Genomic DNA, 115,343 nt, shown 5'->3' on the forward strand with positions numbered 1-115,343 from the left:
AGGGGAACTGGCGGACATTCATGCCAAGCGGTACGCTACATTTACCGCGTTTCAGGACCTGGCCCGAGCGTCCCGGGAGTCTTGATATTGTAGGAACACGCGGTCACGATGGGCTGGTCTGGTGAAAACTCCACGCCAGCTGATTGCCACACTCAACAAAAAATCTTCAATCATCACTGATCGCGCTCAGGGGTTTTTCGAAGTCAACGCTGGTATCTATGCCGTTTGGGGAGGGGTACGAAAAGCGACCGAACTCCCGGTAACCCAAGCTCTTCCAGAAGCTGAGTGTGTTGGGCGTCTGTGCGTCGGCATGAAGATATGATGTGACATAGCCCAGGTTTCGCGCCTCTGTTTCCAAAGCCTTCGCCATTGCCGTCCCTAGTCCTTTTCCACGGATCAGAGGGTCCAGATATACTCGAACGATTTGGCACACGTGGGTCGGATCGCGATAACGGTCGTACAATCGATCTGCCGTCGATGGTTTGTTTAAGAGGCCGTAGAAGCCGCCAGCCGCAACGATAGCTCCTCGCTCATTTCGGACTAGGAGAAAGCCTCCGCCACGCTCTGTCGAAAACCAATTACACGATGTTGGCCCCAACATAGAATCCAGATCGGCATGCCACGCAGGGGTATAGTCGATGTCGTAGAATTCCTTGATAATGCGCAAACAGAAGGCTCTTGCTTCCGTGTGCGTTTCGGCTGGCGCGTTGTCTGCCAACCAGTGTGTTGTGTGGGTATCCAACAAAGAAATGACCGGTCCCCCAAGCGATTGGCCTTTCCGTTTTTCTGATGTTGGAGCCGGTAGTGTCAAGCGGGAGGTCGTTATCCCCATCGATTTCCGGCTCCGTTTCGTCTTGTGTTACCGTCGCCGCGGGTACGCTGCTGTCGACATCCAGGCGTCGAGCCGTTAAAACGGCAAGCTTGAAATTATTTAGTGCGATACAGGGGCTGATATGCCGAAAAAACTAAAGCTTGAACATTCGGAATTTTCAGGCGAATTCGAAGATGGCGGCATTACAGTGCTTGTCGACATCTTTCGGCCTGCCGGAACAAATAACGATTGGCAAATGGAGGTGGTCACAGAGCAGGATGATGTAACGTCATGGGAAGAGCCTTTTGCAACTGATAAGGATGCGTGGGAAGAATTTCTAGCCACATGCGAAAAAGACGGGATTCGCAGCTTCCTTGAAGGCGAAGAGACTCAAGTTCATTGATATTATGTGCTGCCGTTTTTGGCCGCACATGCTCCAGAGCCACCCTGTCGTGTTGCGAAGGTCGCAGTCAGCGATGAGGCGATAGAAGTAAGATGACAGACCAGTTTGATATGTTTTCGGAGCAGCCTTCGTGTGACCGAGCGCCCCCACGCACTTCCTCCAGATATGCAAAATCGCAGCCGATGGGCGAGGATGCCATGGTTCGGCATCTCTTGGAGACAGGTCGCTACAGGATATTGCAAAAACTAGTGCCGCGGACGATTGCACAGTCAGTGCGTCCAGAATTTCCCCTGCGGGGTATTATTCTCGATACCGAGACGACCGGGCTTAGTGCCCGCAAGGATGAGATCATCGAAATTGGTCTGGTCGCTTTCACTTTCGATGCGACAGGAAATATTGGTGACGTCACCGGCATCTATGGTGGTTTACGGCAGCCGAGCGTTTCCATACCGCCGGAGATCACACGGCTCACCGGCATTACTGACGATATGGTTGCTGGCCATGTTATAGATATGGCAATGGTGCAAACGCTTGTTGAACCGGCTGATCTGATCATCGCTCACAATGCTGGTTTCGACCGGCCATTTTGCGAGACGTTTTCTCCTCTGTTTCAAAGGAAGGCATGGGCATGTTCCAATGCCGAAATCGACTGGTCGGCACGGGGATATGAGGGCACCAAGCTGGCCTACCTCATCGGTCAAGCGGGTTACTTCCATGACGGCCATCGGGCGGTTGATGATTGTTTTGCACTTCTGGAGGTTCTGGCTCGGGACGTCAGCGCCCCCGCATCCACCGCCTTTGCCGAATTGTACCAAGCAAGCCAGAGGTCGCGTGTGCGTATATTTGCAGAGAACAGCCCCTTCGATCTCAAGGACAACCTCAAATCACGAGGCTATCGCTGGTCTGACGGAACAGACGGTCGCCCCAAAGCATGGTGGATCGAGATCGGGGAGGAAGCGCTTGACGAAGAACTCCACTATCTCAGAGCAGAAATCTATCGCCATCCTGATGCCGATCCACCTCTCAAGCACCTAACAGCCTTTGAACGTTTCCGGGCGTGATGCATTCGTTTTGATCGATCAGCGTATCGACCCATGTTGTGAACGCATGGCCGGCATGATGCTTTGCGTCTTATCGATAAGCTTTGAACACCTATATCGAGATCATCGAAACGACGTTGGAACCGAAGCAGGTGGCTAGCGTCAAGAGACCTCACGAAAGGGGATCATCATGAACGCAGCACGCACTTTTAATAACTGGCGCAAGTATCGCCAGACTGTCACTGAACTGGGCCGGATGAGCTCACGAGAACTGAACGATCTCGGCATCAACCGCGCCGACATCTACAGCGTCGCTCGCCAGTCGGTTGCTCGCTGAACAACTGTTTGCCTAATACCGGATCGACCTTACGCCCGCTGCCGACGCGGGCGTTTCCGTGTCTGTTGGTACGGCCGCTTCAATATTTTTTCTTGTGAGCAATCTTGTTGCCGCGTGGGCCGCTGACAACAGGCGTTCTGTCACGGTTTTCCGAAACGAGGCTGCGCCAGCGTTCAACGCGATCAGCGGCTAGAGTACCGCTTTTGACCGCAGCCTGAACCGCGCAGCCAGGTTCATGCGCATGGGTACAATCACGAAATCGGCAAAGCGGTGCCAGTTCCGTTATGTCCGAGAAAAGCGTCTCGATCCCATCCGTGACGTCGCTGACGAAGAGCGTTCTTATCCCCGGCGTGTCTATCATCAGACCACCACCTGGAATGACATGCAGTGATCGCGCGGTGGTGGTGTGACGGCCTTGCGCGTCATATTCGCGAATGGTTCCGGTTTTCTGCTGCAAGTGCGATTCAAGTCCTGTGAGACTGTTCACAAGCGTCGACTTTCCAACCCCCGAGGAACCCACCAAAGCAATCGTTTGGCCGACGCCGCACCATGGACTTAAAAGGGCGCGTGCATCGGCAGAGCGCGCATTCACAGCGATGACAGGAAGGTCACGTTGCAAACTCTGGGCCTCGACCTGAAACTGCCCGGCATCGTCTACGGTGTCAGCCTTCGTCAAAACGATGACCGGTTTGCTTCCGGCCTCGTTTGCCATGATCAGGTAGCGCTCCAGACGTTCGATATTGAAGTCGGCATTACACGATGTGACGATCAACAGTGTGTCGATATTGGCTGCAACGAGTTGTCGGCTCCGTCCGACCTCGGGGCGCCGCTGAAAAACTGTTTTTCGCTCGAGCCTCTTGACGAACATGTCGGATAGAGGATCTGCCAGTATCCAATCGCCCACCGCAAAGTCAGCCGTGTTAGCGTCAGGTAGTTCGAGCTTGATTGGCCCAGTTGCGTCAATCGCCTCGATGCGTCCCCTGTGGACCGATGCAACGCGTCTGGGCGCGAGGTCTGCTTCTGATGGCTTGACCTGATCCGCGAAAAAGCTGGACCAACCAAGAGATTCCAAGCCTGAGTGAAGAGGTGTGTTTGTCAATTTCACTTCGCATTCATTGGCAGAGTTTGACGGTTATGCTGCAGGCTCGCCGCCTAGCTGCGCTGACTATCTCGCTTTGGCAAAGAGTTTGCGTAGGCAGCGGCCTCGCCGGAATAGGGGAAATGGTCTCCCAATTGTTGGTCACCATCGTAGACTTTGAAGGCAGGTCCGTCGATCTCGACGATCTTGTACCCATTCACATATTCAAACTTTGGTGTTTTCCAGCCCATGAATGCTCTCCAGATTCGGTCCAGTGTTTAAAACTCTGAAGATGATACCAAAACCTCATAATCAGCCGTCTATCGTTCTAGCAGGTGTTTGCACAAAAGACGAACGAGCTGACTGAGGCGGAAGGCAGGTCGCAAGGTCAAAGCGACAAGTCGTTGCCAGGTGAGCGCCGTTTCCGTGTCAGGTAGATTTCGACGCCGGCGCGGGTGAGAAACGATGCCAGTCCGACCACGATCGCTACCAATCGCACCCGAAGTTCGTCGGCGTCGACTTCCGCTTGGCGGGTCTGCACCAAATTGCGCTCACTATCGGTAATTTCGCGGATGACCTCGCGAATTCGATCCATTGTGGCCTCTGCCATGTATCCGATTTCCTGAGTCCGTGCGGCTTCAGCGCCTTCCGCGTCGTGAAGCTTTATGGATTGGCTCAGTTCAGCCAGCTTCCTATCGATGAGTCCGCCCAGCTGTTTGACCCTCTCAACCTGGCTGGAGTTATCGGATACCCTGTTCAGCAGCTCGCTTTCCAACGTTTTCAGACGCGTCAGCGCACCCTCATACGGGGCAAGGTAGCGTCGGTCGCTGCTGACCAGATAACCTCTTTGTCCAGTTTCAGCGTCATCCAACGCGATAAGAACGTCTTTCGTCTTGTCGATTGCCTCGTAGGTATGAACAACCATGTCCTGGTGATCGCTTAGAAGATTGTGGGTCCACGTCGTTGCAAGAACCCCGGCAGCGATAACGACGCCGATCGGTATCGAACGCAACAACGTTGGTATGGTCAGATAATTTTCACGCAGTGATTGCCACGACCATCCGTCCCTTTGTCCCATGCTGCGCCTCATCATTTCCAAATGCGATTTCGTCAGATTGACGGTGCCGGAACGGCCCTGTTCAAAAGCACTAGGCTTATCCACGGGCATTTTAGGATCGGTTGACGATTAAACATCTCTTGAGAAGCCACTTGAGGTTTGCGGCACGACGATCCGCCGTGAAACCGGCCACAGCTGTTGTCGGTTCCCTTTCATCAAGATGAAAAGCGTGGTCCAGTTTCGTAAGCACATTTCCCGTCGGACTCATCAGATTAAAGTCTGCGCGCTTCCAGACGTCTCTTGTCGCGCTCGACATACTCGAAACCAAGACTGGTCAGGCGGAATTGTCGTTTTTGGAACTCGCCACGGATAAGAATGAAGCCTTGCTCTTCAGCTTCGCCCAATGTCTTCAGGCTCGTGCCTTTCGGCGGAGACTGCCACTCCATGCCCTGCGCGCTGTGCAGTAATACCATTATCTTTATAATTTTCTCTTCTCCGTGGCTGTCTCTTACAGCCGTGCTGTATCTGTTTGCTCGCGTGATAGCGAACCAAGATCTCGTCCTTTTCGCGGAAACATCCAATGCATACTTGTGAAAAGATCATAATTGCTCTTTAGGATGAGGCAATATGGTTCGAGATGCCAACAAGGAATAACGCTGAATGCGCATGAAGTACGGTTTAGTCGGCTTGATTTTGGTCGCGTCCTCTGCATTTGCTCAGGAGGTCGCACCTCCTCCTGTTTTGGCACCTTCAAAAAGCCAAGCCGAGGCGGCAAATTTAAGCGCTCAGTTCCTGGGGCGCTATGCCTACAAGCCTGTTCCGCTGGATGATGTTCTGTCGACGAAAATCATGGACAAGTTCATCAGGTCGCTGGACCCAGACCGCATGTTGTTCATGCAGGCCGACATCGACAAGTTCATGGCTGATCGCACCAGTATCGATGATGCCATTCTGAATGAAGATCTCGATATTCCATTTTCGATTTTCAATGTCTACACGCAACGCGTCCTTGATCGGATGACCTACGCGCGAAGCCTGCTCAAGCAGGGTTTCGACTTCAGCGTTCAGGAGGATTACCCTATCTTCCGAGAGGATGCGCCTTGGGCACAATCGGATGCGCAAAGTCATGAACTTTGGCGCAAGCGGGTCAAAAGTGATTGGCTGCGTCTGAAACTGGCGGGTCAAGCCGATGCTGCCATTCGCGATACGCTCGACAAACGATATAAGAATATTCTGGAACGCGTTTATCCCTACAAGAGTGACGATGTGTTCCAGACATTCATGGCTGCGTACACAACGGCTGTCGATCCGCATACGGACTATTTCAGCGCAGCAGCCTCTAACGAGTTCGACATTTCGATGAAGCTCTCGCTCGTCGGTATTGGCGCAGTCTTGCAGGAGCGAGACGGTTATACGACAATCAGAGAGTTGGTAGCCGGTGGCCCGGCGCAATTGTCCGGCAAGCTGGCGGTGGGTGATCGTATCATCGGCGTCGGTCAGGGCAAAGACGGTGCCGTCAAGGAGGTCGTCGGTACTCGGCTTGATGAAGTGGTTCAGATGATACGCGGCGAAAAAGATTCCATCGTGCGTCTCGACATTTTGCCAGCAGACGCTGGAGAAAATGGAAACCACCGCACGATCAACCTTGTACGCGACAAGGTGAGTCTTGAAAAACAGGCTGCGAAGAAAACCGTTCTGCCCGTTGTAAAAGACGGTGTCACGCGCAAGGTAGGCGTTATCACGCTACCGACATTCTATGAGGATTTCGACGCCCGGCGAAATGGCGACAAGAATTATAGAAGCGCAAGCCGTGACGTCGCCAAGCTCCTTGGCGAACTGAAGAGTGAGAAAGTCGATGGCGTCTTGATCGACCTGCGTGACAATGGCGGCGGCTCGCTGGCTGAGGCAATTGATTTGACCGGCTTGTTCGTGGGCAAGGGCCCAATCGTTCAGCAGCGCGATGCAGAAGGCAACATCAAGGTCGAAAGCGACGATCTTTCCGCACCCGCTTGGGCAGGTCCGCTGGGTGTGTTAATCAACCGCGGCTCCGCTTCGGCATCGGAAATTTTTGCCGCAGCAATCCAGGATTACGGGCGCGGCGTGATTATCGGTGAACCGAGCTTCGGCAAAGGCACCGTGCAGACTGTGGTCGATCTCGACAGGGTAGCGCGAAAGAGCACACCGGAGCTGGGCCAGCTGAAATTGACGATCGCGCAATTCTTCCGCATCAACGGTGGTACGACCCAGTTGCGCGGTGTGACGCCAGACATCAGTCTGCCGGGGCTTTCGGATCCCAAGCTTCTGGGTGAATCCAGTTATGACAATGCATTGCCTTTTGTTGAGATCAAGCCTGCCAAATATGCGGCCAACGACAACATGGCAAAGCTGTTGCCGCAACTTGGCACCCGCCATGAAGCCCGGATCAAAGACGATCAGGCTTTCCAGCGTTTCGTGGAAGACGTTGCCGATCTCAAGGCCCAACGAGAAAAGCGCACGATCTCTTTGAACGAGACCCAACGCAGAAATGAAATGACGGCTCTTGCAAGTCGCCTCAAGGCGCGTGAGCAGGCAGACGACGGTGTCCTACGGAATGAGGATGATGGTCTGCAAGCGAATGAGCGTAGTTTGAGCGCCAATCTTGCGATTGAAAACGCAAGGAAAAATGCAAAAGACGTTCTGCGGGATGAAGCCGTTGCAATCGTCGCTGACGATGTGGATTTGTCTCAGGCTGCGCGATAGCCACAGTCGCACTGAGTTTTATTCCGAAAACAAAAACGGCCTGGAAATTTCCAGGCCGTTTTTGTTTCGAACTCAATACTGCACCCAAGTGCCCGGTTTCCACCTGATAGTCAGGACTTCAGCTCGGCATAATACAGGCCAAAATTCACAGCCAGCATCACAATCAGAATGCCGATCGTGGCGGCAACGAAATAGCAAATTCTTTTTAGGGTACTCCAAGGTTTGTTTTTGCGGCTAAAAGCTGCAAAGCCAGCGGCGCCGATTGAAATGCCCAAGATAGCTGGAAGTGAAAGCACTTTTATAACCCTTCTCGATTCTATTCCGGACTTGATTGTATCATTGAATCAAGCCGATGATGGTCACATGGAAGGGTTATACCACCATGGAGGCCTCGTCCAGCTTGGGATGGAAATCTTCAACTTAGGAGAGCAATAAGTGCAGCAAATAGATTGCTGTTCAGCGTTCGAGTTTGATTGCCGCGCGCAATGCGTCGTTAATTCGGTCCTGCCAACCAGGGCCATCTTCCTGAAAAAATGCGAGAATGTCATTGTCGATGCGAATTGAAACCATTTCCTTGCCGTTTGGAATTGCTGGTCGTTCCGGGGCAGGGGGCGCAGGTTTTTTGGCGGGTTTAAACAAGGCCTCTGCGGCGTCCATTGCGTTCACGGGTCTACGCGGTGTTTTTGTCATGTGTTTATCCTGAAATAAGGCGCCTGATTTTCGATCTGCGGCTCGGATGTTAGGCGGGAACACTCGATAAAGCTCTCCCACCTCATGCCACCAGTAAGCTCTATAACCTTTCGCGGCAAACCTGAATTCCACCCGGTCGACTGATTATTAAAAGCAGCCGATGTGGGAGAAAAATATGACGTGAGCCAGCCATCACCGGGCAACGAGCCTCATGGTGAGTGTGTTTCTGGGACGGAGCGTTATCTTCATGACCGGCATAGGAGCCTTCGGTGCGATGGCAACGGGTCGAAATTTTTGTAGCAGAACTGCCAGAATGGCCGTCGCCTCCATCATCGCAAAAGCGTTTCCGATACACACTCGAGGACCTGCGCCGAAAGGCATATATGCATATCGATGCCTGGTCTTTGCCGTATCAGGACCGAAGCGATCAGGATCAAACACGTCAGGGTCCGGCCAGAGACTGGCATGGTGATGAACCGCATATATCGGCACGATCAACACAGTGCCCTTCGGAATCAGGTAATCACCCAGCTGAAAGTCCTTGAGCGCGGCTCTGGTGATGATAGGTGCAGGTGGATAAAGGCGCATCGCTTCGGAAAACACTTGCTGCGTATAGGCGAGCCCAGCAATATGTTCGGCAGTGACTGTTTGCCCCTCCGTAACCGCTTGGAGTTCGGCCCATACTTTGTTCTCCACCGCCGGGTTTCTGGCGAGCAGGTCCAGTGTCCATGCAAGACCAAGCGCCGTTGTTTCATGACCTGCCGTGATGAAAGTCATCAGATTGTCAACGATTTCGGCGTCGGACATTGTCCGACCTGTTTCCGGGTCCGATGCAGCGAGGAGCAGATTTACCAGATCATGGCGATCACTAGGGGTTCTTCGCCTTTCTTCGACCACGCCCATGAGGCTGGTTCGCAGAAATTCAACCGCTGCTTTCGCCTTGCGTTTTCCGGGATAGGGTATCCATTCCGGTGCGTTCAAAAGGCCGAGTGCGAAACTCCAGCCCGTCGGCTTGAGGAAATCGGAAATACCACTCTCGACGCGATCAACATCGATACCGTAACCGCCGGACATCATCGTTTCGACAATGATATCGAAGGTGGTACGCATCATCTCATGGCCGATGTCGACCGTGCGACCATGCACTGCCGCCAACCTGTCCCGGGTCCGTTCCGCCGCAGCGATCATCACCGGCTGCAGCTCTCGCAGTTTGTCATGGCGAAAAGCACCAGCGACCGACTGCCGTTGCCATTTCCAGTGAGCCCCATCAGACGTCAGCAAGCCCTGGCCGAGAGCTGGCCCCAAAGCGCGTCGTACCTGCTCGCCTTTTTCTAGAGCATCCGCGTTCTTTACCAATGCCTCATGGATGAGCACTGGATCTGCCAGATAAACCTTCATATCGCCCGCGGTCTTCGAAAAGACGAGCGGTTCTGTAAAGATTGATGGCGGAATCGCGTCCAACGGGTTTCGCACGATCGCGGCAAGCGCGCCGAGTGTCGATTGCCGCGTCAGAGGGAAGCTTTTCTTCAGTTTGTGGTCGGTCATATCTGTCATATCCACGGGTCATATCCTTGATTGCCAGCCACCGATGGGATACCTGATTTAAGGTATTTACCTCAAATATCTAAGGTGAGTACCTTAGTAATGCAAGGGGCGTGCATGCCGAAGACATTGGATAAAGACAGAGGAAGCGAAAAGGGCGTCGGCACACGAGAGCGTATCTTGAATGCTACGCTCGTTTTGTTCAATGAGATGGGCCCGGATCGCGTGACGACGGCGCAGATTGCCCGGACGGTCGGCATCAATGAAGGTAATCTCTATTACCACTTCAAAACGAAGGAGGCGCTTTTAAAAGCATTATTTGAAAAACTGGAGTCGGACGCCACCCAGTTCATGACACAAGCCAGCCTGAGTTCCGCCGCCGAGGCTGGAATTTACTCGCAGTTTTTGCGACGTTGGTTTTCGATCGTTTGGGCACATCGATACATGTTCCGCGATCTACCGGGTATCATCGCAATTGCTCCATCTCTTATAGAGCCAATCCGTGCGCTCAGTCTGGGAATGCGGCTTGTCGTTGAAGATAATCTTCGCAAGATGAGACAAGCGCAGCTCATTTCTATAGCGGACGAAGAGGTGCCTCAACTTCTGGCCAATGTCTGGATCGTATCGACCTATTGGGCGGTTTATCTCAACCTCCAAGAAGGGGTCGATGAACTGGCGCCTGAGAACCTTGAGTGGGGGCTCAATCAGGTGGCGAGCCTGTTTCGGCCATATCTGTCAGATGAGGCAAAGAACGAGCTTCAGACCATGCTCGGGCAGCCGTCAACCCATTGACGACTCTCTTGTCTATTTTGATCAGCAAAAGCCATTCAGTTTGAGAATTTTATGCGCCTCGATCGTGGCGCGAAGGGCGTCTTCAGAGGTGCGGTCACCTTGATTGCCATCGGGATGGTGCATTTTCAACCGTTCCCTGTAGCGCGTCCTGATTTCTTCCGGTGTCGCCTCAGAGGAAAGATCGAGCGTTTCGAAGGCTTTGGCCTCGAGCACCTTCAGCTTTCGTTTTTGCAGTTCTACCTTTTGCGCCTGCCGTTGTGCTGCGGTCTTGCGGGCATTCAACGCTTTTGCAGAGCCGGAGCGGACTGTCGATGGCATCGGCATTTCGGTGGCTTTATCAACCCGCGTTCCAAACGTCGCACGGCTACCCGTCGCCGCTTCCTTCTGATAGCGCGCAACATCCGCGTTCGAAGGGGCAGTCGTAAAGCTGTAGCCCTTGTTATACTCCTTGACGTGCTCAAGACAGAACAACAGATAAAGACCTTCACCACCGGGCCCGACAGGGGCGCGATTGGTTCCAACCTTTTCGCACCCGTCCCACTGGCACTTCGGACCTGTGGGTTCGCTTACGCTAGCGGACTTCTTGCGCGCAGATTTGAGCCCAACGAATATTTTTGAATCAACCGTCATAGCGCCTATATGGACGCAGTGAGCTATCAAGGCAAGGGTTTGCGCGCAGTGAAGTCATGCGGCTTTTGTGAGGTCGATAAAGGGCCGTTCGAAACTCTCTAAAACCGCCAGGAGTTCAGGGCCGATATACCTATTATGGACGGCCTCGGCGCCATTGATAAGCGTAGAAATTAATGGTCTGGTATCGCTTCTTGTGCGATTTCCGGCATTTGCCAATGACAGTGCTGTGAGTTCAGGTCTACCCCAAGGAATAGTTGATGACAGGTAAAACAAGCCTACTTTTTGATCTCGACGGCACGATGCTGGATACCGACCCGCTTCATATCGCTGCTTTTCAACGGTTGCTGGCCGATTACGACAGATCGATTACCGAAGATTATTATATGACCAAAATCATGGGGGCTTCGATTGATGCCATCATGGCTGATTTGTTTCCTGACCTGCCGAAACCTGAGCGCCTTGCTCTGGGGGAGCGCAAGGAGAAGTTTTTCCGTGAAAGTTTAACAGGACCGCTTGAGCCGAAGGCCGGTCTCATCGATCTTGTTCACTGGGTAAAGGACAATGACCTCGGCATTTGCGTGGTGACCAATGCGCCACGGGAAAATGCTGAAAAAATGCTCGGTGGTCTCGGGATTATCCATTTGATGGACCACATCCTCATCGGTGACGAATTGCCGAATGCCAAGCCCGATCCCTATCCTTATCTTGAAGGCATGCGGCGTTTGGGCGTCGAACGAGAGTCGGCTGTTGCATTCGAAGATTCAGCGCCTGGCATTCGCTCTGCTTCCGGCGCCGGGATTTACACCTTTGGAATGAGAGGTGCGTTGGATGACGCTGTTTTGAGACAAAATGGAGCGTCAGACGTCATCAGTGATTTCACCGATGATCGGTTATGGGCGAAGCTACGCGGTGCCGCGGCTGGCAGTACTTATTCGCCTGCATAATATGATCGCGCGATGAAGTGGTTGGGAGTCAACCGGACAACGTGTCTATCTTTCGTCAGCTAAAAGCTGAAGAATGCATCGTCACTTCCACGCGCGGTAGCTTTCTTTGCTTGGAAAAGTCTTTTGATGCGCTTCACGGGAACGAGAATGCACGATGATCACTTGTTCATCATACATTCATGTTCGCGATGGAGACGGCGATGTTTTTGAGCAGTGTTTATGACAGCAATACCTTCAGCTTCGGTATGGGAAGCAGCCTTGTCTCTCGTTGTGCTGCCATTGAAGCGGAAATTTGCTATCTGCCGAATTTTTCCGGTCACGATATTGCGGTACAGGCCGATGGCCGATGCGTCGTCATTACCGGCTTTGTCGAAAAGGAGATCGATTTTTATCGCGCCCTCAATATCGCACATGACATTGCAGGCGCAGACAATGTCATATTCCGCGTGGCCCTGAGACAACGCGTCACCACGCAGATTTCTTCAGTCAACCAGGGTACTTTTGCGTTCGCGTGAATGCCTCGCCTCCTCGATGAGATCATGATTGCGCGCCGTCGAAGACCCGTTATAGTATCATTCTGACGAAGAAGCGCTTGGGAGGAGCATTTCATGAGACGGATGTGGCCAGATGAATTTAATTCCATTCTGACCGATGCGGAGGAGGTCACGCTAAAGGTTCCAGCGACAGACCCATCGGGTGAACCCTATGGCGGACCCGTTACCCGCCAATCCCTGAAAGTCCGTATGACCCAAGCCGATTACGAACGGATCTGGCCTCTTGCAGAGGCGCGCTATAGGTTGCAGGGCAGGTTTGCCGGTAAGGCGATTACTTTGATCGCCAATAATCCCCACTATCAAAACTGGCATCCAGTCGATGGCGGAATCGAAAAAGATGTATCAGATAGCGGAACGCCGTATCAGACAAAATATGTGATCGTACATTTTTTGCTGGATGAGGTCGCAGAAAAGGTAGACGCCTGATTATCCCTTGAAATCACGGTGTCGCCTTGTCGTGAGTTGGATTATCCAGCCATGGTTCAGAGTGACGCCGTGATACCACCATCGACATAAAGAATATGTCCGTTGACGAATGTCGAGGCGTTGGATGCAAGAAAGATGCACGCACCGACAAGCTCTTCAACCTTGCCCCAGCGTCCAGCAGGAGTGCGCTTTTCGAGCCAGGTTGAAAATGCAGGGTCGGCCACCAGTGCAGAATTGAGTGGCGTATCGAAATATCCAGGTGCGATCGCATTGCATTGAAGGCCATATCTAGCCCAGTCAGTGGCCATGCCTTTTGTGAGGTTGGCAACTGCACCCTTGGTGGCGGTGTAGGGCGCGATACCCGGCCGGGCTAGTGCCGTCTGAACGCTGGCTATATTGATAATTTTGCCCGCGCCACGTTTGATCATGTGACGGGCCACGGCCTGTCCAACGTTGAAAACGGTTGAGACATTGGTTTTCATCAGTCTCTCGAATGCATCGGCCGGGAAGTCTTCAAGCGGCGTGCGGTGTTGCATACCCGCATTGTTTACCAAAATGTCGATTGTGCCGATCTTTTCCTCGAAAGCGTCGATAGCCGACCGCACGGCTTCATGGTCGGTGGCATCAAAGGCAAGCGCATGCCTTGCCCGGAGTGTTTCGGCCGCTGCGGCCAGCCGTGCCTCGTCGCGACCGTTCAGGATAATGTCTGCGCCCGCCGCTGCAAGTCCCTGCGCCAGGGCATAGCCGATGCCCTGCGACGAGCCGGTGATGAGGGCGCGCTTGCCTGTCAGGTTAAAAAGTTCGATGCTCATGTTGCCTCCCGAAGCGGCGTCTCATCTGCCATTCACCGAAGTCTATCTTTGTCTTCATCGATTGTCCCTCAGCTGTTAAGCATTTAAGAAAAGTTTGATATACGTTCTGTAAGGAATATGTATTTTAAAGTATCGCTTCTTAGTTGCAGGGTAGAGATTTGAAGATATCGGTCATCCTTAAAACCCTGAACGAAGAAAAGCGGATTGGCTCCGCTATCGAAAGCGTCCTGACGGCGCTGTCTGGCATAGATGGGGAAATCATTGTTGCCGATAGCGGATCGCGTGACAAAACTGTCGAAATCGCATCCCGCTATCCGGTTGTCATTGCGCAAATCCAGGCTCCTGCCAAGGCAAGCTGCGGCGTCGGGCCCCAGCTTGGTTTCCAGTACAGCAAAGGTGAATTCATCTGTCTGATGGATGGAGACATGTTGCTGGACGCAACATTTTTACCGGCTGCGCTGGAGTATTTGCGGGAGAACCCAAGGGTGGCGGGGGTGAGCGGCCACGTCAACGAAGTCAACCTTGATAATCTTGAATTCACCCGGCGCGTACAAAGAAATGCCCCGGAAAATCGTAGTGGCGTTCTGGATCGTCTGAATGGCGGTGGTCTCTATCGTCGCACGGCCATTGAGGAGGTTGGATATCTCTCAGACCGGAACCTGCATGGTTATGAAGAGTTCGATCTCGGGCAACGACTGCGAATGCGCGGCTGGACGCTGTACCGTCTGGACAGACGGTTCGTGGATCACTTTGGCCACAGCATCAATTCTTACGTGCTGTTGACGCGTCGCTGGTCCTCGAAATATCTGCGCGGTGTGGGAGAGCTTTTAAGAGCCGGATCGGAGCAATCCCGTCTGAAGGCTTTGGCAGACGAGCTTTCGGAAATTCGGCTATGGTTCGGCGTCTATGTCTGGTGGGCGTTTTTGCTGGCATGTCTGATTGCTGGTTTTTATACTGTTGGGGGCTTCATCGCATTTGTATGCGCGCTTTTGCTTCCAATCGCTTTGATGAGCATCAAGCAAAAGAGTCTGTCCTTGGGGTTTTATGCGGTCGTGGCGTGGTGCTTTCATGCCGCCGCTCTACCACTTGGCTTTTTCGCTTCTCGCCAACCGCCATCCAAGTGGATTGAGAGCAGGCTTTTGAAATCCGGATGAAACGTACTTTTTTCGCGATTCTAATCACCTCAGTGCTGAGCTACCAGCCGATTTGGGCCGCCGACTGGCTTCCCGTGCGAGACATATCGCTTGAGGTTCGACCCGGCAGTCCACTCGACTTCTCCGGGATGCTCCCCAATTCGCCGATCGATGAGGCTGGTCGTATTGTCATCAATGCCGCCGGAAAGCTGGCGAAGGTTGAAAACAGTGAGGCGCCACTTCGCTTTCTGTGTGCTTCCCTTGCCTGGAGCCCGGCGTCGGGAGGTTTTCCAGATCACGAAACAGCCGACCGCTACGCTGCTCAATTGAAAATGCACGGTTATAATGTTGCCCGTTTTCATTATGTAGACGCTGCCTTGATGGAGGGGCGGTCAACAGATTTCGATTTCAACCCGGATGTTTTAGGCCGAATCCACTATTTGCTCGCAGCGTTGAAGCGCAACGGCATCTATTGGATCATGGATGGCCTCAGTTCCTCTCGCGGCGCCCATGGCGGTTTTAGCGATCGATGGGAGGTGAAAGGCGATCTAAAACTTGGTGCCCAGATCGATGATGCCGACTTCAATCACTGGCTTGAATTTCAGAAACGCTTTCTCGCCAAGGTCAATCCTTACACAGGTACGGCGCCTGTCCGTGATCCGGCACTGGTCGCAATCGTACCATTCAATGAGAATGGATTGGAATTCGATTCCATGATGCAGGAAGGTGTGCGTGGCGCTGCGTTTTCCGAACGACTGAAGCCGCTGTTCAATGAATGGCTTTCTCGCAAGTATGAGACGTCCGAAGCGCTCATCCAGAAATGGGGTTGGTGGGTAACAAAGGGAAATCTGACCGATCGGTCCATCGCCTTGCCGACCAACCGCTACGAGCGTAGCGAGCGGATGCGTGACTTGCAGTCGTTTTTCATCGAGGTGGAGCAGGGGGCGACACACAAGATGACGCAGGCGCTGCGCGAGCTTGGTTTCCGCGGCGTGATCCTTCCGTACAATAACTGGCCGACTATTCAGACCGGCGTTACCCGCAGCATTCAAGAGGCTGTTGCGATGAATACCTACCAGGATTGGGTGGATTCCTATTCTCCCGGCACCAGCATTCAGGGCAAGAGTTCGTTGGAGGATGGGCTGCTTTATCTCAGAACGATAGCCGCCGCACGTTGGTTGGGACGGCCATTTTTTTTAACTGAGTATGATCATCTTTTCTGGAATCCCTACCGATACGAGGCCGGTCTGGCAGCTCCGGCGCTTGCCGCGTTGCAGGATTGGGATGTGCTGTGCAGACATGCGCACGGCCCCATTATTCTAAAATATGGCGAGGACTTTGCGCATAAGAAACAGATGCTTCCCTATGCGATAGCACTGGACCCGATAGCCCGGGCGGGCGAGACCCTTGCCGCACTTGTTTTCCGCCGTGGAGACATGAAATCCTCGTCGCTGCGCATACCGTTTCTGGCCGATGGGCAGGCGCATCTCCCCGATGGCATCAATGACATGGAACCGGAGATGCTGACTCGTCTCGCCTTGCTGGGCCGTATTGGTCTTCAATCTCAACAGGACCTTGATCAGACCAACGTTGCCGTACCTCCGGTGCGCGGCGGCCAGACGCCTGCGGCGATCGTTTCACAGTTGAAACAACGTGGAGAGCTGGACGCATCGCACCTTGCCGACCTGGACGCTGGAAACATCACTAGCCAGACCGGAGAGTTGGAGTTGCATGCGCCTGACAAGAAGCTCGCGCTGCGCTCGCCGATGACGCAGGCGCTTGCTTTCGACGGGATCGATGCGGATGTCGATCTCGGTTTCGTAACCTTGCGGTCCGCAGACGGAAGAGGGCTATTCGCGATGTCTTCGCTGGATGACATGCCGCTCGAGCAAAGCAAGCGAATGCTGTTGATACTCGCCTCTGATGCGCACAACACCGATATGAGGTTTCGGGACGCGGACGAGCGTGTCATCGAAGATTTTGGGCGTTTGCCTGTGCTGATCCGAAAGATGGAAATCGGCATTCGCTTCGAGACGGACAGCGCATTCAGGATTTCTCCAGTGGGTCTAGACGGGCGTGTATATAACCCAATCATTGCCGCTGAAGGGCAGAACGCTGTCATACTGACGAACGACGTGCCGAGCGGCCCTACGACCTACTTTCTCATGGAACGTGATTAGGCTAATAGAAGTCGCGCACCAACCGGCTCCAGCTTTCTCCTGCGATGCCGCCTAAATAGGCCTGGCCATTCTGCATTGCCTGTTTGAATTCGCTTGAACGGGACGATGCGCAAACCCCGGTGACATGGCGATACCAGATACTGTGATGCTTGGATAATGCGGATATCATTTCCGTTCTGAGCTGAGCTGATACAAATGCAAAACCTGCGTCTTTCAGGGCGGCCAGTGCGGTTTCCAGGACCGCATCCTTTTTGCTGGCTGGTGAGAGAAGATCGAGTATTTGTGCTTCACCGCCCGGAGCGCCGACAAACGAAAAGACACCGCATATGTCGCCGTTCTCATCATACACCTGTGCGAGAGTAAGCTTGCCACGACCGTTGGGACCGCTCGACATGCTGATGGTCCATTCAAGGCTGTCAGCAGTGTAAACCGGAGCGACCGCGTAAGGGGTGAGAAATTGATTGGCATAAGCTGCGTACACGTCAGATTTCGCTTCTGTTGCGCTGTAGCCCGAGGCATGTGGTTTGCCGACGATGATTGAAGGATTGGGCAGACCTCCAGCGCCGAGGTTAAGAGGAAGCCGTGGGGCAATGCGGCGTCTCATGTAACCGCCGGTCGCTGAGATGGGTTTAAAGATTTTGTACCATCGCAACCCCTGCACCGGCAGCTCGGTGCCACCGATTGCTTTCATGTGAGCGACGCTGACGGGTGCGGCGCTATCGGAAAAGCTGATCTGGTCTCCTCGTGGGCGCAATTGAAAAATGAGGACCGCGATGCTGCGCGGATTTGCGTCCTCTGCGGCCATGAAGGCGCAAGCCAATCGGGCGATTACGGGTTCTTCGCCGATTCTGTAGGAAAGGGGCACGGTGATGAGTGCGCTCTTGACGCTCCCTGCGCCATCGGCAGTGACCATGCTTCCATTTTCCGGCATGTAATTCGGATGTGAGAATAACAGTTGCGACAAATATGTGTTCAAGCCTTTCATGTCCGGCTTAAAGCGCTTGCGAAACACGGAGGTGAACAGATCGGCGATCTGCGGAACATCGGCCGGTTGCGCGGGCCTGATCTTCGGGCTCTGATCTGATGTCATGCCTTTACCTCCTGACTTTTTGCATAGGATCGAGAAACATGGATTTTCACGACGATCCATGCCGCCAGAACGATGCTGAGCTCTATTGTGTAACCCGCAATGAAAATACCGTAGGGTGGCCATGCCCATGCGGCTAGGCCGATCAGAACTGCGCCGACACCATTCGACAGATTGAGAACCCAGGCACGTGACGAGTGTTGACCCGCAGCACCTAGCAGATCGACTGCGATTGACCAGATGGCGATAAATACGATCAACCAAGCCATGATGCGCAAAAACTGCGGAAGCGAGACGTATTCCGGTCCGAAAATTAGCGGCATGAATGAAGCGGAAATCGTGATCGCAACGGCGGCGATAAGCCCCAAGAAAATAGCGGCGCCCAATATGCGTATCGTCAATCGGAAGGCGTTGTGAATGCCCGACATGCTGGCAACGGCAAGCCGCGGATAAACCAGCCGGTTCAGAGCATCTATCGCCATATAGCTGCTGTCTGTGATACGGCGCGCCACTCCATAGCTCCCCACGACTTCTGCGCTTGCCACAAAGCCCAACACCAGAAGATCGACGTTCTGGCGGATCGCCCGAAAGATGAAGGGCGTTGCAAACAGCAGTCCGAGCCGGATTTCATCTTTTTCGATCACATACTGGGGACGGCCAATGCGAAAGGCGAAATAGGCGTAGAGGGCAAGAGTGAACAGGTGAGCGGCAAGCTGCCATGTCGCCCAGCCTTCCACGGTTTCAACCTGAAAAGCCAGACAGGCGAGTGCCGCCGTTACCGTGCGCATGAAGGCAAAGCCGACGACTGATGCATTGGCCGCGGCATATCTCGAATGCGCGAGAAATATGCTTTCCCCCAGCATGATCAACCTGACAAGCACGACATTGGTTAACACCAGTTGGAATGTCGTCCACACGTTGCTGCCGGTCGTTTCGCCAAAACTGATGAATTCCGGCAATATAGCCGTTCCCAGAGCAACGAGAACAGCCCCGCTGACGAATGTCAGAATCAAATTGTGCCCAAATATCCGTGAAAAACAGGTGGGATCTTGTGGCACACGACGAACCAGACATTCCGATGCGCCGAGCCCGCACAAGTGCACGGCAATGCTAGTTATGGCGATGAATGCGACGTATCGGCCAAATTCTTCCGCGCCGAAAGAGCGTGCCAAAATTGCGAAAGTGACGAGCTGAGCAGCATTGGCTATCAATAGACTTGCCGAGGACGCGCTGTAGGACAGCAACATCCCAATCAACCGTGGCTTGTCCTTTTTATCGCTGGTGATCATCACCTTATCTCCATGCCGCAAAAATGGACGTCCTGTAAACGATTTATCAGCGGACTATGTGATTTAGTAAGGTCGTATATAATGAAAGCGTTTCGTTTTGATTGATATAAAGGTTACGATAAGGCATGTACGAGTACCCGAGCGAGAAGCGAGCGAGACCTGTTTATGACGAAGCGCAGCCTCGTGCGACCGCTCATCCGAGGGCACGCGCAACTTCTGATCCATTGATTACGCTGGCCAAAGTGCTGGATTGGCTCAGGCGTGGCCTGCTCATTATCGCTGTTTTTGCACTTTTGGGTGGTGTGTTAGCGGTCGGCTTTGGTATGGTCGTCAAGCCGCGCTTTGCATCCAGCATGGATATTCTTCTGCCCCCGCCGACGGGACAGGTCGTGCCTAACGAGTTGACCACGCCGAACATTCAGAGCGACGCACAAATTCTGGATATTTCCAGTAAACTGCTATTGATCACATCAGGAAATGTGCTGCGACGAACCGTCGAGCAGGAAAATCTTCACCAGCTTCCGGAATTCAATGCTGCTGCAGACACGGAAGAGGGAATGTTCGACTGGCTCAAGCCGACGCCGCCTGCTTCCACTGATGATGGTGTCGTCGTCGCGATGCGCAATCTTGCAAAGCGAATAAAGGTCGCGCGGCAGGGCGGTACCTATCTTGTCTCCATCAGTCTTTGGACGCGCGATCCGGATCGTTCCGTGGCTGTTCTTTCCACATTGGCGCAGTCCTTTCGGGAAGAACTTGAGGCAACACAAACCGATCTTGCCAAGAATGCCAGTACGGCGCTTTCCAACCGTCTGGAAGAGCTGAGACTGGCGGTGACGCAGGCTGCGAATGCCGTTGTGCAGTTCCGCCAGGAGAACAATCTTCAGAACTTGGGTGGTACCGGTTCGGTCAATATTCAAAGCGTATCGCAGTTGAACACACTTCTGAACGAGGCGTCATCGAGATTATCGGATGTGCAGGCACGCTACAGAAGACTGAGCCAACCGATCGCCGATGGCGTTGTCCCCGCAGATACGCTGGATTCTCCGACCCTCGTTACGCTGCGGTCGCAATACAGCACTCTCAAGCAGCAGTATGAAGAACTGGCTCTGACTTATGGTGCGCGTTATCCGAAGTTGGTCAGCACACGCGCGCAGCTTGGAACGCTTCGGGCGGAAATGGCACGGGAAACAGAAAGATCGCTGCAGGCCATTCAGGTTGATCTGGACCAGGCGGAAAACTCCGTGACCACATTGCGGGCGCAGCTAGAAGAGGCGCAAAAGCGTGTCTCCACGGACGACAACTCGCAGGTGCAGTTACAGGAGTTAGAGCGTAACAGCCAGGCGAAGGCAGCACTTTACGATACGTTTCTGAAGCGCGTTGGCGAGACCAGCGAGCAGCAGCAGATCAGCGTCTCCAATCTGCGAATTGTCACAGAGCCGGTGCCCCCTGAAAAGCGGAGTTGGCCACCACCGACCTTGCTATTGGCCGTTGGCGGTGTTCTCGCTGGCCTCATATTGGGTGTCGTCGGTGTTCTTGCAACGCGCCTCTTCTTGCTTGCGCGGCAAAACAACTGGCGTTTTGAGCGAGCAAGCTGATGCAGGCAGCCACGGCATTGGAACAAGGAAGATCAGAAAAGCACGACAAGATGAGGGCGCTGCTCTTCATGGGCCTTTTCCTGTTTTTCTGGGTCACGACCAATCCGTTTGTTGATCTCGTCACCGTTGAGGCCAGTGGTTCGGATGCAACAGGTGGCTCCAACGCCATCAACCAGCTCACGTTTCTCATACTGACGCTATTGACGCTTTATGCGGCAATCACCCATCCGTTGCGGTCCAGAATCTGCCAGCCGCAATGGCTCGTCATCGCGCTGTTCTCGTGGTTTCTTATCTCGTCTAGCCTCTCGAGCCATCCAATGGATGCCATCAAAAGAACGATCCTTGCGATACTGACGTGCGTCAATGCGGGTATGTTTCTTTTGCTGCCACGTTCCGAACAGCAATTTTCCCGGCTTTTGCTGTATGGCACGGCGATCACGCTTGGCATCGCCTATTTCGGCGTGATTTTCTTGCCGACACTGTCCATTCACCAGCCCACCGAACTTATCGAGCCGATGAATGCAGGCTTCTGGAGGGGGCAGTATTCCCATAAAAATCTTGCAGCGGCGGTAATGCTTGTTGCAGCGTTTTTCGGGCTTTACCTGCGCAGTGTCGGTTGGAAGAAAAGTGGTCTCGCGATCGTCATCCTGTCTGTTGTCTTTTTGCTTCAAACGGGCGGCAAGTCTTCCACCGCAATGCTGCCTCTCATCCTCACTTTGCAATGGATATTTGAAAAATTTCGCTGGAGCAGATGGCTAATCGCAGTCGGCGGTATCTTGGCATTCAATCTGCTGGCGCTGGGAGCAGCCCTTTCCGAAGGATTTCGCGGCCTCATCGCATCCCTTGGTGTAGATCCTACCTTTACGAACAGAACCGATATCTGGAAGATCGCTTTTGACGCCATCGCTCAATCACCCATTTTAGGATACGGCTTTCAGGGCTTCTGGCGGACAGCGGATATCACGCAGAGTTCAGCCGGGCTGGAAACCTGGGCAGTAAAGGCATTCAACGGGCACAATGCCTATGTGGATGCGCTTCTCACAACCGGTATTCCAGGTCTCATCCTAACCGTCGGCCTCGTCGTTTTCGTGCCGTTGCGCGCAGTTGGGCGGCTGGGTGCGTTTTCAAACAGCCCGGCTCTATCGCGGCTGTTCATGCGCGTTTGGCTCTACGTCATCTATGCCGGATGTCTCGAGGTCATCTTTTTCCAGAGCGGCAGCCCGATTTGCTTTTTCATGCTGGTGTCGATTTTCGGGTTGGAGATGCAGTCTCGAATGAGCCTCGTCAACGGGGCAGAAGGAGCCACGTGGGGGCGGAGAACTGTCAGTGCTGTCTGAAATATGGCCCAAACTGGGATATGTTCGGGAACGGCTGGAGGAAAGAGCCATGCGGGCTCTGCCGGTTTCCACTTTGAATGTGACCTGCACGCGTCCGATTGTCTCTTTCACCTTTGATGACGTCCCTTCGACCGCTCAGTCAGCGGGCGCACGTATTCTTGAGCACAGCGGTGTTTGTGGAACATTCTATATTGCTGGTGGGCTGTTGGGAAAGAAGGAGCCGGATCGAGAGCTGATTTCGGTAGAAGGGTGCAGGTCGCTCGCCGATGCCGGTCATGAGATCGGCTGTCATACCTACGCACACAGAGCCGTCCGAACCCTTGGCGGGCTGGAGTTGGCGGAGGATCTTGACCGGAATCGGCATTTGCTGGATCAGTTCAGCCCGACCACCGATAGGCGAAACTTCGCCTATCCTTACAATCAGGGTTCGCTTCGCCATCGCAAGGTTTTCGCAAAACGCTTCACGACCGCCCGTGGGGGTGGGGATCGCATAAATCGCGGTGCCATCAATCGCTCCTATCTTTGGGGAATGGAAATCAGGCAACCCGAAAGCGATGCCCTTTCGCTGACCAATCAGATCGATGCGCTCATCGCTCAGCCGGGCTGGCTCATTTTTTTCACCCACGATATCAGCGAGACGCCAACTCCCTACGGCTGCACGCCCGACACGTTTTCCATTCTGGTGCGCTACGCCGTTTCAAAAGGCTGTCTCATTTTGCCGGTGCGTGACGCCCTTCAACATATCCACGATTGAGGCGCGCTGAATGGGAAACACGCTGCTCGCAATCAACAACTATTTCTACCGCCGGGGCGGGGCCGAAGCGATCTTTCTTGACCAGATGGACATGTTCGAGCGTGCGGGCTGGCAGGCCGTGCCTTTCTCCATGCAGCATCCTAACAATCTGAATTCCAACTGGTCGTCATACTTCGTTCCCGAAATTGAATTCGGTAGTCAGAGTGGCTTGCTCAAGAAAGTCGAGCACAGTCTAGAGGTTATCTATTCGCGGAAGGCACGCGCGCGCTTGAGCGGCTTGATCGACCGGGTGCGGCCGGACGTCGCTCATGCACATAATGTCTACCACCACATCTCGCCGTCAATATTTCCACTGTTGAAACAACGCGGGATACCCACAATCATGACGGTCCACGACCTGAAACTTGCGTGTCCTGCCTACAAGATGCTGTCTCCCCATGGCATCTGTGAACAGTGTAAGGGTGGGCGGATTTACAATGTTCTCGCCAACCGTTGTATGAAAGGGTCCGTTGCACTCAGCGGCCTCGTGATGGTGGAAACGGCAGTTCATCGTACGCTTGGCCTCTATCGCAATCATATCGATAAGCTTGTCGTGCCCAGCCGTTTCTACAAGACCAAATTGATCGAGTGGGGATGGCCGGAGGAGCAGCTTACCTACATCCCTAATTTCGTAGATCAGGCCATTAGCGAACGTCCAGTCACTGTTGATGAAGGTGACTATTACCTCTTTGCAGGGCGTCTGGCTCCTGAGAAGGGTATTGCGACCTTGATCAAAGCTGCGGGACTTTCCGGGCAGCGTGTTCGTATCGCTGGCACAGGACCGGATGATGCGGCTTTAAGGGCATTGGCACGGGAAGTCGGTGCGGATGTCGAATTTATGGGCTATCTCTCAGGTCAGGCGCTTCACACGGCGATTGCCCGCGCAAAAGCATTGGTGCTGCCCTCGGAATGGTATGAAAACGCTCCTGTGAGCCTTCTTGAATCCTACGCCCTCGGTCGCCCCGTTATCGGTACCGCCATTGGCGGCATTCCCGAGTTAATCAAAGACGGCAACACCGGGTTGATTGCTAAGCCCTTCGATACGGAGAGTTTGGCAGGCGTTTTGACGGCGATGAGCCAATTGTCAAAAAATGCGCGTCAGGAGATGGGCGCATGCGGGCGGGCATGGGTTCGGCAGGAGTTCTCGCAAGCCGCCTATCTGGAACGTACAACGAGGCTCTATAGTGAGCTTGGGGTTAAGGATACCGGCTGATGATCACAGCATCGAGCATCTCCATGTCCATCTCTGGCGTGCTGAATTGTTTGGCAAGCCCTGACATCAGCGTCTTTCGCTGATCTCCGGATATGGATTTCGCCGCTATCACTTGCACGTCCACCCAGCCATTTCTCTCGAATGCCCGCACGTAGTCTATTGGCCGTTTGCGGTTCGGTTGGCCGGGAAAGCTAAGCAGCGAATAGAACCAAGCCGAGAAACGATAGATGTTGTTGGGATCACGTTCGCGAATGACGTTCGTGTGGGTCTGAAGATCTATGATGTGCAGGCTGATGCAGCCGCTTTGCGCGACTTTCGTCAGGCCTTCGATGGTCGTTTCGATGGCATCGAAATGCTCGAAGGCAGCGCAACTGAGAATAAGATCGAATGTTTGTCCCAGGCACATGGCCGGAATATTGAAGCCAGCGTCCACATGGTACTGAAAATTCGGAGAGGCACCGTGGAGTGCGGCGTGCGCGATCTTGATATCCTCCTGCCGCAGATCACCGTTAAAGCGGGAAATAGCATCGCGTCGAAAATCCGCCGTTTCGTCTGTTGCCAATCCGAAAGCATCGACTGCCGTGTAGGTTTTGGCGCCGTGCGCCAGCAGAAGCGCGCCTGTGGCCAAAGATGATCCTGGGCCGAGTTCCAAAACCGCGCGTCCTCTGACGGAGACATTTGCGGGCAAAAATCGCAGCCATGATTCAACGACGTCGTGGACATATGCAATGCGGGCGTCTCTGTCCTCGACGGAGACTGTGTTCGGTTTTCGATAGCCCATCAATCGATGTTTGGCCCACACACCGATCAAGATTAAACCGCCTGTCAGCGTGAACAGCAAATTCCGAAAGAGAACCGGCATCTATTTTCCATACAGCTTTGAGTCAGAATAATTTTACGCTGCCCGTCATAGGCGGTGTCAACATCTTGCGATATTAAAGCTGAATTAGTTATTTTAGAATTTACTGGTATATATTTGTTTGCAGTCGAAGGTTGAGCGGACGTATTGCAATCATTTCAACGAAAAGGCGTGGTTCGATGCAGGCATCAGACGTCCCGGCGACAGTCATCGTAGATCAGGGCAATGCGCGTCGAGCCGCCAATCGGTACGAAAACATAGATGCTCTCAGAGGCATTGCCGCGCTGGCGGTGGTGGTTCAGCACTTCTTCGGGGACATTATTCACGAAGCGACCAATCAGCAGGGCGCGGCATATTCCGTGGCCCTATCCAGTGTCACATATTTCGATGCCGGCCGGTTTGGTGTGGTGCTTTTCTTTCTCATCAGCGGTTTCGTCGTTCCCTTCAGCATCAAGGGTCATAATCCGCTGCATCGCTTCGCTATTTCGCGCTTCTTTCGTCTATTCCCAGCAATGTGGCTTGCACTGTTTTGCTTAACCGTCGCCTCGGTCATGCACGGTCAATGGCCATCCCTGCCGACATTTCTTGCCAATATGACGATGGTGCCTGCCGCCTTTCGCCAGCCCTGGATGTCCGGTGCCTATTGGACCCTCACGATCGAAATCTTGTTCTATGTTCTGTCTGCGGGCCTGTTTGCGCTGGGTTTCCTGTATCGTCCCGTGATTATTGCACTTTTTGCGATCGCACTTGTGGCCGCGACGGCCGTTCCCATTCTTTTGCGGTACTTTGGCATTTCGATGCCAGTGCAATACCTCAGCTTGCATGTGTCCTTCCTTTATCTTGGACTGTTGCTAAGGATGACGTTGGTGGACAAACTTCCCGACGCGTTGATCGGTAGCTTGTGCGTTCTGCTTGTTCAGGCCGTCGTCCTTTTCACCGTTGGGGAGTTTTCGCTGTCACGGCAGGACGGCTTCTTTCTGGTTGGCACCTTGCCGATTCTGATGAGCTATCTGGCAGCGCTGTGCGTATTTCTGGTGTCCGTTAAAACAAGCGCGCCAAACAACCCGGTCCTTTCCCGGCTCGGGGCTCTGAGCTATTCGATCTATCTTTTCCACGGCATAGCAGCGCTTATGGTCTTTGCAATATTCCCTCTCACTGGGACAGGTGTGGACTTTGCGATTGGCGCAGGCAGCCTGTTCGTAACCCTCGTTCTCTCAGTGATCGTCTATGACTATTTGGAGAAGCCAATGATCAACCTTGGGTATAGGTATATTAGGCGTGAGGATAATAATGAGTCGAAAGTTTCGGCTTAGTGTTTGGCTTTGGTGCAACTTCGCCGTTTACTATGCCAGTAAGATGAAACGTTCAAATTTGGAAAAGCACTAGCCTCCGCGTCAAATTAAGTTATCATATACTAATGTGCTAATATTTAATGGGAGGGCGCTGTGAACAATGTCTCAACGACAGAGTCTGAGCCTACGCTTGAGGTGAAGGAAAGCGCTTACCCCCAGAACGAAAATGCCCGGATATTGGAGGCCATGCGGATCTGTATGATCGGCCTGCGTGGAATACCCAACGTGCAAGGCGGTGTTGAGACACATGTCGAGCAGCTGGTATCCAATCTGGTCGAGCTAGGAGCGGACGTCCACGTTTTTGCCCGCAAGAACTATGTTGTGGATACTAAGCCGTATATATGGCGTGGCATAACCGTTCATCCGCTTTGGGCTCCTCGCAACACACGCCTGGAAGCTATTCTTCATACGGCGCTTGCCCTGTTCAAAGCCAGACTCCTCAATCCAGATATCGTTCACATTCATGCCGTGGGGCCATCTCTGGTCGCGCCACTCGCGCGGATACTCGGACTGAGGGTGGTGTTTACCCATCACGGCTATGATTATGACCGGGAAAAATGGAACTCGGTCGAGAAGCGGATTTTGCAGCTTGGCGAGTGGGCGGGAATGCGGTTTTCCCACGCGCGCATTGCTATCGCAAAGCATATTGCGGACCGAATGCAAAAAGACTTCAGATCACCCGTTCATTTCATTCCCAACGGTGTGAAGGTAGACACCAAGGATCTTGAAGACAGCGTTCTTCAGGAATTCGCTTTGCAGAGGGGCCGCTACATCCTGCTGGTGGCCCGCCTCGTCGCTGAAAAACGCCAGCTTGATCTTATCGAAGCCTTCGCGCGAACGAACCTGAAAGACACCAAGCTGGTGTTGGTTGGTGGTGGTGATCTGGACAGCGAATATGTCACGGCAGTTCAGGATCGTGCCAAGGCCACGCCCGGCGTCGTCCTGACCGGGGTGCAGTCGGGACGCAAGTTAGCCAGTCTTTTCGCCAATTCTGGGCTTTTTGTCTTACCGTCGAGCCATGAAGGCATGCCGATTGCGCTACTTGAGGCTATGGCTCACGGACTTCCGGTTCTGGCCAGTGATATCGAAGCCAACCTCGGTCTGGCGCTGGATCAGTCCTCTTATTTTCCGCTGGGAAATATTCATAGGCTGTCTGAAATGCTTCGGGACAGAATGGAAAACGCACCGGGTGCTCGCACGTCACAGCGCCAAAGTTCTAGAATCCTGTCGAAATACGACTGGCGAACGATCGGTCTAAAGACTGCGGAAATCTACAAGTCGATCGCCTCTGCGAACCCGCATCGTGTGTATCAGCAGACGAAGCGCAACCCTGAGCCTGCCACTCGTTAAAAACCTTGCAGTTTTTTACCGCAAAACACCCGTTGCCAGCGCACGTTGAATGCCACGCACATCAGTACCCTTTTTCAGCGTCTTGCTGATCGGCGTGCTGGACCCGGAGACCCAAATCTTGAGCTCTGAGTCCAGGTCGAATGTTCCTGCCGTCTCTACCGAGAAGCGGGTGATCGCGCGATACGGGATCGACGTGTAATCGACTTTGCTGCCCGTGATGCCCTGAATGTCGACCACGATCACGCGGTGCTGTGTGAAGACGAAAAAATCACGAATGACCTTGAAGGCAAGTTGCGGTTCTTCTCCATCGATGAGCACACCGTCAAGACGTTTGGTCAGATCGGATGGATCAACGGTCGATCCATGCCCTAAAAGTCCGTCGAAAATGCCCATTTCCAATCTCCAATTGCCAGCTTTCACACAGAACCCGAAACTATGTCAGAAAACAGGTTTATACCCCAACCTATCGGGCAGAACAGGAGAAGCACGGCCGCCGTCTATTCAGCGCTTCGCGAGCATAAGACGAGACATGATAACGATAAGGCCGATGATAATTGTGAGCACTATGAACAGGAAAGCGGCGGCAGCGATGGCGGGACTGATGTTTTCGCGGATGCTGGAAAACATCTGACGAGCCAACGTGCGCTGGTTCGGCCCGGCAACGAACAGCGTTAGAACCACTTCGTCCAGCGAGGTCGCAAAGGCCAGAACCGCCCCGGACAACACGCCGGGCATTGCGAGAGGCAATGTCACCCGACGAAAGACTGTAGCAGGCGCCGCGCCAAGGCTTTGTGCGGCGAGTTCTACACGGGTATCGATGCCCGACAGTGCACCGGTAACGCTGACGACGACGAATGGTACTGCAACAACAGTGTGCGCAATGATGACCCCCGCATAGCTGTTCGTCAGCCCGAAGCGGGCCAGCAGGACCTGCATGCCAACGCCCAGCACAACGGCTGGCACCACCATCGGCAACAGAAACAATGTCCTCATCGTTCCGCGAAAGAACAGTAACCGGTTGCGCAAGCCGAGCGACGCGGCAGTTCCCAGAATGGTGGCAAGCAAGGTGGTGCCGGCACCAATGATGAAACTGTTGATGATGGCGCGTCGCCAGGCGTCTGCCGTAAACAGCTCTTCGAACCAGCGTAGTGACCAGGATGGAATGGGGTAGGTCAGAATGACGCTTGAGGTGAAGGCTAGCGGCATGATGGCGATGAGAGGCGCTATGAGAAACAGGATCGTCAGCGATGCGAAGGTAAATTTTGTGAGCTTGATCGGCATGGCCTAGTACCTTTCCGATTCTTCGGCTGAAAGCCGCGCATAGACACTGTAGAGGATCAACGTCGCCACAAGCAGCACGACGCCGAGCGCGCCAGCCATGCCCCAATTCGCCGAACCTGTTGCATAAAAGGCGATGATTGATGAGATCATCTGATCACCCGGACCGCCGATCAGCGCCGGCGTGATGTAGTAGCCGATGGCAGAGATGAAAACGAGCAGGCTTCCCGAGGCGACGCCCCGCAGGCTGAGCGGTAAAAGTACCCGCAAAAAGGCGCGCAGCGGGTGTGCTCCAAGCGATGCCGCCGCTGGCATCAGATTTTTTGGAATGGTGATGAGGACCGAATAAATCGGTAGCACCATGAAAGGCAGCAGTACATGGGTCATGGCGATGATGACGCCTGTGCGGTTGAATATGAGTGCGAGCGGGCTGTTGATCAGGCCGAGCGTCTGCAAGACATCATTGATCAGACCTTTCTCCTGCAACAGAATGAACCATGCCGCTGTGCGTACCAGCAGTGATGTCCATAGGGGTAACAGCACGGCGCCCAGCATGAGGTCCCTTTTCCAGCCGGTAAGGGACGCCGCAATGATCGCATAGGGAAAACCTATGCAGGCGCAGGCTAAGGTCACCAGCGCGGCGATCCAGAACGTGCGAACGAGAATGACGCGGTTGACGGATTGATCGGCAGGCAGATGTTGTATTTCGCCAGCCGTGTTGCGACCAAGATCGACAGCTGCCAGCAGGTTCCGGTCGGTCAATGGCGAGAGCGCATCCGCGATTGCAATCCAGAACTCGGGTCTTTCCCATCGCTTGTCGATGGAAACGAGATCCGCAGGTGGGTTTGTCGCATCGCCCAGCGCACTCGTGGTTTTCGACATCAACGTACGAAAGCCGGACCGAGCGCTGTTGAGGCGCCGCACCATATCACCCAGCGCCTGATCGTTATCGACCGCCTTCAAGTCTTCCATCAGCGCGGTCTGCATCGACATGGTCGGGGGAGACACGCGGTCCCAGCCTGGCAGCACCACTGCGCTACGCGGCAGAAGGCGCAGCACGGCGGTGTCCGAAACGGATTGTGACATCATGCTGAACAGCGGCCAAACGAAAAAGCCGATGAGAAAAATCAGCAGCGGTCCCAGCAACAGCAGCGACCGCCCGGTTCGCGATGTGATGATGTTCATGGCGCAATGACCCGGCAATCACCCGCTGAAAAGGAGGCATAGACCTTTGCACCCGGCTCGAACTCGCGTGATCGGCGGCCCAGTTTGGCAATCAGTTCGTGGGAGGGGTTGCGCAGCTGTACGCGAAGGTGATCCCCCTGATAGACGGAATCCGTTACCTCAGCCTCAAGACAATTATGCGCGTCTCCTTTGATCTCGGTGAGATCAACTCTTTCAGGGCGAATGGAAACATGGACAATCTGACCGGGTGATACGGTAGCAGAAACCACAGACACGATTTTCGCGCCGGATGCCACGCGCACGACCGCTTCGTTGCCCTGTATCGCCTCCACGACACCCTCCACGAGATTGGTCTCACCAATGAACTCCGCAACGAAACGAGTCGCTGGTTCGTCATAGACCTGTCGCGGTGTCCCGATCTGTTCGATCTTGCCCTTGTTGAAAATGGCCACTCGGTCCGACATGGTCAGCGCTTCGGACTGATCATGCGTGACGAAAACGATTGTCAGGCCGAGACGTCTGTGCAGATCGCGAATGTCGAGTTGCATCTGTTCGCGCAGATGTTTGTCGAGTGCGCCAAGCGGCTCATCCATCAGAACGACGCGTGGTTCGAAAACCAGGGCACGCGAGAGTGCCACACGCTGTTGCTGGCCGCCGGACAACTGTGATGGGCGGCGGTCGGCAAAAGTCGACAATTGCACCATATCCAACGCCCGCGCCACGCGCTTTGCAATTTCGGCCTTTCCCATGCCGCGCATCTGAAGCGGAAAGGCCACATTTTCGCCCACCGACATATGTGGGAAAAGTGCATAGCTTTGAAAGACAACACCCATGTCACGCTTGTGGGTGGGCACATTGTTGATGGCTGTGCCGTCCAGCAGAATGTTGCCGGATGTGGCCTGCTCGAACCCGGCGAGCATCATCAGCAGCGTCGTCTTGCCGGAGCCGGAAGGTCCTAGCAGACTGACAAACTCGCCCTTGTCGATAGATAGATCGAGATTTTCGACCACGCAAAGTGGCCCATAAAATTTTGTAATACGGTCAAATCTAATAAATTCTGCCACGCAAGGCTCCATCGCTTGAGGCGGATCATGCGGACTTGGTGGAAATCGCCAAGACCGCACCCGGCCAGAAAAGAAGGACATTGCAAAGGTGCCCTTCTTTGCGGATGTCTTACTTGGCCAGCCAGGCGTTGAAGCGCTGCGTCAGCGTTTCTGCATTGTCGATCCAGAAGTCGACATTGAGCGGGATGGAATCCGTCATGTTTGCCGCATCTGTCGGAAGGTCCTTGGCAAATTTCTCCGGTACTTTTGCTGCAGCTTCCTTGTTAGGCAGACCATAGGCAACAAATTCCGGGAGCTTCGCCTGGTTTTCAGGCAGACTTGCAAAGGCGATGAAATCCTGCGCGGCGGCCTTGTTTTCAGCATCCTTCAGCACCACCCAGCTATCGACGGCATAGATGCTTCCGGGGAAAACGACCTTGAGGTTTTTGCCCTCGGAACGGTTGATGCCGGTGATGCGACCATTATAGGCAGATGCCATGGCCACTTCTCCGGAAGCGAGGAACTGTAGCGGCTGCGCACCGGATTCCCACCAGACGATGTTGGACTTCAGTTCGTCCAACTTCTTGAAAGCGCGTGTGACACCCTCTTCGGTTGCCAGTACGTCATAGAGTTCGTCCTTGGAGACACCATCGGCCAGCAAAGCGAATTCCAGCGTGTATTTCGGTCCCTTGCGCAGCGAGCGCTTGCCGGGAAACTTCTTGACGTCCCAGAAATCTGCCCAGGAGGAGGGGCCTTCCTTCAATTTATCGCCGTCATAGGCAATTGCCGTAGACCAGACGATGGCGCCGACGCCGCAGTCATTGACAGCAGAGTCGAGAAACTTGTCTTTGCCGCCCATTTTGGACCAGTCGATTTTCTCGTAGAGGCCGTCTGCACAACCCAATGCCAGTTCTTCGGCTTCGACCTGCACGGCGTCCCAGTTTGGCGCGCCTGCCTTGACCTTCGACTGGATCACACCGATGCCGCCATCCCAGGCTTCGTCGAGAACGGGTTTGCCAGTCTTTTCAGAAAAGGGTTTGAAATAGATGTTGCGCTGAGCATCCTGATAGTTGCCGCCCCAGGATACGACCGTCAGGTCGCGCGCAAAGGCTGGCGCGGCGATGCTTGCCGACAGCAAGACGGCTGCGACCGCTGAAATTCCAGGTTTCGTGAAAGTCTTCATAACATTCCCCTTTGTCGTTATTGTAGGAGCCGGTTGAGCCGGTCCCGATGACGATCTCCTGCAACTGCCGTGCCACCGTCGCCTTTAGCGTATCAGCGGGGAGGGCAGCTCTTCCGTCTGCGGCATTATTTTCCTCGTAAATGCCTTCAGCCGATGAGTATTTTGGCTTTTTTGCGAGCCCTTTATTATCTGGGCGTTGTCAGACGTGCTGCCCTCCATTGATGTGAATTTCGGCACCGTTGATGTAAGATGAAGGCTCGGTGCAAAGAAAATAGATGGTTTCTGCAACTTCGCGCGGATCGCCCAGTCTCTGCATTGGCACTTCTGCTGCCACCAGTTCTTCTGTTCCCGGCGATAGGATCGATGTTTCGATCTCACCCGGAGCGATGGCATTTGCTCGCACACCGCGCCGACCGAATTCATGCGCCATTTCACGGGTCAGGGAGCCGAGTGCAGCCTTGGACGCTGCATAGGCCACTCCAGCAAAGGGGTGAACGCGGGTCCCGGCGATGGACGTGACGTTGACGATCGAGCCTTTTGCGGCCTCAAGCTCCGGCATCAGGGCGCGGGCAATGAGCGCGGTCGAGACGACGTTGACATTCAGCACCTGCGTCCAGATATCCGCATCGGTTCCCATGACGCCGAGCCGGCTTTTTTCCGGCCCTTTGGGTGAGATTCCGGCATTGTTGACCAATGCATGCAACCGGCCATGAGGCAGACGCTCGCGTACCGTTGCCGCAAGACGGTCGATTTGAGATAAGTCAGCAAGATCGGCTTGAATGTGGCTCTCGCGGGCGGAAGGCCAAGCACATTCTTCGGAGAAGGGTTGGCGAGAAACGGTAAGAATGCGCCAGCCCTTGGATTGGAAGAGTTTTACCGTTGCGTGGCCAATGCCGCGGCTTGCTCCCGTCAACAACATGTAGCGGCGTTCTTCAGTCATACGCACAATCTCCGTTGATGCTTGATACATCATATTGGGTCATTTTCGAAATGCAAGCGCACTCTTTTTCAAGGTCATGCCCGCAAGGATTGGCGTTCGTTGCCTTGTTCGATACGCTCGAGAATAGGCTTGCCACCCAGTAGAATATCATCGACGATGGCCATGGATGCGGCAGAAGGATCGTGTCGTTTCAGGGCATCGATGACGGGATAATGGTGATCGATCATCGCTCGCCCGCCTTGAATATAGGCGTCTGAAATATGCGGCCCCATTTGTAACCACAGCCTTCTAAGGATGCCGTTTAACATCGGAAGCCCCGCGATTTTTGGCAGCATGAAGTGGAAGGCCTGATTGAGCTCTGTGCCTTTCAGTCGATCTCCAGCGGTGATCGCTTGCTCGTTTTCACGCAAAATCCGTTCTAAAGCTTCGATATCTGCACTGGTTGCCACCTGCGCAGCAGTCTCCGCCGCCAGTCCTTCCAGTCGAATGCGGATCGCCCGGATTTCCTGATAGCGACTTTCGCTCAGGCCAGGAATGCGAATATCGCGTGGAGACCTGAAGATGATAGCCTCGTCATTTGCAAGCCTCAAGATCGCATCACGGATGGGAGTGACGCTCGTGCCGAACTGTTCTGCAAGATCACGGATCTTCAAACGATCCCCTGGCTGAAAACGCCCCTGAATGAGCGCGTCGCAAAGCGAGCCATAGACTGCGCTATTCAGGTTCTCATATTCCAGTGTAGAGAATTCAGGCATGGTCGGTCCGCAAATTAACAATATGATACTTGATGCATCTTTTTTTCTGTGTTTCAAGTGATGTCTGCTAATTCAAATACATTTTACCATCTTCAAGGGCGGCACAAGTTGTTTAGAAGGCTAGCGCTGCCGGGGCGAGTGGCATGATGATCGATGGAGTACAGATGACGAAGATATCGACCGCCATCGAGACAGAGGATTTCATGTCGGCGACATGGGAGCAGACCTCGCTGGCCGATGCTGCGGCTGCGGTCGCGGATATTTACGGGGTCGCAGGTGCTGCAAAGCGTCTCTCCAGCGAGCGCGACGAGACATTTCTGTTCACGCGCGATGACGGTACCGAATTCGTTCTCAAAATCGCCAATCCCGTAGAAAACCCGGCAGCGCTCGACTTTCAGGACGAGGTGCTGATGCATCTGGCGTCAGCCGCTCCCTCGGTTCCGGTGCCGAGGCTGGTTCCGACAAACAAGGGTGAGGCGAGCCACATGCTTTCCACACCGGACGGCCCACGCATCATCCGGCTGCTGACTTTTTTACGCGGTGAACTGCAATATCGGACACAGGCCAGCGAAGAACAAAGCCGCAATGTCGGCCGGGCATTGGCGCAACTCGGGCTTGGTCTTGAGAGCTGCCAAAGCCGTCCGCCAGCCGGAAAGCTGATGTGGGATATTTCCCACACCCTTGATCTGGCGACTGTCACGGATCACGTCGCGCCGCAGCGTCGTGCGCATGTGGAGGCTGTGCTCTCCGAGTTCGAGCGCGCCGCACCTACCATTTCGGAGCTCAGTCGGCGCCAGATCATTCATAACGACTTCAACCCGCACAATATTCTTCTTGACCCGGCCAAGCCGAATGAGGTGGTTGGGATCATCGACTTCGGGGACATGGTGTACGCGCCCTTGGTCAACGATCTCGCGGTCGCATTGTCCTACCATCTGGCAACGGAAAATTGGGCTGCGCGGACAGGAGCCTTTTTGCAAGGGTTCCTGTCGGCGCGCACTCTTGAGCCAGTGGAAATGGAGCTTCTGCCGGTATTGACGCGATCGCGGCTGGCGATGTCCATCATCATAGGGGAATGGCGTTCAGCGTTGTTTCCAGAGAACGCCGACTACATCATGCGCAACCACGCCTCCGTTTGGCAGGGGCTTCTCAACATATCAGATCTCACACCGGCAGGGCTGAAGACGCTCGCGCCCAACCTTTCGAAGGCCTGAAATCATGTCGATGGTAAATGCTTTTTCGCGCGAAGACTTTGACCGGCTGGACGACAGCGAGCGAGCGCTGATCGCGCGTCGTGAGAAGGTACTCGGTCCCGCTTACCGTCTCTTTTACGAAAAGCCACTGCATCTGGTGCGCGGCGAGGGTGTTTTCCTGTACGATGTCGCAGGCGAAAAATATCTAGACGCCTATAACAACGTTGCGTCACTGGGCCATTGCCACCCGCGTGTGGTGGAGGCAATCACCAAGCAGACGGCGATCCTCAATACCCATACCCGCTATCTGCATGAAGGAATTGTGGATTACGCCGAAACGCTGACGGAAACATTTCCTGACACACTCAGCCAGGCGATGTTCACCTGTACCGGAAGCGAGGCAAACGACCTTGCGGTCCGCATTGCCCGGTTTGTAACAGGCGGTACTGGCATCATCGCAACCGAGCTTGCCTATCACGGCCTGACCAGTGCGGTTGCAGAATTCTCTCCATCGCTTGGTGAGTCCGTTACGCTTGGCCCCCACGTGCGAACAGTGCCGTCGCCAGACGCCTATCGCAATTCGCCTGAGGAGGTGATGGAGAAATTTGGCCGGGATGTCTGCGCTGCAATCGCCGATCTTAAGCGTCACGGCATCAAGCCAGCCATGCTGGTCACCGACACGATCTTCTCGAGCGATGGCATTTTCGCCGGACCGAAGGGTTTTTTGAAGCCAGCTGTGGATGCGATTCATGAGGCGGGTGGCCTCTTCGTGGCCGATGAAGTGCAGCCTGGTTTTGGCCGCACGGGTGAAACCATGTGGGGTTTCGAGCGGCACGGGGTTTCCCCTGATATGGTGACCATCGGCAAGCCTATGGGCAACGGATACCCAATGGCGGGAATTGTGCTGCGGCCGGAGATCATCGCGGAATTCGGGCCGCGTGCACGCTATTTCAATACGTTCGGCGGCAACCCTGTCGCTGCCGCTGCTGGCAAAGCCGTGCTTGATGCCATTCGCATTGATGGCCTGCAACATAACGCACTGGATGTCGGACGCTACTTGATGGATGGTTTGATGAGCCTGTCGCACACTGCAATCGGAGATGTGCGCGGCTCCGGCCTGTTCATCGGTGTCGAGATTGTTAGTGACACAGCAACGAAGCGCCCGGACGCTGCCCTGACGACCCGGATCGTCAATGGCTTGCGTGAACGGCGCATCCTCATCAGCGCCTCCGGCCCCAATGCCAACATCCTGAAAATCCGTCCTCCGCTCGTTTTCGCGCGTGAACATGCAGATATGTTGCTGAGCGCACTGGATGATGTGCTCAATACCGCATAACGAATTATTGGATATTCAACTTGAAGGGTGGCAATCGCAAGACTGCCGCCCTTTACATTTTAATGGAAGCAAAAAGCTCTGAATTCAGGCTCTGGCAGCGGCCACCGCGTCGAGCGCACGTTCGAGAGCATCGAACATGTCATCAATCTGTTCTGAGGTGATGATCAATGGCGGGCAAAAGCAGATGGCTTCGCCAACCGCACGGGCAATCACACCTTCTTTTTCCAACGCCGCGGTCACGGTCAAGGCCGCATCACCCGCCTTTGCATCGTCAAAAGGCTTGATCTCCAAGGCACCCAGCAGACCGACACCACGCGACGAATGGGCAACGGGATGTTTCGCCAGTTCGGCGAGGCGCGACAGGAACTGTTCTTCCAATCTTGCCGCATTACCGACCAGATCACGCTCCTGGATGATCTTCAGATTTTCAAGGCCAACGGCAGTCGCGACGGGGTGGCCGGATGCTGTGAAGCCGTGACCGAACACGCCGATCCGATCGGATTCATCTGCAATCGGCTGATAGAACCGGTCGTTCATCAGGATCGCGGAAAGCGGCATATAGGAAGACGAAATCTGCTTGGATAGGATCAGAACGTCGGGCTCGATACCATATGTCTGGCAAGCGAACATGTTCCCGGTGCGACCAAAGCCGCAGATGACTTCATCGACCACCAGAAGAATATCGTATTTCCGCAGGATTTTTTGCACGCCCTCCCAATAACCCTCTGGCGGCATCAACACGCCGCCCGCTCCCATGACAGGTTCTCCCCAGAATGCGGCCACGGTTTCAGGACCTTCCCTGATGATCAAATCCTCGAGGTCGGTGAGCATACGTGTCGTGAAATCGGCTTCGCTCTCATTTTCTTGGCCGAAATGCACATAGGACGGGCAGGATGTGTGGACCATCCGGTCCAACGGCAGATCGAAGCTTTCATGATTGCGCGGCAGTCCGGTGATCGAGCCCGCGGCGATGGTCACACCATGATAGCCCTTGATGCGGCCGATAACCTTTTTCTTGTCTTTGTTGCCAAGTGCATTGGAGCGATACCAGACCATCTTGCAGGCAAGGTCGTTGGCTTCCGAGCCCGACGAAGTGAAATGCACTTTCGACATGGGCACGGGTGCCATCTGGATCAGCATTTCGGCAAGTTCGATTGACGGACCATGCGTCTTGTAGGCGAATGTATGGTAATAGGGCAGCTTCTCCATCTGCGCTCTCGCCACTTCCACCAGCCGCTTTTCACCAAAGCCAACGGCGACAGACCAGAGACCTGCAAGACCTTCGATATAACGCTTTCCGTTATTGTCGAACACATAGATGCCGTCGCCCGATTCGATCACAACACCGCCGGTCTTCTCATATTTGCGGAGATTGACGTTTGGGTGCATTTGATAGGCGATGTCGCGGCCTTCCATCGAGTTTGGTATGATGGTCATGCTGGTTCCTTCGTTCCCATTATCATTTTACACCGGGTCGAAACTGCCCGTTGCACTAGCGGTATTTATTGCATGCGGTCAGACCCGCTGACCACCTATGTTTTGAATTTTCGGCTGAGAAACGGGGATTTGTAGAGTCCGAAGCGCCACGGTTGGTCGATCGCCTTCGATATGCCGATGCGCGGACCAACAATGGTAACTGCCGTCGAGTGACCATGGGTGACGAAGAACGGTCCGAATGTGAGAGGTGCGCCGTCCATCTCTCTGTTGATGTCGAGTGCCTGAGCAAGTTTTCCCGGGCCGGAGCATAAGTTGGCAATGTCTGTCATGCCTCGGCGTAATTTCATCAGTTCGATGCCGACAGTTGGCTGCAAAGCGCGGATCAGCACCGCGGAACCCGGCGTGCACACGATGTTGGCACACCAATGCAGCCCATAGGATCGGTAGACATAGAGGTGACCGGGCGAGCCGAACATCGTCCGGTTTCGCAGCGTAGGTCCACTGAAGCTGTGAGAGGCAGGATCATCAGGACGATACGCTTCCGTTTCGACAATGATGCCGGCTGTATCGTGGATGTGAAGCTCACAGCCAATCAGCTCTCCTGCAACAATGACGGCGTCTCTTGAATAGAATTCTTGCGGGATGATGCTCATTTGATCCGGTTTTGGCTGGAACAACGCGGTTTGTGTGTGGTTGTCCCCAAGGATAGCTTACAGAAATCTGGTTTAAGGAGACAGGCATGGCGGCTTCAAAAGTTGCGTTGGTAACAGGAGCAGGATCTGGAATAGGACGCGCCGCTGCGCTTGCTCTGGCAAAGGATGGTTATTCGGTCGGACTACTGGGGCGCACGAAAGACGAACTGGATGCTGTTGTGGATCAGATTCAGAACGACGGGCGCCAAGCAATCGCGTTATTGGCTGACGTCTCTGTTGAAAAACAGATGGCTGCGGCGATGTCTGAGCTTATCGAGCGGTTTGGTCGCCTTGACGTCGTGGTCGCCAATGCAGGCATCAACGGAGTATGGGCACCCATCGAAGACCTGACGCCTGCCGAGTGGGACCAGACGATGAGTGTCAATCTGCGCGGCACCTATCTGACCATACACAATGCCGTGCCGCATATGAAATCGGATGGCGGTTCGATCGTCATCGTCTCTTCCATCAATGGGACACGAACGTTCACATCGCCGGGCGCCACCGCCTACTCCGTCACTAAGGCCGGACAACTGGCCATGGCGCAGCAGCTCGCCCTTGAGCTTGCCCGGCATGGTATTCGCGTAAACGCTGTCTGTCCTGGTGCGATCGACACGGAGATCAATGACAATACCCATATCCGCTCGAAGGAAGAAACAGCTATTCCGGCGGAGTGGCCGCAGGGTAATATTCCGATATCGAAAGGTGAGGCCGGTACCAGCGAAGATGTCGCTGATCTCATCGTATTTCTTGCAGGTACCAAGTCCCGGCACATCACCGGTACGCCGGTGTGGATCGATGGCGGGCAGGGGCTTCTCGTGTGATTTCACCATGTTGTGTTCGTATGATTAACGAACTTGTAACGTAAATTCACGACTCTTTGTCCTGATTGTTGGTTGCCGTCATGCGGCCAACTTCTCTATGTACGGTTTCGCTTAAAGAGGCGGGCAAGGCGTTTTAATGACTGATTCAAGACTTTCGAGGTTCGTACCTGCGAGGCTACGGAGCCTAATCGATCTGTTGGTGAAAGCCACAGCAGTCGCTGTGCTGTGCAGCGCGCTGGCTGCCTGTACATCAATGGGACTCGACAGCGCCAGCAAGGCACCGCCGAAGCTATCCTCGAAAGTTGCTGCATCCATGTCTGCAAAAGGCATGAAGCCGGAAAGCCCCGTTCTTGTCCGCATCTTCAAGCAAGAGAGCGAACTCGAAGTCTGGAAGGTCGATAAAACGGGTGGATATGCGCTGTTCAAAACCTACCCAATGTGCCGGTGGTCAGGGAAACTTGGTCCCAAGACCAAGAGCGGAGATCGACAAGCGCCAGAGGGTTTCTATCATGTCTCTTCCGGCATGCTGAATCCGAATTCGCAATATTTCGTGTCGTTCAATCTCGGTTACCCGAACCGTCTGGAATCTGCACTCGGCTACACCGGTGAAGCATTGATGGTACACGGCGCATGCTCTTCATCCGGCTGCTACGCGATGACGGATCAGCAAGTCGGCGAAATCTACGCGATTGTCGACAGAGCCCTGAAGGGCGGGCAGAACCAGTTTCAGGTCCAGGCCTATCCATTCCGCATGACGGCGCGGAATATGGCGGCATATAAGGACGATGCCAACTTTCCGTTCTGGAAGACATTGAAGGAAGGGTCCGACACCTTCGAATTAACCAGACGCCAGCCGAAAGTGTCCGTTTGTGGCCGCCGCTATGTCTTCAACAGCGAGTTTGTAGGTGGGGAGCCATCCGACCCGCTTGCTAGCTGCCCCCAGATCATAAATCAGCCAGAACCGGCAGTTGCCGCGAAGCTTGACGCCGAACAGCAGAAACTGGCCGTTGCGTTGAACCAGGGAACGTCCAGCGCCCTGAACTCCTATGTCGACGGAGGAATGCATCCGAGCTTCCGCGCCATTTTGAAAAACAATGGTGCGAAAAGCATGGCGGAAAAAGTTTCCGGCACGAAATACCCCATCAGCCGCCCTGATGCGGCCTTGGCAGACCCGTTTGCGGGTGCGAGATAATCTTAAGGACATCGATTGAAAATGTATGACACCACCCGCAGGTCTTTCCTTTTAGGTACGGGAGGCCTTGCCGTAACCGCGCTTGCCGGATGCACGACGACGCCCCGCGAGGTCGCGCAGACGGCACGACCTGTCGCAGATCCCTTCTACGCTGAAATTTACGGGCCGAAGCTGGATGAGCAATTCCCGCTGCCTGCTATACCCTATGAAAAAATCGATCCGCGGTTTTACCGGCAGATGGTCGATAATCCGACCGGCGAACGCCCGGGCACGATTGTGGTCGATACGGCCAATCACTTCCTTTATCTGACCTATGAGGGTAATCAGGCCATGCGTTATGGCGTGGGCCTCGGTCGCGCCGGGTTCGAGTGGGCGGGCAGGGGCGTCATCCAATATAAACGCCAGTGGCCGCGCTGGACGCCGCCGGATGAAATGATTGCCCGTCAACCGGAATTGCAGCCTTACAGCGCCGCAAACGGTGGCATGGAGCCAAGCCTTAAAAATCCGCTTGGCGCCCGCGCCCTCTACATCTTCAAGGATGGGCAGGATACGATCTATCGCCTGCACGGCTCGCCTGAGTGGTGGACGATTGGGAAGTCGGTGTCTTCGGGCTGCGTCCGACTGATGAACCAGGACATTGTCGACCTCTATAGCCGCGTTCCAGATGGAACACCGATCGTCGTCATGTCCGGTACGCCCGCATCACAGTCTGTTGCTATGGCACCCGGTGGCATTGCACCTTACTGATGAATGCCTTGCAGCGGACGCCGATCTGGCTTCTCAGGTCGGCTGCTACGGTGACGTTATGAGGCGTCGCAGAATTGGAACGGTTATCAGACCCTAAGATGAAGCGCCAGAGGATCTCCAGCGTGACAGCGTGCTGCCTGCAACGTCACGCTCCGGTGGGGAAAGAGCGCCCTCGTTGACGATGGTGAGTAAATGTCCTGCGATGCGATCGCGCAATGATCCTGCTTCGTCCACAATATCCGCCGCCAGCAGCGCGCCCCTCAGAACCTCGTCACCGCTGCCCTTGATCAGTGCTTCGATCAAGGCGCTGGCGGCATCTGTGCCGGATAGACGCGCGGCAAGGCTGGTCATGACGGGTGCCCAAAGGGCTGGCTTCTTGCGATAGTTTTCGACTGCGACGTTGACTGGCTGGGTAACCAGATGGACCGAAGCGAGCAATTGGCGCACACGCGTGATGGGGATGATGGTGGGGTCATCAACCTCGGCGGTCAGCGCATCGAACGCCAATCCGCAAAACAGTTCGCTCGTCTGGGCATCGCCAGCAACTTTTGCGAGCCAGCTGTCAGTGATGGCCTCTGCGCTGTTACCAGCATCGCCGCCATGCATGGCCATGATGAATTGCGCCGGGTGGGCGGCGGCATTGCCAAGGGCGATGCCCGACGTTTCAAGGTCGAGGCCAGCCAGTCTCGATGCTGCTTCCCGGCGTTGAATTTTCAACAGCGGCAACAGATCATAGCGTACACAGTCCGCCGGAAGTGACCAGTTTTTGACGACAGAGATTTCTCCAAGTACGAGCAGCTTTGTACCGGGACGGGTGCTCTGGAACGCCAGCGCATCGGTCAGCAATCGACCCCCAGCGTCACCCGCCACCTCGATGCCATCGAGGATCAGCAAAAATTTCTTGTCCGAAGAGACGGAAGCAGCAGTTGAAGACGCAAGCAACTCATCGAACGTTTTTGAAGGCTCGACAAAAATATAAAGCGGCAGCATACCGTCCAGCGTCCAATGCTCATCATGCACCGCGCCGAGATCGTTGCGTGGAACCGGACGTGGCGCCAGCGCAGAGGCGCCTTGTGCCAACGAATAAGCCAGATGCTTTGCAAAGGTAGTCTTACCGCTTCCAGTCTCTCCAGTGAGAACGACTGCCGGATGATCACGCACCATTTCTAGCGCAGAGAAGTAGATGGCGGGTTCAAGCTCCGCCGGAGCGGTCAGTTTGGGCAGCACCTTAACCGCCCTATCCTCGAATGTGAAATTGACGAGTAGCGGAATATAGCCTGTCGCGAGATCGACGATGGATGCGTCAGGCAGGGCGAAAAGCTGAGCGGCACCGAACTCGTGTGCGCGAGAAAGGAAGCCATCTAGGTCGTCATTGTTCATTGGAAAAGCTTTGCCACATCTGGATTGTGAATCTCTGGATCTCGATGGCATAACCGGCTGGATATTCAAAGAGGAAATGCTCGCAGAAGTTTCTGCGTAGCATCTCTGTTGACCGGCAACACATCAAGTTTGGCAGGCGAATAGGGCGAAATCATCGGCCCGAAAACAATCACGCAGGAGGATGCTGTCAGCAATAAATGGTGCGAGCCCTCACGGCCCGCACCTGATCAAAAGCGATGCCTTAGCGAAAGCGCGCCAAGGGATTTTCCAGCTCTCCGATATATTGCAGGCTATCTTCAGGGTTGAGCAGGTCCAACATTTGTTGATTGTTGTTGAGTTGCAGCCTGTTCAAGCAATTGCGCACGAACCGATCCGCGAAGAAGTCGTAGCGCTGGTATTTGTCAGCATATTCTGGGTGCTCTGTTTGATAGGTACGAATGCACTCTGCGACGAGGCCCCAGAAACGATCTTCGTGCAACGTCTCCGTCTCATGCAGGATTGCGGACAGATAACGGAAAAAGCAGTCGAACACGTCGGTGAAGATGCAATTTGGCTTCATTTTTTCGTCTAGCGTGTAGGATATCCGAGATATCTCGGCAGGCACGTCTATCGATCCGTTCAGAATGCCGATTTCCTCACCGATATCCTTCATGATGGCCCGGACAGGCACATTGTCTTCAAGAACCAAGATCAGATTTTCGCCATGCGGCATGAAGGCCAAATCATAGCGGTAGAAGCAATGAATGAGGGGCGCCAGATAGGCTTTCAGATAGGCCGATACCCAGTCTTCCGCATCCAGACCTGATGCAGCGATCAGTTCCGACACGAGAGATATGCCGTCCTTGTCCTTATGAAGCACGGCCGCCATGGTCATGATACGTTCGTTTGCACGCAGGCGCGGCAGGGGGCTTTCTCGCCATAGCGCCGAGAGCATTTTCTTGTAGGCTGAATCCAGTTTCAGCCCTTGATCATAATACTGGTAGCGGTAGCCTATAGCGGCGACTTCCCGCAGGATGCTGAAACCGTTCTGGCGCAAATAATCGTCAGCTGAAATCAGCTCGTCGAGCCATTCGTTGATGGCGGGGGTCGTCAGCATGTATTTCGGCGAAAGGCCGCGCATGAAGCCCATGTTCAAAACGGAAATACCGGTTTTTACGTAATGCTTGCGGTTGTCGGTGGTGTTGAAAAATGTCCTGATCGATTGCTGGGCGTTGTAGCTGTCACTGCCATATCCCAGGCACACGATGTAACGTCGCGCGACATCTGCTGCAAAGGTGATGGCAAGTTTGTTGAACCATTGCCACGGATGGGCTGGCATCAGCCAGTAATTATCAGGATCAAGACCAAGCCGCGTCAGCCGCGTCTCGAAGCTGTGCAACGTGGCTTCATCGAGTTCGGAGCTGATCAAGCGGTCGTAATCTAGCGCCGTGATCGAGGTGAACGTTGCCCGCTCCTTGCTCACCGCAAGCCAGACGATCTGAACCGGATGGGCGGCTTCTGGAGCATAGAGCCGATAATCGACAGCGTCGAAACCAATGCGACCGTTATTGGCGATGAAAGTGGGGTGTCCCTCGGTCATGCCCGCCTCGATTGTCTGATAGTCCGCCAAAGCGAGCTGCCGTGATGAAATATGGCGCTCCTCCCGCTTGTATGACGCGCCGTAAAGTGTCGTGGAGACCTCCTCCAGATAGGTCGGAAGCATGGCTTCGCGTATGCCCAATACCTCTGCAAATTCAAGGATCAGCGAAAGAGCATCGAGAGGTGTCGGCTTGCCTGCACTCTTTTTCTCGATTGTTGCCGGGTCTATGGACCAATGGTCCAAGGCAAGTCGTCTGGCTTTGAATGTGTAAACGGTGTCGCCGTTCTCTTCCGGGCGAACCTCGTATGTCCCCCAAGCCCCCTCTGTCGAAACAAGGGTAGGTGACAAAATCAGCTCGTGTGAAAACTCCGCCAGTGCTTTGTGCACGAGGTGCCTGTTGACGTCTTCCCACACCAGCGGGCCGAGATGTGCTGAGGCCTTTTCAGGTGGAAATGATGTGGTTTGGAACGCGGAGATATTCATTCTTTTATGTCCTGTTCGAGAGTGTTGTAAAAAGCATCGCGCGTTACGAATGACAAAAGCGCGGTTTTTTCTTCCAGCTCTATTGGTCTGGCGCTGATGAAGCCGACTTTTCGATTGAGTTCATGAACCTTCTCATTTCGGATGTCCGGCTCAACGACCAGGCGCTGTATGAGAGGGTTGCTGAAGTGAAAGCTCAGGATCGTACGGATGATGCTGAGCGTGAAACCGGGAATTTTCTGGCGTGGTGGCGCGACGAGGAAATGCATTCCCCAATCGCCGGTCTCCAGGTCATAGTGCTTGCCAACCTGATCGTGTCGAGGATCGTACGATTCCACGATGAAGGTCGGCTCGCCCTGGAAAAAGCCCATATAGCTTGCCGCGTGTCCGCTGGCATTCAGCTTTGTGTAAAACGCCGCGATCTCGTCTTTTGAACAATGCGCCATGTTCCAGAACCGCGCATAGTCGCGAGTGAACCAGTCATGAAGGTTTGCGCTGTCTTCTTCGGGGTCCAGCAAGCTGAGACTAAGCTCGCCCACATGCTGGTGATGCTGGGCAAAAACCGCCGGTCGTTCTGTTGTGATCGAGATCTTCTTGTTGAGCATTGTCATCCCCTTGTCAGGCGAGTTTCGTGCGGGTGCTTGAACCCGCCAGATTTTGTCGAAGCGTGGCGCCGTAAAGAAGCAGCGTTGCCAGGACGAAGAAAGCTGCGGCAAGGAACGTGATGCCTTCGCCAAATTGCTGGGTCAGTATTCCGCTTGCCAAAGCAGCAAGCATGACACCGCTGTTGCGTGCGATGTTGATGAGGCTGAATCCTGAAGCATAATGAGCCTTTTGGGCGCGCTCGAAAAACAGCGCATCAAGACCGACGGTGACCTGGTAAAGGCCGATTCCGTAAATGATACGACCAATGACGATGCAGGCTTCGTTCGGCACAGCCTGTATGGCAAGGCCGAGCATTGTGAGAGCAAGGCCTGCTTCGTTGTGCCGCCAGACATAGCGGGTGCCGCCGCGCCAGTGGCCATAGGCCAATATTGCGACGGCCACGAAGCCAGGGATTGCGTAAACGACACCTGTCCAGTGGGGCAAAGCGTCCGTTGCAATGGACTGCCACCACACCGTCATGAATGGCATCGACATGTAAAATCCAAAATAGAAGGCGAACATCACCAATAGAAGCAAGACGAACTGTTTCCGGTCCTCTTGCGTCACGACAGTGCGTTGTTGAGCGTCGTCCATGCTTGACTGGCGGGCGCGTGCTACAGATGCAGTTTTAAGCAAAACGGCACAAATGATGGCCTGAACGATATCGCCTACGGCCATGGCGACATAGGGCAGGGCGTATCCGTAGGATTCCACGACATAGCCACCGGATACCGCGCCGATGATCCCTCCGAAATGGACGATAACGGCCAGCGCGCCGATGGTCGCTGCGTGTTTTTCGATGGGCTGCATGGCGATGACGTAAGGGTACATCAACAGGTAGCTTGCCTTAAAGCACACCATCAAAACTGAAAATATCCAGAAATTGGCAATGTCTGTCGCCCAGTAGCAGGCAAGGCTGAAACCCGCCGCCGCCACCTGGGTCCAGATCAAAACTGCAATCGTGTCATGCCGCTTCGCGACTGCGACCCATGCTGGAAAGGCCAGCATGACGGCCAAAGAGATCGATGCAAGATATGCGCCGACGGTGAAGGATGATGAAATATCAAAGCGCGCCACAAACAACTGCGGGTAATAGGGCAAAAGCATCGTGTCGCTGATGACCGCGATGGCCGTCATCACCAGAAGAGCAATTCTCAGCATCACGCCACCACGCGTGCCGATTTAGGATCATTTAAAGCACTGACGTCAAAAGTCTGGAACGCGGTATCATGCTCGATGGGATAAACCTCATAGCCGGCGATCTCGCGAAGGATCGTCGCATTTCTCAGGCAGGCCATACCAAGATCAGGCGCAACGAAACCATGCGTATGAATGTCGAGGTTTTGAACAAAGATCTCACGAGCGTTATGATCGACCGTATAGTTGGCCCCTACGTCCAGCCTGCCTTTACCGTCTCGCTTCAGACGCTCCGCAATGCCGTTCAGAAACTCCGGCTCCTTGTAGTTATAGCCGGTTGCGAGAATGACCGCGTCCGCCTGGCGTGTGAACGTAATGTCCTGCTCCCGTTGCCTGAATTCCAGCGAAAATTCCTGCCTCGCCGGTGAGTGATGCACCTCCATCAACTCGCTGTTGGGAATGAGGTTGGTCTCGACATTTCCTTTCAGGCTTTTGCGGTAGAGAAGATCGTAAATGTCTTTCAAAAGGCTCGCATTGATCCCCTTAAACAATGCCGACTGCTCCTGTAAAACACGGTCTCGCGTTTCATCCGGCAGGTTATGGAAGTAGCGGGCATAGTCGGGGGAGGTCATTTCCAGATTGAGCTTCGTCAAATCAAGCGGAAAGAATCTTGGCGACCGTGTGACCCAGTCGAGGCTGTAATCGTGGCTGTCGATGTCCGACAGAAGGTCGTAATAAATCTCGGCAGCGCTTTGACCGCTTCCGACGATGACAATGGATTTGCGTGTCTGAGTTCTCTTCTTGTCGCTTAAATACTGCGAGGAGTGGGTCGTATGCGGCGCTACCTTGTTGCAGCAGGCTGGAATGGAAGGGGAAGTACCCGTTCCCACAACCAGTCGGCGGGTTTTTATATTTTTTATCTCACCAAGACGGTCGGCAACTGTCAATCTATAGAGGCCTGTGGCCTTATCATGCCTGACGTCTTTGACGCTGTGACCGAACTTCAGATTGTCGAGTTTGGATGCAGCCCACTGGCAGTACTGATTGTACTCGTTGCGCAGCAGGAAGAAATCTTCCCTGGTGTAAAACGAATAAATTTTCCCTTGTTCTTTTATATAATTCAGGAAGGTGAACGGGCTGGTCGGGTCTGCCAATGTGACGAGATCACCCATGAAAGGGGTCTGCAGCGTCGCGTTCTCCAAAAGCATTCCAGGGTGCCAATTGAATCCCTGGTTACGATCAAGGAAAACCGACCGTAATTCACGTACTGGCTTGGCAAGGCAAGCGAGGCCCAGGTTAAACGGCCCAAGGCCTACGCCGGTAAAATCATAAATTGCATCTTCCATGAGTGTCTCCAGAATTTTCTTGTAGATTTATAAACATGAGAAAATAAATCAAGTATTTAAAAGGGTGATTTTTTGGGGATAAGAAAAAATATTAGGAGGCTCTTTTAAGCTCATGTGGTTAGAAAGTTTTTGATTCTGGGTGTGAGGCGTATAATTAAAATATTGAATTTATTTATTTTTATAACAGGCGCCTAGAGTTTTCTGTTTAATGGCGAATGCAGTTTTCGCCGAGCGCGGATTTCCATCGCTCATTAAGCTCGAGAATATTCGGTCGCAGATAAATTCTACCTATGAGGGTTTTGGCCCATGGGCTGTGAAGCAAGTTGACTTTTCAGCAGAAGAGCAATCGCCGGTGCGGAGAGCGCGGAAACAGCCGCGGCGATTAGAAAGGACGTGTGGTAGCCAAAACGTTCGGCTATCGCACCTGCGCCGATGCCGCCAGCCATGCTGACGATGCCGTCCATGCATTGGAAGAGGGTGAAGTCTATGCCTGCCTGACGGGGGTCGGACCAGCCCATGAAACACGCATAGAGTGCTACGAAACCAATCGACATGATCCCGGACGAACTTGTGATCGCTACAATCATCACAATCCAGTGCGCGATGTCGCGATGAAGGCTGAAGGTGGCGAAGGCACATAAAAGTACGGTTTGGGCGATGATCGACATAACAAGCACGCGCGAAGGTCCGTACTGGCGCACCAGAAAGCCACCCAAAAGCGCCCCACCAAAGCCCACGATCATGCTCCCCGCACCGTTGAACGTTCCCAAAGTCGCCAGATCAAAGCCGTAGTCGATCAGGAACGGGCCCAGCATTGCCAGTCCCCATTTCTGAGCAGCCACGTAGACCGCCGCAATCACCAGGCCCGCCTGGACCTGTGGTCGTTTAAGTGCGCGCAGCATGGATGGCGTCTGGTCATGGGTCTGAGCTTGCGCCTTCGCAGCGGGCCCGAAAATGAAGGGAAGTGCGAGCAGCATGACAAGGACTGCCATGACCAATGTCGCATTTCGCCACCCGTAATAGTCGACAAGAACAAGAAACAGGCCCGCGCCGATGGCAGAGCCGAGATACGAACCTCCAACCTGAGCAGCATTTCCCCAGCCGTGATGTTCCACCGCCAGCGTCTCGACTGCATAGCCGTCGCACGCGATGTCTACCGTTGCCGTCACCACTGCGACCACGAAAAGAATGGCAATAGCCATGCTGACGGGCGATGGCCCCGTGAACGCCAGAATGACGAGGCCTGACGCGCAAATGGTGACGCCAGCGCCGACAATGATACGTGATCTGTTTTTGCCAAAGCGGGGCAACCTGTAACGCTCTATGTAAGGTGACCAGAGAAACTTCAGAGCCCATGGCAAAACGATCAGATACAATAGTCCGATCTGATCGAGAGGCAGTCCGGCAGTTCTCAGGACTGCCGGGAGGCCGAGAAAGGTCAATCCACCGATAACGCTTTGCCCGACATAAAGGCCGCCGACGGCCGCAAAAACGGACGCTGGCGAGGGCCTTTTATGCGCGGGATCATGCTGCAACATCAGAAGCTATACTTTATGCTGCCGATAACTTTTCTACCCTCGTCGTAAAGGCAATAGCCTTTTGAGCAAACCTGATTGACCTCATTGAGCAGGTTCGTTGCATTGACTTGCAACTTCACGCCCTCCATTGCGTCGTTGAGTTTGCCGAGATCGTAACGCAAGGCTGCATCGACGAAGGTGCCGGGCTTGTTATTGTAGACGGGCGTGTGAATATCGTTGCCAAAGCTTGAGCCCACGTAACGTATGCCAGCTCCCACGCCAAGCCCTTCAAGCACGCCGCTCTGCACCTCGTAGTCGGCCCACAGCGAGGCCGTATGATACGGCGTTGAACCTAATTGATTACCGACAGTCGCTGCAGACTGCCTGGTAATTTCAACGTCGTTATAGGAGTAACCGCCAGTGAAGCTCAAACCGTTGTCAAGCGAAGCGGTGACCTCGAATTCGAAACCACGTGAGCGGAGATCGAGCTGCCGCAGCAAGGAGGTACCCGAAGAGGTGTCATAAAGAGAGGCGTTTTTCTGATCGATGTCGAAATAGGCGGCAGAGATGAGAATGTTCTGATCTGGAACTTCATACTTCACACCGACTTCATATTGCTCGCCGAGCATTGGATTTGCCTGGCTGGTCGTACCATCCAAGATCACGCCTGTGTTTGCGAGATAGGAAGTGCCGTAGCTAATGTATGGCATCAAATTCCAAGGTGTAACGTAGCCCACCGATGCCCGCCACGTGGTTTCGCTATCACGCCGTGAACCTCCAACGCCATTGCTCGCATAGTCGCTTTCATGCCAGTCGTGACGCAGACCAAGGCCTATGCGCCATGCATCGATTTCAATCTGATCCTGAGCGTAGATCCCGATTGAATTCTGCTTTTGATTTGTGGTGGTGGTAACCGTCGGAACGTAGATAGAGGTCGCAGTGAACTGCGTTCCTCCTCTACCCTGGCGCGACTGATATTCCATAAAGCTATAGTCGATGCCGCCAATCAGCTTGTGCTGTGCGGCACCAGTTTGGAATTCGCCTTCCAGATAGGTATCCGTTGCAAGGCCTCTGTTGTCCTCATAAACGACCCCAGGAAAACCCTGGTACGCATATTTCTGGTCTGTCGAAAGATCGGAATAACGCAGCTTTTGATGCAGCGTGACGCTTTCGTTCAATTCATGTTCAAGCTCATAACCAATTCGCCATTGCTTTTGCTTGAAATCATTAAAGCGTTCGTCGCCGCCATAGACGGGCGTCGCCCCGTTTGCATCATTGACATATCCCCAGGTCGCGCCGGTCGTGGAGTCCATATACTCCCCAAGGATGGTAAATTTAGTGCCTTCGTCCGGCTTCCAGGTTATCGCCGGTGCGATCATCACGCGGTCATCCTTGATCGCTTCGACCTCGTTGCGCGCATCTCTTCCGACCCCTGTCAGTCGATACAGGACCGATCCGTCATCCGTAACAGGTCCAGCCAAATCAAAAGCAGCCTGGACACGTCCATACGACCCGTATTGCAGCTCGATTTCCCTCAACGGTTCTTCGGTCGGTCGTTTAGAAATGACGTCCACAATACCACCCGAGCTGCTTGCGCCATAGATTGACGCTGCCGGACCACGCAGGATCGTCAGTGCTTCCGCTCCATACGTTTCCAGACGAAAGAGACCGTTTGGACTGCTGATCTGGCGCAAACCGTCGCGGAAGACACCATTGTAGGTTAGGTCGATGCCGCGAAGTTTAAAGGCGTCAAAGCGCGGCTCGGCGCCATACTCGCCACTGCGAACGCTAGGAGTGTAATTGATCGCCTCTTTCAGGTTCTGAGGTTGCCTGTCATCCAACTGCTTCCGGCTGACGACCGACACAGACTGCGCCGTCTCGGCGACAGGTGTGTCCGTCTTCGTTGCGGTTCGTCCGGATTTGGCAACATAGCCGCTTGTTTCGATGATACCGGTCACGCCGCCGGTGCCGGTGCCTTGAACGACGATCGTTTCCAGAACCGTTGAACCATCATTGCTTACTGCTGCCTGCTGTGTGCTAGCGGAGGGGTCGAAAATGCGGACGTTGGAGCCGGTGATCGTGAAGTTCAGACCCGAACCTGCGAGCAACTGGCTGACTGCTGCAGACACGCTGAGCGGTCCACGAACCCCTGCCGTCATCTTGCCCTTCGTGATCGCGGATGGGTAGAGCATGCGCAGGTTGGCCTGACGGCCAAGCGTAAGGATTGCGCTTTCCAGCGGTCCGGCGGGAACCGACAAAGGGGTAGCAGCAGTGGAGCTTTGTGCCCGGGCGTCAACAGTCCCGACGACAGTTGCAAAAGACAATCCAATTATCGCCGTTGTCGTCAGCCACAGCTGTTTGTGTACCCGCTTCGCCAAAGTCATATTAGTCCCCTTCCATGCCTGATCAGCAATTCACTGCGCGACCGCGCAATGCTTTCTGTTGACCTAGAGTGAAAAGTGACCTGACATCCTGATGTGGATGGTGAAAAAATTATCTGGAGCGCACAAGCACCATCATGCTCGATAGTCTTGTCACGGCGAGGGGTAGGTTGCTTTCAAGAATGTGAAGCGCCTGATCCGTGTCTTTGAGATCGAAAATGCCGGAAACACTCAGACGTGCCGCCGCGTCATCAAGGATGACGATCCGACCATGGCGATATTGTGCGAGTATCCTCAGCACCTCCTGTAGCGACTGCCCGGAAAAGACAAGTTTTCCCTCACGCCACGCCGTATTGCTCGCCACGTCTTGTCGCGACCGGGTTATTTTTCCGTCGCTGTCCAGCGTTGCAACATCTCCAGTCCCAAGCAGTGTAACGCCAGTCGGGGTTTCCACCTCCACCTGACCTTCTTCGACCTGTACCTCTTGTGGCAGCGCCGCGTGCGCAGCACGCACGGCGTAATGCGTCCCGAGTGCTTTGGCCCTCAGACCGTTATTCTCCACGATGAAGGGGCGGTGTGGATTCTTCGCTACATCGAAAAACGCTTCACCTCTCAAAAGTACGACGCGTCGTTCTTTCTCAGAATAAAGTGTCTGGACAGCGGCATCGGAATTCAGGCTGACGACGGTGCCGTCCTCAAGGGTTATTACGCGTGTTTCGCCGATCGAGGTATAGTGGTCGGCTTGCAGTCGGTCGATCATACCCGTTTCTCGAGACAGGAACGCCGCTACGGAAAAAAGACAGATAAGGCTAACTGTGGCTATGACAGCTCTGCTGGAGCGTGACCGGTGACGATCTGCCGGAAGGGCAAACGGGACATCGCGCATATCCCCCCAAACAGACTTCATGTCATCATAAGCGCCTTGGTGGGCAGGATTTGAGGCGAGCCAGCCTCGAAACGCGTTATGATCTGCCTCGGTAGCATCGGCAGACTGCATGCGGGCAACCCAAAGCGCGGCGTCTTCAGCAAGACCATCGTCCATCAGGTCGCCTGGGTTTTTTCGCATGGGAAGATCGCCGCTCTCAATTTCGGGTCGGGGTGTGCATCCTTATATAATGAGTGAAAAAGATACGAGGGCCTGATGTTCGGTCAGCTATTTATTTTAGCTCGGGCCTGGCGGCAGTGAATCAAAGCTTTGATGATATGCTTTTCCACCATGTTTCGAGATATGCCGAGCTTGGCTGCGATCTCTCCGTTGGGAAGTCCATGAATGCGACTGAGCACGAAAACCTGCTGGCAGCGTTTTGGGAGACGTCCAATTTCACCAGCCATCGCAGCAAGATGCTGGCGTCCCGTAACGATCTGTTCTTGGTCAGGTCTATCGCATGCAACACCCACTCCGTCTTCCAGGGAAACGAGAAGAGGACGCTCCCGCGATTGTCGGATGATTGTCAGGCGCGCAACGGATTTCGCGATTTGGTAGAGGTAAGCGCGAGGGTTTTCTATCAGGGTCGCCTGGGACACTTCCAGCGCTCGCAAAGCCGTCTCCTGCATTGCATCTGCTGCGTCTTCACGATCTTGAAGGCGGTAACGGAAAAACCGCATCAGCCGGTTCTCTTCCTCCGTCTCTAAAAGCTGCAACAACGCCTTGCTCATAAATGAACTGTTTCCAAAAGTTTTCGGAAGACCCAAAATATGACAGAGAATGGGTCGCCGATAACATGATAATAATTATCATGTTTATAAAACTCGGATCGCTGATGCTAGTCCCAAAAAAGATCGTGCAATGATTGATTATTTTTATCGAGAGGCCTGTTGCTGAATTGCACAGTTGCAACGTTTCCCCGCCTTGTTGTGCAAATATGGATTGCGACGTGCGGTACACGAGCATGCTACTGAAAGCGTCTGTCAGTCCGAAGCCCCCCCATTTGCGGCCCCTCAACAGGAAACGCATTGAAGGAGGTTGATGTCAAATATGATATCAGCTAGGAGAATGCTGTTTGCAGTCGAGTGAAATGTCTACGTAGCTCAGTAGGATAGAGCACAGGATTCCTGGTTTTAAATTGGGGGTTACGGTTGGAAACTCCGTGATCGATCTGCTCAAATTCGGGGAACGCTTTGCTGAACTTTCAGCATGCCAATCCCGAGCCAAGCTCCTGGGAAACCGGGTGAAGGTGTAGAGACTGGTAGGGCAGCACCTACAGGCCGCAAGGTCCATGGTGAAGGGACAGTCCAGACCACGAACGCCTCATGGGGCGGCGGTTAAAGCCGAAGTGGTATGAATCCTGGGGTCGGAGGTTCGAATCCTCTCGTAGACGCCACTTTTTTAAAAACTCAGCGCTGCTTCAGCTTCCGCACGTGTCGGCGTACCTGTGCGGCCACCAAAGACCTGACATTTTAGTGCGGCTGCGACCGAGGAAAGTTGGATTGCTGTGCGGCTTGCCATCCCTTCGGCTATGGCAAGAGCGAAGGTGCCATGAAATACGTCTCCCGCCGCCAGCGTATCGACCGCCACCACTTTTAATGTGGATTGGAAGTAAACGTCGGGACTTCCCGGCTCTGTCCAGTAGCAGCCAGCAGGTCCTGCTGTTACGGCGATGAAGGTCTGGGGGTATCGGGCATGTAGGATCGGCAACATGGTGGGCACGTCGGCTGTGCCGGTCAGACGTTCGGCTGCGGGTTCTGAAAAGATGATGTGAGTTGCAGCAGGCGCCAGGCGCTCCAAGGTTTCCACAGGCGCCACATCGCCATCGAGAATAGCCGGTTTGCCGAGAGAACGGGCAAGTGTCAACACATCGAGTGCCAAGTCCGGCCAGCGGACATCGACCAGTACGGCATCGAACGGCGACAGGTCTTCGGCCGTGCAGGAACGTTTGGTTTCATGCAGTTTGTGATCGTAAAAGGGAACGATCAATCGCTCGCCGCTGTCATCGATAATGATGGTCGAAAGGGCGGAGCGTGCGCCCGTCGCGATGGTCATTCCGGATGTGTCGATGCCGCTTTCCGAAAGGTCGCGAAGGATGCGGCTTCCTGTTTCATCATCACCGACCGCTCCCCAGAGGCTGGCGCGACCACCCATGCGGTGAACGGCATAGGCTGCGCTCGACGCCATACCTTCGGCAACCTGCACCATCTCGTAGGGCAACACCTTGCCCTGGCCGGTGGGCATGTCGTGGACCCGAAACAGCGTATCCAGTACAGCAGCACCCACGCAAAGCACATGCTTGCGATGTTTTGCGTTGTCATCCATGGGCGATCAGATTCGCTTGCCTGTTTCCCGGTCGAACAGATGCACGGAGGCGGGATCGATGGCAACGCTGACGGTGTCACCGAACCGGATATCCAGCCGCTCGCGGAACAGGCACGCGACGTCTTCGCCCATGCAGTTCAGCTTCGTATAGATTTCCGAGCCGGTGCCTTCCACCAGTTCGACGCGCCCCGTAATCCCGTTTTCGGCAACGCGGATATGTTCGGGCCTGATACCGTAAATGAGATCGCGCCCGCCAAGGTCCGCAGGGTTTGCCGTTGCAGGCAAGGGCAGTGTGAGACCCTTGCTCGTACGAAAAACGCCTTCCTCGATGTGTCCGCGAATGAAATTCATCGCGGGTGAGCCGATGAATCCGGCAACAAAAAGGTTGGCTGGTCGGTCGTAAAGCTCAAGCGGTGCGCCGATCTGCTCAATGACGCCGTCATGCAGCACAACGATCTTGTCGGCCATGGTCATGGCTTCCACTTGGTCATGCGTAACGTAGATCGTCGTCGTGCCGATGCGCTGGTGCAGGGCCTTGATCTCGCCGCGCATCTGCACACGCAGCTTGGCATCGAGGTTGGACAGCGGTTCATCGAACAGGAAGACTTGCGGATCACGCACAAGAGCGCGGCCCATGGCAACACGCTGGCGTTGCCCGCCAGAGAGCTGGCGCGGGAAACGATCCAGTAGCTTGTCGAGCCCGAGAATAGCCGCCGCCTTGTTGACCTTTTCTGCGGTTTCGTTGGCACTGACCTTCTTGAGCTTCAGCGCAAACCCCATGTTTTCTTTGACCGTCATATGTGGATAAAGCGCGTAGTTCTGAAACACCATCGCGATATCCCGGTCGCGGGCGGGCAGGTTGCTGACCTCACGCGAGCCAATATGGATTTCTCCGTCGCTGACTTCTTCCAGGCCTGCAATCATGCGCAGCAAGGTGGACTTGCCGCAGCCAGAAGGGCCGACAAGGACCACGAACTCACCATCGCCGATGTCGATATCGATGCCGTGGATGACGTTGACTGAGCCGAAACGCTTTTGAACATTTTGAATATTGACCGGTGCCATGATTTTGATCCCGTAATGAATTTGATGAGTTAGCCGCCCTTGACGGCGCCCGCGGTAAGGCCGGCAACAATCTGTTTCTGCGCAAACATCGTCAGTAACAGCACTGGCAGCGTGACGATGAGGGCAGCGGCCGCAAGCGGACCCCAACTGACCTGCTCGAAAGACAGCATGTTATAGACCGCGACCGGTAGTGTGCGCGTTTCGCGGCTGGCCAGCACGATGCCGAAGACGAAGTTGTTCCATGAGAAAATGACGGCGAGAATGAAGGATACGACGATGCCGGGTTTGGCGATGGGCAGTGCCACAAGCCGGAAGACTTGCCATGAGGACGCGCCGTCCATGCTTGCTGCCTCTTCCAGTTCCTTCGGCGTCGTTTCGAAATAGCCGATCATGATCCAGACCACGATGGGCACGGTGACGACAAGATGGATGATGATCTGCGGCCACAGCGTGCCGAGCAGGTTCAGCCATTGGAACAGGAGAAACAACGGAATGAGGAAGGAGAGGCCGGGCGTCATGCGCGCAATCATGATGACGATGGCCGCCTTTTCTGCCTTCAGACGTGCAATGCCGTAACCTGCGGGAACGCCGATGACGAGTGCGAGAAAGGTTGCCGCTCCCGTAACGAGTACGGAATTCCAGAAATAGAGGAAGAAGTTGTTTTCCTCGAATACCTTTATGTAGTTCGACCACGCAAAGCGTTCTGGAATGAGGATGGGCGGATATGCACCGTTGTCGATCTCATATTTTAGCGACAGCGAGATCATCCAGAGAAAGAACAGGATGACGGGCGAGATCATGACCAGTGCCACGAAGAACAGGCCGATCTTGTCGAGTGTCTTGCGTTTCATCAGCGATCCTCCATCTCGTTCCATTGGGTGCGGGCACGTACCATCAAGAGTACGAAGGACAGCGCGACGATGACGATGAAGAAGACGACGGCCATGGCCGAGCCGTAACCGATGTCGTAATAGGCAAAGGCGGTGTTGTAGAGATAGATGTTGATCGTCTCAGACGCCGTACCGGGACCGCCCTGCGTCATCGCATAGATGATGTCGAAGCTTTTGACGGCATCTATGGAGCGGATGATGACGGCTATCATCAGGAATGGCGCAATCATCGGCATGGTGAGATAGCGGAACTTCTGCCATGCGTTTGCGCCGTCGATTTCAGCACTTTCGTATGGCTCGCGCGGCACGGCGGCGAGACCACCGAGAACGATGAGCATGACCAGCGGTGTCCACTGCCATGTTTCCACCAGCACCAGCGAGGGAATGACGGTAGACTGGTTGTAGATCCATTCCAGCGGGCCGATGCCGATAAGGGACAGGAGATAGTTCAGCACGCCGAGCTGCGGGTGAAACATCATGGTCCAGACCAGCGCGATGGCAACCGGGGTTGCCATCATCGGCATGACGAAAACGCCGCGCAGAAAGCCGCGCAGCGGAAATTGCGCATCGAAAAGCAATGCCGCCAGCGTGCCAAGAAACAAGGGTGCGACAACCGATAGCGTCGTGTAGACCAGCGTGTGCCAGAGCGACTCCCAGAACCGCGCATCGCTTGCCAGACGGATGTAGTTGTCGAAACCAATGAAGCTCTGTTCCTGCCCCAGCGTCCAGCGTTGCGCGCTCATCCACAGGGTGAACACCCACGGAAAAACGATGACAGCTGCGATGACGACGAGTGCGGGAATAACGAAAGGCCAGTAGTTGGGAGCAAGCCGCGTGGGCTTGCTCCTTCTGACGAGTTTCGTTGTCTTTGCTGTGTTTTCGATGCTGACGGACACCATTATCCCTCGCTACGTGCCAGAACAGGTGCGAACTGCTCGGTCGCTTTCTTGAGTTCCGCCGCCGGGTCTGCTCCACCAATCATGTTGGTCAGGCCGACGCCGTAGATATCGCGGAATTCCGTGACCGGGATGATGACGGGTAGCGCCAGCTTGGAAACCTTGCCGGAGCCGACGACGGCGTCCAGCCACTCGGCAGGCATCTTCACGCCTTCACGTACCTTGGCATCTTCCAGAATGGACTGGCGGAACGGTACACCCGCACCGGCCTGCAGCAGCCGCGCACCCATTTCGTGAGAAATTGCCCATTGGCAGAAGAGGTAAGCTGCTTCTTTCTTGGTGGAGGCTTCGACCACGCCAAGGCCATCACCGAATGTACCTGCAGCCTGTTGCGCCGGACCCTTCGGCATGACCCCGTAACCAGCCTTGCCAACGACGCGGGACTTTTCCGGGTTTTCGATTGGCGGTGCAAAGCCGACGCCATCGAACCACATGCCGATCTTGCCTTGAAGGAAGGCCGATTGCGCTTCCGCCCAGTTGAAACCGGAAACGCCGGGAGGGGCCGACTTGGTCATCAAGCGCTGGTAGAGCGTTGCCGCCTCCACCGCTTCCTTGGTCATGGCGTCGATTTTGCCGTCCACGATTGGCGCGGCGCCATAACCCAGCATCAGCGAGGTCCAGACCGGCGTGTTGGCGTTCTTGAGGCCTCGTGCCACGAAACCATAGGTATTGGTGGAAGGATCGGTCAGCGCTTCTGCTGCGGTGACAAGCTCTTCGAAGGTCTGTGGATATTTCAGGCCCTTGGCTGCAAACAATTCCTTGTTCCAGTAGAGGATCCAGTAATCCACCGAGAAGGGCAGGGAGCGCAGAACGCCATCGCTATCCTTGGCAAACTGCATACCCGCCTCTGCAAAATCGCTTTCGACAAGCGAAGTATCGGTCAGTGTCGGGTCCTTGAGGAAGCCGCTGATATCAGCCAGCCACTTGCCTTTTTCGAACTGGCGCTTCTGGACGTGGTAGCTCAAATGCACCACGTCGAAGCTTGGCCTTCCGGAGGATAGTTCGATAACGACCTTCTGGCGCTGCTGCTGTTCAGGTGTTGCCTCGGCATTGACCTTGATGCCGGTCAGTTCTTCGAATTCCTTGATGTATTTCAGAAGCGTTTCGCTGCGCGGGCTTTTGACGAGGTTGACTTCCAGCGTCGTGCCAGCGTGCTTCTTCCAATCGACAGCAGCGGCTGCGGGGCGAATGCCGAACGCGGCAGTCCCGGCAATGGCTGCCGTTCCGGCCATAAATGCACGGCGTGTAGGATTGAGCAGTGAATGCGTCATGTTTTCCTCCTCCTGTTTGGCCGAAAATCTCCTCACCTTCGGCCGATTGTTTATAATTCGTTCCTCATCGGATCGACCGATGGTCTAAACTGCCAGAGCCCGGTCCCTCGCATTGCGAATGTGGGCGACCAGTCTTTCCGAGGCCTCTTCGGGTGCCCGCCGCTCGATGGCTTCGAGAATGGTCAGATGTTCAGCCATTACGGATTTGACGTGACCGGCAATGCGAAAGCGTTCCTGGTTGATCAGTCGCATCTTGATCGAGTTCACGCGGTAGGCATTCGAGATAATGGAATTACCCAGCGAGTCTATGAAGGCGTCGTGCATCCCCCAATCAACCGCTTGGGCGCGCGCATCCAGTTCCGGTGAACTTTTACCGCTCTGGGCTGCCTCTCCAATATCACGGTGGTCCTTTATCATCTCGGCAATCGTCTCGTCGGAAGCTGTGCGCGTAAAAATAGCCACGGCCTCCTTTTCCATAAAGATGCGAAACTGGAATGCTTCGCGGATGAGGTTGATGTCGATATGCGCCACTTGAAGTCCGCGCTGCGGCACCGTCTTGATCAATCCATCCGCTTCCAGCCTTGGAATAGCTTCGCGGATTGCGCCAAGCGGTAAGCCTGTCAGTTCCACGAGGCGGCGTTGGGAAATAAACTGACCAGGGCGAACATCACGCGCGAGAAGATGGAGCGTAAAGCTCTCATAGGCCCTTTCGCGCAACGTAGTCTGTTCGCCAGTGTCATCCATGCATTTTCTTTCTAAGCCGCTTGGCTGCGGAAAAGCGACTCGAACGCCGCCACAAGCTTTGTACGGTTTTCAGCGGAAATGGAAACCAGTGGTGGACGAACGGAATGCCATATCTTTTCGCCGGTCACATGAGAGACGAGAACCTTGACGGCGGGTGTGACTGGATATTTCAGAAGCTCGACGACCAGGTCTTCGATGCGCTTGTCTTCCACGCCGTCCACGGCCATGGCGCGGATTTCAGACGGTAGGAAGTTTGCGCAGCCGGAAATCGCACCCTGCCCCCCAAGGCGAACACCTTGTGCCAGATGACGCTCGTCGCCGATGAGGATGATGAGGTCACGGTGTTCGGCCAGCAGTCTTTGCGTATAGGGCCAGTCACCGGACGAATCCTTTACGCCAGTGACGATACCCGGAAAGGCATGGCGCAGGCGACCGATCAGTTCGACCGACAGTGCCACCATGGTGACAGAGGGGATGTTGTAAACGAGAATGTCGCGCGCCTTGTCTCCAAGCTGCTGGAAAACAGACGAGAACCATTCGAACAGACCATCATCGGTGACGTTCTTGAAATAGGAAGGAGGTGCCAGAAGAATGTTGCGTGCACCGGCGTCAAGCGCGGCTCCTGCCTGATCGGCGGCGTCTTGCGCCGAGTCGACCAGCACACCCGCAACCAGAAACTTTGCATCGAGACCCGCATCGAGGCATGCCGACAGCACTTCCGCGCGTTCCCTGTTGCCGATGGTGCTGCCTTCACCGGTTGTTCCAAACACAGTGACGCTGTTGCAGCCAGCGGCTAACGAGCGCTTGGCCTGCGTGATCATGGTCGGGAAATCAATGCTTCCGTCCTGCGCAAAGGGGGTAGTGAGTGCTGCCGAAAGGCCGAATTTACCAGTCAATGTCCTGCTCCTCCTGAACTGACTACCATCTGATACGACATTAACATGTTAGATGTAAAGTCAATATTTGTTAGATGTTAATAGTTGCTGGCAAAATGAGCTAGGGACGGTTGTCAACGACTGTAAAGGTTCGGAAACATTGACATTTTCTCAAAAATGTAGCCGGGGCTATCGCGTGTCCATGCAGACACAGCCATAAATAAGATGATGAAAACGCATCCAAAAGGGCGCGTTGGCAACATGTGATTAACCTTTATTTTCTATCTCATTTGTTGTGCCGAATGTCCGTTTATGATGAGTGTACAGGCTGTGATGCGTTTTCCTCGATCGAATTCAAACTATTCCCTCAACATGATAGATGAGCGAGGACAGGAGCAGTCCATTGCGGAGCCTAGCGCTTCGCAGGATAGCCGCCATGAGTTGATGCCGTTAACGGCAGACCAGCGTGCCGTTATAGGGCATAATGCCGACCAGAACGCAGCCAATGCGATCGAGGGTCGTGAAGAGATGCCTTTGTGGCAAAACCACTTTACGCTTGGGCCAAATGTACGTTTTACACGCACGCCGCAAAATCTTGTGGCTGGAAAGCAGGCTCCGACTTCTGCTCAAAGCAGAACCGAGACTGAAATCGTGCCCGTAGCCGCTGCGCCAGAGCCAGTGGAGATCGCCGCCGTCGAAAAGATCGCACCGAAGCAAGAGCCTGTCGAGCGCAGGATCGCCAAGCCAGCCGTGCTGCCGCAGCCGCCCGGCGCGACAGGTGCGCTTGCTCTGACCTATCGTCTGCGCCGTGAACTTGCCTTGCGTCAGGAGCAGGAAGCGTCCGCGCCTACCGAAATCGCTCCCGACGTGACGCGCGAACCGGACGCAGTCAGTGCCGAACAGATTGACGTTGCATGTTTTCCGGCCGAGCAGACCCCTGCGTCATTCGACGTTCCTGCCTTTGCAGAAGTCCTATCCGACGAGATGTTCTGGGAAGCAATGAGCCTGGATGTGGGGACGACCATCCTGCCGCCGTCCCAGCCCATGCGGCTTGCGGAACTGGCACGCATCAAGGCGCAGAGGGTTGCCGCAGCACCGGTTGCACGGGCTGTCGTCAAGCCCGCTCCTCTTCCAGCGCAGGTCATCCAGCAAACACGTCCAACCGTTGAAAAGCCAGCATTCATCAAGCCGGAAGGCTCAGCTGTCGCGCTTTATCGGCAGGTCGATGTCCGTCCCGTTCAACAGCCCGACACTCAGGACGTTGAACAGGTTGAGGTCGTCGCGACGGTTGAAGCGCCAATGCCGATGGCTGCCGTTGTCGAGCAGCCGGTGATCGAAGCTGCCGCGCTGACCGCGCCGCGCCGTGAAATGCGCACGGTTGCTCGCAACGCCAATCAGCCGATGTTTCTGGATGCGCCGGTTTTCGGCGAGGGCGAATACGAGTTTCCGCCGATTGATCTGCTGCAAAAGCCGCAGGTTTTGCAAACCACGACGATGACGCCTGAAGCGCTGGAACAGAGTGCTGGCCTTCTGGAAAGCGTGCTGGAAGATTTCGGCATCAAGGGCGAGATCATCGATGTGCGTCCCGGTCCCGTCGTGACGCTCTACGAATTCGAGCCCGCCCCCGGTGTCAAATCTTCGCGTGTCATCGGCTTGTCGGACGATATCGCCCGCTCCATGTCGGCGCTGTCTGCTCGTGTCGCCGTGGTGCCTGGCCGCAACGTCATCGGTATCGAATTGCCGAACCCGGTTCGTGAGACGGTGTATTTCCGCGAACTCATCGAATCCCCCGATTATTCCGAAACACGGATGAAGCTGGCGCTTTGCCTTGGCAAGACCATTGGTGGAGAGCCCGTCGTGGCGGAACTCGCCAAGATGCCGCATCTCCTCGTGGCAGGCACGACCGGTTCCGGTAAATCTGTTGCGATCAATACGATGATCCTGTCGTTGCTCTACCGGTTGAAGCCGGAAGAGTGCCGCCTGATCATGGTCGATCCCAAAATGCTGGAGCTGTCAGTCTATGATGGCATTCCGCATCTGCTGACTCCTGTTGTGACAGACCCCAAGAAGGCCGTCATGGCGCTGAAGTGGGCCGTGCGCGAAATGGAAGATCGATATCGCAAGATGTCGCGTCTGGGTGTTCGCAATATCGATGGCTATAATGCCCGTGCTGCCTCTGCTCGCGCCAAGGGTGAAACCGTGATGTGCAACGTTCAGACCGGTTTTGATCGCGCCACGGGTGAGGCAGTCTACGAGCAGGAGGAAATGGACCTGACGGCGATGCCGTACATCGTCGTTATCGTCGATGAAATGGCCGACCTGATGATGGTGGCGGGTAAGGAAATCGAAGGTGCTATTCAGCGTCTGGCGCAGATGGCCCGTGCCGCCGGTATCCACCTCATCATGGCGACACAACGGCCTTCGGTCGATGTCATCACCGGTACCATCAAGGCCAATTTCCCGACGCGCATCTCCTTCCAGGTCACGTCCAAAATCGACAGCCGTACCATTCTCGGCGAACAGGGTGCCGAGCATCTGCTGGGGCAGGGCGATATGCTGCACATGGTCGGCGGCGGGCGCATCTCTCGTGTGCACGGTCCATTCGTGTCGGATGAAGAGGTCGAAAAGGTTGTAGCGCATCTGAAAACACAGGGACGTCCGGAATATCTGGGCACCGTTACCGAGGATGCAGACGAGGCGGACGAGGGCGTGGAAGAAGATAGCGCCGTTTTCGACAAATCGGCCATGGGTGAAGACGACACGGCGGACCTTTACGAAAAAGCTGTGAAAGTCGTCCTGCGCGACAAGAAATGCTCGACGTCATATATCCAGCGTCGCCTGTCCATCGGCTACAATCGTGCGGCATCCCTGGTTGAGCGCATGGAACAGGAAGGCATCGTCGGACCTGCCAACCACGTCGGTAAGCGTTCCATTATCGTCGGTGAACGTGAGATGTGCGAAGTGCCGGGTGCGGTGGACTAAACGTCCTTCAAAGCTGAAGCAGTTGATCGATATCGCAAAACCCGGCACGCAAGCGCCGGGTTTTACGTATCATGCCGGGCGCATGAGGCCTGTGCGGGGAAGGTAAGGCGCTGAGCAGTCCCTGAGCTTGTCCACCGGGGCAGGGCGTCCAACGTAATAACCCTGGACCTGGTCGATCCGCAATTCCTTCAACAATTCCAGTTGCTCGGCGGTCTCTACGCCTTCAACCAGTATCTTGTGGCCGCGGTTGCGAATAAGGCCGATGATATCGCTCAACATGGCTTTTCCGCGCGGCGTCATCCCGTCGTGAAGGAAGGATTTGTCGATTTTCACCGTGTCGAAATCGATCAGGCGTAACCAAGAGAGGCCAGCAAATCCTGTTCCGAAATCATCCAGCCAAATCTTGATGCCGAGCGTCTTGAGATCGCTGATGCAACGCAGGACATCGGAATTCATGTCCATCTCCAGACCTTCGGTAATTTCGAAGGCCAGTCTGCCGCCGGACACCCCGACATCACCCAGAATCGCCGCGATGGAGGTGGCAAAGCCGGGGCTCTTCAACTGTATTGGTGACACATTGACGCTGACGACTGCCATCCTGTCGCATCGGATAACCTGCTGGCAGGCGGTTCGCACCGCCCATAAGCCGAGGTCCATGATGGCGCCAGTGCGCTCCGCGATAGGAATGAATATGCTGGGTGGAACAAGTGTTCCATCCAGCAGCCTCAGCCGCATCAGAGCTTCAACGCCCTCTATCCTGTCGGACGATAGGTTCTTGATAGGTTGATAGACCAGTGAGACCAGGTCTTTCTCGATGGCGATATTGAGCAATGCTGCGACATTTTCCGTATCGTCGCTGTTGTGTGGATCGTTGGGGTTGAACAACTTGACGGTGTTTCGTCCGTTCGCCTTGGCAAGATAAAGAGCGCGGTCGGCTTCGTTGATAAGGCGTTCAAGCTTCGAATCTGGCTGCGGCCGCGTGTAGGACGCACCGACACTGACGGTGATGACGGAGGTGCCATCGCGTCGTCTTTCATGGACGAGTGCCATGTCCTCAACGGTGGTGCGCAGCGTTTCGGCTATGTCTTCGATGTCTTTTTGCGTTCTGAACCGCGCAAGGGCGATGAACTCCTCACCGCCATAACGCCCGATGACGGCATCGTAGCGACCGAGGCTGGTTTCCAGCGTCTGGGCGACCTGTATCAGGCATCGGTCGCCTTCCTGATGCCCGTAGTAGTCATTGTACTTCTTGAAGAAGTCGACATCGATCAGAAATACCGCGAAATTGTGCTCGGCACCGGTCCACCCATCCCAGAGCTGCCGCAACCTGCTGTCGATGGCCCGGCGGTTTTCAAGGCCTGTCAACGGGTCGGTATTGGAAAGCCGCAATAATGCTTCCCCGCGATCTTCCGCCTCCCGCTGTTGCACCTTGGCTTCAATGGCGTTGAGAAAAACCTGATAGCGTTCGCGGTTGAGTCGCAGATTCACGTATGAGGTGAAGACGAAGCAGGACAGATAAAATGTGCCGAAGGCGATCTGATAATAGATGTCTTCGTGGAAGTAGCTCAGCGCAACAAAGTATGTGACCAGTACGAGGCTGGACGCGCATAGTGAAAGCTTGAAGTTGAAGGTAAAAAACAGGTTGGCGCCCATCATGAAGATGGCGCCGAAAACCATATAGTAGGACATGTTGGTGACATAGCTGGTCATCATTGCTGGCATCAGCCAGCCGATGTAGCCGCCGAGCAGGGCTGTGGCGCAAGCAATGTCCATGTGGCCAGTCTTGGCATTGGCGCGGATCTGCATTTCCAGAGTGAGCAGTGCTGCGATGCCGACGACGAAACGCGCAAACATGGTGTGCGGTGCAACGTCAGGGATGAGCAAAAGGTCGGTCAGCGAGAACAGCAAATAGACCGGCACTGCAATCCACAGCCCCTGCCGGATGGCCGTGCGTCTTTTGACGTCTGCTTCCCGCAGGAAAAGGTCTCTTAAAGAAACAGATGACCGTTGCGGCGATGAGCCTGTCTGGAGGCGAGGTTCTACGAAATTTGCCAAAGTGTGCTTCATGCACTTTTCCATAGGTTGCAATAATCTTGCAAGTTCAGTTTTTTGTATTTTGCAAATCTTATTGCAAAAGTCCGTTTTCTACTACCTTTACCGCCGCGTGCGTCGCGCGCATCGAGGTTGTAGACCTGGGCACAATGCATTGTATCCTTTTAAGTTTCTTTAAGCCCCCTAAAGAACCGAATCCAAATTAGATTTACCTTAATAAAAAGTTTCTCGAAATGCGTGCTTTTCGACGCTTGTACCCGATTGACTTGAGAGACATTTGCGTTTGAATTGTCCTAAAGTTAACAAAGCGTTAATCAGGAGCGTACTTGTGTCCCAATTTGCTAATGAAAAGTTTGATGGCGAAAGTCTTATTACGCCCGAAGCAATATCCGAGGAAATATACGCGCCACGTTCCAACAATTTTAAAGAGCAGTTTGAGATCGCAAAAGCAGATGTGGCGATTGCTTTAAGCTTCGCGCAGCAGCAATTCCAGCGAGATTGTGCGCCGCAGCAAATTATACATGACGTTGCAACGCGGTTGCATCAAATTCGAGAAAAAAACCACTCTGGCGTGTGGAGGGAGTTGATACCAATTATCCAGAATCATGCGGTCGCCGAATACTTTCTGGAAGATCCCTTCACCGCTTGGTCGTTTGAAAAGCCGCGTGGTTATTCCGGCGATGCGCAGCTTCTGGACTTCATCTACGGCCATTCCAGCGTGCAGGATAAAATTGATGCGGCGTCTCCTACTGGCCTTGCACTCTATGAATACACCAGGGCAGCCTCGTCCTCCGTCGCAGTCAGAGAGCGTCGCGATATACTGACGAAATATGTTGACCAGATCGCTGCCGATCGTGGCCTGGACACTGAAATCCTCACCATTGCTGCCGGTCAGTTGCGTGAAGCCAACCAGTCTGTTGCGCTGGCAGAAGGCAGGATAAAAAGATGGGTGGCCCTGGATCAGGACCCATTGAGCATCGGCGCGATCGTCCGGGACTTCAACGGCACCTGCATCGAAGCAATCGATGGCTCCGTGCGCGGGATACTGTCGCGCCGACAGGAACTGGGCACATACGACTTTATTTATGCAGCCGGTCTCTACGACTATCTCGTGGACAAGGTTTCCATCAAGCTGACCCAGCGTTGCCTCGAGATGCTCAAACCCGGTGGTATGTTTCTGTTTGCCAACTTTTCCGAAGAGATCGGCGTCGATGGCTACATGGAAAGCTTCATGAATTGGGCGTTGTTGCTTCGTACGCAAGACGATATGTGGGATATCATCAATGCCAGCATGGATGCATCCGCATTCGAGGCAGAGGTGTTCTTCGGAGAGAACCGTAACATCGTTTATGGCGTCATCCGCAAGAAGGTCTGATACGTCCTCCGCGCCCTTTCGCATTCTTAAATGATGCGCAAGGGCGATTCCATTTGATGGAAAAAGGCTCTACAGCATTTGCGACGTATCGTGCCTTTGGAGTGCATCATGGAAAACAAGCGGTATTATTCTGATTTTGGCGGGCTTCCCGGCCAGACCGAGCTTCTTTCGAGCAAGGCCACCTTCACGACGGCCTATGCCGTCATTCCAAAGCGCGTGATGTCTGACATCGTCACCAGTGTCCTTCCCCATTGGACTGACACGCGTGCCTGGATCATTTCCCGTCCGATGACGGGATTTTCCGAGACGTTCGCACAATATGTCATGGAAGTTTTGCCCGGTGGCGGTAGCCAAAAGCCCGAGCCCGACGGACGCGCGCAGGCTGCGATCTTCGTGGTCGATGGCGAGATGACCATCGAGCATGATGGCCAGCAACATGCGATGCGGGCTGGTTCCTTTGCCTATATTCCTGCCGGGCATGCGTGGACGATCAAGGGTATTGGGTCCGTTCCTGCCAAGTTCCACTGGGTACGCAAAGTGTTCGATGTCGTTGAGGGTCTCGAGTTACCTCCGGCGATCTTCACGCATGAGGACGAGCACGAGTTGTCTGCCATGCCAGAGACGGATGGCAAGTGGGCCACGACGCGCTTCATCGACCCTGCCGACGCTCGCTATGACATGCACCTCAACATCGTCACCTTCGAGCCGGGCGCGACCATTCCATTTATGGAAACCCACGTCATGGAGCATGGGCTTTTCGTACTGGAGGGCAAGGCTGTCTACCGGCTGAACAATGACTGGGTGGAAGTCGAAGCCGGTGATTTCATGTGGCTTCGCGCCTTTTGTCCGCAGGCTTGTTATGCTGGCGGCCCCGGCCGTTTCCGCTACCTGCTTTACAAGGACGTCAACAGACATGTGAAGCTCTGGTAGTCGATCCAAAGCTTCCGGTCATCGGATCATCTCAGACCAGCAGATGATCCGATGCAGTCGGCTGAGACACGGCGTCAACGGCAGGATCGTTGATGGAGTAGGCGTGTATATAGTCGATCTTCATCTGCGAGCCGTTGGGTAGGCCGTTTGTGGGTGTTCCAGCTATGCCGCCGACGGCGAGATTGACGATCATATACATCGGGTCATGCATATCTGTCGGTGTATCAACCTGGGCGACTGCGACGTCATCGAAGTACCACGTAATGTGGTCTTCATCCCAGAGTAGCCCGTATTTGTGGAAGCCCTCTGTACTCGTGACGTTGACGTTGTTGATGGTCGACGTCTGTTGGCCCGATGCGTTGGAATGGGCAGACAGGATCAACGTGTTCGGGTTCTGCCCGCGCATCTCGATGACATCCAGCTCCGGCGGCCATTTCCCGTCTTCCGGCAGAAGCCAGAACGCAGGCCATGCGCCTTGATCACTCGGCATGTCGGCCCGAATTTCGAAATAGCCGTAGGTTTGCGAGAAAGACGGGTGAGTGGTCAACATGCCCGATGTATAGTCATACCCGTTCACAGCATCAGAAATCGCATCCGGTGTTGCTGCCGCCGTAATTGTCAGAACGCCATTTTGAACGGAAAATGGATTGACGGATGAAGTCGGCTGATAAGCGGGGTTGATGTACCACTGTTTTTCGGAGTTGGTGTGAAGGCTGCCGCCCTCTTCGCCTGCCCACCAGAATTTTGGCTCCCAGACGCCGCTTTGCCCGTTGCTCAGGGATAGCGAGTTGAACTCATCTGAAAATGTCGATGTCAGCTTTGAACGGTCCAGCGTCAGCCTGAACTGATCGGCGCTGAGGCTGTCGGCGGTCGTGTTGGCAAGCACCACGCTCTCGCCATTGTCGAAATTTAGCCAAAGGTTCGCGCCCTTTTGCGTCGACGTACTGACGAGATGATCAAAGGATGTGACGCCGTAGCCATCCAGTCGGATGATATCGTCACGACCGAAATCGGTTATCAGATCCGTGCCGTTGCCCTTGGCAAAAACGAAGGTGTCTGCCCCGCCGCCGCCGGTCAGAACGTCATTGCCCGCGCCACCATCGATCGTTTGCTTTGAGGAACTGCCACTGATGATATTATCGAGAGAATTACCGAAAGCGTTCCGGCCATCGCCCGTGACGATCAGGTTTTCGATATTCCCAGGAAGCGTATAGCTCATCCATGTGTTGATGGTATCTGTGCCCTGACCAGACGATTCGACCGCACGGTTGATGGTGGAATACAGGTAATAAATGTCATCACCCGTGCCGCCATGCATTGTCACGTTGACGCCGCTGTCACCCCACATGGAATCATTCTTGGCAGTGCCGTAAAGGTCAGGTCCTGATCCTGTTGCCGAAAAAAATCCGGTGGATGTGTCGCTGTAATAAAGCGGTTTGCCAAGAGCGTTCATGATCGACTGCGCCATCGAAATATCTCCTGTTAAAACTGTTCAAAGACAATTTCTTCAGGTTCGAGTGTAGCAGTGATGAGGGGTTTCCGCGCCCTGTGAAAAGTCAGGGGTGCGCTGCAGCATTCACGCTGGAAGGTTCAGCGCCATGTCAGCGATGCCGTCCCATGAGGTTTTGATAGCTGTCTGCCCGGATAGTCGGATTAAGCCGCAAAGGCTACCGGTGGTCACAATCTGACCGCGCTTCAAACCGCCAAGATGGTCGAGTGGTGCATTGGCATAGGCAATAAGCGGCGCGACAGGATCGGCCTGCGGGTGCTTGGGAGCCGCCGCGAACAGCACATCGCCGTTGCCTTCGACCACCAACGCGGGCAGCGTCGCATCCTGATTGGCCACGCGTTCCAAAGCCGCGATGTCGATTTCCGGACCAAGGACAAAGGAATGATTGCCAAGCCGATCCGCAAGAAACAGCGGGAAAGGCGCTTTGTTTTCTTCCACAAGCCGATAGCTGACAAGTTCGGCTCCCAGATGCACGGATGCGATATGCGAGAATATATCGGCACGGGAATACTCTTGGCCGGTAGCTGGAGGAGGAATGTCATTTGCAAGGACAAAGCAAATCTCGATCTCAACACCCACCGTTCCGGGTTTTGGCACTTCGAATGGCGTGTCGATGCTTGTATCATAAACATCGAGAAGAGGGGCGGCGATGGCTCGGCCGCTGTTGACGCCGATCTTCCAGCCGCCAATTTCCTTGCCGATCGCACCTGCTGCAATCGCCTGTGCGGCCATGCCTGTTTCGATCGAGTCTGGTACCAGGCCGCTACTTTCGAGCTTCGCAACGCTGAGCGATGACTGCTGATTTTCAGCCTCGGCGAGAATAGCGCCCAGCCTGATATTTGCCTCTGTCATCGTGGTCATACGAAACCCTCCCGTAACGTCAAGACAGTTTCATCGCAGTCATTGCTGATGCTGGCAAGTCGAGCGATCATGCCGGGCGCACGAAATATGTGATCTTCAACACATATTCGTCATAACAATTATACTCATGTACCTGCCGGTTGTGGGCCTGCATAATGTGCGCGTGGACGGATGAGCTTTTTCTCCTCAAACTGCTCGAGCGCATGCGCAATCCAGCCAACCGTTCGACCGTTCGCGAAGAGCGCCAGTGCCGCACCTATCGGGAGTCCCAACTCACGGCGGATCGACACCAGCGCAACATCGATCGTCGGCAGCTTCCCGGTGGTTTCAACCACTGTCCCTATAAGCGACTGACGCTTTTCGTTATGTCGCAATAGGGGAAGCAGGGCGGCGGCTCTTGGATCGCCACCGGGGTACAAGGGATGCTCGAAACCCGGCAGAACATCACCACGCCGAAGTCGCTTTTCAACGACGTCGGCTGCATCTTTGGCGTCTTCGATTTCGTCGAAAAGAATTTCAACGAGGCTTGTCATGCCGCCGTGCAACGGTCCGCTTAGCGCTGAAAGTCCTGCATCGAGGCATGCCCCGAGTGATGCGCCGGTGGACGCCACCACGCGTGTGGCGAAGGCAGACGCATTCAGTTCGTGATCCGCCAACAGTACCAGTGTGCGGCGAATAATGTCTGCACTGTGTGTATCGAGATTCCAGGCCTTGGCCAGATGAAGGTGCGTGGGCAAAGCGCTGGGCTGGCTGTTGCTGATGGCCGCCGTTACCGATCGCAACAGAGTGGCAGCGCCTGGCCACAGCGTGCTGTTGTTGCGTTGCCACGCTGTCATCCTGCCGACATCGACAAACGCCAGCAGCGCCTGACAACGCTCGGTCAACGGCAAGCCCGCTGTCAGATTAAGCAGCGAGGCATCCCACGTCGCGGTCACCGGTTTTGCAAACGGGTCATGGTCACCGCAAGCCCAAAGCAGCCGTGCTATACCCTCAACCGTTTCGTGTTCGGCGAGTTTTGCCGCATCGTGTCCGCGATAGAAAAGCCGACCATCTTCAATCAGCGTAATGCTGGAGGACAGCACAGGCAAACCCCAGTCGAGGGTCGTTGCTGCCACCTCGCGTGGTTTTCTGCCTACGGATTTGTTTCTGCTCAACTGGTCTATGTCGTGTTTGCTGTAAAGCCGACGGCGTGGATCGTCCGGCCCTGCGATCGTGCGAACAAGGCCACGACTGACATAGGCATAGAGCGTCGCGCGGCTGATGCCGAGGGCTTGCGACGCGGCTTGCGGCATCGATGAACTTTTCCTGTCCGGTCATTATCTCGATGTTGATTGAATGAATCAAGATTGATTATATTGATTGAAACATCATCCTTGGGGAAGTCAACCCATGAGGATATCATGACCATACAATCGAAAACCTCGACAGCACTCACTCTGGTTTCAGACCCAGTCAGTCCCGGTTTGGAAAACACCATCGCTGCCGAAACAATATTCAGCCATGTCGATGGTGCGGCGGGACGGCTGATTGTTCGGGGATATGACCTCGAACAGTTGTCCGACTGGAGCTTCGAGGCTGTTCTTGCCTTGCTTTGGCAAGGGCTTGTCTCCCATGAGGATACTGAGGCGGAAATCCGCGTCGCGCTTGCGCAAGCGCGTGTCCATGCTTTTCGCCTCATTGAAACGCTTCTACCGGCAACGGACAACCTTTCGCAAGTCGAGGGGTTGCGGCTGTTATTGTCGTCAATGCCCGATGCGGAGCCACTGGCACACCACGTCCTAGCCGTAGCTGCCGTGCCGGTCTTCGCCGCAGCCATTGCTCGAAGAAGCGCGGGGCTTGCGCCGGTGGCGCCTGACACCACCTTGGGGCATGCGGCGGATTTTCTGCATATGTTGCATGGCGAGAATGCTCCTGCTGAAAAGGTGAAGGCACTCGATACTTATCTTGTGACTGTGGCCGACCACGGGTTGAATGCTTCCACTTTTACCGCCCGCGTCATCGCGTCGACAAAAGCGGGTGTATTTTCATCCGTCGTCGGCGCTCTTTGTGCCCTGAAAGGTCCATTGCACGGCGGTGCGCCCGGCCCTGTCCTCGACATGCTCGATGCGATCGGCGATGAGAGCAACATACGGGCCTGGCTGGTGAACGCGCTGGTGCGAGGGGAAAGGCTGATGGGTTTCGGCCATCGCATATATCGCGTTCGTGACCCACGGGCCGATGTGCTTAAGCAGGCTGTTACCGGGCTTCGTGACAGTGGCGGGCGTATAAACTTTGCCGAAGCTGTTGAAAAAGAGGCGCTGGCGCTCCTAGCCGAAAAGAAACCTCTACGCCCGCTGCAAACCAATGTGGAGTTTTACACGGCACTGGTTCTGGAGGGAGTAGGGTTTCCGCGTGAAAGTTTCACCAACGTCTTTGCCGCCGGGCGAATGGCTGGGTGGACCGCGCATATACTGGAGCAGGAACATCTGGGAAAGCTTATCCGCCCGCAATCGAAATACGTCGGCCCCATGCCGGAAGCGCGCTGAAGTAACAAAGGCTGGCGCAGCGATATAAACTGCGCCAGTTTCGCAACGCTTCCCCCGGTTTTGTACGCATATTTTTAGACTTTGTTTTCTATGTCTCGGAATGGTTGTGGCTAACAGCGATTTATGAAGTCCTTTTAAAGCATGAGTTAAGGCATGTCCCGTAAGCATTTACGCTTTCGCGGAAGAGGTTACGGGCCACAATGGTCGATTGCGTAAACAAGGACGAACGGGAGGTTGGCGATTTGAACGCGGGCCAAAATCGGCTTGTGTGGTACCATTCGCTCTTCTGGAAAATCAATGTCTTCCTCGTATCCAGCGTCGTCCTTGCCTACGTTATGGGTGCAACGATCGGTTGGGTCATGGTCGAGCGGGACTCGCTTGAACAATGGCGTCGTCAAGCCGAGTTGAACGCGCAAGTGACAAGCTCCGCGATCCGCTCCATCTACACGTTTATCGCGATTGAGAGCGCTGATGATGGTCAGATCACCAAGATCATCAGCGAGCGCCCCCTTGGTGACGATGCGTCGATACTGGACACCGGATTCAACCCGGCAGATGTTCTCGGTCTTGCTGCCTCGCAGACGAAAAACAATATCTGGCTGTTTCAGAAATCGACCGGGCCGCAGGCCTTTGTCAGTTCGGCCGAGGCATTCGGTTCGGGCACTGGTATCGACCTTTCCCTTCCCGATTACACCAATCCACGCCAATTCTTCGTTGGATTTGCAGGCGTGGGCAATGTCCGTCATTTCATTGCCTATGTGCCTGTGGTCAATCCGAAAGGCGAACTTCAAGGCGCGCTCGTTACCACCATTGGTGAGGCGGACGCTCTTCAGCAAAGCCAGAACAAGCTGCTGCTCAATTCAGTCCTGCTGCTCGTGACCATTCTCATCCTGACCGGTGCTGCCGTGACGTTGATCATGCGGAAGGTTTTCAAGCCGGTTCCGGCACTTGTCGGCGCTCTCAGCCGCATTGCCCGAGACGACACGCGGTCTGTCACGCCTTTTCAAAACCGTCACGACGAAATCGGTCGCTTTGCCGTCGCCATCGAAACATTGAGAGAGGCTGTTGTCGAGCGCGAGCATTTGCGGCAGGTGCGGGATGTTGCGAAACATATGGAGCATCTTGCACATCATGACGCTTTGACTGGACTGCCAAACCGTGCATTTTTCGGCAAGAAGCTCGAGGAAATGATTGCCGAGCTGGAGCAGGGCGGCCAGCGCTTCAACGTCATGCTGCTCGATCTCGACAGGTTCAAATCGATCAATGATGGCTTTGGTCACGCCAGCGGTGATGCGCTTCTCGTTTCCTTTTCCGAAAGGCTGCTTTCGCTGATGCGTCCGGGAGATATTGCCGCACGATTTGGAGGCGATGAGTTCGCCGTTCTTCAGGTCGTGCGCAAGGACGCGCTGGTGGAAGCCAGCAAGCTTGCCTCTGCCATCATCCGGGCGGTTGCCAGACCTTTTGTCCTCTTGGGCAAAGAGGTTTCCGTCGGAACCAGCATCGGCATCTGCACCGAAACCACCGTCGGCGCGGAAATTTCCGAACTGCTGAAGAAGGCCGATATCGCCCTGTACGCTGCCAAATCCGAGGGTCGTGGCACGTTCCGTTTTTTCAAGCAGGGCATGGAAATGTCCGGAGAACGCGGTCACGTGTTTCAGCACGATCTCGACACCGCCTTGCGCAACGGTGAGTTCGAGTTGCATTATCAGCCGATATTCGATGTATCGAATTCCGGCCCTGTAGGGTTCGAGGCTCTTTTGCGCTGGCAACATCCGAAATTGGGTTGGGTTTCACCCGCAGATTTTATTCCTGTTGCGGAAAAGACCGGGCAAATCGTTGCAATTGGCGAGTGGGTTTTGAACAGAGCCTGTTCAGATGCCGCAAGCCTGCCCCCGGATACCTTTCTGGCGGTCAATGTTTCTCCTGTACAGTTGCAACAGGGTAACTTTGCCAAAAAGGTGAAAACTGCACTTTTCACACACGGTCTTCCCGCAAGTCGGCTGGAATTGGAGCTGACGGAAAGCGTGCAGATATGCTCTCTGGAATGCCTTGAAATGCTTGCCGATCTACGAGCGTTGGGCGTCGGCATCGCACTCGACGATTTCGGCACGGGTTATTCCGGCATCAGCTATCTTCTTTCGCTGCCGGTCACAAAGATAAAGATTGACCGCAGTTTCGTCATGCATCTCGAAGAGAAGGCCGAGAGCCGGGCAGTGGTCGCCAGTCTGCTTCAGCTTGCAAGCAGCCTCGGACTGGAGACGACAGCAGAAGGTATCGAAACCGAATTTCAGCTTCAGTTCGTTCGGTCCGCTGGCTGTACGCTCGGGCAGGGGTACTTTCTGGGGCGGCCTGCAAAAATAAAAGATCTTCAGCATACGTATCGTGATTTTTATCCCCGGAAGGTGTCATCGCTAGGAGCGTGAAACAATGCGATATCCTCAGTTTTTATGTGTGAATAAAAAGCTTTTGAAAGTCGTGCTTGGTAGCGCATTCATGGTTGCATCCCCGTTTCAGATCGGAAGCAACGCAACGTCCTTTGCGCAGGCTCAAGACAGCGGCACGTTGGACAAGATCGCCCGCACCAAAACGATATCCATCGGATTTCGCGAGGATGAGGTCCCCTTCGCTTACAAATCAGCCGATGGTGGTGCGATCGGATACACGGTTGAACTGTGCAATTATATTGCAGACCATGTCCGCACCCAGCTGAAACTGGACAAGCTCAATATAGAATATGTCAATGCAACACCTGCCACGCGGTTTCTCCTAGTTAAAAGCGGTAAAATCGATCTCGAATGCAGTGCGACGACCAACAATGCCGAGCGCAGAGAGCAGGTTTCATTTTCTTACCCGCACTTCATCACGGCAACACGTTTCGTGGCGAAAAAATCGAGCGACGTGAAGAGCATCAGAGATTTGGCGGGGCGCACTGTCGCCTCCACCACCGGCACGGTCAATATCGATCAGTTGCAGGCCATCAATCGCGCTGACAAGCTCAATATCTCGGTGATGCTGGCGAGACAGAATTCAGATGGCTTTGCTTTTGTCGAAAGCAACAAGGCGACGGCCTTTGTTATGGACGGCGTCTTGCTCGCCGCACATGTCGCATTCTCCAAGTCACCCAACGACTACATGATCTCGTCAGAAACGTTCGGCCCGCCGGAACCCTATGGAATATTGATGCGCAAGGGCGACGGCCCGTTCAACACGGTTGTGAATGATGCGCTGCGGCAGTTGTTCGTCAGTGGGGAGATCAACCGTATCTATGACAAGTGGTTCATGTCTCCGATACCGCCGCAGGGTCGCAACTTCAACCTTCCGATGTCGCAGGAACTAAGGGCGGCGTTTCATGACCCGAAGGAGTACCTGCAATGAGGCGCTTTCTCTCAAAGCTCTTGATACTCAATACGGCGCTGCTGGCGCTGGCTCTCGATTCCGCTGCTGCGGATTTTACGAAACCCACCCTGGAACGTATCAAGGAGACGGGGAAAATCAGGATCGGCTACGGCGTGACCGCGCCATTCTCTTTCACGACAACAGATGGACAAGTCGTCGGTTATTCCATCGATCTCTGCAGGCGCGTCACTGAGAAGCTGAAAACGCGGCTCAAAATGGATGATATCCAAATCGAATTCGTGCCGCGGACGCCCAGCAATCGCGTTCAACTGCTCAACGACGGTAGTATCGACATTGAATGCAATGCCAGCACCAATACCGTTGAGAGAAGAAAAAGCGCGACTTTCTCCCTAAGTCATTTTTACGGCGCGACACGCTATGTGTCCTTAGCGAAAAATCAGCTGGAAACTTTAGCCGATCTCAAAGGCCGATCTGTCGGTGTTGCGCTTGGCACAGTCAACGTCAATGACATCAACGAAATCAACCGCGCGAGAAAACTCAACATTTCCGTTGTACCTGCGGACACGTTGAAAGGTGCGTTTGACATGGTGACGGATGGGCGCGTGTCCGCCTTCGCGATGGACGAGGTCTTGCTCAGCACGATGATCGCACAAAGCCAGAACCCGGCGGAATATCGCATCTCGACGGAGAAGGTTACGGATTTCCAGCCTGTTGGCTTCATGATGCGCCTGAACGACACGGAATTCGCATCCGCTGCGAATGAGGCCCTTGGCGAAATCTATAAAAGCCCTGAGATGCCAGATATATACAAGCGCTGGTTCGAGGATTCGATTCCCGAATTAGGGGTCAGCATTAAAATGCCCATGAGCGAGACGTTGAAAAACGCATTGGCAAACCCGGTACCCATTCCGTAAGCCGTCACCGCAAACCATCTAGCGCTTGCGGTGACGAGGCTGGCTTAAACCCGTTCGAGAGCAATAGCGATTCCCTGGCCGACACCGATGCACATCGTTGCAAGCGCCCTGTTCTTGCCGGTCAGCGAGAGTTCCAGTGCGGCAGTACCGGCGATACGAGCGCCGCTCATGCCGAGCGGATGACCAAGCGCAATCGCGCCACCATTGATGTTGGCACGTGGGTCGTCACCGGCAATGCCAAGCTGGCGTAATGTGGCCAACCCCTGAGAAGCGAAAGCCTCGTTCAGTTCGATGACGTCAAGAGCTTCCTGCCTCAAGCCGAGACGGTCCAGAAGCTTTTGGGACGCGGGCTCGGGACCGATGCCCATGATGCGTGGGGGAACCCCGGCGGTGGCACCACCAAGAATGCGGGCAACAGGTGTCAGGCCATATTTTTTCGCTGCGGCTTCCGAGGCGATGATCAAAGCTGCTGCACCATCATTAACGCCGGATGCGTTTCCAGCGGTGACAGTTGCGCCTTCCATGCGGTTGACGGGCTTCAATTTCGCTAGTGCCTCAAGGCTGGTTTCGCGTGGATGTTCATCTCTGGAGACGATGACAGGATCACCCTTGCGCTGGGGAATGCTGACCGGTGTTATCTCTTTCGCCAGTCTACCATTGGCTTGTGCCGCTGCTGCCTTTTGCTGGCTGTGCACTGCAAATGCGTCCTGATCTTCACGGGAGACGCCGTAGTCGAGAGCGACATTGTCACCAGTTTCCGGCATCGAATCGACCCCGTAGAGAGCCTTCATCGCGGGATTGACGAAGCGCCAGCCAATGGTTGTGTCGTAAATCTCGGCATTGCGTGAGAAAGCAGCGTCTGCCTTCGGCATAACGAAGGGCGCGCGGCTCATGCTTTCCACGCCCCCCGCTATCATCAGTTCCGCCTCGCCGGATTTGACGGCGCGGGCTGCCGTAATGACGGCGTCCATACCGGAACCGCAAAGACGGTTGATGGTCGTGCCCGTTACGGAAACCGGCAACCCGGCCAGGAGTAAGGACATGCGGGCAACGTTGCGGTTGTCTTCACCGGCCTGGTTTGCACAGCCAAAAATCACGTCGTCAATTGCCTCCCAATCGACGCCTGCATTGCGCTTTATCAATGACTTCATGGGAACGGCCCCAAGATCATCGGCCCGTATGGAAGACAACGCGCCACCGAAGCGGCCGATGGGTGTGCGTATGTAGTCGCAGATAAAGACGTCGGTCATTTTGTGCCTCACAATTGGGGAGCGACGAGATCGGCCACCGGGCCGTCGGTGTTTAGCTTGGCACCGGTCATGGCCTGCAGGTCTTCAACGCTCATGCCCGGCAGTTTTTCCCGTAACACGAAGCCGCCATCCACGACGTCCACCACCGCGTGGCTCGTGTAAATGCGGGTAATGCAGCCAACGCCTGTCAGCGGAAATGCGCATTTCTCCACTAGCTTTGGCTCACCTTTCTTCGTCACATGCTCAGTAATGACGAACACCTGTTTGGCGCCGTGAACGAGATCCATAGCGCCACCCACTGCGGGAACGCCTTTGGAGCCGACCCGCCAGTTGGCGAGATCGCCATTCTGAGCAACCTGATAGGCACCGAGAATGGCGACATCCAGATGCCCGCCACGCACCATGGCGAAGCTATCGGCGTGGTGGAAAAACGCGGCACCTGGCTTTAGCGTAACGGCCTTCTTGCCGGCATTGATCAGGTCCCAGTCCTCCTCACCTTCCGGCGGTGCTTCTCCGAAATTCAGAATGCCGTTTTCCGTATGGAAAATCGCCTCGCGCCCGGGTGGCTGATAGCGCGCGACCATTTCCGGAAAACCGATGCCGAGATTGACATAGGCACCATCGGCAATGTCCTGCGCCGCCCGCCATGCGATCTGGGCATTGGACAGCTTGATGTCTTCGAATGCGTTGAGAGCTTGGGTATCGGTCATACGTAGGCCACTCCTGCGCGGATCAGGACTTCTTCCTGTTGCGGATCGTTGATTTCGACCACGCCATTGACGAATATTCCCGGCGTCACGACTTGTTCAGGGTCGATCTCGCCTGCGGGAACGAGTTTTGAAACCTGGGCAATCGTCGTCGCCGCTGCCATGCACATCAGCGGATTGAAGTTCCGGCCCGCCTTGCTGTAGGTCAGGTTGCCCTGCGTGTCGCCGAGATGCGCCTTGACGATTGCGAAGTCCGCTTTCAACCAGCGCTCCTGCACATAATGACGTCCATCGAACTCACCGATTGGCTTGCCATCGGCAAGCTCCGTTCCGTAGGCGGTCGGCGTATAAAACGCCGGAATGCCTGCACCGCCTGCGCGGATGCGTTCAGCCAGTGTTCCTTGCGGCACAAGCTCCAGCTCTATTTCGCCTGCCAGATATCTATCGGTGAAGGCGCGTGGATCGGACGAACGCGGGAACGAGCAGATCATTTTGCGCACCATGCCCGCATCGATCATCGCCGCAATTCCAATGCGCCCGTTGCCGGCATTGTTGTTTATGACAGTGAGATTTTTCGATCCTTTGTCGATCAGCGCATGGATCAATTCGATTGGCGCTCCAGAGCCGCCGAACCCGCCAATCATGACGGTCGCGCCATCGCCGATATCGGCAACAGCCGCCGCTGCGCTTTTGATTGTCTTGTCCATGGTGCCTCCAGCAGATGCTCTTCCAATGAGATGATTGGTAATTCCCAATGGTGCTGGACTGCAAGGTTTTTGTGCGGTATGTAACTTTTGTTCGATTATCGCACAAAATCGGTGTCTGATGGCAAGTGAGAGGGATTTGATGGGCGGACTCGCCAAAGGTCTCAAAGTCATTGAGGCGTTCAGTGCCGAGCATCCTCGACTTTCCATTTCGCAAGCCGCCGAAATCGCCATGTTGGACCGCGCAACGACCCGGCGTTGCCTTCTGACCTTGGCTGAGCTTGGTTATGCCGCCTATGACGGGAAGTTTTTTACCGTAACGCCGAAAGTCCTTCGTTTGGGAACCGGCTGTCTCGCCACCATGCCGCTGCCACGCATCGTTCAACCGTTGCTCGATCAACTCTCGGAACGGATCGGCCAGAGCACTTCGGTTTCCATTCTCGATGAAACAGAAATCGTCTATGTCGGGCGTGCCGCACAACGTCGGGTCATGTCCATTGCGCTCATGCCCGGTTCGCGCCTGCCCGCCTATTGTACATCGATGGGGCGTGTTTTGCTCGGGGCTCTGGATATCTCCGGACGTCAAAGCATTCTGGAGCGTTCCCACCTTGAGGCGCGAACGGAGCGCACCCTGATCGATATGGTGGCACTGCTGGCAGAACTGGAAATCACCAGGAGCCGGGGTTACGCCCTGATCGATCAGGAAGTCGAGGTGGGCTTGCGCTCCATCGCCGTGCCTCTGCTAAACATGCGCGGCCAGACTGTCGCGGCGCTGAATGTTGGATTGCCCGCAACGGCCGCGTCCATGGATGTTCTGGTCGAACGATATCTTCCGCCATTGCTCGGGGTGCAAGCTGAACTGCGCGGGATGCTGGTTTGACATGCGTCAGAGCGCGTCTGCGCTCTCGCGGATGGTCTGTATGAGCAGCGCCAGTGGCAGGGATGGCTGCGTGTCTGCACGCATTGTCAATCCGACGGGGCCGCTCGTGTCGGCGGTATCCAGTGGCAGCATTGCAAGCGTCCCATCGGCAATATCTGCCGCCACCACTCCCTCGGATATGATCCATATCGCATCGCTTATTCTCAAGAATGCTCTGCCGAACGCATCCGATACCGTTTCTATCCGCGTTGGCAGCGGTGCCACACCATGGGCCAGCAGAAACTGATCCACCACCGGGCCGATGACGGAATTGGATGTCGGCGTCAAAACCGGAAATTCATGCAGCCGCTCGAAGATGGATGTGTTTGCAGCGAGCAGCGGATGGTTTGCGCGCACCACGAAGCGAACTCGTTCAGAATAGAGGTGTTCGAAGGAAAATCCGTTCATTTTTTCAGGCGTCGCGAGGCGCCCGACGACGAGATCCAGTTCCCCGACCCGCAATTGCTCCAGCAGAACCGCATTCTCACCGGTGACGATCTTGACCGTACTGCCCGTCTCTCCCTTCAGAAAACTCAACATGGCCTTTGGCATGATGTTGACGGAGACAGTCGGCAGCGCACCGATCCGCACTGGCGGCCCCACCTTGGTTGCGTCGTGCGAAACTGAATCCACAGCCTGTCTTAGGGCGGTCATCGTTGCCCCGGCATGTTTCAGAAATATTTCGCCGTAACGGCTGACCTTGATGCCACGGCTATCGCGCTCCAGCAGCGAAACGCCGAGCACTCCTTCTAACTCACGGATCGTTTTCGTGACTGCGGGCTGGCTGATGCGCAAAACTGCTGCCGCTTGCGCAACGCTTTTGTGGCGTGCAACCTCTACAAAAGTTTGTATGTGACGAAACTTCAAACGTGCGTCGATCATAATTCATAATCTATTGGTTATGTGTAGCCGTGAAAAACTCATTTTACTTAACCAATCTCATCTTGCAATATCGCCGGCGGGAGGAATGCGCATGCAATTTTTATTGTGCGATCAGCGGGCGATACACTACCGCGCAATCGGTCTGGATGGGGCTAGGCCGGTCATCGTTTTTATCAACTCGCTGGGGACTGATTTTCGTATCTGGAATGCGGTCATGGATGCCCTTGGAGATGGTTACGCTTACGTCTTGCACGACAAGCGCGGCCATGGTCTGTCAGACACGGGGAACACACCTTATTCCATAGACGATCACGTCGATGACCTCGCTGCACTTCTGGATCACCTCTCCGTAAAACAAGCCATTGTCTGGGGCCTTTCCGTTGGCGGTTTGATTGCTCAGGGACTTTACGCACGTCGCCCTGATCTTACGCGCGCTCTCATCCTCAGCAACACCGCTCACAAGATTGGCACCGCCGAGATGTGGAGCGATCGCATCGGCAAGATTGAACGTGATGGCATCGCGCCGCTGGTGGATGGTGTGATGGAGCGCTGGTTTACCCCCGCATTTCGCAGCTTAGACAATGCCGCCTATCTCGGTGCGCGCACCATGCTTGCCCGTCAGGATGCGTCGGGCTATGCCGCCGCCTGTGCTGCCATTCGCGACGCGGATTTTACCGAATTGGCTCGACAGATTGCGGTGCCGACGCTTTGCATCGCTGGCGATGGCGACGGATCGACACCGCCGGAACTGGTCGGTGAGCTTGCGGCTCTGATCCCCGATAGTCGCATCGCCGTCATAGAAGATTGTGGGCATATACCCTGTCTGGAGCAGCCTGTTGCCTATGCGGCTGCTGCCGAGGCTTTTCTCAAATCCTTGCCGGAGTTTTGACGCATGGCCGATACCGATAAGAACGGCAGGTTCGATGCCGGAATGAAAACCCGTCGCGAGGTATTGGGGAATGCCCATGTTGACCGCGCACAGGCGGCAGCGACACCATTCGATCAACCCTTTCAGCAACTGATCACCGAATCCGCGTGGGGCAACGTCTGGTCGGGCACGCAGTGGACGAAGCGGGAGCGGTCCATGGTGACGATTGCTCTGCTGGCAGCGTTGGGTCAGGATGAGGAGGTGGCCATGCATGTGCGTGCCACGGCCAATACCGGTGCAACGGAAGAGGATATCCGCGAAGCGTTGATGCATGTTGCGATTTATGCCGGTGTTCCCGCCGCCAACCATGCTTTCAAAATTGCCAAGAATACGCTTGCGGAGATGCGGGCCGCCGCGTTGCAGGAGGAAAAGAAATGACCAACACACCGCCGGAAACTGGACCTTTTTTTGCCCGAGACCGCAGCATTCACCCGCCCGCTTTCGCGCCGGGATACAAGACCTCCGTTCTTCGCTCGCCGCAACGTGCCCTCATTTCACTGGAATCGACCAAAAGCGAAATCACCGGCCCTGTCTTCGGCCATAGCATGCTCAACCCGCTGGATAATGATCTCATCCTCAATTACGCCCGCCCCGGCGAAATGCCGATTGGCCCGCGTATTCTGGTCCATGGTCGAATTCTCGATGAGCGCGGCAAGGGTGTGGATGGTGCGCTGGTGGAATTCTGGCAAGCCAATGCCGGCGGGCGGTATCTCCACAAGAAGGAGAGCTATCTGGCAGCGGTCGATCCGAATTTCGGTGGCGTTGGCCGCACCGTCACCGATGCGGATGGCTATTACTGGTTCAAGACTATCCAGCCCGGAGCCTACCCATGGCCCAACGGTGTGAATGACTGGCGTCCGGCGCATATCCATTTTTCCGTCTTCGGTCATGGTTTTGCACAACGCCTGATCACCCAGATGTATTTCGAAGGGGACCCGATGATCTGGCAATGTCCGATTGTCAAAACGATCCCGGATAAGCAGGCCATCGAGCGGTTGGTCGCAGCACTGGACATGACCAATGCCATTCCCATGGATATGCGCGCCTATAAATTTGACATCGTGCTGCGCGGTCGTCGGTCCACCCTTTTTGAAAACCGCATGGAGGGTAATTGAATGGTTCAGCCACTTCATTACTTCAAGGAAAGCGCTTCACAGACCGCCGGTCCTTATGTCCACATTGGCTGTACGCCCAACTTCGTCGGTATCAACGGCATCTTCGCCGAAGATCTGGGCTCGGGCGCATTATATAATGAGAGTGCCAACGGCGAGCGCATCACCATTCGCGGCACAGTATACGATGGTGGCGGTAACGCGCTGAAGGATGCGCTTATCGAAATCTGGCAGGCGGATGCGGATGGGCTTTATAACAGCCCAAGCGAAACACGCGGCACGGCCGATCCGAACTTCTCCGGCTGGGGCCGGTCGCCCGGCGATATGGACACGGGCGAGTTCGTGTTTGAAACGATCAAGCCGGGCAAGGTGCCATTTAAAGATGGACGCTGGATGGCGCCGCATATCACCTTCTGGATCGTGGCACGCGGCATCAATATTGGCCTGCACACGCGCATGTATTTTCCGGAAGAAATCGATGCCAATGCGACCGACCCCATTCTGGCCCGCGTCGAACACAAGCCACGGCTCGCAACGTTGATCGCCAGGAAGGAAGGAGAGGGCGCATATCGCTTTGACATTCATCTTCAAGGCGACAGCGAAACGGTCTTCTTCGACATTTGAGATGTAAAATGAGCTTTTCCCCTTTCGAGCATCCGTTTTTGGCCGGCCTTTTTGGTGATACTGAAATCGGCGCGCTATTTTCGGCAGAAGCTGATGTCGCCGCGATGTTGCGGTTTGAATGTGCGTTGGCGCAGGCGCAAGCCGCAACGGGTGTGATCTCGAAAGAGGATGCCGCGCAAATCGTTGCGGGCATTGCAAGCGTATTGATCGATGGAGACGCCTTGCGCAAAGGTGTCGCGAAAGACGGTGTGGTTATCCCTGAACTGGTACGGCAGTTGCGGCTTGTCGTGAAAGGGGAGGCTGCGGCAAAGGTACATTTCGGTGCGACCAGCCAGGATGTCATCGACACCAGCCTGATGTTGCGTTTGAAAACAGCCACTGAAATTGTCGCAGTGCGCTTGTCCGCAAGCATTGCAGGGTTGGAAAGCCTTTTAGAGCGAGACGGTGCCCGGCCTCTTATGGGCTACACCCGCATGCAGGCCGCCATCCCCATGACGGTTGCCGATAAGGTACTGACATGGCTTGAACCCTTGAAGCGGCACCGAGAGCGCCTTGTAACGTTCACGCATCATGGCTTTGCGCTTCAGTTTGGCGGGGCCGCCGGTACTCTGGAAAAGTTTGGGGACAAGGGAGACGCGGTTCGCGCTGAACTCGCCAAAAGGCTCGATCTGTCCGATGTCAGGCAATGGCAGAGCCAGCGTGATGTCATCGCTGATTTCGGCCATATCCTGTCCCTCATCACGGGGTCTCTCGGAAAATTCGGACAAGACGTCGCTCTGCTGGCACAGCTTGGCGAAGAAATCCGTCTCTCAGGCGGCGGTGGCTCGTCTGCCATGCCGCATAAGCAGAACCCTGTGCTGGCAGAAACGCTGGTGGCGCTCGCGCGCTTCAACGCCGTGCAGGTGTCGGCACTGCATCAATCCATGGTGCATGAGCAGGAGCGTTCGGGTGCGGCATGGATGCTGGAGTGGCTGGTTTTGCCGCAAATGGTGGCGGCAACCGGAAGCTCGCTCTTGTCTGCTCGGCGCCTTATAGGTCAGATTGAAACCATAGGTTCCTGATCGTTCCCTGACATTAGAAATCTATTTTTTAGGAACCATTGTCCAAGGGGAGAGTTCATTTGGCAGGAGACGCACCGTGTCAAACGGACGCGATGGTGCCGAAGAACATCAGGATTTTTCCGTTTTCTCTTGATGGCCAACGAAATGGCAGACGAGCTTCTCACCCATCCGGTGCTCTCCAACCTCGCTAGGTTCCGTCAATGGAGACAAGACATGGAAAAGACCGAAACGCGTAAGCTTGCGGAAGAATACATGCTGCTTGGCGGTACCCGTCAGGTGATGATCGACGACAATAAAACATTTGTTCGTCAGTACGACGGTGAACCTGAGGAGGCGGAACGCTTCTGGCAGGAGAAAATCGCGGTGCTGGAAAAAGCTCGGATAGAAGATGTCGAGTTTTTCTTGCCCTCCGTGAATTCCGACGAGGCCACTTGAGCCTCCGACTTTAATAAATCCAATAACAGGAGAAAAGACATGACAGCAATTAATGCTGCTAAGATCGTTATTCTTGCGACTGATGGGTATGAGCGTTCAGAACTGCGCGTCCCCTATGACCAGTTGAAAGCCAAAGGTGCCGACGTGAAAATCGCGTCGATCGAAAACGGCGAAATCAAAAGCTGGGATGAAAAGAACTGGGGCGATGCCGTCAGCGTCGATCTTCTCGCGAAAGACGTTCGTGTTGAAGACTTCGATGCGCTCGTTCTCCCAGGCGGTCAGATCAATCCCGACGTTTTGAGAGCCGACGACAGCGCGATGCGTGTGGTTCGTGACTTTGTTGCGTCCGGCAAAGTCGTCGCCGCGATTTGTCACGCACCTTGGCTGCTGGTGGAGGCGGACGCTGTAAAGGGCCGACAGATGACGTCCTATGGCTCCATCAAGACGGACGTCAAAAATGCGGGTGGCATCTGGAAAGATGAGGAAGTCGTTTGTGACAAGGGTATCGTAACATCCCGTTCGCCAGATGACCTCGACGCCTTCGTTGCAAAGATCGTCGAGGAGGTCGAAGAGGGCCGCCACGACCGACGTGCGGCATAGTTTCAAGCCAATATCATCATCGCAAAGAGCCGCCATGCAAATGGCGGCTCTTTTTTTGCCTCATATAGTGCACCTTAAATGCACTCGTCTGTTTTCATGCATAGCTTTGATTTTCGAAATTGGGAAAAGAGGGAAAGGAATCACGCTTATTTCATTGGCGTAAAGGCTGTTCAGCGCATATGAGAACTCGCCGTGTATTATTAAGAGCTATGCAAATTCAATATGCCATTATTTAGCCATATTTGGGTCACGATTGCGTCTAGTTTTGCCACGGAAACCGGCTATTGCGCAGACAAGATTAATTTTTCTTCATAAAAATACAGACATTGCTTGTCTTTTTGAGTGTGCGTTGCCGCAATTTTATTGCGGTGCACAATAGGTTTTTCGGGCTTTTAAGCTTTGGTTTTTGCCGACATGAACTTGGAATCATGCCTTGGCGGAGAACGCTATAAGACTACATCCAATGTAATGCTCCTGCCAATACATGAGTAGACACAAGCTTTCCAAGCGTGAAGCAAACGGCAGGTGGCCTCGTTGTTGTTGTTCAATCGATTAATATTGTCGACAGTTCTTTTGTGAGTATTTCTGAGGTCCAGCCCAGCCGAGACTAAGGCGCCCTGCCTCACAAAAAATTCAAAACCATCAAATTCTGGTCACAGCCTTGCTGTCTCATCTAGTCTCATTGATGCGCCCAACGGGTACCGACCATCGCAAAACATAAATGGAGTTTCCTCTATGAAGTCCGCGACTCGATCGGCTGTTTCGCCGCTTAGTAGCTCAGACGATACCGACCTGAGCTTTCCAATCGGAGGAATCGCTAAACGCAGCTTTGACGTTTCGTCAGCCCTGCTAGCAATCCTCATTCTTAGCCCGATCTTTTTGATGATCATGGCTATGGTAAAATTCTCTGACCGTGGTCCCGCATTTTACGGGCACCGCCGTGTTGGCCATAATGGACGCATGTTCCATTGCCTCAAGTTCCGCACCATGGTGATGAACGGCGATGAAGTCCTGCGTCAGTACCTTGCAGCTAATCCAGAAGCTGCCGAGGAATGGAAAGCCACACGCAAACTCAAGAACGATCCACGCGTCACTGCTATTGGTACCGTTCTGCGAAAGCTCAGCCTTGATGAACTGCCGCAGCTCATCAACATCATCCGTGGTGAAATGAGCGTCGTCGGCCCGCGCCCGGTCGTGGACGAAGAGCTGAACTACTATGAAAGCGCTGCTTCCTATTATCTTAGCACGCGCCCAGGTCTGACCGGCCTCTGGCAGATCAGCGGTCGCAACGACGTGTCCTACAAGGAGCGCGTTGATTTCGACACGCAATATGTGCGCAACTGGTCCATGATGCAGGATGTTTCTATAATCGTAAAAACCATTCCCGCAGTTTGCATGTCCCGCGGCAGCTACTGAACCAATTGCCTGGCTCGGCGTTTTTGACAAAATGATATTGCGGCCACACTGCGTGGCATTTGCGACCGGCCCCCAGGCTGGTCGTGATCCGGTCGCGGTTTTGCGGTCGTAAATATGGAGTTCAAGATGGTTGGCACTGCCACCGGTTTTTCTAAGAATGTCGCGTCACGCAAGTTTTTTGCGCTTGCTGTTACAGCATCGCTGGTTCTCCTCGGTCCCCTCCATGCATCCGCGCAGGAAAAGCAATATCTTCTGGGCACTGCCGATAAGCTTCGCATCCGCGTTGCCGAATGGCAGCCTGCCGATGGTACGATCCGTAACTGGGACGTCATCAACGGTGATTATTCGGTTGGCGTATCAGGCTCTCTCTCCCTTCCGTTCATCGGCCAGCTGGACGTGGCCGGTAAAACAACGGGTCAGGTGGGCGAAGAAATTGGCGCGCAGCTGCAAAGCAAGTTCGCGCTTCGCAATCTTCCATCCGCCTCTGTCGAGATTGCTCAATTCCGCCCTGTCTTCCTGACAGGCGACGTGCAGACACCCGGCGAGTATCCTTATGCGCCCAACGTTACGGTCCTCAAGGCCGTCAGCCTTGCTGGCGGACTGCGCCGTTCCGATGCCGGCCAGCGCTTTGCACGCGATTTTATCAATGCGCGTGGCGATGCCGCCGTCTATGATGACCAGCGAGGCCGCCTTCTGGCAAGGCAAGCACGTCTTCAGGCAGAGGTGCGCGGTGATACGGAAATAGCAAAGACGCCAGCACTTGAAAAAATCCTGAACATCGATGCTCTCCTGGAGAGCGAAAATGCTCTCATGAAGTCGCGTAGCGAACGTTATACGCTTCAGTTGAAGGCGCTGACCGATCTCAGGCAGCTTCTGGAAACGGAAGTCGAATCCCTGCAAAAGAAATCCGAGACTCAGAACCGTCAGCTGCAACTGGCCAATGAGGACAAGGAAAAAGTAAACCGGTTGAACGAGCAGGGGCTTGCCCTTGCCCAGAGGCGTATTTCCGCCGAAGAGCGGGCTGCCGAAGTGGAGTCCACGCTCCTCGATATCGATACGTCGTCGTTGCGCGCCAAGCAGGATATCAACAAGGCGATGCAGGACGAGATCAATCTTCGCAACGACTGGGTGGCCCAGCGCTCCAAGGAATTGCAGGACACCGAGGCCGAATTGCAGAAGCTCAACCTGCAGCTTGGCACAAGCCGCGAGTTGATGTCCGAGGCGCTGGCGCAGTCGGCAGAAGCCATCCGCTTCGATCCAACGGGCAAATCTGCATCGATTACCTATGTCATCGTCCGTGAAGAAGGCGGCCAGTCGAAAGAAATCAAGGCGGACGAAACCACACCCGTTCAGCCCGGGGATGTGATAAAGGTGTCATCAGACGTTCTGATGCAGTGAGGTCCGCATGCGGATTGCCAAATCAGCCCTGATCGACCCGGATAGAAACGGCCTTTATGGAATGGCAGGGGTGGCGCTGTCATTCTTCGTCTTCGCCTATTCATCCAAGTTTGGCATGGTTTCCATTCTTGCTTATTACGCCGTGTGGTTTCCGCTCATCGTTGTGGATTACCGCCGGGTACTGGGCAATTATACGCGTTATCTCTGGATTTTCGGTTTTGGCATTCTGGCCGTTCTGTCCAGCTTCTGGTCGGATGCCATGTCCACCACCATGCGCGCCTCCATTCAATATATGACGCATATCGTCTGCGCACTCATCGCCATGCGCGTCATCTCGATCACGACACTGACCCGCGGTGCTCTCATCGGCATTATCGTGGTTCTCTTGTATTCCATGCTGTTCGGCATTTATCTTTTTGATGCGCTGGATGGCACGTTCAGTTTCGTCGGTGCTTTTTCTTCCAAAAACCAGCTTGGTTTTTACGCTTCTCTCGGAGTCATCTTTGCCGCGTCATCGGTGCTGGTGTTGCGCCAGCGCGACATGATCTGGCTTGGCATCGCCGGAATGGCAGGCCTGCTTTCCGCTTATTGCCTGCTTGCATCGCAATCGGCTACGTCGGTGATTACAACGGCTGCCGTAGTTGCGCTCATCATCGGCTTCATGCCCATGGGTATGTTGTCTCCCGGCAATCGCAAGATGATCTTTCTTGCCCTGGTGGGCGTCGGTGGCCTTCTCGTCGTGGTGGCCTTGCAATTTGGCTTGCTGGATGCGGTGCTGGGCATTTTCGGCAAGGACTCGACGCTAACAGGGCGCACCTATCTATGGCAGCAGGGCATCGAGGCAGCGAAAGCATCTCCCATTTTGGGCGTCGGCTACCAGGGCTTTTGGGTTGTGGGCTTTTATGATGCCGAGCGTTTATGGGACGATTTCTTCATCACCACGCGCAGCGGTTTTCACTTCCACAACACCTATATTGAAACCGTCGTGGAAAATGGCTTCGTTGGCCTGGCGCTGCTGGCTATCGTTCTTTACGGCACGCTCTTAGGGCACCTGCGTTCGGTGCTGGTCCGCAACCGTGATCCGCAGGGGCTTATCCTCTTTGCTCTTTGCGCACTGTTCGTCGTTCGCTCTTTCGTGGAAATCGACATTATCTTTGCCTATCAGATTGGTTCTTTCCTGCTGTATTACGCAGCCGGAAAACTGACGCTACCACAGCGCGTGGCTGCAGGTGCCTTCTCTGGCGTGGCCATGCGCCCCGTGGCAGGGCGCTGACCTCTCAACAGGCGTCCTTCGTCTTATCCACAGGACACAGGAAAGCTTGTTGACTCTTTGCTGAAATAGGAACAAAAAGTGAACAATTAGTCTTTCAAAGCGTGAATGCCTCTAAAAGTGTTGTGTCATGCATAAACGCGCCGAACAGTTGGTTGTCGAAGAATTGCGGGAGCGGCTGGAGCGGATCACGCAAGGTCCGATCCGGCATCATGAAAGCCTGCCTTTCGGTATTTCTTCAATCGATGACCATTTGCCTGCGGGTGGCCTGAAGCTGGGCAGCCTGCATGAAGTCACGGGCGGCGGTAACGGCGCGGTTGATGGTGCCGCATCCGCCTTGTTTTCCGCCGGCATCGCCGCACGGGTAAAAGGCAAGATTTTATGGTGCGTGACCCGGCCTGATCTTTTCATGCCAGCATTGACTCAGGCAGGCCTGTCTCAGAACCGGCTGATCATCGTAGAGTGTCGCGATGAAAAGGGCGTGTTGGACTGTTTCGAAGAGGGCCTGCGCTGCAATGGCTTTGGTGCTGTGGTGGGAGAGGTTTCGAAACTGCCGATGACCACGTCGCGGCGTCTGCAACTGGCGGCGGAAGGGTCCGGTGTCGTGGGCCTTGCAATTCGTCGCTGGCGTCATCCATCCGGTGCAGTGGAATTCGGTCAGCCAACGGCTGCCGTAACGCGGTGGCGAATTTCGGTGCGGCCCTCCACACCTTTGCCTGTGCAGGGTGTGGGCAGGGCACGTTGGTTTCTGGAGCTTTTGCGCTGTCGTGGCGGTGAGTGTGCCGATTTTGAAGTGGAAGCCTGTGATGCAAAGGGTCGTCTCGCTCTACCTGCCGACATGGTCGACAGACCGATACCGCAGAGCGCTTGGCAAACAAGCGCCACCGCTTGACCGCCCGGTGGTGATGATCACCAGACAGGGAAGTCGCCGTGTCATCGCGGCGCAGGATGTGGCTGCAGCAGCAGTAGGCTTGCGGCTTGGCATGCCCGTCAGCAAGGCGCAAGCCATCATTCCTGGTCTGATTGTTGAAGAATTGCAGGTGGCCGAGGATGCCAAAGCGCTGCGAGACCTTGCCTTCTGGTTCCTTCGCATTTACGCGCCCGTCGTCGCGCCCGATCCGCCTGACGGTCTGGTGCTGGATACGACAGGTGCGGACCATCTGCATGGCAATGAACACTTGATGCTGACAGGCATGATCAACCGCCTGCATGGACTTGGTTTTACGGCCCGTGCAGCCATTGCCGATAGCTGGGGTGCCGCGCACGCGCTTGCCCGTTTCGGCCGGGATGAAGCAACCATCGTGCCGCCGAATGGTGCATTGGGTGCGCTCACATCTCTGCCCTTGGCAGCCCTTCGCCTTGAGCCTCGGGTCGTGGCTGATTTGAAAGTCCTGGGCTTCCGTAGCATCGGAGAGTTGATGGCAACGGCGCGGGCACCGCTCACCCTGCGGTTCGGCCCGGAGATCGGGCGCAGGCTGGATCAGGCCCATGGTCTGCTGTCCGAACCTATCGCGCCCATCCGCGTGCCGGAAATGGTTGAAGCCAGCAGGTTCTTTGCCGAGCCGATTTCGGCTGCCGAGACTATCGCGCGATATACCGACAAGCTTGTCCGTCAGCTCTGTCTTGGCTTGGAAAAGCGCGGTCTAGGTGCGCGCCGGGTTGATCTGCTAATGCACCGGGTCGATAGCGGTATACAAGCCATCCGCGCCGGAACCTCCAGACCGGTGCGCGATGTCAAGCAACTGACACGTCTTTTGACGGACCGCATCGACACGATAAATCCCGGTTTTGGCATCGAGAAAATGACCCTGACGGCCACCCACGCGGAAGCGCTGGTGCTGGGGCAAGCCCGCTCGACTTTGCTGGATGATGCGAAAGCCGATATTGGCGAAACGGTGGATGTCATCATCAACCGGGGCCATAAGGTCTATCGTTACGCGGCTGTCGCCAGCGACGTGCCCGAACGTTCGGTCCAAGTGGTTGCCGCACAGTCCGCCGATGATACTCTCGGCTGGCCTGATCACTGGCCACGCCCTGTTCGCCTGCTTGCCCGGCCAGAGCCGATCCAGACAATGGCACTGCTGCCCGATCATCCGCCCAAAAGCTTCACATGGCGCGGCACAAGGCGCCTGGTGAAACGAGCCGATGGGCCGGAACGCGTGTTCGGCGAATGGTGGAAACGCGACCGCGAGCAGGCCGCCGTTCGCGATTATTTCATGGTGGAGGATGAGGCAGGTGAGAGGTTCTGGATTTTCCGCTCCGGTGATGGCGAACACGCCAATACCGGTTCCCAAGGCTGGTTTCTGCACGGTATATTCGGATGAGCGATGATATCAGCTATGCCGAGCTTCAGGTCACCTCGCATTTTTCTTTTTTGCGGGGCGTAAGCTCTTGCGATGACTTGTTTGCCCAGGCGAAAGCGCTCGGGATAGAAGCGCTGGGCATCGTGGATCGCAACAGCCTTACCGGCATCCCGCGCGCCTTTCAGGCTGCGGAAAAAACAGGAATCCGGCTCGTCATCGGGTGCAGGCTTGATCTGGAAGACGACATCTCCGTGCTGGTCTATCCCACAGATCGGGCCGCCTATGGCCGTCTCTGTCGTCTGCTCACCCATGGCAAGAAAGCGGCGAGCAAGGGAAAATGCCATCTGAAATGGAGCGATCTGGTTGCCTATGGTGAGGGGTTTTTGGTCATCCTGTTACCGGACCTTGCTGATGATGCCCTCTCCATTCGGCTGCGACGGCTGAAAGCGGATTTTGGTGATCGAGCCTATGTGGCCATGAGCCTCCGCCGTCGTCCGAACGATCATGTTCGGCTGTATGAACTATCGAACATGGCAGAGCGTGCAGGCGTTGCCACCGTGGTCACCAATGACGTGCTGTTTCATGAACCGGAACGGCGCATGTTGCAGGATGTTGTCACCTGCATCCGGCACAATTGCACCATCGACGATGCTGGTTTCCGTCGGGAGCGGCATGCCGACCGCTACCTGAAACCGCCACAGGAAATGCATAGGCTGTTTTCGGCCTATCCGGGCGCTTTGAGGCGAACGCTGGAGATCGTGCGGCGATGCAAATTTTCGCTCAAGGAGCTCAAGTACCAATATCCCGAAGAAAACACCGTGCCGGGATTGAGTGCGCAGCAAGCACTTGAGAAATGCGTATGGGACGAAGTGCCGGTAAAATATCCTGATGGTCTGCCCGAAAAGGTTGAGAAGACCCTCAAACATGAGCTGGCCATCATCGGCAGGAAGAAATATGCGCCCTATTTTCTCACCGTCAACGCCATCGTCCGTCAGGCGCGGAAAATGGACATTCTTTGTCAGGGGCGCGGCTCCGCAGCCAATTCCGCCGTCTGTTTCGTACTTGGTATTACCGCCATCGATCCCGAGGAAAGCGACCTTCTGTTCGAACGTTTCGTCTCCGAAGACCGGGATGAACCGCCGGACATCGACGTTGATTTCGAACACCAAAGACGGGAAGAGATCATCCAGTGGATTTACAGCCATTACGGGCATGACAAGGCGGCGCTGTGTTCCGTGATCAGTTGTTATCGCGGAAAGGGTGCCATTCGCGATGTCGGCAAGGTGCTGGGGCTACCCGAGGATTTAACCAAGCTCATGTCTTCGCAAATCTGGTGGTGGACGGAGGATGCGGGCGAAAAGGAAGCTAAGGACCTCAACATCAACCTGAATGACCGCCGCGTGAAGCTGGCCTTTGACCTTGCGCGCCAGCTCATCGGTACGCCGCGCCATCACAGCCAGCATCCCGGTGGTTTCGTGCTGACGCATGACCGTCTGGACGAACTCGTCCCCATCCTGCCCGCTGCCATGGATGACCGGCGCATCATCGAGTGGGACAAGGACGATATCGAGGTTGTGGACTTCATGAAGATGGATTGCTTGGCTCTTGGCATGTTGTCGTGCATGCGGCGGGCTTTCGACATGCTGACGGTTCGCAAAGGCGAAAAATTCGAACTGACGAGCATAAAGAATGATGACAAGCCGACCTATGCCATGATCTGCAAGGCCGATACCATCGGTACGTTCCAGATCGAAAGTCGCGCCCAGATGTCCATGCTGCCGAGGCTGAGGCCCCAGGAACTGTATGATCTGGTCATTCAAGTGGCCATTGTGCGGCCCGGTCCCATTCAAGGCAATATGGTCCACCCCTATCTCAAGCGACGCGCGGAAAAGGCGCAAGGAAAGACGATCGAGTACGAGCATCCAATGCTCAAGAAAGTCCTTCACAAGACACTCGGCGTCCCGCTTTTTCAGGAACATGCCATGCGGCTCGCCATTGATTGTGCAGGCTTTTCGGCTAATGAAGCCGACCAGTTGAGGCGGGCAATGGCGACATTCAAGAATGTCGGAACGATTGCCAATTTCGAAAATAAACTGATTGGTGGACTGATCGCCAACGGTTTTGCACCGGAATTCGCCGAACGGCTTTTCGCACAAATCAAAGGTTTCGGCAGTTATGGCTTCCCCGAAAGCCATGCCGCCTCCTTCGCGTTGATTGCTTATGCTTCCGCATGGGTTAAGTGCCATCACCCCGATATTTTCTGTGCCGCCCTTCTCAATTCCCAACCCATGGGTTTCTATGCCCCGGCCCAACTGGTCCGCGATGCGCAAAATCATGGCGTTGTCGTGCGCCCGGTCTGCATCAACACCAGTCGTTGGGACTGTACGCTGGAAGAGGAAGTCGGGCCGGAGCGAAATGCCGTTCGCCTCGGCATGTGCCTGGTCAAGGGGCTGTCCAACAAGCATGCGGGCCGGATCATAGCGTGCCGCGAAGATCGGCCTTTCGTTTCCATCGATGACCTTTGGCGAAGAGCTGGGATCCCATCGGCGGCGCTGGTCGCCCTTGCGGAAGCGGATGCCTTTTTGCAGTCGCTCGGGCTTTCCCGCCGTCAGGCGCTCTGGGACATCAAGGCGCTGCGTGATGAGCCGCTTCCCTTGTTTGCCTCGGCTGCCACGCGCCAGAACAGCGTCATCGCTGAGTTGGACGAGCCCGACGTTGCCCTGCGGCCCATGACGGCAGGCGGCGAGGTGGTGCAGGATTACGGCCATGTCGGCTTGACCTTGCGCCAGCACCCCATGGCGTTTCTGCGTGACGATCTTTCCCGGCGGCGCATCACCACTTGTGCTCAGGCCGTGGCTGCGAGGGATGGACGCTGGCTGGAGGTGGCAGGGTTGGTGTTGATCCGACAGCGGCCGGGTTCTGCCAAGGGCGTCATCTTCATGACACTGGAAGACGAGACGGGTATTGCCAATGCCGTCGTCTGGGTCAAAACCTTCGAAAAATATCGCCGCGTCATTCTATCGGCGGGAATGGTCGGGATTTACGGGAAAATCCAGCGTGAAGGCGAGGTCGTGCATCTGGTGGCCCATCGTGTCACCGATCTCTCGGATGTGCTGAAAAGCGTAGGCGAGAGAGAAGGGCCGTTTCCGTTGCCGCATGGTCGGGGCGATGAGTTTCACCACGGTATTCCGCCCGAAGACCGCCGCCGCCTGCCCAAAAGGTCGGACGTGCTGGAAGATGGAGGTGACCATATAACCGTCAAAGGCCGCAATTTTCATTGAGGCTTGTCGATATCACTCGGCGATTGCGTTCTTGATCCGGTCCTTGCCCACCAGGATGACCTGTCGCATCGCCTTTATGGCAGCATTTTCATCGCGTGCGGCAATGGCGTGGACAATGCGCAGATGATTGGATGCAATTTCCGAAATCGTCTCAGGCGACGATGCGGGCGAGGAGAGCTGGAAGGAAATAGCCAGTGCCGCTTCGATCAGTCCACTGGCGGAACGCATGAAAGGGTTGCCGGAAATGCGGGCGACGGCCAGGTGGAATTCCAGATCGACCTTGGCGATGGTCTCGGGCGTGTGGTTCACATTGTCGAACCGGGCGGCGATGGCGTAAAGGGAGACGATGTCTTCGCTGGAGGCGTGCCGTGCCGCTGCTGCTGCCGCCGCCGGTTCCAGCGCCAGCCGGATGTCGGCAAGATGGTTGATGAATTCGGGGTCCAAACCAGCATCGCACCGCCAGCCCAGAACGTCAGGATCGAAGAAATTCCAGCTGGATTTTTCCAGAACGCGGGTGCCGACCTTGGCTTTGGGCTCCACCAGGCGTTTGGCTGCCAGCGTTTTCATGGTCTCACGCAGCACAGTGCGCGAGACACCGAAACGCAAGGAAAGCTCGGCATCATTCGGCAGAAGAGAATTTTCAGGGATGCGTCCCGATACGATGGCGCTGCCGAGTTCAGCCACGACATGCGCGTGGCTGCTGCGCCGCTTTCGTCCGGTAATCGTCGTTTCCAGCAGCCCCAATAAATTGCTCCGTCGTTATCGTTATGCCGGGTGCGCTCCAGCCAGCCTTCTGTCTGAATACCAGATGATTGTGCGTTGCAACACGATGAATATGAACAGCAGTATGCCGATGACGATTTTCGTCCACCAGGATGACAAGGTACCATCAAAAACGATGTAGGTCTGGATCAGCCCCTGTATCAAAAGACCGACGAAGGTTCCAGCCACAAGGCCGGTGCCGCCCGTCAGCAAGGTGCCGCCGATGACAACGGCTGCGATTGCATCAAGCTCCATGCCAACCGTCGCCAGCGAATAACCGGACGATGTATAGAGCGTGTAGACGATACCGGCGAGGCCGGAAAGAAAGCCCGACAGCGCATAAATACCGATGATCGTCTTGCCGATGGGAACACCCATCAATTCTGCCGATTGCTGATTGCCGCCCAGCGCGTAGATGTTGGCGCCAAACCGCGTCCGGCTGGCAACGATGCCGCCCACGACAAAGACGATCAGCATCACGATGGCGAGCGCCGTCAAACGTCCGCCGCCGGGCACACGGAAGTAGAAGCCCTGGATAGCGTCGATAACAGGATGCGAGATCGGCACGGATTGCGTCGAGATGAGATAGGCTGCACCACGCGCCAGAAACATACCGGCCAGCGTTACCACAAAGGGCGGGATCGACAGGAAGCGGATCATCGCCCCCATCAGGCAGCCGAAAATAGTGGAGATGACGAGCACAGCTGCGAAAGCCACCAGCGGATGGACGTTATATGTTCCAACCAGCACGGCCACGAACACGCTGGCGAAAGCAATGACCGAGCCGATCGACAGGTCAATGCCGCCCGAGAGGATGACGAAGGTCATGCCGACTGCGGCAATGCCGAGAAACGCATTATCCGTCAACAGATTGCCAACCACCCGTGTCGAGAACATCGCAGGATACTGAATGACGCACAGGACATAGGCGACGATGAAAACCGCCAGCGTCGTCAGAAACGGAAGATTGCGGGTGTGGATCATCGCGCCGCTCCCTCATGGTTGACAGTGTGGGGCGGCGTGGCTGGATCCGGTGCCTTGCGTGATTTGGCAAAGCCGATCAGCGTTCCGATGGCTGGGGACTGCAGCGTCAGGACAACGATGATGATGCCGGCCTTGATGATGAGGTTGAATTCCGGCGGGAAGCCAGAGACAAGAATGCCGGTGTTGATGGTCTGGATAATCAAGGCGCCGATCAATGATGCCGTTATGGAAAAGCGCCCACCGTTCAAAGACGTGCCACCGATCACGACGGCCAGAATGGCGTCAAGCTCCAGCCACAGACCGGCATTGTTCGCATCTGCACCTCTGATGTCGGCAGTGACGATCATGCCTGCGACGGCTGCGCACAGACCCGATACGGCATAGACGAAGAACAGCAGAAAACGGGCGCGCACACCGGCAAGGGCGGCAGCTCGGCGGTTGATGCCGGTTGCTTCGATGAGGAAACCGAGTGCCGTTTTGCGCACGAGAATGCCCACCAGCAAAGCTGTCAGCACCCAGATGATGACAGGCATGGGGATGCCGGCAAACACACCGGTGCCAATGGCGGAAAAGCTGTCATCGTTGAACGTCAGAATGACGCCTTCGGTGATGAGCTGCGCGATGCCACGTCCTGCTACCATCAGGATCAGCGTTGCGATGATGGGCTGAATGTCCAGAATGGCAACGAGAATACCATTCCAGATGCCGCAGGCGATACCAACGGCCAAGGATACGACAATGACGACCGGAATGGAGTGACCGTTAGTGATCAGCATTGCCGCAACCGCGCCACAGATTGCGATGACGGCGCCGATGGAGAGGTCGATGCCCTTTGTGGCGATGACCAGTGTCATGCCAATCGTCAGCAGCGCAACCGGTGCTGCGCGAACGAGAATGTCGATGACGCTGCCATAGAGGCGGCCATTCTGGAACGAGACATTGAGGAAGCCAGGCGAAATCACAGCGATAGCGCCGAGGATGATGATGAGTGCGGCAAGCTGGGGAGCCAACCGCTTCAGGCGGGCAGTGATGCTCTTCATCATGCGGCCTCCGTTCTGGCGGCACTGGCAATGGCTTGCATGATGTTGTCGGCGGTCACGTCGCCTCCCTTGAGTTCAGCAACATGTCGACGGTCCGACAGCACGATCACGCGGTGCGCGACAGCGGTCAGTTCTTCCAGTTCCGAGGATATGACGACGAGCGACATGCCCTGCGAACAGAGACGCTCGATCATTTTGAGAATTTCCGCATGCGCGCCGATGTCGATGCCGCGTGTGGGTTCATCGAGAATGAGAAGGCGAGGCTCGGTCGCCAACCATCGCGCCAGAATCGCTTTTTGCTGGTTGCCGCCGGATAGAAACTTGATTGGTCGCTCCCGATCCGCCGGGCGGATATCGAGCGACTTAATGAAGCCATCGGCCAATGCGGCCTTCTGTTTATGAGACAGTGGCCGCATCCATCCCTGCCGCGCTTGCAGAGCGAGAGCGATATTATCAGCCACTGAAAAATCGCCGATAATACCGTCCGTCTTGCGCTCTTCCGGGCAAAAACCGAAACCGTTGTCGATTGCCACTTCTGGCGACGTGATCGCAACCGCCTTGCCATCGATGCTGGCCTGGCCACCATCCGGCTTGTCGATGCCGAACAGGAGAAACGCCGTTTCGGTGCGGCCGGACCCAAGAAGGCCAGCAATGCCAACGACTTCGCCGGGGCGGACATCGAGATCGAAAGGTTCGACGCTGCCGCGTTTGCCATAGCCCTCAAAACGGATCGGAGCTTCGCCTTCAACCACGGTATCTTCGGGTGCCTGCCGGTCATGAGTGACGCTCAGCAACTCACGTCCTAGCATCATCGAGATGAGATCACCGCGTGGCAATTCGGAAATCTGGCGGGTGCCGACAAGCTTGCCGTTGCGCAGCACCGTCACGCGGTCGGCGATGTCGTAAACCTGATTGAGAAAATGGGTAATGATGACAATGCCAAGCCCTTCGGCGCGCAACTGGCGCAGCACGGTAAACAGCATCTCGACTTCATGGCTGTCGAGGCTGGCGGTCGGCTCGTCCAGCACCAGCACCTTGCCGGAGAGATCAACGGCGCGCGCGATGGCGATGATCTGGCGGATCGCTACAGAATAGCTGGACAGCAGGGCATCGACATTGATCGAAAGCCCGTAGCGGGTCAGAAGTTTTTCGGCCCTTGCGCGCATTTCGCGCCGGTCGATCAGGCCGAAACGTCGGGGCTGCCTGCCCAGAAACAGGTTTTCGGCAACGGTAAGATTTTCGAGAAGGTTAACTTCCTGATAGACGGTGCCGATGCCGAGATTTTGCGCTTCCGCTACAGTGGTCGGCGAAATCTCAGCGCCATCAAGACGGATGGTGCCCCGGTCGCGGTGGTAGACGCCGGTCAGAATTTTGATGAGTGTCGATTTACCCGCACCGTTCTCACCCAGCAAAGCATGAACTTCGCCGCGGTTGAGCGATATGTCGACATTATCGAGAGCCGCGATGCCGAGGAAAGATTTCCCTATGGCGCGCGCTTCCAGAAGAGGGCTGGTATCGGGCATGGTCAAGTCCTGCACGGAATGTGGGTGGGAACGGCGCTTGGCGCGCCGCTCCCGAAGTTGAAACTGGTTTAGTAGCCCAGTCCCTTCTTCTCCTCGTATACCTTCATCGGGTCATCAGACGCCGTGTAGAGTTTGGATTCCGTCTGGATCCACTTTGCTGGCTCTTTCTTGTCCTTCAGATACGCTTCGAGCGCATCGAAAGCAGGACCAGCCATGTTTGGTGTCAGTTCCACCGTCGCATTGGCTTCACCGGCAGCCATTGCCTTGAAGATATCGGGGACAGCATCGATGGACACGACCTTGATATCCGTGCCTGGCTTCAGGCCAGCTTCCTTGATGGCCTGGATTGCGCCGACGGCCATGTCGTCATTGTGGGCGTAGACTGCGCAGATATCCTTGCCGCCGCCTTCAGCCTTGATGAAGCTTTCCATGACTTCCTTGCCCTTGGTGCGGGTAAAGTCACCGGTCTGCGAACGAACGATCTTGATGTTGGCATGCGATGCAATGCCTTCTTCAAAGCCCTTCTTGCGGTTGATGGCAGGAGAAGAACCGGTGGTGCCCTGCAACTCTACGACTTTGCAGTCCTTGGAGCCGACGTCCTTGGCCAACCATTCGCCGGCGACCTTGCCCTCGTGGACCTGATCGGATGTTACGGCTGTCAGGTAAAGGCTATCTGGAGCCTCGATCTGGCGGTCGAGAAGGATCACGGGGATATTCTCTTCCTTGGCTTCCTTCAACACGGCATCCCAGCCGGTTGCGACGACAGGTGCGATGAAGATCGCATCGACGCCCTGCGCGATAAAGCCACGAACGGCCTTGATCTGGTTTTCCTGCTTTTGCTGTGCGTCAGCGAATTTCAGCGTCACGCCACGCTTTTCGGCCTGCTGCTTGGTCACTGTCGTTTCAGCGGCACGCCAACCGGATTCGGAGCCGATCTGCGAAAAGCCGACGGTGAGAGATTGTGCTGATACGCCTGATGCCAGACATGCGGAAATGGCGACGGTAACCGCCGCGAGTGCTTTTTTCATCTGTAATCCTCCCAGAGATGAATTCGCCTAAGACAGGCCGATATGAGCATATAGTATTACCTTTGAAAAGTGGCTTCTGAGCGTTTTCTGATGTTAAGACCGTCTATGAAACTGAGAACACGAGAATTTTTCCTGTTTTTACAATAGAAAATCGGTCAAAAATAATTTTCTGGATGCTGTCAGGCGACGCTGGAAGTCGCCTTGACAACAAACGCTCTCGCAAATTAGTAATACGAATACCGAATGCTGATCGCGGTGATTGACGGAGCAAGTCAATTGTCGCAGATGAGAGCAGGCAAAAGAAGAATTCAGGGCGGAAATTTCGTGACGATCGTCATCGACTGTCTTCAAAAGGTCGAAAAAATCCGGTGCTGTCCTCAGCTGGACCTGCCTCGCGCTAGATATTGCCGAGGTCTTTTTCTCTTTTCCTCATCATAAGGTCGTCGCAATCCTGTTGTCGTACCCATTTGCCATTTCCGGCTGGAGATCAAAGTTATGAAAGACCTGACCAACCTACCCGCAACGCAGGCAAAGGGCGGTAAGCTGCGTTCTCGCGCATGGTTCGATAATCCTGATAACGCCGACATGACGGCGCTGTATCTTGAGCGCTACATGAACTTCGGCCTCAGCCAGGCGGAATTGCAGTCCGATCGTCCGATCATCGGTATCGCGCAGACGGGTTCTGATCTGTCGCCGTGCAATCGCCACCATCTTGAGCTCGCGAACCGTCTGCGCGAAGGTATTCGCGAAGCAGGCGGCATCGCCATCGAATTCCCGGTTCACCCTATTCAGGAAACCGGCAAGCGCCCAACAGCTGGCCTCGACCGCAACCTTGCCTATCTCGGCCTCGTGGAAGTGCTTTATGGCTATCCGCTTGACGGCGTCGTGCTGACCATCGGCTGCGACAAGACCACGCCTGCCTGTCTTATGGCGGCGGCCACCGTCAACATTCCTGCCATCGCTCTGTCCGTCGGCCCCATGCTGAACGGCTGGTTCCGGGGTGAACGCACCGGTTCCGGCACAATCGTCTGGAAGGCCCGCGAACTTCTGGCGAAGGGCGAGATCGACTATGCCGGTTTCGTCAAGCTCGTTGCTTCCTCGGCGCCGTCCACCGGCTATTGCAATACCATGGGTACGGCCACGACCATGAATTCGCTCGCTGAAGCCCTCGGCATGCAACTGCCTGGCTCCGCCGCAATTCCGGCACCATACCGCGACCGTCAGGAAATTTCCTACCTCACCGGTCTGCGCATCGTTGAAATGGTCCGCGAAGACCTGAAGCCTTCCGATATCATGACGAAGGACGCCTTCATCAACGCCATCCGCGTCAACTCGGCCATCGGCGGCTCCACCAACGCACCGATCCACTTGAACGGCCTGGCCCGTCACCTCGACGTCGAGCTGACCGTCGACGACTGGCAGACCTATGGTGAAGAAGTGCCGTTGCTGGTCAACCTTCAGCCTGCCGGTGAATATCTCGGCGAAGACTATTACCACGCGGGCGGCGTTCCCGCTGTCGTCAACCAGTTGATGACACAGGGTCTCATCAAGGAAGACGCGATGACGGTCAATGGCAAGACCATTGGCGACAACTGCCGTGGCGCCATCATCGAAGACGAAAAGGTCATTCGTCCATTCGATCAGCCGCTGAAGGAGCGCGCCGGTTTCCGCGTCCTGCGCGGCAACCTGTTCTCGTCCGCCATCATGAAGACCAGCGTGATTTCACCAGAATTCCGCGAACGTTACCTGTCCAACCCCGACGATCCCGAAGCGTTCGAAGGCAAGGCGGTTGTGTTCGATGGTCCGGAAGACTACCACCACCGAATCGATGATCCGTCGCTCGGCATCGATGCCAACACGGTTCTCTTCATGCGTGGTGCCGGTCCTATCGGTTATCCGGGTGCGGCCGAAGTCGTCAACATGCGTGCGCCGGACTACCTGCTCAAGCAGGGCATCACCTCGCTTCCCTGCATCGGTGATGGCCGTCAGTCCGGTACATCCGGTAGCCCGTCCATTCTGAACGCATCGCCGGAAGCTGCCGCAGGCGGCGGTCTTGCGATCCTTCAGACCGGCGACCGGGTTCGCGTCGATGTCGGCAAGGGCAAGGCCGATATCCTGCTTTCTGCCGAAGAACTGGCCAAGCGTTATGAAGCTCTGGCTGCTGAAGGCGGTTACAAGTTCCCAGACCACCAGACTCCATGGCAGGAAATCCAGCGCGGCCTCGTCGGCCAGATGGAAACCGGCGCGGTTCTGGAAAATGCCGTCAAGTATCAGCGCATCGCCCAGACAAAGGGCGTGCCGCGCGACAACCACTAAGGTCGCTCTAAAATAAAAAACACCGGCTGTGTTAAGCCGGTGTTTTTCGTTTCTATCCCTCGGCAATCCTACTCGGCGTGCATCGCAGTCACTGTGCCATCCCGAAGGATTTTCACGGCGGAGAGACGTCCGGTCATGAAGGCACCGGTATCGACATTCAACCGGTTGTCGGAAAGCGAGACATTGCGCACCGGCGTATGACCATGCACGGTCATGAAGAGGTTGTCGGCGCCCGGGACGGTCTGATCCTTGGGGCGAATCCACAACAGATGTTTGTCCTCTTGCCGTTGCAGAGGCACACCGTTGACGATACCCGCATGCACGAAGCAAAGTCCCGGCACCGCAAGCAGCGATGGCAGAGACGACATGAAGTCGATGTGGCTCTGGGGAATGTTGTCCTGCAACAGCGTTTTGAAGCTCGTCTTATCCTGCGGCAGGTCATTGATGCCGTAGGAGCGCAGCGTCTCCACGCCACCGAATTGCAGCCAGAGATGATCTTTGCGCGGGTCTTGCAGAAAATCCAGCATGGTCGCCTCGTGGTTTCCAGCAAGGCAAAAGCGCTCGATGTCATCAGACATCGGCTGCATCAATTCATGGATGACGTAGGAGGACTTCGGACCCCGGTCGATGTAGTCGCCCAGCATCACGATCCATTTGGAACCGTGCTGCTGCGCTGCATCGGTCAGGATTTTCTCCTGCAGGGATTGCAACAGGTCAAAGCAGCCATGAACATCGCCGATGGCGTATATGATGTCGGGTCTTTCATGGGAGAATAACTTCCGGCGCATCTCGGGAGCGGGCATTGGGGGCAAACCTTCTCAAGCGGTGACGGCATGGCCACGAAATCTCTGACACGGTATGGACCATTGTGCTTAACGCCGCATTTACGCCGCGATCATCGCTCGCTATCTCCCTAAAATGGTCTCTTTTTCCATGTGATTTGTATCAGGTGCTGAGGGTCGTCAGGGGAAGAACATGCCGCTACAAAATCGCGTCGATCCGTTTGGTGATATCGTCGATCTGCCCATGCGCGGTCTCTTCACCGGCAATCGCGGTATCATTCATGATCCCGAAACCAGAACATTGACGACGAAGCGCTGGACATCCAAGGCGTGGCTCGTCTGCAGTTGCGATTATAAGAACACGCGCCGGGATGTCATGGCGACGCGGAGCTGGACCGAGCTTTTCTTTTTCGATGAGGCAACGGCCCTTGCCGCAGGTCATCGTCCCTGCTTCCAGTGCCGCAGGCAGGATGCGGATATGTTCAGGGCTTCATGGGCCGAAGGGAACGCCAAACCCCTGCCGAGTGCTGGAGATATCGATATCATCCTCCACAAGGAGAGACTTCAGTCACGGCGCAAGCGCGTCAACATGCTGCTTTCACCTCTGGACGAACTGCCGGATGGTGCGATGATTGCCGCAGGTGGCAACGCCTATCTGACCATGAAAGGAAAGCAGTATCGCTGGAGTGCGCAAGGTTACGAGCGCGCCCACACCTTGCCCTTCGTGGATGGCTTGCTGACGCCACCTTCGACGTTGCGCACGCTGAAAGCGGGATATCGCCCGTTGCTTCACCCGTCCATAACAGCGATGACTGAAAGTGTCCCGGCATGATGGATGATCTGTTCTCGGGCCTTGATAAAGCCGAAGAGGAAATGGCCGAAGGCGCATGGTTGCTGCGTCGGTATGCTTTCGACAATGCCGGTGATCTGCTGGCGCAGATAGAAGGTATCTCCGCGACAGCACCTTTCCGGCACATGGTTACACCCGGCGGGTTTTCCATGTCCGTGGGCATGACGAATTGCGGACCCTTCGGCTGGGTGACGGATCGAAAGGGCTACCGGTACCAGAAGACCGATCCCGAAAGCGGTCAGCCCTGGCCAGCCATGCCGGAGACCTTCCTGTCTCTTGCCATCGATGCCGCGAAGGATGCCGGATACGCGGATTTCGTGCCGAATGCCTGCCTGATCAATCGTTATGAGCCTGGCGCGAAAATGTCGCTCCATCAGGATAAGGATGAGAGGGATTTCACCAATCCCATCGTGTCTGTGTCACTGGGACTGCCTGCGACATTCCAGTTCGGAGGCATCAATCGCGGTGATCCGGTGCGCAAATATCCACTCAGCCACGGGGACGTCGTCGTTTGGGGTGGCCCGTCGCGCCTGTTCTATCATGGCATCATGCCCTTGAAGGAGGGAACGCATGATGCCGCAGGGCGCGCACGGTTCAATCTGACATTCAGACATGCGGCGCTATAGAGTGCCCGAAACCTGCCGCCTCATGCGCGTCTTCGGCCTTGCCGTATCATGCCCGGTTTCGTCAACCGTCGGTGTAGCCAACTATTAACTGTAATTGGCATTTGGTGACCGGCGACCGCTTTGATTCACCTATCGTTTTCTAAATCCGCTTAGCGTTCACCCATAACGCAAGATCGGAAAACGACGATGAATCCTTTGCATAAGTCCAATGTGACCTACAAACTTGATCAGCAGGCTGAATTCAGTGCCAAGTTGATGGCTGCTCATGCAAAGATCGAGAAGAAATTTCTCGAAGGCGGTGCCGTTCTCGTATCGGTTATGGACATTCTCGGCAATCTGACGGGCATTCTTGATGGGATGACCGGTACGCTGGATGGTAAAACCGCGAAAAACAACATCGACGGCTTGCGCAAGACAATCGATGATCTCGCCCAGTTACCAAAGACAGAGGAGCGCCGTCAGGCCGGCTTCAAATCGCTTGCGGACATGTGCGCATCCACTGGCGAGCATATTGACGATATCCATGAGACCATTCGTTATCTCAAGACCTTCGCAATCACGGTCAAGATAACCGGTGCTGGCCTTGCCGAATTTGCAGGCTTTGCCGACGAAATACGAGAACGCATCCAGTCCGGTGCCGACGAGGTCGGGCGGTTTGCGAAGAACCTCGACGTCATGCGCAAGCAACTGATTACAGCCCTTTCGTTTTCTTCTGCCACGAAGGCGGATTTCGATTGCACCATTCCGCAGATCATCACGGGGCTGAACGAAAACTCGGCCCGCATCTCCCAGCAGCACCAGGAGATGAAGGATATCGCTGCACAGGTGAAGAAGATTGCCCAGACCATTCAGGGTAAGATCGGGTCCGTCCTGTCGTCGCTCCAGATCGGTGATATCACGCGCCAGCGTATCGAACACATTCAAAGCATGCTTCAGTTGATGGACGACTTTGGGTCGTCTCCTGAAGGCAAGGCGCTCAGCAATTCCGAATATGACGTGCTGAAGGAAGCTGTGCTGCAATTGGCGAGCGCCCAGATGGATGAAACAGCTGCGGATTTCCACCGCGACTGCGGCAAGATATTCACCAGCATTTCCAGCTTTGCAGATGATGCAGCTCGTATTCTTTCGCTGCGCGATGAATTGGTCGACAGAACGTCGAATGGAGAGCGCAACGTATTGGCGCTGATGGAGCAGGGCATTGTCGAGGCCTGCGATCTCGTCACTCGCGTTCAGGAAAGCAGTGCTGAAGCCGACGACGTCGTGTCTTCCGTCACGACCAGCGCGCAGGAACTGTCGCGCGGTATCGAAATTTTGCGGTCCATCAAAATCGACATCCATTACATGGCTTTGAACTCCAATCTTCGGTGCTCGAAACTTGGCGACGCCGGAAGATCCGTCAACGTCGTCAGCGGTGAAATGCGCTTATTCGCAGGCAAGTTGGAAACGCCTGCCGACGCTATCGTTGAGGAGCTGCACCGGGTCGAGACAACCACCCAGCAGCTGGCGCAACACGGAAGCGGGCTTTCCGCTGATCTCGCGGCACCCTTGAATGAAGCGCTGGAAACCGTTCGAAACACAAAAATGCAGATGTCTTCCGGTATCGATGCGCTTGCGGAGGAAGGTCAGGCCGTGTTCAGCCGCATCAGTTCGGCTGTGGTGACGCTTGATTTCCAGAGCGAGCTTGGCAACACATTCAACGAATGCTGCCAGATTGCCGCTCAGTTGCCACAGGGTTTCCAGGCCGATGTGTCAGGGTTTGTCGACAAGATCAGCCCTTTCAGTGCGCAGGTCTACAAACTTTACACCATGTTCCAGGAGCGAGACATTCACGTTCGGTTTCTGCCCTCCAGCACCTCCACGTCGGGTAACGTCACAAATGTGATGAGCCAACCAGCTGCGTCTGAGGACGATGATCTTTTCGCGGATGCCCTTTTTTAGGAAGCAGAAAAGCCTCAAGCTGCGTTCTCGTCAAAAACGGGAACGAAATCGGCTCATTCTCATTTCCTCCTTGCATATCGAAGAAACAACGGAGGAAACAGAAATGATTTCTGAAGACAAAATTCGCGAGCACATGGAAGTGCGTTCCGCCGATGGTAGCCATGTAGGCACTGTCGATCATATGGAAGGCCAAAGCAGGATCAAGTTGACCAGAACCGATTCCGACGATGGCAAACACCATTTGATCCCGTTGGAATGGGTCGACCATGTAGATGCCCATGTGCATCTCAGCAGATCGGCATCAGATGTGCGGAGCAACTGGGAAACACTCAACTAGAGTGCCAGCGCTTTACCAAACTCAAAATGCGGCCCTGGAGGCCGCATTTTTTATGCCTTCATCAGTCCCGGAGCCTCTGCACCCGTGCGTTCGACATATTCGACATAGCCGCCGCCATATTGGTGGATGCCCTCAGGCGTCAATTCCAGAACGCGATTGGACAGGGCCGCGAGAAAATGGCGATCGTGCGAAACGAACAGCATGGTGCCTTCATATTCGCCGAGCGCCTTGATCAGCATTTCCTTGGTGTCAAGGTCCAGGTGGTTGGTCGGCTCGTCCAGAACGAGGAAGTTTGGCGGGTCGAACAGCATCGCCGCCATCACGAGACGCGCTTTTTCACCACCCGATAGAACCCGGCATTTCTTCTCGACATCATCGCCGGAAAAGCCGAAGCAGCCGGAAAGGGCTCGCAATGGCGCTTGTCCTGCCTTCGGAAAACGCTGCTCCAGCCATTGCAGAATGGTCGCATCGCCATCCAGCAGGTCCATGGAGTGCTGCGCGAAATAACCAAGCTTGACGCTGGCACCGACATTCACGCTGCCGACATCCGGTTTGGCTGTTCCTGCGATCAGCTTGAGAAGGGTGGATTTGCCAGCGCCGTTGACGCCCATGATGCACCAACGCTCCTTGCGGCGGATCATGAAGTCGAGACCTTCATAGATGGTGCGCTGGCCGTAAGCCTTATGCACCTGCTTCAAGGATACGACATCTTCGCCGGAACGTGGTGGCGCCTGAAAATCGAAGGCCACCGTCTGCCTGCGCTTCGGCGGCTCGACGCGGTCAATCTTTTCCAGCTTCTTGACGCGGCTCTGCACCTGCGAGGCGTGGGAAGCACGAGCCTTGAAGCGCTCGATGAACTTGATTTCCTTGGCAAGCATCGCCTGCTGTCGCTCGAACTGCGCCTGCTGCTGCTTTTCGTTCTGGGCGCGCTGCTGTTCGTAAAATCCGTAGTCGCCAGTATAGCTCGTCAACGAGCCCGCATCGATTTCAATGATCTTGTTGACAATGCGGTTCATGAATTCGCGGTCATGCGATGTCATCAAAAGCGCGCCGTCATAGGTTTTCAGGAAGGTTTCGAGCCAGATGAGGCTTTCGATATCCAGATGGTTGCTTGGTTCGTCCAGCAGCATCACATCGGGCCGCATCAGAAGAATGCGGGCCAGCGCCACGCGCATCTTCCAGCCGCCCGAGAGCTTGCCGACATCGCCGTCCATCATGTCCTGGCTGAAGCTGAGGCCCGCCAAGACCTCGCGGGCGCGGCCTTCGAGAGAATAACCGTCAAGCTCCTCGTAACGTGCCTGCACTTCGCCGTAGCGCTCGATGATTTCGTCCATCTGGTCGAGCTGGTCAGGATCGACCATGCGCGCTTCCAGTTCGCGAAGTTCGGTCGCAACCGCGCTGACCGGCCCTGCGCCTTCCATGGCTTCGGCAACTGCGCTGCGCCCTGCCATTTCGCCGACATCCTGATTGAAGTAGCCGATGGAGACGTGCTTGTCGGCGGCAACCTGGCCTTCATCCGGCTGCTCCTGACCGGTAATCATCCGAAACAGCGTCGTCTTGCCCGCACCGTTTGGACCGACCAGCCCGACCTTTTCTCCGCGGTTGAGCGCGGCGGACGCCTCGATGAAGAGGATGCGGTGGCTGGCGGATTTGCTGATGTTTTCGATGCGGATCATGAGACGTAACCGATAAGCTGGAGGTTTGGCGTCCCTATGCCATGTCGGACCGGGCCTGTCACCCGATGAATCGTCGTGGAAACCTTGTGAAATAATTTGGAATGGATATTCCATATTACGAGCGGGATAGAAAATGAGGGGAGAGGTCATGATGACAAATGCGGTACCGGCCACGGTCGAAGCTTTTCGGGAGCGATTGCTGGAGGTGACCGACAGTCTGCCGAAGCGCCTGCGCCAATGCGCCGACTACGTCGCTGCCCACGCGGATCGCATCGCGGTTTCCACCGTTGCCGAACTGGCGGAAAGTGCTGGCGTCCAACCATCGGCCATGATGCGTTTCAGCCAGATCATGGGCTTTTCCGGTTTTTCCGAAATGCAGCGCCTGTTTCGCGAACATTATACCGGCGGCTGGCCGGATTATACGACGCGGCTCAGCAATCTGCGCGACAGTGGCGAAGACGGCGGCGCGCTGCTTCTGGCCGAATTCGTGGATGCAGGCCGCGCCTCGCTTGAAAACGTGCTGAAAACCGTCGATCCTCAGGAATTCGAGACGGCTATTCGTGTGCTGTCGCAAGCCAGTACCATTCATATCATCGGTCTTCGCCGTTCCTTTGCCGTCGCCAGCTATCTGGCCTATGCCTTCGAAAAAATGGGCGTTCCAGCCATGCTGCACGCATCGGTCGGCCAATTGCACAATGAAAGCGCCATACGCTCCGGCGATGTGGTGCTTGCCATCACGTTTTCGCCCTACTCGGCAGAAACGATGGACCTCGTATCCTCAAGCCTTGCGCGGCGCGTTCCTGTTGTCGCGATAACGGATACGGCGGTCAGCCCGATGCGCAAACTGGGGGCGACGATTCTGGCCGTTTCTGAGGTCGACTTCGGCGCCTTTCGCTCGCTTTCAGCCACGTTGTGTGTTGCAATCACGCTCGCTGTTGGGGTCGGCACGCACCGTCAAAATTGAATATTTATGTTGAAAATAGAAAAAATGGAATTTATAGTCCAAAAATAGCCTGAAATGGAATGATGGTGGAGTGTCATTCCAGATGCAGGATTCTCGTCACAGCGAGGGAGGACGGTCGTGAAAAAGCTCGATCTCATTACCATTGGCCGCTCGTCGGTCGATCTTTACGGCGCGCAGGTTGGCGGGCGGCTGGAGGATATGTCCTCCTTCAACAAATATATCGGCGGCTCTCCGACCAATATCGCCGCCGGTGGCGTGCGGTTAGGCCTGAAGACCGCCGTCATTACCCGTGTGGGTGACGAGCATATGGGTCGCTTCATTCGTGAACAGCTGGTGCGCGAAGGCGTTGATATCAGAGGCGTGAAGACCGACCCGGAACGCCTGACAGCGCTGGTGCTGCTCGGCATTCGCGACCAGTCGCAATTTCCTCTGATCTTCTACCGCGAAAACTGCGCCGACATGGCGCTGTGCGAAGACGATATCGATCCCGCCTTCATCGCCGACGCTGGCTGCGTCTGCGCCACCGGCACGCATCTGTCCAACCCCAAGACCGAAGCCGCCGTCCTGAAGGCGCTGCGGCTGGCGCGGGAAAACGGCGCAAAGACAGCACTCGATATCGACTACCGTCCAAACCTCTGGGGTGTCGCAGGCCATGGCGATGGCGAAAGCCGCTTCGTGGAATCTGAAAAGGTGACGGCAAAGCTGCAATCCACGCTGCATTTCTTCGACCTCATCGTCGGAACGGAAGAGGAATTCCACATTGCTGGCGGGTCCACCGATACGCTGGAAGCGCTGAAAGCCGTCCGCAAGGTTTCCAAGGCGACATTGGTGTGCAAGCGTGGCCCCATGGGCGCTTCCGTCTTCCCCGGCGACATTCCGGCAAATCTCGATGATGGTGAATCCGGCGAGGGTTTCCCCATCGAGGTCTTCAACGTGCTGGGCGCAGGCGACGGCTTCATGGCGGGCCTGTTCCGCGGCTGGCTGCGGGGTGAGGATTGGCCGACGACGCTGAAATACGCCAATGCCTGCGGTGCCTTTGCAGTGTCGCGCCACGGCTGCACCCCCGCTTACCCCAGCTGGGAAGAGCTGCAATATTTCTTCCGCACCGGCATCAAGAACAAGGCTTTGCGCAAGGATGAAGCGCTGGAACAGGTGCACTGGGCCACCAACCGCAAGGGTGACTGGAACACCATGCGCGTCTTCGCCTTCGATCACCGCATGCAGTTGGAAGCCATGGCGGATGAGGCCGGTGTCGATCACGGCAAGATTGGCGACTTCAAGAAGCTTTGCCTGAAAGCAGCCCTTCAGGTGTCCGGCGGGCAAGCCGGTTACGGCATTCTCTGCGACAGCCGCTTGGGCCGCGACGCGCTTTACGAAGCCAGCGGCACCAATCTTTGGATCGGCAGGCCCGTGGAATGGCCGGGCTCTCGCCCGCTGACGCTGGAGCCGGAACTCGGCCTCGATTTCGGCGGACTCAATGAGTGGCCCGCAAACAATGTCGTCAAGGTTCTGTGCTTCTATCACCCCGATGATGCGGCCGAGCTGCGCAAGGAGCAGGAAGACACGGTGCTACGGCTGTTTCAGGCCGCACGGCGCAACCGGCTGGAACTGCTGCTGGAAGTCATTCCCTCCAAAGTCGGTCCGGTGGATGACACGACAACGGCCAAGATCATCGACCGTTTCTATGAAATCGGCGTATACCCCGACTGGTGGAAGCTGGAGCCGATGAAAAGCGAGGCTGCGTGGAAAAACGCGACCGATGCGGTGAAGCGCAACGACCCATATGTGCGCGGTATCGTCGTGCTGGGTCTGGATGCCCCGCAGGCGGAACTGGAAGAAAGCTTCCGTCTTGCGGCGGGCTTCGATCTGGTCAAAGGTTTTGCCGTGGGTCGTACGATTTTTGCGGATGCTGGCCGGGCATGGCTGTCCGGCAAGATGAGCGACGAGGAGGCCGTCGGCCAGATGGCGGAGCGCTACAGCGCGCTTTGCCGCATCTGGGATGAGGCGCGCGCCGCAGGAAACAAGGGAGAAGCAGCGTGACGACAATACGTTTGACGGCAGCGCAGGCGATGATGCGCTATCTGGCCGCGCAGATGAACGAGGATGGCGAAACCTATATCGCCGGTGTCTGGGCCATTTTCGGCCACGGCAATGTCGCCGGTATCGGTGAAGCGCTCTACGGCATCCGTGATGAGCTGAAGACCTATCGCGGCCAGAACGAACAATCCATGGCACATGCGGCCATTGCCTATGCCAAACAACTCGGCCGCCGACGTGCCATGGCGGTCACGTCCTCCATCGGCCCCGGTGCGACGAATATGGTCACGGCAGCGGCACTCGCTCATGTCAACCGCTTACCCGTTCTGCTCATTCCCGGCGATGTCTTCGCCAATCGCGGCCCCGATCCGGTGTTGCAGCAGATCGAGGATTTCGGTGATGGCACCGTTTCCGCCAATGATTGCTTCAAACCCGTCAGCCGCTATTTCGACCGCATCATGCGCCCCGAACAGCTTCTGACCGCTTTGCCGCGCGCCATGCGCACCATGACGGACCCTGCAGATTGCGGCCCGGTCACGCTCGCCTTCTGCCAAGATGTGCAGGCGGAAGCCTACGATTATCCGGCCAGTTTCTTCGAGAAAAAAGTCTGGCGCCAGCGCCGTCCGGAACCCGATATCGCAGAGTTCGAAGAAGCCGTTGCGGCCCTCAAGGTGGCCAAAAATCCCGTCATCGTCGCCGGTGGTGGTGTGCACTTCTCCGGCGCGACGGAAACGCTCAAAAACTTTGCCGAGACGCACTCAATTCCGGTCATCGAAACGCAGGCGGGCAAGTCCGCGCTCGCCTGGGATCATGATCTGAACTTCGGCCCGGTCGGCGTAACAGGTGCAGACAGCGCCAATGCCATCGCCGAAAAGGCCGATCTCGTCTTCGGCATCGGCACCCGCTTTCAGGATTTCACCACCGGCTCATGGGCGCTGTTCAAGAACCCTGATCGCAAGCTTCTGGCCCTCAACGTCCAGCCCTATGACAGTGCCAAGCACAATGCCATCAGCCTGACGGCGGATGCCAAGGTCGGTTTGGAAAAGCTGTCTGCCGCTTTGGGCAGCCACCGTTTTGCGACACCCGAAGGTGCGTTAAAGCAGCAATGGTTTGCGAAAGCCGATGCCGTAACCGCAGCACCAACGGAAGCCAACAGCCTGCCCACCGACATGCAGGTCATCGGTGCGGTACAGCGGGCCTCGCGCGACAACACCGTCGTTATGTGCGCGGCTGGCACCATGCCGGGTGAGTTGCATCAGCTGTGGAAAGCCAAGCTGCCGCTTTCCTACCACATGGAATACGGCTTCTCCTGCATGGGTTACGAAATCGCCGGTGGCCTCGGCATAAAAATGGCGCAGCCTGACCGTGACGTTATCGTCATGGTCGGCGATGGCTCCTACATGATGATGAATTCGGAGCTTGCCACCGCGGTCGCCATGGGCGTCAAGATCACCCTCGTCATCACCGATAACAGGGGTTACGGCTGCATCAACCGGCTGCAAATGGGCACCGGCGGCGCAGAGTTCAACAACCTCTACGCCCACACCAATCACACAAACCCCATCGCCATCGATTTTACCGCCCACGCGGCCAGCATGGGCGCGGATGCTCACAAGGTATCCTCGATTGCGGAGCTCGAGATGGCGCTGAATGCCGCGCGTGAAGCAACGGTCACGACCGTTATCGTCATCGACACCGACCCGTACCCAACACCGGATGC

The 115,343-nt window shown here is 55.3% G+C and carries 104 protein-coding genes (2 of these 104 running past the window's edge); 51 read left to right on the plus strand and 53 right to left on the minus strand.

The features are described from left to right. Positions 1 to 85, plus strand: partial view of an FGGY-family carbohydrate kinase gene (locus ATO67_RS10030; RefSeq protein ID WP_067647825.1) — the end only. It extends 1,544 nt beyond the left edge of the window; 85 of the gene's 1,629 nt are visible here — the last part of the coding sequence; its start codon lies off the left edge, out of view; its stop codon occupies positions 83 to 85. Positions 86 to 166: 81 nt separating this feature from the next. On the opposite strand, the gene ATO67_RS10035 is transcribed toward ATO67_RS10030, so the two are convergent. Continuing rightward, positions 167 to 832, minus strand: a complete 666-nt coding sequence (locus ATO67_RS10035) for a GNAT family N-acetyltransferase (RefSeq protein ID WP_082760222.1) — start codon at positions 830 to 832, stop codon at positions 167 to 169. A 121-nt stretch (positions 833 to 953) separates the two neighbouring features. On the opposite strand from ATO67_RS10035, the gene ATO67_RS10040 reads away from it, so the two are divergent. From ATO67_RS10040 to ATO67_RS22350, 3 genes are all read left to right on the plus strand, one after another. Next, the gene (locus ATO67_RS10040; protein ID WP_067647829.1) at positions 954 to 1,214 is read left to right on the plus strand and encodes a hypothetical protein; all 261 of its coding nucleotides are present in this window, start codon (positions 954 to 956) and stop codon (positions 1,212 to 1,214) included. A 92-nt stretch (positions 1,215 to 1,306) separates the two neighbouring features. Further along, positions 1,307 to 2,275, plus strand: coding sequence for a 3'-5' exonuclease (locus ATO67_RS10045; RefSeq protein ID WP_067647832.1), 969 nt, complete (start codon positions 1,307 to 1,309; stop codon positions 2,273 to 2,275). A 169-nt stretch (positions 2,276 to 2,444) separates the two neighbouring features. Continuing rightward, positions 2,445 to 2,591 (plus strand): DUF1127 domain-containing protein, encoded by a 147-nt coding sequence (locus tag ATO67_RS22350; protein WP_082760223.1) that lies wholly within the window; start codon positions 2,445 to 2,447, stop codon positions 2,589 to 2,591. A gap of 79 nt (positions 2,592 to 2,670) precedes the next feature. Here ATO67_RS22350 and rsgA read toward each other — a convergent pair whose 3' ends face one another. From rsgA to ATO67_RS10060, 4 genes are all read right to left on the minus strand, one after another. Then, entirely contained in the window at positions 2,671 to 3,696 is a 1,026-nt protein-coding gene (rsgA, locus tag ATO67_RS10050) for a ribosome small subunit-dependent GTPase A (protein ID WP_425352197.1), read from the minus strand. A gap of 47 nt (positions 3,697 to 3,743) precedes the next feature. Further along, positions 3,744 to 3,920 (minus strand): hypothetical protein, encoded by a 177-nt coding sequence (locus ATO67_RS23265; protein ID WP_170063882.1) that lies wholly within the window; start codon positions 3,918 to 3,920, stop codon positions 3,744 to 3,746. Between the two features lie 137 nt (positions 3,921 to 4,057). Further along, entirely contained in the window at positions 4,058 to 4,747 is a 690-nt protein-coding gene (locus ATO67_RS10055; protein ID WP_157940952.1) for a CHASE3 domain-containing protein, read from the minus strand. A gap of 251 nt (positions 4,748 to 4,998) precedes the next feature. Continuing rightward, positions 4,999 to 5,199 carry a hypothetical protein gene (locus ATO67_RS10060; RefSeq protein WP_067647842.1) on the minus strand — a complete coding sequence of 67 codons (201 nt, stop codon included), beginning with the start codon at positions 5,197 to 5,199 and terminating at the stop codon, positions 4,999 to 5,001. A gap of 187 nt (positions 5,200 to 5,386) precedes the next feature. On the opposite strand from ATO67_RS10060, the gene ATO67_RS10065 reads away from it, so the two are divergent. Further along, complete coding sequence (locus ATO67_RS10065) at positions 5,387 to 7,465, plus strand: carboxy terminal-processing peptidase (RefSeq protein WP_067647845.1); 2,079 nt, start codon at positions 5,387 to 5,389, stop codon at positions 7,463 to 7,465. Positions 7,466 to 7,575: 110 nt separating this feature from the next. Here ATO67_RS10065 and ATO67_RS23085 read toward each other — a convergent pair whose 3' ends face one another. The 3 genes from ATO67_RS23085 to ATO67_RS10075 all read right to left on the minus strand — a co-directional run bounded on the left by ATO67_RS23085 (position 7,576) and on the right by ATO67_RS10075 (position 9,709). Further along, on the minus strand, positions 7,576 to 7,761 hold the full coding sequence (locus ATO67_RS23085; protein ID WP_157940953.1) for a hypothetical protein: 186 nt from the start codon (positions 7,759 to 7,761) through the stop codon (positions 7,576 to 7,578). A gap of 160 nt (positions 7,762 to 7,921) precedes the next feature. Then, the gene (locus tag ATO67_RS10070) at positions 7,922 to 8,155 is read right to left on the minus strand and encodes a BrnA antitoxin family protein (RefSeq protein WP_067647848.1); all 234 of its coding nucleotides are present in this window, start codon (positions 8,153 to 8,155) and stop codon (positions 7,922 to 7,924) included. A gap of 192 nt (positions 8,156 to 8,347) precedes the next feature. Then, positions 8,348 to 9,709: a cytochrome P450 gene (locus ATO67_RS10075; RefSeq protein WP_067647851.1), complete on the minus strand. Its 1,362-nt coding sequence runs from the start codon at positions 9,707 to 9,709 to the stop codon at positions 8,348 to 8,350. Positions 9,710 to 9,814: 105 nt separating this feature from the next. On the opposite strand from ATO67_RS10075, the gene ATO67_RS10080 reads away from it, so the two are divergent. Then, positions 9,815 to 10,489 (plus strand): TetR/AcrR family transcriptional regulator, encoded by a 675-nt coding sequence (locus ATO67_RS10080; RefSeq protein ID WP_067647855.1) that lies wholly within the window; start codon positions 9,815 to 9,817, stop codon positions 10,487 to 10,489. A gap of 21 nt (positions 10,490 to 10,510) precedes the next feature. On the opposite strand, the gene ATO67_RS10085 is transcribed toward ATO67_RS10080, so the two are convergent. Continuing rightward, on the minus strand, positions 10,511 to 11,119 hold the full coding sequence (locus tag ATO67_RS10085; RefSeq protein ID WP_067647858.1) for a J domain-containing protein: 609 nt from the start codon (positions 11,117 to 11,119) through the stop codon (positions 10,511 to 10,513). Positions 11,120 to 11,376: 257 nt separating this feature from the next. Here ATO67_RS10085 and ATO67_RS10090 point away from each other — a divergent pair, with 257 nt between their 5' ends. From ATO67_RS10090 to ATO67_RS10100, 3 genes are all read left to right on the plus strand, one after another. Then, entirely contained in the window at positions 11,377 to 12,063 is a 687-nt protein-coding gene (locus ATO67_RS10090) for an HAD family hydrolase (RefSeq protein WP_067647861.1), read from the plus strand. 200 nt (positions 12,064 to 12,263) lie between these two features. Next, positions 12,264 to 12,578, plus strand: a complete 315-nt coding sequence (locus ATO67_RS10095) for a BON domain-containing protein (protein ID WP_158667348.1) — start codon at positions 12,264 to 12,266, stop codon at positions 12,576 to 12,578. Between the two features lie 102 nt (positions 12,579 to 12,680). Beyond that, a complete protein-coding gene (locus ATO67_RS10100) occupies positions 12,681 to 13,043 on the plus strand; it encodes a hypothetical protein (RefSeq protein ID WP_067647866.1) in 363 nt (120 codons plus the stop codon). A 56-nt stretch (positions 13,044 to 13,099) separates the two neighbouring features. On the opposite strand, the gene ATO67_RS10105 is transcribed toward ATO67_RS10100, so the two are convergent. Continuing rightward, positions 13,100 to 13,855 (minus strand): SDR family oxidoreductase, encoded by a 756-nt coding sequence (locus ATO67_RS10105; protein ID WP_067647869.1) that lies wholly within the window; start codon positions 13,853 to 13,855, stop codon positions 13,100 to 13,102. A gap of 158 nt (positions 13,856 to 14,013) precedes the next feature. On the opposite strand from ATO67_RS10105, the gene ATO67_RS10110 reads away from it, so the two are divergent. Both ATO67_RS10110 and ATO67_RS10115 read left to right on the plus strand, forming a co-directional pair. Then, positions 14,014 to 15,009 carry a glycosyltransferase family 2 protein gene (locus ATO67_RS10110; RefSeq protein WP_067647873.1) on the plus strand — a complete coding sequence of 332 codons (996 nt, stop codon included), beginning with the start codon at positions 14,014 to 14,016 and terminating at the stop codon, positions 15,007 to 15,009. Beyond that, entirely contained in the window at positions 15,006 to 17,168 is a 2,163-nt protein-coding gene (locus tag ATO67_RS10115; RefSeq protein WP_067647876.1) for a glycoside hydrolase, read from the plus strand. Before ATO67_RS10110 ends, ATO67_RS10115 begins: the two co-directional genes overlap by 4 nt. A gap of 1 nt (position 17,169) precedes the next feature. Here the strand turns inward: ATO67_RS10115 and ATO67_RS10120 are convergent, their stop codons facing one another. Continuing rightward, entirely contained in the window at positions 17,170 to 18,258 is a 1,089-nt protein-coding gene (locus ATO67_RS10120) for a hypothetical protein (protein WP_067647879.1), read from the minus strand. Beyond that, on the minus strand, positions 18,255 to 19,544 hold the full coding sequence (locus tag ATO67_RS10125; RefSeq protein ID WP_245303953.1) for a lipopolysaccharide biosynthesis protein: 1,290 nt from the start codon (positions 19,542 to 19,544) through the stop codon (positions 18,255 to 18,257). Before ATO67_RS10125 ends, ATO67_RS10120 begins: the two co-directional genes overlap by 4 nt. A gap of 125 nt (positions 19,545 to 19,669) precedes the next feature. On the opposite strand from ATO67_RS10125, the gene ATO67_RS10130 reads away from it, so the two are divergent. From ATO67_RS10130 to ATO67_RS10145, 4 genes are read left to right on the plus strand one after another with little or no spacing between them, the layout of a single operon-like run. Then, positions 19,670 to 21,139: a GumC family protein gene (locus tag ATO67_RS10130; protein WP_082760225.1), complete on the plus strand. Its 1,470-nt coding sequence runs from the start codon at positions 19,670 to 19,672 to the stop codon at positions 21,137 to 21,139. Further along, a complete protein-coding gene (locus tag ATO67_RS10135; protein WP_082760226.1) occupies positions 21,139 to 22,476 on the plus strand; it encodes an O-antigen ligase family protein in 1,338 nt (445 codons plus the stop codon). Before ATO67_RS10130 ends, ATO67_RS10135 begins: the two co-directional genes overlap by 1 nt. Before the next feature lie 49 nt (positions 22,477 to 22,525). Next, complete coding sequence (locus ATO67_RS10140; RefSeq protein WP_067648295.1) at positions 22,526 to 23,230, plus strand: polysaccharide deacetylase family protein; 705 nt, start codon at positions 22,526 to 22,528, stop codon at positions 23,228 to 23,230. Between the two features lie 10 nt (positions 23,231 to 23,240). After that, entirely contained in the window at positions 23,241 to 24,482 is a 1,242-nt protein-coding gene (locus ATO67_RS10145) for a glycosyltransferase family 4 protein (protein WP_067647885.1), read from the plus strand. Here ATO67_RS10145 and ATO67_RS10150 read toward each other — a convergent pair. Then, positions 24,466 to 25,344, minus strand: coding sequence for a class I SAM-dependent methyltransferase (locus ATO67_RS10150; protein ID WP_067647888.1), 879 nt, complete (start codon positions 25,342 to 25,344; stop codon positions 24,466 to 24,468). The two genes, ATO67_RS10145 and ATO67_RS10150, sit on opposite strands and share 17 nt — an antisense overlap. A 176-nt stretch (positions 25,345 to 25,520) precedes the next feature. On the opposite strand from ATO67_RS10150, the gene ATO67_RS10155 reads away from it, so the two are divergent. Together ATO67_RS10155 and ATO67_RS10160 are read left to right on the plus strand one after the other, a co-directional pair. After that, positions 25,521 to 26,654, plus strand: a complete 1,134-nt coding sequence (locus tag ATO67_RS10155) for an acyltransferase family protein (protein WP_067647891.1) — start codon at positions 25,521 to 25,523, stop codon at positions 26,652 to 26,654. 132 nt (positions 26,655 to 26,786) lie between these two features. Continuing rightward, positions 26,787 to 28,043 carry a glycosyltransferase family 4 protein gene (locus ATO67_RS10160; protein ID WP_245303955.1) on the plus strand — a complete coding sequence of 419 codons (1,257 nt, stop codon included), beginning with the start codon at positions 26,787 to 26,789 and terminating at the stop codon, positions 28,041 to 28,043. Between the two features lie 15 nt (positions 28,044 to 28,058). Here ATO67_RS10160 and ATO67_RS10165 read toward each other — a convergent pair whose 3' ends face one another. The 7 genes from ATO67_RS10165 to ATO67_RS10195 form a co-directional block, all read right to left on the minus strand. Next, complete coding sequence (locus tag ATO67_RS10165; RefSeq protein ID WP_067647897.1) at positions 28,059 to 28,436, minus strand: PH domain-containing protein; 378 nt, start codon at positions 28,434 to 28,436, stop codon at positions 28,059 to 28,061. Between the two features lie 108 nt (positions 28,437 to 28,544). Beyond that, positions 28,545 to 29,324 carry an ABC transporter permease gene (locus tag ATO67_RS10170; RefSeq protein ID WP_067647900.1) on the minus strand — a complete coding sequence of 260 codons (780 nt, stop codon included), beginning with the start codon at positions 29,322 to 29,324 and terminating at the stop codon, positions 28,545 to 28,547. 3 nt (positions 29,325 to 29,327) lie between these two features. Then, positions 29,328 to 30,506 carry an ABC transporter permease gene (locus tag ATO67_RS10175; protein WP_067647904.1) on the minus strand — a complete coding sequence of 393 codons (1,179 nt, stop codon included), beginning with the start codon at positions 30,504 to 30,506 and terminating at the stop codon, positions 29,328 to 29,330. Further along, entirely contained in the window at positions 30,503 to 31,582 is a 1,080-nt protein-coding gene (locus tag ATO67_RS10180) for an ABC transporter ATP-binding protein (RefSeq protein ID WP_067647907.1), read from the minus strand. Before ATO67_RS10180 ends, ATO67_RS10175 begins: the two co-directional genes overlap by 4 nt. 97 nt (positions 31,583 to 31,679) lie before the next feature. After that, positions 31,680 to 32,732 (minus strand): ABC transporter substrate-binding protein, encoded by a 1,053-nt coding sequence (locus ATO67_RS10185; RefSeq protein WP_067647909.1) that lies wholly within the window; start codon positions 32,730 to 32,732, stop codon positions 31,680 to 31,682. A gap of 199 nt (positions 32,733 to 32,931) precedes the next feature. Next, positions 32,932 to 33,672 (minus strand): SDR family NAD(P)-dependent oxidoreductase, encoded by a 741-nt coding sequence (locus tag ATO67_RS10190; RefSeq protein ID WP_067648300.1) that lies wholly within the window; start codon positions 33,670 to 33,672, stop codon positions 32,932 to 32,934. Positions 33,673 to 33,746: 74 nt separating this feature from the next. After that, positions 33,747 to 34,427, minus strand: a complete 681-nt coding sequence (locus ATO67_RS10195) for a GntR family transcriptional regulator (RefSeq protein ID WP_067647912.1) — start codon at positions 34,425 to 34,427, stop codon at positions 33,747 to 33,749. Between the two features lie 164 nt (positions 34,428 to 34,591). On the opposite strand from ATO67_RS10195, the gene ATO67_RS10200 reads away from it, so the two are divergent. Together ATO67_RS10200 and ATO67_RS10205 are read left to right on the plus strand one after the other, a co-directional pair. Continuing rightward, positions 34,592 to 35,641: a phosphotransferase gene (locus tag ATO67_RS10200; RefSeq protein ID WP_067648302.1), complete on the plus strand. Its 1,050-nt coding sequence runs from the start codon at positions 34,592 to 34,594 to the stop codon at positions 35,639 to 35,641. A 4-nt stretch (positions 35,642 to 35,645) separates the two neighbouring features. Further along, entirely contained in the window at positions 35,646 to 36,956 is a 1,311-nt protein-coding gene (locus ATO67_RS10205) for an aspartate aminotransferase family protein (RefSeq protein ID WP_067647916.1), read from the plus strand. Between the two features lie 84 nt (positions 36,957 to 37,040). Here the strand turns inward: ATO67_RS10205 and ATO67_RS10210 are convergent, their stop codons facing one another. Both ATO67_RS10210 and ATO67_RS10215 read right to left on the minus strand, forming a co-directional pair. Next, positions 37,041 to 38,393 carry an aspartate aminotransferase family protein gene (locus ATO67_RS10210; protein WP_067647919.1) on the minus strand — a complete coding sequence of 451 codons (1,353 nt, stop codon included), beginning with the start codon at positions 38,391 to 38,393 and terminating at the stop codon, positions 37,041 to 37,043. A gap of 95 nt (positions 38,394 to 38,488) precedes the next feature. Continuing rightward, on the minus strand, positions 38,489 to 39,046 hold the full coding sequence (locus ATO67_RS10215; protein ID WP_067647924.1) for a DNA-3-methyladenine glycosylase: 558 nt from the start codon (positions 39,044 to 39,046) through the stop codon (positions 38,489 to 38,491). A gap of 86 nt (positions 39,047 to 39,132) precedes the next feature. Here ATO67_RS10215 and ATO67_RS10220 point away from each other — a divergent pair, with 86 nt between their 5' ends. From ATO67_RS10220 to ATO67_RS10230, 3 genes are all read left to right on the plus strand, one after another. Beyond that, positions 39,133 to 39,909, plus strand: a complete 777-nt coding sequence (locus ATO67_RS10220) for an SDR family oxidoreductase (RefSeq protein ID WP_067647928.1) — start codon at positions 39,133 to 39,135, stop codon at positions 39,907 to 39,909. A 136-nt stretch (positions 39,910 to 40,045) separates the two neighbouring features. Next, positions 40,046 to 41,101, plus strand: a complete 1,056-nt coding sequence (locus ATO67_RS10225) for a L,D-transpeptidase family protein (protein WP_067647931.1) — start codon at positions 40,046 to 40,048, stop codon at positions 41,099 to 41,101. A gap of 21 nt (positions 41,102 to 41,122) precedes the next feature. Next, entirely contained in the window at positions 41,123 to 41,848 is a 726-nt protein-coding gene (locus ATO67_RS10230) for a L,D-transpeptidase (protein ID WP_067647935.1), read from the plus strand. Between the two features lie 93 nt (positions 41,849 to 41,941). Here the strand turns inward: ATO67_RS10230 and ATO67_RS10235 are convergent, their stop codons facing one another. The 16 genes from ATO67_RS10235 to ATO67_RS10310 all read right to left on the minus strand — a co-directional run bounded on the left by ATO67_RS10235 (position 41,942) and on the right by ATO67_RS10310 (position 61,385). Beyond that, complete coding sequence (locus ATO67_RS10235) at positions 41,942 to 43,228, minus strand: nSTAND3 domain-containing NTPase (RefSeq protein WP_067647938.1); 1,287 nt, start codon at positions 43,226 to 43,228, stop codon at positions 41,942 to 41,944. 241 nt (positions 43,229 to 43,469) lie between these two features. Then, a complete protein-coding gene (locus ATO67_RS10240) occupies positions 43,470 to 45,290 on the minus strand; it encodes an IucA/IucC family protein (protein WP_067647941.1) in 1,821 nt (606 codons plus the stop codon). Beyond that, positions 45,287 to 45,892, minus strand: a complete 606-nt coding sequence (locus ATO67_RS23090) for a GNAT family N-acetyltransferase (protein WP_210176122.1) — start codon at positions 45,890 to 45,892, stop codon at positions 45,287 to 45,289. Before ATO67_RS23090 ends, ATO67_RS10240 begins: the two co-directional genes overlap by 4 nt. 13 nt (positions 45,893 to 45,905) lie before the next feature. After that, positions 45,906 to 47,093, minus strand: a complete 1,188-nt coding sequence (locus ATO67_RS10250) for an MFS transporter (protein ID WP_067647947.1) — start codon at positions 47,091 to 47,093, stop codon at positions 45,906 to 45,908. Further along, positions 47,093 to 48,415 (minus strand): lysine N(6)-hydroxylase/L-ornithine N(5)-oxygenase family protein, encoded by a 1,323-nt coding sequence (locus tag ATO67_RS10255; RefSeq protein WP_067647949.1) that lies wholly within the window; start codon positions 48,413 to 48,415, stop codon positions 47,093 to 47,095. The genes ATO67_RS10250 and ATO67_RS10255 overlap by 1 nt, the downstream gene beginning before the upstream one ends. 284 nt (positions 48,416 to 48,699) lie before the next feature. Then, entirely contained in the window at positions 48,700 to 49,953 is a 1,254-nt protein-coding gene (locus ATO67_RS10260; RefSeq protein WP_067647952.1) for an MFS transporter, read from the minus strand. Then, positions 49,953 to 52,316: a TonB-dependent siderophore receptor gene (locus ATO67_RS10265; RefSeq protein ID WP_067647955.1), complete on the minus strand. Its 2,364-nt coding sequence runs from the start codon at positions 52,314 to 52,316 to the stop codon at positions 49,953 to 49,955. The genes ATO67_RS10260 and ATO67_RS10265 overlap by 1 nt, the downstream gene beginning before the upstream one ends. A gap of 109 nt (positions 52,317 to 52,425) precedes the next feature. Continuing rightward, positions 52,426 to 53,379 (minus strand): FecR family protein, encoded by a 954-nt coding sequence (locus ATO67_RS10270; RefSeq protein WP_067647958.1) that lies wholly within the window; start codon positions 53,377 to 53,379, stop codon positions 52,426 to 52,428. Positions 53,380 to 53,462: 83 nt separating this feature from the next. After that, positions 53,463 to 53,969 (minus strand): sigma-70 family RNA polymerase sigma factor, encoded by a 507-nt coding sequence (locus ATO67_RS10275; RefSeq protein ID WP_067647962.1) that lies wholly within the window; start codon positions 53,967 to 53,969, stop codon positions 53,463 to 53,465. Positions 53,970 to 54,639: 670 nt separating this feature from the next. Further along, positions 54,640 to 55,563: a sugar kinase gene (locus ATO67_RS10280; protein WP_067647967.1), complete on the minus strand. Its 924-nt coding sequence runs from the start codon at positions 55,561 to 55,563 to the stop codon at positions 54,640 to 54,642. Positions 55,564 to 55,569: 6 nt separating this feature from the next. Further along, entirely contained in the window at positions 55,570 to 56,628 is a 1,059-nt protein-coding gene (locus ATO67_RS10285; RefSeq protein WP_067647971.1) for an ABC transporter ATP-binding protein, read from the minus strand. Positions 56,629 to 56,657: 29 nt separating this feature from the next. After that, on the minus strand, positions 56,658 to 57,479 hold the full coding sequence (locus ATO67_RS10290) for a carbohydrate ABC transporter permease (RefSeq protein WP_067647974.1): 822 nt from the start codon (positions 57,477 to 57,479) through the stop codon (positions 56,658 to 56,660). Beyond that, positions 57,479 to 58,417 carry a carbohydrate ABC transporter permease gene (locus ATO67_RS10295; protein WP_067647978.1) on the minus strand — a complete coding sequence of 313 codons (939 nt, stop codon included), beginning with the start codon at positions 58,415 to 58,417 and terminating at the stop codon, positions 57,479 to 57,481. The genes ATO67_RS10290 and ATO67_RS10295 overlap by 1 nt, the downstream gene beginning before the upstream one ends. Beyond that, positions 58,417 to 59,745, minus strand: a complete 1,329-nt coding sequence (locus ATO67_RS10300) for an ABC transporter substrate-binding protein (RefSeq protein WP_067647981.1) — start codon at positions 59,743 to 59,745, stop codon at positions 58,417 to 58,419. The genes ATO67_RS10295 and ATO67_RS10300 overlap by 1 nt, the downstream gene beginning before the upstream one ends. 84 nt (positions 59,746 to 59,829) lie before the next feature. Continuing rightward, on the minus strand, positions 59,830 to 60,489 hold the full coding sequence (locus ATO67_RS10305; protein WP_067647986.1) for a GntR family transcriptional regulator: 660 nt from the start codon (positions 60,487 to 60,489) through the stop codon (positions 59,830 to 59,832). Positions 60,490 to 60,500: 11 nt separating this feature from the next. Then, complete coding sequence (locus ATO67_RS10310) at positions 60,501 to 61,385, minus strand: dihydrodipicolinate synthase family protein (protein ID WP_067647992.1); 885 nt, start codon at positions 61,383 to 61,385, stop codon at positions 60,501 to 60,503. Between the two features lie 291 nt (positions 61,386 to 61,676). Between ATO67_RS10310 and ATO67_RS10315 the strand changes: the two genes are divergently transcribed. After that, entirely contained in the window at positions 61,677 to 64,346 is a 2,670-nt protein-coding gene (locus tag ATO67_RS10315; RefSeq protein WP_067647995.1) for a DNA translocase FtsK, read from the plus strand. Between the two features lie 69 nt (positions 64,347 to 64,415). Here the strand turns inward: ATO67_RS10315 and ATO67_RS10320 are convergent, their stop codons facing one another. Beyond that, entirely contained in the window at positions 64,416 to 66,413 is a 1,998-nt protein-coding gene (locus ATO67_RS10320; protein WP_067647998.1) for a putative bifunctional diguanylate cyclase/phosphodiesterase, read from the minus strand. Positions 66,414 to 66,726: 313 nt separating this feature from the next. Between ATO67_RS10320 and ATO67_RS10325 the strand changes: the two genes are divergently transcribed. Then, a complete protein-coding gene (locus ATO67_RS10325) occupies positions 66,727 to 67,773 on the plus strand; it encodes a class I SAM-dependent methyltransferase (RefSeq protein ID WP_067648001.1) in 1,047 nt (348 codons plus the stop codon). A gap of 108 nt (positions 67,774 to 67,881) precedes the next feature. Then, entirely contained in the window at positions 67,882 to 68,703 is an 822-nt protein-coding gene (locus tag ATO67_RS10330; protein ID WP_067648304.1) for a bifunctional allantoicase/(S)-ureidoglycine aminohydrolase, read from the plus strand. 31 nt (positions 68,704 to 68,734) lie between these two features. Here ATO67_RS10330 and eglC read toward each other — a convergent pair whose 3' ends face one another. The 3 genes from eglC to ATO67_RS10345 form a co-directional block, all read right to left on the minus strand. Beyond that, positions 68,735 to 70,171, minus strand: a complete 1,437-nt coding sequence (gene eglC / locus ATO67_RS10335) for an endo-1,3-1,4-beta-glycanase EglC (protein ID WP_067648004.1) — start codon at positions 70,169 to 70,171, stop codon at positions 68,735 to 68,737. Positions 70,172 to 70,279: 108 nt separating this feature from the next. Then, positions 70,280 to 71,074 (minus strand): 2-keto-4-pentenoate hydratase, encoded by a 795-nt coding sequence (locus tag ATO67_RS10340; protein WP_103088150.1) that lies wholly within the window; start codon positions 71,072 to 71,074, stop codon positions 70,280 to 70,282. Between the two features lie 125 nt (positions 71,075 to 71,199). Beyond that, positions 71,200 to 72,366: a citrate/2-methylcitrate synthase gene (locus ATO67_RS10345; RefSeq protein WP_067648007.1), complete on the minus strand. Its 1,167-nt coding sequence runs from the start codon at positions 72,364 to 72,366 to the stop codon at positions 71,200 to 71,202. 108 nt (positions 72,367 to 72,474) lie between these two features. Here ATO67_RS10345 and ATO67_RS10350 point away from each other — a divergent pair, with 108 nt between their 5' ends. The 4 genes from ATO67_RS10350 to ATO67_RS10365 all read left to right on the plus strand — a co-directional run bounded on the left by ATO67_RS10350 (position 72,475) and on the right by ATO67_RS10365 (position 77,870). Beyond that, the gene (locus tag ATO67_RS10350; RefSeq protein ID WP_067648010.1) at positions 72,475 to 73,599 is read left to right on the plus strand and encodes a citrate synthase/methylcitrate synthase; all 1,125 of its coding nucleotides are present in this window, start codon (positions 72,475 to 72,477) and stop codon (positions 73,597 to 73,599) included. Between the two features lie 200 nt (positions 73,600 to 73,799). Next, the gene (locus ATO67_RS10355) at positions 73,800 to 76,022 is read left to right on the plus strand and encodes a bifunctional diguanylate cyclase/phosphodiesterase (RefSeq protein ID WP_067648013.1); all 2,223 of its coding nucleotides are present in this window, start codon (positions 73,800 to 73,802) and stop codon (positions 76,020 to 76,022) included. 70 nt (positions 76,023 to 76,092) lie between these two features. After that, complete coding sequence (locus tag ATO67_RS10360) at positions 76,093 to 76,974, plus strand: amino acid ABC transporter substrate-binding protein (RefSeq protein WP_067648312.1); 882 nt, start codon at positions 76,093 to 76,095, stop codon at positions 76,972 to 76,974. Beyond that, the gene (locus ATO67_RS10365; RefSeq protein ID WP_106404934.1) at positions 76,971 to 77,870 is read left to right on the plus strand and encodes an amino acid ABC transporter substrate-binding protein; all 900 of its coding nucleotides are present in this window, start codon (positions 76,971 to 76,973) and stop codon (positions 77,868 to 77,870) included. The genes ATO67_RS10360 and ATO67_RS10365 overlap by 4 nt, the downstream gene beginning before the upstream one ends. A gap of 44 nt (positions 77,871 to 77,914) precedes the next feature. Here ATO67_RS10365 and pcaF read toward each other — a convergent pair whose 3' ends face one another. Genes pcaF through ATO67_RS10380 form a run of 3 tightly spaced genes read right to left on the minus strand, consistent with a single transcriptional unit; the run spans position 77,915 to position 80,534 of the window. Further along, the gene (pcaF, locus tag ATO67_RS10370) at positions 77,915 to 79,120 is read right to left on the minus strand and encodes a 3-oxoadipyl-CoA thiolase (RefSeq protein WP_067648016.1); all 1,206 of its coding nucleotides are present in this window, start codon (positions 79,118 to 79,120) and stop codon (positions 77,915 to 77,917) included. A gap of 8 nt (positions 79,121 to 79,128) precedes the next feature. Beyond that, on the minus strand, positions 79,129 to 79,830 hold the full coding sequence (locus ATO67_RS10375; RefSeq protein ID WP_067648019.1) for a 3-oxoacid CoA-transferase subunit B: 702 nt from the start codon (positions 79,828 to 79,830) through the stop codon (positions 79,129 to 79,131). Beyond that, complete coding sequence (locus tag ATO67_RS10380) at positions 79,827 to 80,534, minus strand: 3-oxoacid CoA-transferase subunit A (RefSeq protein ID WP_067648022.1); 708 nt, start codon at positions 80,532 to 80,534, stop codon at positions 79,827 to 79,829. Before ATO67_RS10380 ends, ATO67_RS10375 begins: the two co-directional genes overlap by 4 nt. Before the next feature lie 115 nt (positions 80,535 to 80,649). On the opposite strand from ATO67_RS10380, the gene ATO67_RS10385 reads away from it, so the two are divergent. Further along, a complete protein-coding gene (locus ATO67_RS10385) occupies positions 80,650 to 81,411 on the plus strand; it encodes an IclR family transcriptional regulator domain-containing protein (RefSeq protein ID WP_103088223.1) in 762 nt (253 codons plus the stop codon). A 6-nt stretch (positions 81,412 to 81,417) separates the two neighbouring features. Here the strand turns inward: ATO67_RS10385 and pcaQ are convergent, their stop codons facing one another. After that, entirely contained in the window at positions 81,418 to 82,332 is a 915-nt protein-coding gene (gene pcaQ, locus ATO67_RS10390; RefSeq protein ID WP_067648028.1) for a pca operon transcription factor PcaQ, read from the minus strand. A gap of 91 nt (positions 82,333 to 82,423) precedes the next feature. Between pcaQ and pcaD the strand changes: the two genes are divergently transcribed. The 13 genes from pcaD to ATO67_RS10455 all read left to right on the plus strand — a co-directional run bounded on the left by pcaD (position 82,424) and on the right by ATO67_RS10455 (position 96,760). Then, complete coding sequence (gene pcaD / locus ATO67_RS10395) at positions 82,424 to 83,221, plus strand: 3-oxoadipate enol-lactonase (RefSeq protein WP_067648033.1); 798 nt, start codon at positions 82,424 to 82,426, stop codon at positions 83,219 to 83,221. A gap of 3 nt (positions 83,222 to 83,224) precedes the next feature. Beyond that, a complete protein-coding gene (pcaC, locus tag ATO67_RS10400; RefSeq protein WP_067648036.1) occupies positions 83,225 to 83,638 on the plus strand; it encodes a 4-carboxymuconolactone decarboxylase in 414 nt (137 codons plus the stop codon). Continuing rightward, entirely contained in the window at positions 83,635 to 84,375 is a 741-nt protein-coding gene (pcaH, locus tag ATO67_RS10405) for a protocatechuate 3,4-dioxygenase subunit beta (RefSeq protein ID WP_067648039.1), read from the plus strand. Before pcaC ends, pcaH begins: the two co-directional genes overlap by 4 nt. Continuing rightward, positions 84,376 to 84,996, plus strand: coding sequence for a protocatechuate 3,4-dioxygenase subunit alpha (pcaG, locus tag ATO67_RS10410; protein WP_067648042.1), 621 nt, complete (start codon positions 84,376 to 84,378; stop codon positions 84,994 to 84,996). Between the two features lie 8 nt (positions 84,997 to 85,004). After that, positions 85,005 to 86,057, plus strand: coding sequence for a 3-carboxy-cis,cis-muconate cycloisomerase (locus ATO67_RS10415; protein WP_067648045.1), 1,053 nt, complete (start codon positions 85,005 to 85,007; stop codon positions 86,055 to 86,057). A gap of 213 nt (positions 86,058 to 86,270) precedes the next feature. Further along, positions 86,271 to 86,492, plus strand: a complete 222-nt coding sequence (locus ATO67_RS10420) for a hypothetical protein (RefSeq protein WP_067648048.1) — start codon at positions 86,271 to 86,273, stop codon at positions 86,490 to 86,492. Positions 86,493 to 86,531: 39 nt separating this feature from the next. After that, complete coding sequence (locus tag ATO67_RS10425; protein ID WP_067648051.1) at positions 86,532 to 87,092, plus strand: type 1 glutamine amidotransferase domain-containing protein; 561 nt, start codon at positions 86,532 to 86,534, stop codon at positions 87,090 to 87,092. Between the two features lie 735 nt (positions 87,093 to 87,827). After that, positions 87,828 to 88,508, plus strand: a complete 681-nt coding sequence (locus ATO67_RS10430) for a sugar transferase (protein ID WP_067648054.1) — start codon at positions 87,828 to 87,830, stop codon at positions 88,506 to 88,508. A 126-nt stretch (positions 88,509 to 88,634) separates the two neighbouring features. Beyond that, positions 88,635 to 89,906 (plus strand): polysaccharide biosynthesis/export family protein, encoded by a 1,272-nt coding sequence (locus ATO67_RS10435; protein ID WP_106404937.1) that lies wholly within the window; start codon positions 88,635 to 88,637, stop codon positions 89,904 to 89,906. Between the two features lie 7 nt (positions 89,907 to 89,913). Beyond that, complete coding sequence (locus tag ATO67_RS10440; protein ID WP_067648060.1) at positions 89,914 to 91,179, plus strand: O-antigen ligase family protein; 1,266 nt, start codon at positions 89,914 to 89,916, stop codon at positions 91,177 to 91,179. 127 nt (positions 91,180 to 91,306) lie between these two features. Then, positions 91,307 to 92,068 (plus strand): ImuA family protein, encoded by a 762-nt coding sequence (locus ATO67_RS10445; RefSeq protein ID WP_067648063.1) that lies wholly within the window; start codon positions 91,307 to 91,309, stop codon positions 92,066 to 92,068. Beyond that, a complete protein-coding gene (locus tag ATO67_RS10450) occupies positions 91,983 to 93,500 on the plus strand; it encodes a DUF6504 family protein (RefSeq protein WP_067648066.1) in 1,518 nt (505 codons plus the stop codon). The genes ATO67_RS10445 and ATO67_RS10450 overlap by 86 nt, the downstream gene beginning before the upstream one ends. Further along, positions 93,497 to 96,760, plus strand: a complete 3,264-nt coding sequence (locus tag ATO67_RS10455; protein WP_067648069.1) for an error-prone DNA polymerase — start codon at positions 93,497 to 93,499, stop codon at positions 96,758 to 96,760. Before ATO67_RS10450 ends, ATO67_RS10455 begins: the two co-directional genes overlap by 4 nt. A 12-nt stretch (positions 96,761 to 96,772) precedes the next feature. Here ATO67_RS10455 and ATO67_RS10460 read toward each other — a convergent pair whose 3' ends face one another. The 5 genes from ATO67_RS10460 to ytfQ form a co-directional block, all read right to left on the minus strand. Further along, entirely contained in the window at positions 96,773 to 97,504 is a 732-nt protein-coding gene (locus ATO67_RS10460) for a FadR/GntR family transcriptional regulator (protein ID WP_067648072.1), read from the minus strand. A 21-nt stretch (positions 97,505 to 97,525) separates the two neighbouring features. Next, a complete protein-coding gene (yjfF, locus tag ATO67_RS10465) occupies positions 97,526 to 98,506 on the minus strand; it encodes a galactofuranose ABC transporter, permease protein YjfF (RefSeq protein WP_082760227.1) in 981 nt (326 codons plus the stop codon). Then, on the minus strand, positions 98,503 to 99,546 hold the full coding sequence (locus ATO67_RS10470) for an ABC transporter permease (protein WP_082760236.1): 1,044 nt from the start codon (positions 99,544 to 99,546) through the stop codon (positions 98,503 to 98,505). Before ATO67_RS10470 ends, yjfF begins: the two co-directional genes overlap by 4 nt. After that, complete coding sequence (locus ATO67_RS10475) at positions 99,546 to 101,069, minus strand: sugar ABC transporter ATP-binding protein (RefSeq protein ID WP_067648078.1); 1,524 nt, start codon at positions 101,067 to 101,069, stop codon at positions 99,546 to 99,548. Before ATO67_RS10475 ends, ATO67_RS10470 begins: the two co-directional genes overlap by 1 nt. A gap of 68 nt (positions 101,070 to 101,137) precedes the next feature. Next, on the minus strand, positions 101,138 to 102,097 hold the full coding sequence (gene ytfQ, locus ATO67_RS10480; protein ID WP_067648081.1) for a galactofuranose ABC transporter, galactofuranose-binding protein YtfQ: 960 nt from the start codon (positions 102,095 to 102,097) through the stop codon (positions 101,138 to 101,140). A 495-nt stretch (positions 102,098 to 102,592) separates the two neighbouring features. Here ytfQ and ATO67_RS10485 point away from each other — a divergent pair, with 495 nt between their 5' ends. Further along, positions 102,593 to 104,413: an IlvD/Edd family dehydratase gene (locus ATO67_RS10485; RefSeq protein WP_067648084.1), complete on the plus strand. Its 1,821-nt coding sequence runs from the start codon at positions 102,593 to 102,595 to the stop codon at positions 104,411 to 104,413. 68 nt (positions 104,414 to 104,481) lie between these two features. On the opposite strand, the gene ATO67_RS10490 is transcribed toward ATO67_RS10485, so the two are convergent. Next, positions 104,482 to 105,216 (minus strand): metallophosphoesterase, encoded by a 735-nt coding sequence (locus ATO67_RS10490; protein WP_082760228.1) that lies wholly within the window; start codon positions 105,214 to 105,216, stop codon positions 104,482 to 104,484. 172 nt (positions 105,217 to 105,388) lie between these two features. On the opposite strand from ATO67_RS10490, the gene ATO67_RS10495 reads away from it, so the two are divergent. From ATO67_RS10495 to ATO67_RS10510, 4 genes are all read left to right on the plus strand, one after another. Then, on the plus strand, positions 105,389 to 106,027 hold the full coding sequence (locus ATO67_RS10495) for a hypothetical protein (protein ID WP_067648090.1): 639 nt from the start codon (positions 105,389 to 105,391) through the stop codon (positions 106,025 to 106,027). After that, complete coding sequence (gene alkB, locus ATO67_RS10500; protein ID WP_067648321.1) at positions 106,027 to 106,671, plus strand: DNA oxidative demethylase AlkB; 645 nt, start codon at positions 106,027 to 106,029, stop codon at positions 106,669 to 106,671. Before ATO67_RS10495 ends, alkB begins: the two co-directional genes overlap by 1 nt. A 186-nt stretch (positions 106,672 to 106,857) precedes the next feature. After that, positions 106,858 to 108,609 (plus strand): chemotaxis protein, encoded by a 1,752-nt coding sequence (locus ATO67_RS10505; RefSeq protein ID WP_067648093.1) that lies wholly within the window; start codon positions 106,858 to 106,860, stop codon positions 108,607 to 108,609. Positions 108,610 to 108,712: 103 nt separating this feature from the next. Next, positions 108,713 to 108,946 carry a DUF2171 domain-containing protein gene (locus ATO67_RS10510; RefSeq protein ID WP_067648324.1) on the plus strand — a complete coding sequence of 78 codons (234 nt, stop codon included), beginning with the start codon at positions 108,713 to 108,715 and terminating at the stop codon, positions 108,944 to 108,946. Between the two features lie 50 nt (positions 108,947 to 108,996). Here ATO67_RS10510 and ATO67_RS10515 read toward each other — a convergent pair whose 3' ends face one another. After that, on the minus strand, positions 108,997 to 110,622 hold the full coding sequence (locus ATO67_RS10515) for an ABC-F family ATP-binding cassette domain-containing protein (RefSeq protein ID WP_067648096.1): 1,626 nt from the start codon (positions 110,620 to 110,622) through the stop codon (positions 108,997 to 108,999). Between the two features lie 148 nt (positions 110,623 to 110,770). Between ATO67_RS10515 and ATO67_RS10520 the strand changes: the two genes are divergently transcribed. The 3 genes from ATO67_RS10520 to iolD all read left to right on the plus strand — a co-directional run. Beyond that, a complete protein-coding gene (locus ATO67_RS10520; RefSeq protein ID WP_067648098.1) occupies positions 110,771 to 111,586 on the plus strand; it encodes a MurR/RpiR family transcriptional regulator in 816 nt (271 codons plus the stop codon). 117 nt (positions 111,587 to 111,703) lie between these two features. Continuing rightward, positions 111,704 to 113,626, plus strand: a complete 1,923-nt coding sequence (locus ATO67_RS10525; RefSeq protein ID WP_067648102.1) for a bifunctional 5-dehydro-2-deoxygluconokinase/5-dehydro-2-deoxyphosphogluconate aldolase — start codon at positions 111,704 to 111,706, stop codon at positions 113,624 to 113,626. Continuing rightward, a protein-coding gene (gene iolD, locus ATO67_RS10530) for a 3D-(3,5/4)-trihydroxycyclohexane-1,2-dione acylhydrolase (decyclizing) (RefSeq protein WP_067648105.1) crosses the window boundary here: on the plus strand, positions 113,623 to 115,343 show its 5' portion. 103 nt of this gene lie beyond the right edge of the window; only the first 1,721 of its 1,824 coding nucleotides appear in the window; the start codon lies at positions 113,623 to 113,625; its stop codon lies beyond the right edge, outside the window. The genes ATO67_RS10525 and iolD overlap by 4 nt, the downstream gene beginning before the upstream one ends.

The organism is Agrobacterium bohemicum (genome assembly GCF_001562555.1).
In the GTDB taxonomy this organism is placed as follows: domain Bacteria; phylum Pseudomonadota; class Alphaproteobacteria; order Rhizobiales; family Rhizobiaceae; genus Agrobacterium; species Agrobacterium bohemicum.

Excerpts from the sequence above, each read along its gene's own strand:
- ATO67_RS10035 (WP_082760222.1), bottom strand. The coding sequence starts at position 832 with ATGGGGATAACGACCTCCCGCTTGACACTACCGGCTCCAACATCAGAA.
- ATO67_RS10040 (WP_067647829.1), top strand. The coding sequence starts at position 954 with ATGCCGAAAAAACTAAAGCTTGAACATTCGGAATTTTCAGGCGAATTC.
- ATO67_RS10045 (WP_067647832.1), top strand. The coding sequence starts at position 1,307 with ATGACAGACCAGTTTGATATGTTTTCGGAGCAGCCTTCGTGTGACCGA.
- ATO67_RS22350 (WP_082760223.1), top strand. The coding sequence starts at position 2,445 with ATGAACGCAGCACGCACTTTTAATAACTGGCGCAAGTATCGCCAGACT.
- ATO67_RS23265 (WP_170063882.1), bottom strand. The coding sequence starts at position 3,920 with ATGGGCTGGAAAACACCAAAGTTTGAATATGTGAATGGGTACAAGATC.
- ATO67_RS10055 (WP_157940952.1), bottom strand. The coding sequence starts at position 4,747 with ATGGGACAAAGGGACGGATGGTCGTGGCAATCACTGCGTGAAAATTAT.
- ATO67_RS10060 (WP_067647842.1), bottom strand. The coding sequence starts at position 5,199 with ATGGTATTACTGCACAGCGCGCAGGGCATGGAGTGGCAGTCTCCGCCG.
- ATO67_RS10065 (WP_067647845.1), top strand. The coding sequence starts at position 5,387 with ATGCGCATGAAGTACGGTTTAGTCGGCTTGATTTTGGTCGCGTCCTCT.
- ATO67_RS10070 (WP_067647848.1), bottom strand. The coding sequence starts at position 8,155 with ATGACAAAAACACCGCGTAGACCCGTGAACGCAATGGACGCCGCAGAG.
- ATO67_RS10075 (WP_067647851.1), bottom strand. The coding sequence starts at position 9,709 with ATGACAGATATGACCGACCACAAACTGAAGAAAAGCTTCCCTCTGACG.
- ATO67_RS10080 (WP_067647855.1), top strand. The coding sequence starts at position 9,815 with ATGCCGAAGACATTGGATAAAGACAGAGGAAGCGAAAAGGGCGTCGGC.
- ATO67_RS10085 (WP_067647858.1), bottom strand. The coding sequence starts at position 11,119 with ATGACGGTTGATTCAAAAATATTCGTTGGGCTCAAATCTGCGCGCAAG.
- ATO67_RS10090 (WP_067647861.1), top strand. The coding sequence starts at position 11,377 with ATGACAGGTAAAACAAGCCTACTTTTTGATCTCGACGGCACGATGCTG.
- ATO67_RS10095 (WP_158667348.1), top strand. The coding sequence starts at position 12,264 with ATGTTTTTGAGCAGTGTTTATGACAGCAATACCTTCAGCTTCGGTATG.
- ATO67_RS10100 (WP_067647866.1), top strand. The coding sequence starts at position 12,681 with ATGTGGCCAGATGAATTTAATTCCATTCTGACCGATGCGGAGGAGGTC.
- ATO67_RS10105 (WP_067647869.1), bottom strand. The coding sequence starts at position 13,855 with ATGAGCATCGAACTTTTTAACCTGACAGGCAAGCGCGCCCTCATCACC.
- ATO67_RS10115 (WP_067647876.1), top strand. The coding sequence starts at position 15,006 with ATGAAACGTACTTTTTTCGCGATTCTAATCACCTCAGTGCTGAGCTAC.
- ATO67_RS10120 (WP_067647879.1), bottom strand. The coding sequence starts at position 18,258 with ATGACATCAGATCAGAGCCCGAAGATCAGGCCCGCGCAACCGGCCGAT.
- ATO67_RS10125 (WP_245303953.1), bottom strand. The coding sequence starts at position 19,544 with ATGATCACCAGCGATAAAAAGGACAAGCCACGGTTGATTGGGATGTTG.
- ATO67_RS10130 (WP_082760225.1), top strand. The coding sequence starts at position 19,670 with ATGTACGAGTACCCGAGCGAGAAGCGAGCGAGACCTGTTTATGACGAA.
- ATO67_RS10135 (WP_082760226.1), top strand. The coding sequence starts at position 21,139 with ATGCAGGCAGCCACGGCATTGGAACAAGGAAGATCAGAAAAGCACGAC.
- ATO67_RS10140 (WP_067648295.1), top strand. The coding sequence starts at position 22,526 with ATGCGGGCTCTGCCGGTTTCCACTTTGAATGTGACCTGCACGCGTCCG.
- ATO67_RS10145 (WP_067647885.1), top strand. The coding sequence starts at position 23,241 with ATGGGAAACACGCTGCTCGCAATCAACAACTATTTCTACCGCCGGGGC.
- ATO67_RS10150 (WP_067647888.1), bottom strand. The coding sequence starts at position 25,344 with ATGCCGGTTCTCTTTCGGAATTTGCTGTTCACGCTGACAGGCGGTTTA.
- ATO67_RS10155 (WP_067647891.1), top strand. The coding sequence starts at position 25,521 with ATGCAGGCATCAGACGTCCCGGCGACAGTCATCGTAGATCAGGGCAAT.
- ATO67_RS10165 (WP_067647897.1), bottom strand. The coding sequence starts at position 28,436 with ATGGGCATTTTCGACGGACTTTTAGGGCATGGATCGACCGTTGATCCA.
- ATO67_RS10170 (WP_067647900.1), bottom strand. The coding sequence starts at position 29,324 with ATGCCGATCAAGCTCACAAAATTTACCTTCGCATCGCTGACGATCCTG.
- ATO67_RS10175 (WP_067647904.1), bottom strand. The coding sequence starts at position 30,506 with ATGAACATCATCACATCGCGAACCGGGCGGTCGCTGCTGTTGCTGGGA.
- ATO67_RS10180 (WP_067647907.1), bottom strand. The coding sequence starts at position 31,582 with ATGGAGCCTTGCGTGGCAGAATTTATTAGATTTGACCGTATTACAAAA.
- ATO67_RS10185 (WP_067647909.1), bottom strand. The coding sequence starts at position 32,732 with ATGAAGACTTTCACGAAACCTGGAATTTCAGCGGTCGCAGCCGTCTTG.
- ATO67_RS10190 (WP_067648300.1), bottom strand. The coding sequence starts at position 33,672 with ATGACTGAAGAACGCCGCTACATGTTGTTGACGGGAGCAAGCCGCGGC.
- ATO67_RS10195 (WP_067647912.1), bottom strand. The coding sequence starts at position 34,427 with ATGCCTGAATTCTCTACACTGGAATATGAGAACCTGAATAGCGCAGTC.
- ATO67_RS10200 (WP_067648302.1), top strand. The coding sequence starts at position 34,592 with ATGACGAAGATATCGACCGCCATCGAGACAGAGGATTTCATGTCGGCG.
- ATO67_RS10205 (WP_067647916.1), top strand. The coding sequence starts at position 35,646 with ATGTCGATGGTAAATGCTTTTTCGCGCGAAGACTTTGACCGGCTGGAC.
- ATO67_RS10210 (WP_067647919.1), bottom strand. The coding sequence starts at position 38,393 with ATGACCATCATACCAAACTCGATGGAAGGCCGCGACATCGCCTATCAA.
- ATO67_RS10215 (WP_067647924.1), bottom strand. The coding sequence starts at position 39,046 with ATGAGCATCATCCCGCAAGAATTCTATTCAAGAGACGCCGTCATTGTT.
- ATO67_RS10220 (WP_067647928.1), top strand. The coding sequence starts at position 39,133 with ATGGCGGCTTCAAAAGTTGCGTTGGTAACAGGAGCAGGATCTGGAATA.
- ATO67_RS10225 (WP_067647931.1), top strand. The coding sequence starts at position 40,046 with ATGACTGATTCAAGACTTTCGAGGTTCGTACCTGCGAGGCTACGGAGC.
- ATO67_RS10230 (WP_067647935.1), top strand. The coding sequence starts at position 41,123 with ATGTATGACACCACCCGCAGGTCTTTCCTTTTAGGTACGGGAGGCCTT.
- ATO67_RS10235 (WP_067647938.1), bottom strand. The coding sequence starts at position 43,228 with ATGAACAATGACGACCTAGATGGCTTCCTTTCTCGCGCACACGAGTTC.
- ATO67_RS10240 (WP_067647941.1), bottom strand. The coding sequence starts at position 45,290 with ATGAATATCTCCGCGTTCCAAACCACATCATTTCCACCTGAAAAGGCC.
- ATO67_RS23090 (WP_210176122.1), bottom strand. The coding sequence starts at position 45,892 with ATGCTCAACAAGAAGATCTCGATCACAACAGAACGACCGGCGGTTTTT.
- ATO67_RS10250 (WP_067647947.1), bottom strand. The coding sequence starts at position 47,093 with ATGCTGAGAATTGCTCTTCTGGTGATGACGGCCATCGCGGTCATCAGC.
- ATO67_RS10255 (WP_067647949.1), bottom strand. The coding sequence starts at position 48,415 with ATGGAAGATGCAATTTATGATTTTACCGGCGTAGGCCTTGGGCCGTTT.
- ATO67_RS10260 (WP_067647952.1), bottom strand. The coding sequence starts at position 49,953 with ATGTTGCAGCATGATCCCGCGCATAAAAGGCCCTCGCCAGCGTCCGTT.
- ATO67_RS10265 (WP_067647955.1), bottom strand. The coding sequence starts at position 52,316 with ATGACTTTGGCGAAGCGGGTACACAAACAGCTGTGGCTGACGACAACG.
- ATO67_RS10270 (WP_067647958.1), bottom strand. The coding sequence starts at position 53,379 with ATGCGAAAAAACCCAGGCGACCTGATGGACGATGGTCTTGCTGAAGAC.
- ATO67_RS10275 (WP_067647962.1), bottom strand. The coding sequence starts at position 53,969 with ATGAGCAAGGCGTTGTTGCAGCTTTTAGAGACGGAGGAAGAGAACCGG.
- ATO67_RS10280 (WP_067647967.1), bottom strand. The coding sequence starts at position 55,563 with ATGGATGACAACGCAAAACATCGCAAGCATGTGCTTTGCGTGGGTGCT.
- ATO67_RS10285 (WP_067647971.1), bottom strand. The coding sequence starts at position 56,628 with ATGGCACCGGTCAATATTCAAAATGTTCAAAAGCGTTTCGGCTCAGTC.
- ATO67_RS10290 (WP_067647974.1), bottom strand. The coding sequence starts at position 57,479 with ATGAAACGCAAGACACTCGACAAGATCGGCCTGTTCTTCGTGGCACTG.
- ATO67_RS10295 (WP_067647978.1), bottom strand. The coding sequence starts at position 58,417 with ATGGTGTCCGTCAGCATCGAAAACACAGCAAAGACAACGAAACTCGTC.
- ATO67_RS10300 (WP_067647981.1), bottom strand. The coding sequence starts at position 59,745 with ATGACGCATTCACTGCTCAATCCTACACGCCGTGCATTTATGGCCGGA.
- ATO67_RS10305 (WP_067647986.1), bottom strand. The coding sequence starts at position 60,489 with ATGGATGACACTGGCGAACAGACTACGTTGCGCGAAAGGGCCTATGAG.
- ATO67_RS10315 (WP_067647995.1), top strand. The coding sequence starts at position 61,677 with ATGATGAGTGTACAGGCTGTGATGCGTTTTCCTCGATCGAATTCAAAC.
- ATO67_RS10320 (WP_067647998.1), bottom strand. The coding sequence starts at position 66,413 with ATGAAGCACACTTTGGCAAATTTCGTAGAACCTCGCCTCCAGACAGGC.
- ATO67_RS10330 (WP_067648304.1), top strand. The coding sequence starts at position 67,882 with ATGGAAAACAAGCGGTATTATTCTGATTTTGGCGGGCTTCCCGGCCAG.
- eglC (WP_067648004.1), bottom strand. The coding sequence starts at position 70,171 with ATGGCGCAGTCGATCATGAACGCTCTTGGCAAACCGCTTTATTACAGC.
- ATO67_RS10340 (WP_103088150.1), bottom strand. The coding sequence starts at position 71,074 with ATGACCACGATGACAGAGGCAAATATCAGGCTGGGCGCTATTCTCGCC.
- ATO67_RS10345 (WP_067648007.1), bottom strand. The coding sequence starts at position 72,366 with ATGCCGCAAGCCGCGTCGCAAGCCCTCGGCATCAGCCGCGCGACGCTC.
- ATO67_RS10350 (WP_067648010.1), top strand. The coding sequence starts at position 72,475 with ATGACCATACAATCGAAAACCTCGACAGCACTCACTCTGGTTTCAGAC.
- ATO67_RS10355 (WP_067648013.1), top strand. The coding sequence starts at position 73,800 with ATGGTCGATTGCGTAAACAAGGACGAACGGGAGGTTGGCGATTTGAAC.
- ATO67_RS10360 (WP_067648312.1), top strand. The coding sequence starts at position 76,093 with ATGGTTGCATCCCCGTTTCAGATCGGAAGCAACGCAACGTCCTTTGCG.
- ATO67_RS10365 (WP_106404934.1), top strand. The coding sequence starts at position 76,971 with ATGAGGCGCTTTCTCTCAAAGCTCTTGATACTCAATACGGCGCTGCTG.
- pcaF (WP_067648016.1), bottom strand. The coding sequence starts at position 79,120 with ATGACCGACGTCTTTATCTGCGACTACATACGCACACCCATCGGCCGC.
- ATO67_RS10375 (WP_067648019.1), bottom strand. The coding sequence starts at position 79,830 with ATGACCGATACCCAAGCTCTCAACGCATTCGAAGACATCAAGCTGTCC.
- ATO67_RS10380 (WP_067648022.1), bottom strand. The coding sequence starts at position 80,534 with ATGGACAAGACAATCAAAAGCGCAGCGGCGGCTGTTGCCGATATCGGC.
- pcaQ (WP_067648028.1), bottom strand. The coding sequence starts at position 82,332 with ATGATCGACGCACGTTTGAAGTTTCGTCACATACAAACTTTTGTAGAG.
- pcaD (WP_067648033.1), top strand. The coding sequence starts at position 82,424 with ATGCAATTTTTATTGTGCGATCAGCGGGCGATACACTACCGCGCAATC.
- pcaC (WP_067648036.1), top strand. The coding sequence starts at position 83,225 with ATGGCCGATACCGATAAGAACGGCAGGTTCGATGCCGGAATGAAAACC.
- pcaH (WP_067648039.1), top strand. The coding sequence starts at position 83,635 with ATGACCAACACACCGCCGGAAACTGGACCTTTTTTTGCCCGAGACCGC.
- pcaG (WP_067648042.1), top strand. The coding sequence starts at position 84,376 with ATGGTTCAGCCACTTCATTACTTCAAGGAAAGCGCTTCACAGACCGCC.
- ATO67_RS10415 (WP_067648045.1), top strand. The coding sequence starts at position 85,005 with ATGAGCTTTTCCCCTTTCGAGCATCCGTTTTTGGCCGGCCTTTTTGGT.
- ATO67_RS10420 (WP_067648048.1), top strand. The coding sequence starts at position 86,271 with ATGGAAAAGACCGAAACGCGTAAGCTTGCGGAAGAATACATGCTGCTT.
- ATO67_RS10425 (WP_067648051.1), top strand. The coding sequence starts at position 86,532 with ATGACAGCAATTAATGCTGCTAAGATCGTTATTCTTGCGACTGATGGG.
- ATO67_RS10430 (WP_067648054.1), top strand. The coding sequence starts at position 87,828 with ATGAAGTCCGCGACTCGATCGGCTGTTTCGCCGCTTAGTAGCTCAGAC.
- ATO67_RS10435 (WP_106404937.1), top strand. The coding sequence starts at position 88,635 with ATGGTTGGCACTGCCACCGGTTTTTCTAAGAATGTCGCGTCACGCAAG.
- ATO67_RS10440 (WP_067648060.1), top strand. The coding sequence starts at position 89,914 with ATGCGGATTGCCAAATCAGCCCTGATCGACCCGGATAGAAACGGCCTT.
- ATO67_RS10445 (WP_067648063.1), top strand. The coding sequence starts at position 91,307 with ATGCATAAACGCGCCGAACAGTTGGTTGTCGAAGAATTGCGGGAGCGG.
- ATO67_RS10450 (WP_067648066.1), top strand. The coding sequence starts at position 91,983 with ATGCAAAGGGTCGTCTCGCTCTACCTGCCGACATGGTCGACAGACCGA.
- ATO67_RS10455 (WP_067648069.1), top strand. The coding sequence starts at position 93,497 with ATGAGCGATGATATCAGCTATGCCGAGCTTCAGGTCACCTCGCATTTT.
- yjfF (WP_082760227.1), bottom strand. The coding sequence starts at position 98,506 with ATGATCCACACCCGCAATCTTCCGTTTCTGACGACGCTGGCGGTTTTC.
- ATO67_RS10470 (WP_082760236.1), bottom strand. The coding sequence starts at position 99,546 with ATGAAGAGCATCACTGCCCGCCTGAAGCGGTTGGCTCCCCAGCTTGCC.
- ATO67_RS10475 (WP_067648078.1), bottom strand. The coding sequence starts at position 101,069 with ATGCCCGATACCAGCCCTCTTCTGGAAGCGCGCGCCATAGGGAAATCT.
- ytfQ (WP_067648081.1), bottom strand. The coding sequence starts at position 102,097 with ATGAAAAAAGCACTCGCGGCGGTTACCGTCGCCATTTCCGCATGTCTG.
- ATO67_RS10485 (WP_067648084.1), top strand. The coding sequence starts at position 102,593 with ATGAAAGACCTGACCAACCTACCCGCAACGCAGGCAAAGGGCGGTAAG.
- ATO67_RS10490 (WP_082760228.1), bottom strand. The coding sequence starts at position 105,216 with ATGCCCGCTCCCGAGATGCGCCGGAAGTTATTCTCCCATGAAAGACCC.
- ATO67_RS10495 (WP_067648090.1), top strand. The coding sequence starts at position 105,389 with ATGCCGCTACAAAATCGCGTCGATCCGTTTGGTGATATCGTCGATCTG.
- alkB (WP_067648321.1), top strand. The coding sequence starts at position 106,027 with ATGGATGATCTGTTCTCGGGCCTTGATAAAGCCGAAGAGGAAATGGCC.
- ATO67_RS10505 (WP_067648093.1), top strand. The coding sequence starts at position 106,858 with ATGAATCCTTTGCATAAGTCCAATGTGACCTACAAACTTGATCAGCAG.
- ATO67_RS10510 (WP_067648324.1), top strand. The coding sequence starts at position 108,713 with ATGATTTCTGAAGACAAAATTCGCGAGCACATGGAAGTGCGTTCCGCC.
- ATO67_RS10515 (WP_067648096.1), bottom strand. The coding sequence starts at position 110,622 with ATGATCCGCATCGAAAACATCAGCAAATCCGCCAGCCACCGCATCCTC.
- ATO67_RS10520 (WP_067648098.1), top strand. The coding sequence starts at position 110,771 with ATGATGACAAATGCGGTACCGGCCACGGTCGAAGCTTTTCGGGAGCGA.